At 62.2% G+C, this 115343-nt stretch carries 100 protein-coding genes and 4 pseudogenes (2 of these 104 only partly in view); 56 read left to right on the top strand and 48 right to left on the bottom strand.

Annotation, left to right across the window (positions count from 1 at the left end; genetic code table 11):
* On the top strand, window position 1 holds a 1-nt sliver of the coding sequence (locus tag NQV17_RS26600; RefSeq protein ID WP_257774544.1) for a hypothetical protein. 518 nt of this gene lie to the left of the window's left edge; only 1 of the gene's 519 nt is visible here; its start codon lies beyond the left edge, outside the window; the stop codon is cut by the window's left edge — 1 of its three bases falls inside, at window position 1.
* Window positions 1–242, top strand: partial view of a hypothetical protein gene (locus NQV17_RS26595; RefSeq protein ID WP_057929876.1) — the 3' portion only. 43 nt of this gene lie to the left of the window's left edge; the window shows 242 of its 285 coding nt (coding positions 44–285); the start codon falls outside the window, past its left edge; it ends in the stop codon at window positions 240–242. Before NQV17_RS26600 ends, NQV17_RS26595 begins: the two co-directional genes overlap by 44 nt.
* Window positions 232–837: a DUF4400 domain-containing protein gene (locus NQV17_RS26590; protein WP_257774543.1), complete on the top strand. Its 606-nt coding sequence runs from the start codon at window positions 232–234 to the stop codon at window positions 835–837. The genes NQV17_RS26595 and NQV17_RS26590 overlap by 11 nt, the downstream gene beginning before the upstream one ends.
* A 24-nt stretch (window positions 838–861) precedes the next feature.
* Window positions 862–1299, top strand: a complete 438-nt coding sequence (locus NQV17_RS26585; RefSeq protein WP_257774542.1) for a hypothetical protein — start codon at window positions 862–864, stop codon at window positions 1297–1299.
* A 222-nt stretch (window positions 1300–1521) separates the two neighbouring features.
* Complete coding sequence (locus NQV17_RS26580) at window positions 1522–2418, top strand: ATPase (RefSeq protein WP_257774584.1); 897 nt, start codon at window positions 1522–1524, stop codon at window positions 2416–2418.
* Window positions 2419–2436: 18 nt separating this feature from the next.
* On the top strand, window positions 2437–4143 hold the full coding sequence (locus NQV17_RS26575; RefSeq protein WP_257774541.1) for an ATP-dependent helicase: 1707 nt from the start codon (window positions 2437–2439) through the stop codon (window positions 4141–4143).
* 45 nt (window positions 4144–4188) lie between these two features.
* Here NQV17_RS26575 and NQV17_RS26570 read toward each other — a convergent pair whose 3' ends face one another.
* The 4 genes from NQV17_RS26570 to NQV17_RS26555 form a co-directional block, all read right to left on the bottom strand.
* Window positions 4189–4545, bottom strand: coding sequence for a hypothetical protein (locus NQV17_RS26570; RefSeq protein ID WP_257774540.1), 357 nt, complete (start codon window positions 4543–4545; stop codon window positions 4189–4191).
* The gene (locus tag NQV17_RS26565; RefSeq protein WP_257774539.1) at window positions 4542–4949 is read right to left on the bottom strand and encodes a polymer-forming cytoskeletal protein; all 408 of its coding nucleotides are present in this window, start codon (window positions 4947–4949) and stop codon (window positions 4542–4544) included. The genes NQV17_RS26570 and NQV17_RS26565 overlap by 4 nt, the downstream gene beginning before the upstream one ends.
* 10 nt (window positions 4950–4959) lie before the next feature.
* Window positions 4960–5718 (bottom strand): hypothetical protein, encoded by a 759-nt coding sequence (locus tag NQV17_RS26560; protein WP_257774538.1) that lies wholly within the window; start codon window positions 5716–5718, stop codon window positions 4960–4962.
* Between the two features lie 175 nt (window positions 5719–5893).
* Window positions 5894–6511 (bottom strand): DUF1845 domain-containing protein, encoded by a 618-nt coding sequence (locus NQV17_RS26555; RefSeq protein WP_257774537.1) that lies wholly within the window; start codon window positions 6509–6511, stop codon window positions 5894–5896.
* Between the two features lie 620 nt (window positions 6512–7131).
* On the opposite strand from NQV17_RS26555, the gene NQV17_RS26550 reads away from it, so the two are divergent.
* The 6 genes from NQV17_RS26550 to NQV17_RS26525 all read left to right on the top strand — a co-directional run bounded on the left by NQV17_RS26550 (window position 7132) and on the right by NQV17_RS26525 (window position 13567).
* Window positions 7132–7398 carry a hypothetical protein gene (locus NQV17_RS26550; RefSeq protein ID WP_057929848.1) on the top strand — a complete coding sequence of 89 codons (267 nt, stop codon included), beginning with the start codon at window positions 7132–7134 and terminating at the stop codon, window positions 7396–7398.
* On the top strand, window positions 7395–8705 hold the full coding sequence (locus tag NQV17_RS26545; RefSeq protein WP_257774536.1) for a hypothetical protein: 1311 nt from the start codon (window positions 7395–7397) through the stop codon (window positions 8703–8705). The genes NQV17_RS26550 and NQV17_RS26545 overlap by 4 nt, the downstream gene beginning before the upstream one ends.
* A gap of 198 nt (window positions 8706–8903) precedes the next feature.
* Window positions 8904–10271 (top strand): metallophosphatase family protein, encoded by a 1368-nt coding sequence (locus tag NQV17_RS26540; RefSeq protein WP_257774535.1) that lies wholly within the window; start codon window positions 8904–8906, stop codon window positions 10269–10271.
* A 201-nt stretch (window positions 10272–10472) separates the two neighbouring features.
* The gene (locus NQV17_RS26535) at window positions 10473–10994 is read left to right on the top strand and encodes a hypothetical protein (RefSeq protein ID WP_257774534.1); all 522 of its coding nucleotides are present in this window, start codon (window positions 10473–10475) and stop codon (window positions 10992–10994) included.
* On the top strand, window positions 10982–13303 hold the full coding sequence (locus NQV17_RS26530) for an SMC family ATPase (RefSeq protein WP_257774533.1): 2322 nt from the start codon (window positions 10982–10984) through the stop codon (window positions 13301–13303). Before NQV17_RS26535 ends, NQV17_RS26530 begins: the two co-directional genes overlap by 13 nt.
* Before the next feature lie 81 nt (window positions 13304–13384).
* Window positions 13385–13567 carry a hypothetical protein gene (locus NQV17_RS26525; protein WP_257774532.1) on the top strand — a complete coding sequence of 61 codons (183 nt, stop codon included), beginning with the start codon at window positions 13385–13387 and terminating at the stop codon, window positions 13565–13567.
* 265 nt (window positions 13568–13832) lie between these two features.
* Here the strand turns inward: NQV17_RS26525 and NQV17_RS26520 are convergent, their stop codons facing one another.
* The gene (locus NQV17_RS26520) at window positions 13833–15437 is read right to left on the bottom strand and encodes a Fic family protein (protein ID WP_257774531.1); all 1605 of its coding nucleotides are present in this window, start codon (window positions 15435–15437) and stop codon (window positions 13833–13835) included.
* 476 nt (window positions 15438–15913) lie between these two features.
* Between NQV17_RS26520 and NQV17_RS26515 the strand changes: the two are divergent.
* Window positions 15914–16237, top strand: a pseudogene (locus NQV17_RS26515) (Arm DNA-binding domain-containing protein); the annotation flags it as partial.
* A gap of 150 nt (window positions 16238–16387) precedes the next feature.
* On the opposite strand, the gene NQV17_RS26510 reads toward NQV17_RS26515, so the two are convergent.
* Window positions 16388–17275, bottom strand: coding sequence for an AraC family transcriptional regulator (locus NQV17_RS26510; protein ID WP_257774530.1), 888 nt, complete (start codon window positions 17273–17275; stop codon window positions 16388–16390).
* A gap of 126 nt (window positions 17276–17401) precedes the next feature.
* On the opposite strand from NQV17_RS26510, the gene NQV17_RS26505 reads away from it, so the two are divergent.
* The 4 genes from NQV17_RS26505 (at window position 17402) to NQV17_RS26490 (ending at window position 20533) form a co-directional block, all read left to right on the top strand.
* Window positions 17402–18364, top strand: a complete 963-nt coding sequence (locus NQV17_RS26505) for an aldo/keto reductase (protein WP_257774529.1) — start codon at window positions 17402–17404, stop codon at window positions 18362–18364.
* A gap of 316 nt (window positions 18365–18680) precedes the next feature.
* Window positions 18681–19816, top strand: a protein-coding gene (locus NQV17_RS26500; protein WP_374692752.1) for an IS3 family transposase whose coding sequence is annotated in 2 segments (ribosomal slippage) — window positions 18681–18945 and window positions 18945–19816 — 1137 coding nt in all. Because the reading frame shifts where the segments join, the coding sequence is not laid out codon by codon here.
* A 78-nt stretch (window positions 19817–19894) separates the two neighbouring features.
* Entirely contained in the window at window positions 19895–20152 is a 258-nt protein-coding gene (locus NQV17_RS26495) for a hypothetical protein (protein ID WP_257774527.1), read from the top strand.
* 12 nt (window positions 20153–20164) lie between these two features.
* Window positions 20165–20533, top strand: a complete 369-nt coding sequence (locus NQV17_RS26490; protein ID WP_257774526.1) for a hypothetical protein — start codon at window positions 20165–20167, stop codon at window positions 20531–20533.
* A 224-nt stretch (window positions 20534–20757) separates the two neighbouring features.
* Here the strand turns inward: NQV17_RS26490 and NQV17_RS37960 are convergent, their stop codons facing one another.
* From NQV17_RS37960 to NQV17_RS38095, 4 genes are all read right to left on the bottom strand, one after another.
* Window positions 20758–21072 (bottom strand): hypothetical protein, encoded by a 315-nt coding sequence (locus NQV17_RS37960; protein ID WP_308237122.1) that lies wholly within the window; start codon window positions 21070–21072, stop codon window positions 20758–20760.
* 1365 nt (window positions 21073–22437) lie between these two features.
* The gene (locus NQV17_RS26475) at window positions 22438–23358 is read right to left on the bottom strand and encodes a site-specific integrase (RefSeq protein WP_257774525.1); all 921 of its coding nucleotides are present in this window, start codon (window positions 23356–23358) and stop codon (window positions 22438–22440) included.
* Window positions 23359–23676: 318 nt separating this feature from the next.
* Window positions 23677–24090 (bottom strand): DUF2471 domain-containing protein, encoded by a 414-nt coding sequence (locus NQV17_RS26470; protein WP_257774524.1) that lies wholly within the window; start codon window positions 24088–24090, stop codon window positions 23677–23679.
* Window positions 24091–24146: 56 nt separating this feature from the next.
* A complete protein-coding gene (locus NQV17_RS38095; RefSeq protein WP_374692751.1) occupies window positions 24147–24326 on the bottom strand; it encodes an H-NS family nucleoid-associated regulatory protein in 180 nt (59 codons plus the stop codon).
* A gap of 26 nt (window positions 24327–24352) precedes the next feature.
* Between NQV17_RS38095 and NQV17_RS26465 the strand changes: the two are divergent.
* From NQV17_RS26465 to NQV17_RS26435, 7 genes and pseudogenes are all read left to right on the top strand, one after another.
* Window positions 24353–24583 (top strand): annotated as a pseudogene (locus NQV17_RS26465) (HU family DNA-binding protein); the annotation flags it as partial.
* Window positions 24584–25318: 735 nt separating this feature from the next.
* A complete protein-coding gene (locus tag NQV17_RS26460; RefSeq protein ID WP_257774523.1) occupies window positions 25319–26353 on the top strand; it encodes a YhcG family protein in 1035 nt (344 codons plus the stop codon).
* A complete protein-coding gene (locus NQV17_RS26455; protein ID WP_257774583.1) occupies window positions 26353–27390 on the top strand; it encodes a hypothetical protein in 1038 nt (345 codons plus the stop codon). Before NQV17_RS26460 ends, NQV17_RS26455 begins: the two co-directional genes overlap by 1 nt.
* Window positions 27391–27459: 69 nt before the next feature.
* Complete coding sequence (locus tag NQV17_RS26450) at window positions 27460–29304, top strand: hypothetical protein (protein WP_257774522.1); 1845 nt, start codon at window positions 27460–27462, stop codon at window positions 29302–29304.
* The gene (locus NQV17_RS26445; protein ID WP_257774521.1) at window positions 29301–30878 is read left to right on the top strand and encodes a hypothetical protein; all 1578 of its coding nucleotides are present in this window, start codon (window positions 29301–29303) and stop codon (window positions 30876–30878) included. Before NQV17_RS26450 ends, NQV17_RS26445 begins: the two co-directional genes overlap by 4 nt.
* Window positions 30879–31237: 359 nt before the next feature.
* Window positions 31238–32422 (top strand): DUF4297 domain-containing protein, encoded by a 1185-nt coding sequence (locus NQV17_RS26440; protein ID WP_257774520.1) that lies wholly within the window; start codon window positions 31238–31240, stop codon window positions 32420–32422.
* Window positions 32423–32455: 33 nt separating this feature from the next.
* Window positions 32456–34162 (top strand): hypothetical protein, encoded by a 1707-nt coding sequence (locus tag NQV17_RS26435; RefSeq protein ID WP_257774519.1) that lies wholly within the window; start codon window positions 32456–32458, stop codon window positions 34160–34162.
* A 467-nt stretch (window positions 34163–34629) separates the two neighbouring features.
* Here NQV17_RS26435 and NQV17_RS26430 read toward each other — a convergent pair whose 3' ends face one another.
* From NQV17_RS26430 to NQV17_RS26415, 4 genes are all read right to left on the bottom strand, one after another.
* Entirely contained in the window at window positions 34630–35877 is a 1248-nt protein-coding gene (locus NQV17_RS26430) for a citrate synthase family protein (protein ID WP_257774518.1), read from the bottom strand.
* A 59-nt stretch (window positions 35878–35936) separates the two neighbouring features.
* Complete coding sequence (locus NQV17_RS26425; RefSeq protein ID WP_257774517.1) at window positions 35937–36329, bottom strand: VOC family protein; 393 nt, start codon at window positions 36327–36329, stop codon at window positions 35937–35939.
* A 59-nt stretch (window positions 36330–36388) separates the two neighbouring features.
* On the bottom strand, window positions 36389–37675 hold the full coding sequence (locus NQV17_RS26420) for an MFS transporter (protein WP_257774582.1): 1287 nt from the start codon (window positions 37673–37675) through the stop codon (window positions 36389–36391).
* Between the two features lie 93 nt (window positions 37676–37768).
* Window positions 37769–38527 (bottom strand): SDR family oxidoreductase, encoded by a 759-nt coding sequence (locus NQV17_RS26415; protein WP_257774516.1) that lies wholly within the window; start codon window positions 38525–38527, stop codon window positions 37769–37771.
* 313 nt (window positions 38528–38840) lie between these two features.
* Here NQV17_RS26415 and NQV17_RS26410 point away from each other — a divergent pair, with 313 nt between their 5' ends.
* The 3 genes from NQV17_RS26410 to NQV17_RS26400 all read left to right on the top strand — a co-directional run bounded on the left by NQV17_RS26410 (window position 38841) and on the right by NQV17_RS26400 (window position 42915).
* A complete protein-coding gene (locus tag NQV17_RS26410; protein ID WP_257774515.1) occupies window positions 38841–39812 on the top strand; it encodes a D-glycerate dehydrogenase in 972 nt (323 codons plus the stop codon).
* A 549-nt stretch (window positions 39813–40361) separates the two neighbouring features.
* On the top strand, window positions 40362–41507 hold the full coding sequence (locus tag NQV17_RS26405; RefSeq protein ID WP_257774514.1) for a mandelate racemase/muconate lactonizing enzyme family protein: 1146 nt from the start codon (window positions 40362–40364) through the stop codon (window positions 41505–41507).
* A gap of 118 nt (window positions 41508–41625) precedes the next feature.
* Window positions 41626–42915: an MFS transporter gene (locus tag NQV17_RS26400; RefSeq protein WP_257774513.1), complete on the top strand. Its 1290-nt coding sequence runs from the start codon at window positions 41626–41628 to the stop codon at window positions 42913–42915.
* A 396-nt stretch (window positions 42916–43311) separates the two neighbouring features.
* Here NQV17_RS26400 and NQV17_RS26390 read toward each other — a convergent pair whose 3' ends face one another.
* Window positions 43312–43836 (bottom strand): TetR/AcrR family transcriptional regulator, encoded by a 525-nt coding sequence (locus NQV17_RS26390; protein ID WP_257774512.1) that lies wholly within the window; start codon window positions 43834–43836, stop codon window positions 43312–43314.
* 243 nt (window positions 43837–44079) lie between these two features.
* Between NQV17_RS26390 and NQV17_RS26385 the strand changes: the two genes are divergently transcribed.
* Both NQV17_RS26385 and NQV17_RS26380 read left to right on the top strand, forming a co-directional pair.
* Complete coding sequence (locus NQV17_RS26385) at window positions 44080–44793, top strand: hypothetical protein (protein WP_257774511.1); 714 nt, start codon at window positions 44080–44082, stop codon at window positions 44791–44793.
* A 379-nt stretch (window positions 44794–45172) separates the two neighbouring features.
* A complete protein-coding gene (locus tag NQV17_RS26380; protein ID WP_257774581.1) occupies window positions 45173–46255 on the top strand; it encodes a porin in 1083 nt (360 codons plus the stop codon).
* 200 nt (window positions 46256–46455) lie between these two features.
* Here NQV17_RS26380 and fahA read toward each other — a convergent pair whose 3' ends face one another.
* Window positions 46456–47778, bottom strand: a complete 1323-nt coding sequence (gene fahA / locus NQV17_RS26375; RefSeq protein WP_257774510.1) for a fumarylacetoacetase — start codon at window positions 47776–47778, stop codon at window positions 46456–46458.
* Between the two features lie 13 nt (window positions 47779–47791).
* Complete coding sequence (locus NQV17_RS26370) at window positions 47792–48619, bottom strand: cyclase family protein (protein ID WP_257774509.1); 828 nt, start codon at window positions 48617–48619, stop codon at window positions 47792–47794.
* A gap of 166 nt (window positions 48620–48785) precedes the next feature.
* On the opposite strand from NQV17_RS26370, the gene NQV17_RS26365 reads away from it, so the two are divergent.
* Window positions 48786–49487 carry a TetR/AcrR family transcriptional regulator gene (locus NQV17_RS26365; RefSeq protein WP_257774508.1) on the top strand — a complete coding sequence of 234 codons (702 nt, stop codon included), beginning with the start codon at window positions 48786–48788 and terminating at the stop codon, window positions 49485–49487.
* Window positions 49488–49772: 285 nt separating this feature from the next.
* Here the strand turns inward: NQV17_RS26365 and NQV17_RS26360 are convergent, their stop codons facing one another.
* The 5 genes from NQV17_RS26360 to NQV17_RS26340 all read right to left on the bottom strand — a co-directional run bounded on the left by NQV17_RS26360 (window position 49773) and on the right by NQV17_RS26340 (window position 54906).
* Window positions 49773–50801, bottom strand: coding sequence for an alpha/beta fold hydrolase (locus NQV17_RS26360; RefSeq protein WP_257774507.1), 1029 nt, complete (start codon window positions 50799–50801; stop codon window positions 49773–49775).
* 24 nt (window positions 50802–50825) lie between these two features.
* A complete protein-coding gene (locus NQV17_RS26355) occupies window positions 50826–51845 on the bottom strand; it encodes a Gfo/Idh/MocA family protein (RefSeq protein WP_257774506.1) in 1020 nt (339 codons plus the stop codon).
* 25 nt (window positions 51846–51870) lie between these two features.
* A complete protein-coding gene (locus NQV17_RS26350) occupies window positions 51871–52701 on the bottom strand; it encodes a shikimate dehydrogenase (protein WP_257774505.1) in 831 nt (276 codons plus the stop codon).
* 225 nt (window positions 52702–52926) lie between these two features.
* A complete protein-coding gene (locus NQV17_RS26345; RefSeq protein ID WP_257774504.1) occupies window positions 52927–53379 on the bottom strand; it encodes a cupin domain-containing protein in 453 nt (150 codons plus the stop codon).
* A 93-nt stretch (window positions 53380–53472) separates the two neighbouring features.
* Window positions 53473–54906: an MFS transporter gene (locus NQV17_RS26340; protein WP_257774503.1), complete on the bottom strand. Its 1434-nt coding sequence runs from the start codon at window positions 54904–54906 to the stop codon at window positions 53473–53475.
* 85 nt (window positions 54907–54991) lie between these two features.
* On the opposite strand from NQV17_RS26340, the gene NQV17_RS26335 reads away from it, so the two are divergent.
* The 3 genes and pseudogenes from NQV17_RS26335 to NQV17_RS26325 all read left to right on the top strand — a co-directional run bounded on the left by NQV17_RS26335 (window position 54992) and on the right by NQV17_RS26325 (window position 57084).
* Complete coding sequence (locus NQV17_RS26335; protein WP_257774502.1) at window positions 54992–55798, top strand: IclR family transcriptional regulator; 807 nt, start codon at window positions 54992–54994, stop codon at window positions 55796–55798.
* A gap of 415 nt (window positions 55799–56213) precedes the next feature.
* Window positions 56214–56826: pseudogene (locus NQV17_RS26330) on the top strand (UxaA family hydrolase); the annotation flags it as partial.
* Window positions 56827–56850: 24 nt separating this feature from the next.
* A complete protein-coding gene (locus NQV17_RS26325; RefSeq protein WP_374692753.1) occupies window positions 56851–57084 on the top strand; it encodes an ATP-binding domain-containing protein in 234 nt (77 codons plus the stop codon).
* A 94-nt stretch (window positions 57085–57178) separates the two neighbouring features.
* Here the strand turns inward: NQV17_RS26325 and NQV17_RS26320 are convergent, their stop codons facing one another.
* Genes NQV17_RS26320 through NQV17_RS26310 form a run of 3 tightly spaced genes read right to left on the bottom strand, consistent with a single transcriptional unit; the run spans window position 57179 to window position 59253 of the window.
* Window positions 57179–57880 carry an RES family NAD+ phosphorylase gene (locus NQV17_RS26320; protein WP_257774501.1) on the bottom strand — a complete coding sequence of 234 codons (702 nt, stop codon included), beginning with the start codon at window positions 57878–57880 and terminating at the stop codon, window positions 57179–57181.
* Window positions 57881–57892: 12 nt separating this feature from the next.
* Window positions 57893–58576, bottom strand: coding sequence for a hypothetical protein (locus NQV17_RS26315; protein WP_257774500.1), 684 nt, complete (start codon window positions 58574–58576; stop codon window positions 57893–57895).
* Window positions 58577–58587: 11 nt separating this feature from the next.
* Window positions 58588–59253: a hypothetical protein gene (locus tag NQV17_RS26310; protein WP_257774499.1), complete on the bottom strand. Its 666-nt coding sequence runs from the start codon at window positions 59251–59253 to the stop codon at window positions 58588–58590.
* Between the two features lie 1309 nt (window positions 59254–60562).
* Between NQV17_RS26310 and NQV17_RS26305 the strand changes: the two genes are divergently transcribed.
* The 6 genes from NQV17_RS26305 (at window position 60563) to NQV17_RS26280 (ending at window position 66125) form a co-directional block, all read left to right on the top strand.
* Window positions 60563–61159, top strand: coding sequence for a hypothetical protein (locus NQV17_RS26305; protein ID WP_257774498.1), 597 nt, complete (start codon window positions 60563–60565; stop codon window positions 61157–61159).
* Between the two features lie 105 nt (window positions 61160–61264).
* The gene (locus NQV17_RS26300) at window positions 61265–61858 is read left to right on the top strand and encodes an RNA polymerase sigma factor (protein WP_257774497.1); all 594 of its coding nucleotides are present in this window, start codon (window positions 61265–61267) and stop codon (window positions 61856–61858) included.
* Complete coding sequence (locus NQV17_RS26295) at window positions 61855–62523, top strand: zf-HC2 domain-containing protein (RefSeq protein ID WP_257774496.1); 669 nt, start codon at window positions 61855–61857, stop codon at window positions 62521–62523. The genes NQV17_RS26300 and NQV17_RS26295 overlap by 4 nt, the downstream gene beginning before the upstream one ends.
* Window positions 62524–62668: 145 nt before the next feature.
* Window positions 62669–63439, top strand: a complete 771-nt coding sequence (locus NQV17_RS26290) for a TorF family putative porin (RefSeq protein WP_257774495.1) — start codon at window positions 62669–62671, stop codon at window positions 63437–63439.
* 66 nt (window positions 63440–63505) lie between these two features.
* A complete protein-coding gene (locus NQV17_RS26285; RefSeq protein WP_257774494.1) occupies window positions 63506–64915 on the top strand; it encodes a S8 family serine peptidase in 1410 nt (469 codons plus the stop codon).
* Between the two features lie 46 nt (window positions 64916–64961).
* Complete coding sequence (locus NQV17_RS26280; RefSeq protein WP_257774493.1) at window positions 64962–66125, top strand: hypothetical protein; 1164 nt, start codon at window positions 64962–64964, stop codon at window positions 66123–66125.
* 142 nt (window positions 66126–66267) lie between these two features.
* Here NQV17_RS26280 and NQV17_RS26275 read toward each other — a convergent pair whose 3' ends face one another.
* From NQV17_RS26275 to NQV17_RS26265, 3 genes are all read right to left on the bottom strand, one after another.
* A complete protein-coding gene (locus NQV17_RS26275) occupies window positions 66268–67629 on the bottom strand; it encodes an RNA polymerase sigma factor (protein WP_257774492.1) in 1362 nt (453 codons plus the stop codon).
* Between the two features lie 865 nt (window positions 67630–68494).
* Window positions 68495–70132, bottom strand: a complete 1638-nt coding sequence (locus NQV17_RS26270; RefSeq protein WP_257774491.1) for a hypothetical protein — start codon at window positions 70130–70132, stop codon at window positions 68495–68497.
* A 151-nt stretch (window positions 70133–70283) separates the two neighbouring features.
* Window positions 70284–70793, bottom strand: a complete 510-nt coding sequence (locus tag NQV17_RS26265; RefSeq protein ID WP_257774580.1) for a lytic transglycosylase domain-containing protein — start codon at window positions 70791–70793, stop codon at window positions 70284–70286.
* Between the two features lie 287 nt (window positions 70794–71080).
* On the opposite strand from NQV17_RS26265, the gene NQV17_RS26260 reads away from it, so the two are divergent.
* Both NQV17_RS26260 and NQV17_RS26255 read left to right on the top strand, forming a co-directional pair.
* Window positions 71081–73042, top strand: a complete 1962-nt coding sequence (locus NQV17_RS26260) for a type III effector protein (RefSeq protein WP_257774490.1) — start codon at window positions 71081–71083, stop codon at window positions 73040–73042.
* Between the two features lie 490 nt (window positions 73043–73532).
* Window positions 73533–74360, top strand: coding sequence for a response regulator transcription factor (locus tag NQV17_RS26255; protein WP_257774489.1), 828 nt, complete (start codon window positions 73533–73535; stop codon window positions 74358–74360).
* Window positions 74361–74517: 157 nt separating this feature from the next.
* Here NQV17_RS26255 and NQV17_RS26250 read toward each other — a convergent pair whose 3' ends face one another.
* The 12 genes from NQV17_RS26250 to sctU form a co-directional block, all read right to left on the bottom strand.
* Window positions 74518–74748, bottom strand: a complete 231-nt coding sequence (locus NQV17_RS26250) for a hypothetical protein (protein WP_257774488.1) — start codon at window positions 74746–74748, stop codon at window positions 74518–74520.
* A gap of 21 nt (window positions 74749–74769) precedes the next feature.
* Window positions 74770–75225 carry a CesT family type III secretion system chaperone gene (locus NQV17_RS26245; RefSeq protein WP_257774487.1) on the bottom strand — a complete coding sequence of 152 codons (456 nt, stop codon included), beginning with the start codon at window positions 75223–75225 and terminating at the stop codon, window positions 74770–74772.
* A gap of 140 nt (window positions 75226–75365) precedes the next feature.
* Window positions 75366–75527, bottom strand: a complete 162-nt coding sequence (locus NQV17_RS26240) for a hypothetical protein (protein WP_257774486.1) — start codon at window positions 75525–75527, stop codon at window positions 75366–75368.
* A gap of 148 nt (window positions 75528–75675) precedes the next feature.
* The gene (locus tag NQV17_RS26235; protein WP_257774485.1) at window positions 75676–75909 is read right to left on the bottom strand and encodes a hypothetical protein; all 234 of its coding nucleotides are present in this window, start codon (window positions 75907–75909) and stop codon (window positions 75676–75678) included.
* A gap of 11 nt (window positions 75910–75920) precedes the next feature.
* Window positions 75921–76925 carry an HrpD5 family protein gene (gene hrpD5 / locus NQV17_RS26230; RefSeq protein ID WP_257774484.1) on the bottom strand — a complete coding sequence of 335 codons (1005 nt, stop codon included), beginning with the start codon at window positions 76923–76925 and terminating at the stop codon, window positions 75921–75923.
* A gap of 45 nt (window positions 76926–76970) precedes the next feature.
* A complete protein-coding gene (locus NQV17_RS26225) occupies window positions 76971–77948 on the bottom strand; it encodes a hypothetical protein (RefSeq protein WP_257774483.1) in 978 nt (325 codons plus the stop codon).
* The gene (gene sctS, locus NQV17_RS26220) at window positions 77945–78205 is read right to left on the bottom strand and encodes a type III secretion system export apparatus subunit SctS (protein ID WP_257774482.1); all 261 of its coding nucleotides are present in this window, start codon (window positions 78203–78205) and stop codon (window positions 77945–77947) included. Before sctS ends, NQV17_RS26225 begins: the two co-directional genes overlap by 4 nt.
* 4 nt (window positions 78206–78209) lie before the next feature.
* Window positions 78210–78857: a type III secretion system export apparatus subunit SctR gene (gene sctR, locus NQV17_RS26215; RefSeq protein WP_257774579.1), complete on the bottom strand. Its 648-nt coding sequence runs from the start codon at window positions 78855–78857 to the stop codon at window positions 78210–78212.
* Window positions 78841–79971: a type III secretion system cytoplasmic ring protein SctQ gene (gene sctQ / locus NQV17_RS26210; protein WP_257774481.1), complete on the bottom strand. Its 1131-nt coding sequence runs from the start codon at window positions 79969–79971 to the stop codon at window positions 78841–78843. The genes sctR and sctQ overlap by 17 nt, the downstream gene beginning before the upstream one ends.
* 13 nt (window positions 79972–79984) lie before the next feature.
* Window positions 79985–80791 carry a type III secretion system protein SctP gene (gene sctP / locus NQV17_RS26205; RefSeq protein ID WP_257774480.1) on the bottom strand — a complete coding sequence of 269 codons (807 nt, stop codon included), beginning with the start codon at window positions 80789–80791 and terminating at the stop codon, window positions 79985–79987.
* Between the two features lie 36 nt (window positions 80792–80827).
* On the bottom strand, window positions 80828–82753 hold the full coding sequence (locus NQV17_RS26200) for an FHIPEP family type III secretion protein (protein WP_257774479.1): 1926 nt from the start codon (window positions 82751–82753) through the stop codon (window positions 80828–80830).
* 17 nt (window positions 82754–82770) lie between these two features.
* Window positions 82771–84123, bottom strand: a complete 1353-nt coding sequence (gene sctU / locus NQV17_RS26195) for a type III secretion system export apparatus subunit SctU (RefSeq protein WP_257774478.1) — start codon at window positions 84121–84123, stop codon at window positions 82771–82773.
* 36 nt (window positions 84124–84159) lie between these two features.
* Between sctU and NQV17_RS26190 the strand changes: the two genes are divergently transcribed.
* From NQV17_RS26190 to sctC, 10 genes are all read left to right on the top strand, one after another.
* The gene (locus tag NQV17_RS26190; protein WP_257774476.1) at window positions 84160–84621 is read left to right on the top strand and encodes an HrpB1 family type III secretion system apparatus protein; all 462 of its coding nucleotides are present in this window, start codon (window positions 84160–84162) and stop codon (window positions 84619–84621) included.
* 15 nt (window positions 84622–84636) lie between these two features.
* Window positions 84637–85068: a hypothetical protein gene (locus NQV17_RS26185; protein ID WP_257774475.1), complete on the top strand. Its 432-nt coding sequence runs from the start codon at window positions 84637–84639 to the stop codon at window positions 85066–85068.
* Between the two features lie 28 nt (window positions 85069–85096).
* Complete coding sequence (sctJ, locus tag NQV17_RS26180) at window positions 85097–85867, top strand: type III secretion system inner membrane ring lipoprotein SctJ (RefSeq protein WP_257774474.1); 771 nt, start codon at window positions 85097–85099, stop codon at window positions 85865–85867.
* Complete coding sequence (locus NQV17_RS26175; protein ID WP_257774473.1) at window positions 85864–86580, top strand: type III secretion protein HrpB4; 717 nt, start codon at window positions 85864–85866, stop codon at window positions 86578–86580. Before sctJ ends, NQV17_RS26175 begins: the two co-directional genes overlap by 4 nt.
* Entirely contained in the window at window positions 86565–87428 is an 864-nt protein-coding gene (gene sctL / locus NQV17_RS26170) for a type III secretion system stator protein SctL (protein WP_257774471.1), read from the top strand. Before NQV17_RS26175 ends, sctL begins: the two co-directional genes overlap by 16 nt.
* The gene (sctN, locus tag NQV17_RS26165; RefSeq protein ID WP_257774470.1) at window positions 87425–88756 is read left to right on the top strand and encodes a type III secretion system ATPase SctN; all 1332 of its coding nucleotides are present in this window, start codon (window positions 87425–87427) and stop codon (window positions 88754–88756) included. The genes sctL and sctN overlap by 4 nt, the downstream gene beginning before the upstream one ends.
* Window positions 88753–89244: a hypothetical protein gene (locus NQV17_RS26160; protein WP_257774469.1), complete on the top strand. Its 492-nt coding sequence runs from the start codon at window positions 88753–88755 to the stop codon at window positions 89242–89244. Before sctN ends, NQV17_RS26160 begins: the two co-directional genes overlap by 4 nt.
* A gap of 15 nt (window positions 89245–89259) precedes the next feature.
* Entirely contained in the window at window positions 89260–90090 is an 831-nt protein-coding gene (sctT, locus tag NQV17_RS26155) for a type III secretion system export apparatus subunit SctT (protein WP_257774468.1), read from the top strand.
* Window positions 90091–90252: 162 nt separating this feature from the next.
* Window positions 90253–91701, top strand: coding sequence for a helix-turn-helix transcriptional regulator (locus NQV17_RS26150; protein WP_257774467.1), 1449 nt, complete (start codon window positions 90253–90255; stop codon window positions 91699–91701).
* Window positions 91702–91710: 9 nt separating this feature from the next.
* A complete protein-coding gene (gene sctC / locus NQV17_RS26145) occupies window positions 91711–93789 on the top strand; it encodes a type III secretion system outer membrane ring subunit SctC (protein ID WP_257774466.1) in 2079 nt (692 codons plus the stop codon).
* Between the two features lie 168 nt (window positions 93790–93957).
* On the opposite strand, the gene NQV17_RS26140 is transcribed toward sctC, so the two are convergent.
* Both NQV17_RS26140 and NQV17_RS26135 read right to left on the bottom strand, forming a co-directional pair.
* Entirely contained in the window at window positions 93958–95034 is a 1077-nt protein-coding gene (locus tag NQV17_RS26140; protein WP_257774465.1) for a hypothetical protein, read from the bottom strand.
* A gap of 89 nt (window positions 95035–95123) precedes the next feature.
* Window positions 95124–95945, bottom strand: a complete 822-nt coding sequence (locus tag NQV17_RS26135) for a hypothetical protein (protein ID WP_257774464.1) — start codon at window positions 95943–95945, stop codon at window positions 95124–95126.
* A 951-nt stretch (window positions 95946–96896) separates the two neighbouring features.
* On the opposite strand from NQV17_RS26135, the gene NQV17_RS26130 reads away from it, so the two are divergent.
* Together NQV17_RS26130 and NQV17_RS26125 are read left to right on the top strand one after the other, a co-directional pair.
* The gene (locus NQV17_RS26130) at window positions 96897–99929 is read left to right on the top strand and encodes a hypothetical protein (protein WP_257774463.1); all 3033 of its coding nucleotides are present in this window, start codon (window positions 96897–96899) and stop codon (window positions 99927–99929) included.
* 231 nt (window positions 99930–100160) lie between these two features.
* A complete protein-coding gene (locus NQV17_RS26125) occupies window positions 100161–103700 on the top strand; it encodes a hypothetical protein (protein WP_257774462.1) in 3540 nt (1179 codons plus the stop codon).
* 416 nt (window positions 103701–104116) lie between these two features.
* Here the strand turns inward: NQV17_RS26125 and NQV17_RS26120 are convergent, their stop codons facing one another.
* Window positions 104117–105262, bottom strand: coding sequence for a hypothetical protein (locus NQV17_RS26120; protein WP_257774461.1), 1146 nt, complete (start codon window positions 105260–105262; stop codon window positions 104117–104119).
* Between the two features lie 268 nt (window positions 105263–105530).
* Here NQV17_RS26120 and NQV17_RS26115 point away from each other — a divergent pair, with 268 nt between their 5' ends.
* Together NQV17_RS26115 and NQV17_RS26110 are read left to right on the top strand one after the other, a co-directional pair.
* A complete protein-coding gene (locus NQV17_RS26115; protein ID WP_257774460.1) occupies window positions 105531–106448 on the top strand; it encodes a type III effector protein in 918 nt (305 codons plus the stop codon).
* 316 nt (window positions 106449–106764) lie between these two features.
* Window positions 106765–108474 (top strand): hypothetical protein, encoded by a 1710-nt coding sequence (locus tag NQV17_RS26110; RefSeq protein WP_257774459.1) that lies wholly within the window; start codon window positions 106765–106767, stop codon window positions 108472–108474.
* A 494-nt stretch (window positions 108475–108968) separates the two neighbouring features.
* On the opposite strand, the gene NQV17_RS26105 is transcribed toward NQV17_RS26110, so the two are convergent.
* The 5 genes and pseudogenes from NQV17_RS26105 to NQV17_RS26080 all read right to left on the bottom strand — a co-directional run bounded on the left by NQV17_RS26105 (window position 108969) and on the right by NQV17_RS26080 (window position 114179).
* A complete protein-coding gene (locus NQV17_RS26105) occupies window positions 108969–109256 on the bottom strand; it encodes a DNA-binding transcriptional regulator (protein WP_257774578.1) in 288 nt (95 codons plus the stop codon).
* 494 nt (window positions 109257–109750) lie between these two features.
* Window positions 109751–110158 (bottom strand): hypothetical protein, encoded by a 408-nt coding sequence (locus NQV17_RS26095; protein WP_257774458.1) that lies wholly within the window; start codon window positions 110156–110158, stop codon window positions 109751–109753.
* Window positions 110159–110938: 780 nt separating this feature from the next.
* Window positions 110939–111094, bottom strand: a pseudogene (locus NQV17_RS26090) (helix-turn-helix domain-containing protein); the annotation flags it as partial.
* An 89-nt stretch (window positions 111095–111183) separates the two neighbouring features.
* Entirely contained in the window at window positions 111184–112917 is a 1734-nt protein-coding gene (locus tag NQV17_RS26085) for an ATP-binding protein (RefSeq protein ID WP_257774457.1), read from the bottom strand.
* Entirely contained in the window at window positions 112914–114179 is a 1266-nt protein-coding gene (locus NQV17_RS26080) for an SIR2 family protein (RefSeq protein WP_257774456.1), read from the bottom strand. The genes NQV17_RS26085 and NQV17_RS26080 overlap by 4 nt, the downstream gene beginning before the upstream one ends.
* A 734-nt stretch (window positions 114180–114913) precedes the next feature.
* On the opposite strand from NQV17_RS26080, the gene NQV17_RS26075 reads away from it, so the two are divergent.
* Window positions 114914–115343: RNA polymerase sigma factor region1.1 domain-containing protein (locus tag NQV17_RS26075; RefSeq protein WP_308237112.1), on the top strand; the 430-nt coding region annotated here is incomplete at its 3' end.

Genomic DNA, 115343 nt, shown 5'->3' with positions numbered 1-115343 from the left:
ACGACGATGTTGCGCGCCGAGTGATATCGACCGCGTCCGCCCAAGATGATGCGAACGCGCCGGTACCGGCCGAGTTCGCGCGTGGGCGGAACGCTATGGCCTACGCGCTCGCGATGTTCATCGGTCGCCGCCCACTTCACTTCTACGTGGGGCTGTTTGGTCTCGTCGCGTTTCCGAGCTACCTGGCCTGTCGGGCGATTGCATCCCTGCTGACGCTGATGGGAGGCAGCCATGGCGGATAGTCGGTTTGTCCGGCATGTGAAGGTCTGGTTCTTCTTCGTGCCACTGGTGGCCGTCGCGATCATGCCGGTCGTGCCGAATCGATCGTTATTCGAAATCCCGGAAGCGGAAACTCGCTCGGTGGTGGCGACGATCGGCGAGGATCGGGCGGATCGGGCTGTGGCGACCACGAACCGGTTGTTCAGGCGGTACTTCGTGGACACTGGGGTGGTGGCGGCATCGCTCGAAACGACGCGAGGCTCGGACGCAGATGATGGCGGGATGACCAATCTGGCCAGCACGTGGGTTCACAACTTCTGGCGGCTGGTTTATCGCGTGGTGTACCGGCTCACGATCATGAAGCTTTGGCTATTCGGTACGTTGGCCTTCTGCGTTGCCATGTTCGTCGACGGGACAGTGCGTCGGAAGATTCGGGCTGCTGCTGCGGGCTATGTGAGCCCGGTTGCGTTCCACCTGGCGGGTCACGGCATTCTGCTGGTGTTCGGAGTCGCGTTCACGGTGTTGATCGCGCCAATCCCGTTGCTGGCACCTTACTGGATCGCGATCGCCGGTTGCCTTGGTGTGCTGCTCTGGAAGGCGGCATCGTCTTACCAGTAACGTCGTTCCTCGAAAAGGAGAACCATGCGAGTCATCATTCATTCGACGTCGAGAGGCACGTTACTCGACTACAACGGCTTCTTCGGCTGGGCATTCTTTTCTCATGATTCGGGCGATGTCTTGGCCCATGTGAAGGCCAAGCAAACTGCTCGGACGTTCGTCGACGAGCCTGATGCGCGCGCGTTCATCGACCGAATTGACCGCGTCTCGAACGCCGATTCCGAAGAATTGTTTCCGACCGATCTCTCATTTGTTCAGGTCGATACCGACGTTGAGTACGCACCGGTCGACGTGTGTGTTGCCGCCGACGTCCCGTCGTGGACGGCTCCGGAGGTGAAGCCAGTTGCACCGTTTCGAATCGTTGCTCACACGGCCGACGCGGGCCACACGTTGGTGATTGGCTCCGTTCGTGCGGGTAAGACAGTTTTCCGCCCACACGCGCGGGCGGCCACGACGAAATAGGACAGAAAGCGATACGAATTTGTGGAGCTTTCCGCCAAATGCCCCTCAACCGGTTGAGGGGCATTTTCATTTGGTCCTTTGTATGGCTCGAGTTGCCTTCGCGTCGACCTCGGGCAAAAGCGTGCAGAAATCGTCCATGTTTCGGGGCGATTCCGGGCCGCCACCTCGCAAGAATAGACGCATGCCGCGCGTGCGGTTACTCACCCCATCCAAAGGACCATGATGACCACCATTGACAACGAGACGCACGTCCTCGATGACGAGGCACGAGAGAAGACGGCAGAGCATCCGACGACCGGGCCGGTCCTGACTGCGGCCGCCGGCGGAGCCGAGGACGCCGCCATCGACCCGGCGACGCGGCCGACGACGGACGGCTCCGACGATGCCGAACTCGAGAACGAGCTGGCGCGAATGGAGGAGGATGCGTCCACGCTGCAGAAGGAAGGCATGATCAGTGCCGCCGAGGCCGACGAGAAGCGCGAGCAGGTCGCGCGCACGCGCAAGCTGTTCCGCGAGCTGCCGCCGGCCGAGCGGGTCCGCATCATTCAGCGCCGCCGCGAAATCGGCCGCGAGCTGATGAACAAGCAACTGTCCGGCGCGGCGGTCGTGTCGACTGATGTTCGACTGAAGCACACTCGGCTCAAGCCGCTGTTTGAGCAATGGTGGCCGTATCTGAACCGGATGAGCATCAACATGCAGCGGTTTGGCCGGGCGACGTTCGGCGCCGACGATCAGGAGACGGTGACGACCTTTTTTGATAAGCAGCTGAACGACCTCGAAGCGTACGTCAATGAGCAGCTTGAAGTGGCGCACGGCTTTCGGGAGCGAACCGAGACCGAGATGCGCGAGCGCGGCGACATCGTGTTCTCGCCGACGGTGACGAAGCCGTCCCTGGACATCACGGTCGAGGCGTATTCGCGTTTCTCGATGCGGTTGCTGTCGGTGATGCTGAGGTACGATCAGGTGATGGACCACTTCGACTTTCTGGTCTGGAACGGCGTGCGTGATCAGTCGGACGCCGACGAGGAAACGTCGCGCTTCCTGCGCAAGTTCCATCCGATCGGCGTGCGGGGCTACATGACGCACCTGCGTCTGATGACGACCGTCCGCGGTCGATAAGGGGGCGCGGTGAGTGCCATGCTCGACGAGCTGAACCCCCAACAGCGCGAGGTGGCACTCCTGCGCCGCCACTGCGTCGCGATCGCGTGTCCTGGCGCAGGGAAAACCAAGACGATCGCGACCAAGGCCGCGCGCTTACTAGAGGATCCGGCCGCGGTGGTAGGTGCGGTGACGTTCAGTAAGGACGCGGCCCTCGAGCTGCGCGAGCGGATCCTGGCGATCGCCGTGCCGGACGCGAAGCGGCGGCTAATAGCCGGGACGTTCCACTCGTTGGCGTTCAAGCAGATCGGTCGGCCCGGCCGTGCACGCCACGATATTGCGTCCGACGGCGACCGGTTCGGGATGCTGGGTCGCGTGATCGCGGAGCTCGGCTTCGAGTGGAAAGTCGAGGAAGCGGTGCCGATCATCGAACGCATCAAGACGAACTTCGGTCGGGCTGAATCCGGATCGGCTGAAGCAAGGCTCTATGCCGCCTATCAGGAAGCGCTCGAGCGCAACGGCAAGATCGATTTCCAGGACATGCTGCGGCTGGCCGTGGCCGGCATGGAAAGTGGCGATATCCGTCCATATCGCTTCACGGATCTGCTCGTCGACGAGTTTCAGGACACGGATCCGCTTCAATATCGGTGGGTCGAGCTGCACGCGCGCGCCGGCGCGCAGGTCACCGTTGTCGGTGATGACGACCAGAGCATCTACGGTTTCCGCTCGGCCTTGGGCGTCCGAGGCATGGAGAGCTTCTCCGGGACGTTTGACGCGCAGAAGATCGTGCTCGGCAGCAATTACCGTTGCCGATCGGAGATTCTGTCGGCGGCCGACCGCGTCATTCGCAACAACGTCGACCGTATTCCGAAGGTGTTGCACGCCGACCGCGGCGGCGGCGGCGCAGTGTCGTCGCAGCGCTTCGAGGACGAATACGGAGACGCCATTGCTGCAGTCGATGCGCTGCAGGCGCAACTGGCAGCAGGCCGGACGTGTGCGATCCTCGCGCGCACCAACCGCAACCTCGATCCGATCGAATCGGTCTGCCGGTCGCACGGCGTGCCGTACTACCGCGCGTCCGGCGGTTCTGTGCTCAACCGGCCGCAGGCGGCACTGATGTGCAATCTCCTCCAGATCGTCGAAGGTCGGAAGCAGAACGGTGTCGACGCGGTGCTCGGATACATGGGGATCAGTTCGCATGATCTGCGCGCACTCCATCGGGACATGGGCGCCGAGTTCGTTCAGCGTCAGAAACAGGATCTGGTTGCGCTCGGCCTGACCGAGGACACGGCGACCGCGTATCGAGCGTTCATGAAGCGTCTGGCCGAATGGCAGTCGCTCTGCGAGCGGGAATTCCACTCGCTTGCGCTCGAAGGGGTGTTCGAATGGATGATGGGGTACGCGAAAGGGGATGCGGCCATCCGGGCGCTCCAGTGCACCTACGACGTGATCAGCCGCCTGAACGGCCCCTTTACCAATCGCATCGAGTTCTTGCAGCGGGATAACAACAAGCCCGGGGACGGTGTGTTGGTGCTCACGACGATGCACGGCTCCAAGGGGCTGGAGTGGGATTACGTATGGATCAGTCGCGCGGAGGAGGGCGTCGTGCCGGACGACAAGAGCCCGGAATCCGAGGAGCGCCGGCTTTTCTATGTGGCGATGACGCGCGCGCGGGAGACTCTTGTCATCACGTCGATCCAGAAGAACGCCGTTTCGCGGTTCGTGATCGAGTCCGGAATCGAGTAAAAATCGGCCACGTGAGGTGGCCGACCTGCGGAGAAATTCGAAGCCTTATGGCGCCGTGTTTACGTCGTCTGCTTCGGCTTTTTCGTGGCACAGCTCCCACAGTTCAACAGCTAAACATCCGATGAACAGCGGGACCGTGGTCATCAGGAGGTAGGTGATGAGCGCGATAGGAGCCTGGAGAAGCCAGATGTCGGCTACGCCTTCGTTGCGCCAGGCGAGCACGTAAGCAACGAAATGGACAGTGTTCCCAATCGCCTCGGTAGTGATATTGCCGGGGGATCCCCATAACCGCGCTAGACCGCTGACAGCAATGGCCGCCGAAGCAGCCAGCGACGAGATGATGATTGCCATAGGTACCGCCCGCTGGACAATCGAGCCGAGGAGTTTACGCACGTTCTTCATGACGTGGTCAGTGCCGTGGTATTGGCGTTGTCGCTGAGTGGTGCGCCGGCCGTCGGCGCTTCAATGATCAATTCGCGCGGGACGCGTTTGAGCTGACCGTTGAGCGCGGCTTGTGGCCCAAGCCGGATCGTGCCGCAGTAATAGACGTTGCCCTTCACTACGCCGTTGATCTCGAGCATGTCACGGGCATGCACATCGCCTTCCACGACGCCGTCGATGCGTACGATCTCGCCTTGCACCTTGCCCTTGATCATTCCACCTTGGCCGATATGCAGCAGGCCGGCCGTCGAGATGATGCTGCCGCTCACGAGTGCGAACGCGCTCATCCCGTGGTCGAGGATCAGATCGCCCTGGACGACCAGGCCCGTGGCCAGCAGCGTCACGTTGATGGTTTTTGCTTTCATGGTCGCCTCGTTAGAACAGTTGGACGTCGCCGGACTTGCCCGCTGCGGGCGCTTTGGCGGCAGGCGCCGGCGTGGGCGCAGGTGCGGCGAGTTCGGTATTTTCTGCCGGTGCGGCATGCGGGCGCGCGGTGGCGCGGTGGATATGCCGGGGAGCGGCCTTCGGTGGTGCAGCAGGTGGGGCAGCCGGTGGCGGTGCCGGTTCGGTCGTTGCGGGAGCCACGGTCTGCGCGGCGGCCTGCGCGATGGGTGCGGTCCGCGGCGCACGGATCGGTGCTGCTGCGGCCTTGTCGAAGTCGCTCGGCGCGGCCTGCTCTCGCGGCGATGAATCGGTGGGTGGCGGATCGTGACGGGCGGTCAACGAGCGCGGATCGACGCTTGCCAGCACTCCCGTTGGGGCGCTGTTCGAACCGGCGAAGTCGGCCGCTATCAGGGAGCGGGGGCCGGCGAGAGCGGAAGCGGCGGCCGACGCAGGGCGGGGAGCTGGCGTGGTGGCTTCGTGCGTCGCCTCGGCGCGCGATGGTACGCGCAGTACCCGCCACAGCTTGGCGGCACTCACACCGCCGCCCGCAGCGAGCGCGGCAACTGCCACGGCAATGGCCACGGGCCTGACCAGACGCTTGAACCGGCCGAGGCGGGGTAGCGCGATCCGACTGCGATTTCCTTCGGGAGCCGGGAGTGCCGGCATGGCTTGGACGTGGCCGTTGATGTCGATCACGACCGGGTGGGCGGCGTACTGGGCGTGCAGCGCCTGAATTTCTCGGATGTCCATAGTTCTCCGCGTGTGAAGGCGTCTCGGTTGCGGACGCATATACGAGATTGCGAGATTGCTCACGCGTGCGCGGTCGTTCGACGAGCGAGCGCTTGCCCGTGCGTCGCACCCGGCACGTAGTCTTTGCCAGCGTAGCTATTCCGGCAGCTAGTCAAGTTCATCGGGCGATGAACCTTCAATCGCGCAGCGTCCCGTCTACCTGGTAGCGATCGTTGTCGGGCACGCAGACGAGCGAGATGTGCTTGATCCGCCCCTCGGCGTTCGCGAGGATGGTGGCCCGGTCCTGCGCGGTGATTTTTTCGGCGAGCACGGCTTCCATCGTCGCCACAAAGAGCTTGTCGTATTGGGTGAGGCAACGGACCAGCAGACCCGCGAGCGGTCGCGTGACCTTCAGTTCGATATGCTCGGCGGGGAAAGCGATCGTCCGGGCTTCGTGCTTTTCGACCCACACCAGCGCCTTGCGCAGCCAGTCCGACGTATCACGCAGCGCGGACTCGAGCGCATGCGTTTTTCCCCCGCGCGCGACGGTGATTTTCGACGCGCAGAAGTTGTAGTCGCCGCGAATGAAATTGCGGGCGAACTGCGAGCTATAGCGCAGCACGGTGACCGCGTCGGAATCGGGGATGATTCGATCGATGCGGCTGTCGCTCGTCAGACGTTGGATCGGCTTGAGTCCCGTTGACGACGGGGACAGCGAATCGTTCGACGGGCGCGTGTTGGCATCGACGGCGATCGGGTCGAGCAGGGGCGCGTCCCGCTGCGGGTCGTGCGGTGGTTCGAGAACGGCGGACATGATGTTTACGGGTGGTCTCTCTCACCAATGATTTTGGGTTAACCCGATTTAACAATTCAGGCAAAAGCGGGCCTGTTTTCGTGAGCTTTCCACCCTTTCCGGTCGCAAATTTCCGCAATACTGACTCTACTTCTCGCGTCCACGACGCATCGACCTAGACTTCGTAACCCGAAGTCCATCTTCTGTACAAGCCGTGCCAATGGGCATGCTCCGACCAGCCGGCAACTGGTGTGGAATCTTCTGCTGATGAGTGCCTAGCCAGCACTTCCCATCTTTCAGTCATAAAACTCGTCGCCGGCCGCATGTATTTGCGCCGCGACATCGTTCGAGCCCGGACATCGGGTGTCTCTCTCCAGACCAGAGTCTGGGTAAAACGATCGTAGTCGACTGAGCCGTGATCCTGCGGCGGAGTGGTATTTCCGAAAATGGGCTGTTGCGCGGCGTGACCATGCTGCGCGAGGACGACCTAACGTCCTCGATATGAGCCGACCGGCTCCCTGAGCGCCACGTCCCCGGAAGGGACGTGGCGCTTGGGTCATTTCCACGAATCCGAAAAGCGCGTTCCTCTTGCCGAGGGACGCGCTTTTTTTTCGTCGTTTGTTCCTGTCCCGGAGGTTCACATGCTTCCCAACCGTCTCGACGCGCGCATCGCCAACGTTATCAGCAACACGATTGCCGACGAGCGCGCAACTGCCGATACCGCGTCGCCAGCCTGGCGCGCGCGGTGCGAGGTGGCTCAGGTCGCGATGTACAGCGATCCCGACCGCCGCATCTTTCTGTCCCACATCGCCGAACGCCGAGGAGAGGCGGCCGCCAGCACGCTCGAGCAGTCAGCGAGCGCGATGCGCACTCAGGCGATTTTCTATCTTGCGAGGAAACCTTCATGAATGCTGTAGTCCCTATGCTGGGCGGCCCTGTGCGCAGCCTGGTCGAAGAGCGTGCAATGCGCCCTCCGGTGATAGGACGTATCCGGCCCGGTATCAAGGTGCTGACGTCCAAGGCGCGCGCCAATCAGGAGGCGGTGAGGCTGTACGAAACGATGGTCGCCGCCGGCGACTCATCCGAGACGATTGGCAAAGCGATCGAATCACGCTGCCAGCTCCGGAACGCACTGGCGCCGAAGAACGTCGCCTACTTCACGTGCCGCCGATCGGACTTTAACAACCCGGACGTGGCCGACGAGATTCTCAAGCTGTACGGCGAGGATCGCGGGCACGGAGTGCGGCTGTACCGTTTCCCGGTGCTGTTCGCCTTCGACGACTGGATGCAGAACCTCCCGAACGAAATGGCCGCATGGGGCACCACCGGTCGGAAGTTCTTCTCGCAGTATGGTCCCGACGGCATCCGGTACTGCAAGACCTACGCAAAGGTCGAGCGCGATCCGCGCGCCCAACGAGCCACGCGCCATTTCGGTGGTCGCGACGTGATCTTCCGCCAGGACGACGCAATCCCGGACGGCGTCTGCGATCCCGAGCAATGCCCGCAGTATCAGAGCCGGCAGTGCAATCTCTCCGCGCATTTCGTGTTCGCGGTCCCCGACATCAAGGGGCTCGGCTTGGTCGAGCTGCCGACGAACTCGATCTACGTGCTCCAGAAAGCCTACGCCGCGATGCAGACGGTGCAGTTGGCGCGTGGCAGGCTCACCGGCACGCGCTTCTGGCTCTCGAAGCGGGAATTCGACATCACGCGGATCAACGAGAATGGTGAGGCCGTGCGTCAGCCCCAGATGTTGACGGTTCTCGACGCGGATATCGACATCGGAGCGCTGCTGGATGGCGCGGACGAAGCGGCGCCGGCGATCGAGGTCGCGCAAGGTGCGGCCGCACTTCTCGGTGCGGGCGGCACGGTGATTCCGCTCCATTCGACTGAAGGAGGCGGCGGGGTCGGGTCGGGTGACACCCAACCGGCGACGCACGCTGGCAATGCTCAACGCGATGAACACGACGACCCGCCCCCGGAGTCGATCGAAGAGAAGCGGCATCGCCTGCAGGATCTGCTCCTGCGTCTTCGCCTCAACGCAGACGCGCGCCGCGAGCAGTTTCGCGTCTACGGCCATGTCAAGTTCGGGCGCGGCTGGACGGAACGGCCCGCAGACGTCGACAAGATGATCGGACGGCTGACCGGTGCCCTCGATGCGCCGGATGTTCTCGCCCGCGAGATCAGCGAGGCAGTCGAATCGCTCAACGGCCGATAACGGTGTTCCCCATTAGCCAGCCCCGCGGGGCTGGCGTCCTTTCTTTCAAGTGACTGCGAGAGCATTTCAGCAAAGCCCCTTTGCTCAAGTGCTTTCGACCGCGTCATTCACGCATCGAAACCGTCCGCGCAAGCGGCCATTCCTTGACTATCCATTGTCGGCTGCCGAGAGGCGGCCTTTTTAATTTTGGAGGCGGCGATGAAAATCGCGCATTTTTCTGACTTGCATTACTCGCCGGAGAACGCAGACGAGGCCGATCGCTGTTTCGCGTTCGCAGTCGACGACGCGATCTCGCGCGGGGCGCGGGTGGCGGTGATCTCGGGCGACTCGACCGATCATCGCCTCGACGCACACGCGCCGTCGCTGCATGCGCTCGCGACACAGGTGCACCGATTGGCCGAAGCGATGCCCGTCATCATGTTGCAGGGCACGTTCTCGCATGAGCCGCCAGGCACGCTCGACAACTTTGCGTTGATGGGCGCGCGGCATCCCGTGTTCGTTGCAGATCGGATTGGTCAGGTTGCGCTGATCGGCACGCAGTTCCGAGCGTCCGACGGTCCGGTGTTTGACGACGCAGAGATGCTTGCGTTCGACGGACTCTATCCGGACGCGGTGTTCACCTGTCTGCCGACGATGAACAAGGCCGATCTCGCACTGAAGGTCGGTGCGTTGTCAGCGTCGACCGAGCTCGGCGACGTGCTCGGAACATACCTCGCTGCGGCTGGCAGGAATAACGCCCGCTTGCGCGCGATCGGCGTGCCGACAATTGGCCTCTCGCACGGCACGGTGGCTGGATGCACAACCGAGCATGGTGTGACGATGGCGGGATTCGATCACGAGTTCAGCCTCGGCACGCTGTTCGCCGCGGAGTGTGCCGCGTTCATGCTGGGTCACATCCATAAGCACCAGATCTGGTTGCGCGAAGGGCGCGCGGTGGGATATCCCGGCTCGATTGGGCGATTCCACTACGGCGAAGAAGGCGACAAAGGTTACCTGTTATGGGACGTGCTGGCGGCTGAAGCACGTGCCGAGCTGGTGACGACGCCGTCGCGCGAGATGGTATGCATTTCGTTCGACGGTCCGCCCGACGAAGCGCAGCTTGCGGCGCTTGCCGCGGACTCGGCCGGGAAATTCGTCCGGATTCGCTGGCAGATCGACGAGGAGCACAAGCAGCTCGTCGACCGGAAGGCAATCGAATCGATGTTTGCGTCGACCGCTGGCCTGAAGCTCGAGCCGCGCATCCTGCCGGTGATGAGAAGCCGCGCGGAGGGGATCAGCAAGGCGGTGACGGTCGATGCGAAGGTCGCGCGCTGGTGCGAGCTCACTTCGGTCGACCCCGACCCGCTTCTTGAGCGGCTGCAGCTGCTCGAGACGGGCGACGCGGAAGCGATCGCGGCGTCGGTGCTTGATCGAATTGCGCAGGTTGGCGATTCGATCGAGGTGCTGGAGATTCCTGGCGGCACCGCGAACGTCGTCCCGCTGGTCGCCGCCAGTCTCGAAGCTGCGCCGGAGCCTGAATCAAAGCCGTCGCTGTCATGGCTCAACGATGATCTGTTCGCAGCCTGAGCGCTGCCTGTCTCGACGGTCAGCACGACACCGAGAGTTGGACACAGCCGTGTTCCGATAGCCCACGTGGCTATCGAAACGAGGTTCACCCCGCGCCGTCAGGCGCATCGATCGCAGCACCGCTGCATCCATTTTCTTATCTACCCTGGCGGGGAGCGATCCCTACCGGGCGCACTCCGTCCATTTCACAGGAGCGTGTCTATGTTTGGCCTTTATCCCGCAGGTGCCCGTTGGGTCCAGCAGCTTTCCGCGTCGAACGACGCAAAGGCGTTGCAGAAGCGTCTCGTTGACCACGGCGGATGCACAGCTGCGCTATTTCATCAGCCCTTCGGCTCAGGTCGCGGCTTCACGATTGCGCAGCGCGACTGTTTCCTCGTGCTCGTGCATGCGACCGACGTAGAATCCCCGGAAGTCGCCGTGGTGCCCGACGTCCAGATGCAGAACCTGCTTTGGTCGTTCAATTCGGGATACGCCAGTCAGTGGTCGGGGCGCGAGCTTCAGGTCCTGACCGGCTGTACCGATTGGGACGCGCTGATCAAGCAGGCTTCCGCGTCGTTCGCGCAGCTTTGCGACACGGTTCGGCAAGCCGTGGCTGGCACGCTTGGCACCAAGGTCATCCGGCCGGAGCCGGTGCTGCCGATCGACGACGAGGACATCCCGTTCCTGCCGTCGGAATACCTGCAGGAGATCTCTTTTTTGGAGGCGGAATCATGCGTCCGTTGAGATTGTTCCTCGAGGGGTTCTATGGGGTACGAGACGGAATGAAGCGCGACAGCGTCGAACTCGATCTCGAATCCTTGCCTCGCGGGCTGATTGCGTTAACCGGCCCGAATGGCGCCGGGAAAACAACGATCATGGACAACTTGCATCCGTATCGGATCATGCCGTCGCGCGCATCGAAGCTGTCCATCGATGCGTTTTCCTATTGGGATCACATCTGCGGTGTACAGGCGCGCAAGGAGTTCGAGTGGGAGCACGACGGTATCCGTTATCGCTCAACCTTCGCGTTTCGCAAACCGGGTAAAGCCGGCAAGGCGGACTACTTCCTGTTCTACCGCTCGATGGACGGGGAGTGGCGCCCGGTGACGTTGCCGGAGGGCACGGTTTCGGACGGCAAGGGCGAGACCTACGACCGTTGTGTCGAAGCGATCTGTGGCTCGCTGGAATCGTTCTTTACCAGCGTGTTTTCCGCGCAGAACCGGCGGCCACTCGCGTCCTACGGCGCGAACGAGATCAAGACGCTGCTCGCCGAGTTGCTCAAGATCGACCATCTGCGTGCGCTGGCTGCGAAGGCGGCCGACGTCATTAAAGTGTTGACCAGGCGTCTGGATGCCGTGCAGCAGGACATTGTGGCGTTTGCCGGGAAGCGTGAACGTGCCGACGCGACGCGTAAGGCGATCGAAGCGGATGCCGCGGCAATTGTCTCGGCGCGCGCTGAACGGGAGTCGGTGCAAACCGTGCTCGCCGGCCTGATGCAGCAGCGGGCGACGCTCGTGGCGAAGCAGGGCGAGAATGCGGGTGTCGAAGCACGACTGCGCGAACTCAACGTGCGGCGTAACGAGGTGGCCACGTCCCTACAGGGCGTCGAACGGGATACGGCCGCGGATCGGCAACGTTTCACGCAACGCCGCGCCGCGATTCGCACGACGATGACGGGCCACGAAGCGGTGGTGAAGCAACGTGACGCCATTCTTGGTGCCGCTGCCGCGAGGGACGAAGCGCAGCTTCGCGTCTCACAACTGGAAGCGCAGATCGGGCCATTGCAGCAGGCCATCGCCGACATGGATGCGAAGCAGCTTCGGCTGGCGACGGTTCAGTCTGCGATGACCGGTCTCGAATCGGAAGGCGCGACCAAAGCCGAGTTACTGAAGAACCTGCAGGGGCAAGCGGCTGTCGTTGAGTCGGTGCCGTGCGCCGGGATGGAGATTCACGCCACGTGTCCGTTGCTCGTGCAAGCGCGCAACGCAGCACAACAGGCGCAAGTTCAGACCGTTTCCCTGAAGGATCTCCGCACCCGCTACAAGGCGCAGAGAGACGAACGGGATGTGCTCGCGCCGGCAATCGCATCGCTGTCCGCGAAGCGCGCTGAACTTCAGCAGGTGAACGCCAGTATCGCGGCGGCACGACAGGCATTACAGCGTGCGACGGACCTGGCGGCTCGCAAGCCGTTGCTGGATGCGGCAGATGCGGGGCTGGCGACGTCGTGCGCTGAGCTTGCCACCCTCGATGTCGAAGACAGTGAAGCCCAGAAACGTCGTGAGACGGAAATGGGCCGGCTGGCTGCACTGTCGCGTGAGATCGAGACGGAAATTGCTCGTCTCGTCGCAGTCGACGTCACGCAGGCAATCGCGGATGTGGACCGGCAGATTGCATCGCACCGCGACGCAGGCACGGCGCTCGACGCGCGGATCGAAGCGTTGATCCGCAGTCAGGCGACACGCGAAACCGAGCTCGGTTCGCTGGAGCGTGAACTAGGCGGCCTGGCGGCAACGCAGTCGCTGGCGGCGCGCATCTCGGACGAGATCGCGCACTGGAAGCTGGTGGCGAAAGCCCTCGGCAACGACGGCGTAATTGCGCTGACGATCGACGATGCCGGTCCCGCCCTGACGAAGACGGTGAACGACCTGCTGCTTGCGTGCTACGGCATGCGATTCACGGTCGAGATCCAGACACAGCGGGCGCTCGCGAACGGCGAACTGCGTGAGGGCTTCGAAATCCTCGTGCACGACGCCGACAGCGACAGCAGCAAGTCGGTCGGGGTCATGTCCGGTGGGCAGAAGGTCTGGATCAACGAGTGCCTGACGCGCGGTATTGCGTTGTATATCGCGGGGAATGCGAGCCAGCCATACCAGTCGCTGTTCAGCGACGAGTCGGATGGGCCGCTGGATCCGCAGCGCAAGGTGCAGTTCATGCGTATGAAGCGGGAGGTGTTGAAACAGGGCGGTTACGAGCGGGAGTTCTTCATCTCGCAGACGCCCGAGTTGATCGCCGAAGCCGATGCAGTGATTAATGTAGCAGCGCTTGCCCAGTAGGGCGGCGGCCATTTCTTTGAACCCTGGCGGGGAATGTCCCCGCAGGGGCGTTCCTCGCCTTTCTTTTTTGTGAGGAACGCAATGCAACTGAAATCCGTTCAATCGAACACGGCGATGGCGATCACGTTGGCGATTCGCCGGGCGCGTCCGCGCGTGGGTGTCGAGCACGTCTACACCCTGAATGGCTCGGAACTACGCGACATGTTGATCGACGGTCAGTGGGTCACCGTCTCCGCGACGGCGGTACCATCCCAAGTTGTCTGAGCGCCGGAGGTCAGTGAGGTCAAATTTGATCATGCTCCTGATCGCGGGTTAAGGACCGCTTCCGGCCGCCCAGCCGGAGCTTCAGCGGCTGGTCCGGCGCCCGACGATCAGTGTGTAGCGTTGGATCGAAGAGGAGTCGGATTTCATCACCTTCAAGGATGGTCGAGTCCTCGTCTTTCCTGTCGGGCAGCCGAAGCGCTACGATACCCCCAAGTTCTCGAACGACGCTATTGCGCTTGAAGCCAGTCGGTGGAAGGTGAGGCCGTCAGACCGGAGGCACTGTCCAATCCCCTGCTTCTGGGCGCTGAGTAATACGCTCGACGGGTGTCACTGCTTGTTCTGATATCAGACTGCAAAGCAGGTCGGCGAACGGTTCGATGTTGCCATAGGTACTGGCTTGTTCGAGCGCGTCCAGGTAAGCCTTGCGCGACTGGACGGTCACGATTGTCCATGGGTAGCCGCCCGTGGTCAGCATGAAGTTCATGACGAATCGTGACAGGCGTCCGTTACCGTCCATGTACGGGTGAATGAAAACGAAAATGAAGTGGCCCAGCACTGCTCTGACGCCGGCGTGCTCTTCGCTTTCCAGCAGGTCCATCAAAGCTGGCATGCATTCGCGTACGGCCTCTGGAGAGGGGGGCACGTGGAGGGCGTTACGGATGAAAACCTGATTGTTGCGAAAACCAGCCAAGTCTCCTGCCTTGAGAATACCGGCCTGCACACTCGGCGAAAAAAGCGTCACGTACCATTGGAAAAAATCTGCGCTGAAGACTTCAGCCGGTTTCAGCCCTTCATTCACCACGCGGCCGATGAGCGCCTTGACGTGACTGTGCGTTTCTGCGTACCCCTTTGCTGCCATGGCGTCTCGGGTCTGCCGGTCTTCAGGGGGCGTGAGCGGGCTCCACTGGCCATTGCGGACCTTTTCTATGAGCTCAGCGCCGACCCGGTACCCTTCGATGGACAGCGAATGGTATGCGTCCGCGACGTACCGGGCGGCGATGTCCGAGAGTAGGCTGTTTGCATCAGTTAATCCCCGCCTCGGAACGTTCTCAAACCGCTTGAGGACAGTCTCGCGCATGGTTGACCACATCGCCTTGATGCGTAGGACGTAGGGGGATTCGTTGCGTCGTCCGTTGATTTGCGCAAGAGGCCGCTCGAACGGATTGTTCTCCGTTGTCGTGTACATTGCGGCCTTCATGGTGGTTAGCAACTGGTTTGCATCGGCCGTACGTCCTACGGCCCTGAGGGCGCCGGCCAGTCGGCCAGCAACCAGGCTGTGCCCTCCCTCGAGCAGGCGTGCGATGAGCAGCGAGATGTCGACTTGTCGCATCGCAATCTGGGCGGCCATCTCATGCTGAGTGAAGAACGTCGGGCTGACGCGAATCAGCGCGTCGGGCAACGGCATAAGTATTAGCCCACTGGCGTCCGGGGCTCGCGAGGCGACGAGTTGGGATTCCGGAATGCGGTAGAGAAACAGGGAGCAGTCGTGCGGCAGCGCCTGCATCTGGTTGTTGGCTTTCGGCGACTGCAACTGTAGCTGTTTCGCAATGCTGGTGTGACCGTTGTGTTTCAGAAGCGACAGTTCGGCGCTGAGTTGCCAGTCGTCATCGAAGCGCGAGTTGGCGTACGCCGCGACAAAGACCTCCATGTTGGCGTACCAGTGTGTCGAATCGCCGTCAGCATCTTCTGGATTGTTCGCGAGATACCATCCCTGGATGACCTGCTTCAGGAACCCGGCCCTAACCAGTCGTTCTCGATGAGTGCGAGTGAGCGACGGTATGACCGAAGGCTGGAATACCCGGAAGCCTTGGTCCTGCAACGCCTTAAGTACGTTCAGAGAGTCCGCCAGTTTTTCGTTGGGTGCCGCCATTTTGTTGACCTAGGTGAGTTCACTACTTTTCTGTCTCAGAATATCACTAAAATCGCGTTATTGGATGACACTACTTTTGTGCTATTCGATATCACTACTATCTTGCCTGGCAATGCCACTAGGATTTTGCCAGGATAGCCAGAGCCCAGTTGGTACTAAGGTTCGGCACATCGGGGCGCTATGGATGGCGTGATTGAACTGTCGTTTCTAGGACCGGCAGACAGATGAGGGTGGACGAGTACCACTGTGTAAAACAACCGAAGTGCGGTGGCAAATAGTAGGGTGCGATGATATTTTTCATTTCACCATGACTCCAGCACCGAACTTCGCTGGACTACGCCCAAGCCCGATACAGCAGGTTTATCAATAACTTAGGCGAGTTCAACATATGCCGGTGCTTTCCGAAACCTGACCCAACTTCCCTGCTGGTGGCCCCTATGAGGCTTTTGGGAATTGGGTCTTTCCGAGGAGTCATCATGGCAAAGATCAAGCTCACCAAGTCCGCAGTCGATGCGGCACAACCCCAAGCGCAGTCCGTCGAACTCAGGGATACCCTGGTGCCCGGCTTCTTGTGCAAGATTACCCCATCGAACCGCAAGGTGTTCACGCTCCAGTACCGGACGAACGCCGGCGAGCGCCGCAAGCCCGCCTTGGGTCAATACGGAGAACTGACCGTCGAACAGGCCCGCTCGCTGGCTCAGGAATGGCTGGCCCAGGTGCGCCGGGGCGGCGACCCGGCCGCAGACAAGGCGCAGACGCGCAAGGCGCCCACGGTCAAGGAGCTTTGCACGAACTGGGTTCCTCGTGCCAACCGCACAGAACAGCCGAAAGGCTGGGCTCCGAATCTAGGAATCCGGTGTGCGGTTTGAACAGCAAACCCTTTTCGTCAGGAGAAATGCCATGCAACTCGCATCCCGATTCGCTTCCCGTTCCCCGTCGCTGCGCAGCGATTAGCCGATGCTTTCCTTGCAAGCAAGCCCGGTAAAAGTCGCCACATCTCTGTGCGGTGGTTCTCCGAATAGTCGCTTGTACTCTCTACTAAATTGCGACGTACTTTTGTAGCCCACTGCGAACGCTATGGTCGCAGCGTCGGCCTCTTTGGCAAACATGCGGCGACGGGCTTCATGCAATCGAATCTGCTTCTGGTATTGCAAGGGACTCAATGCGGTGACTGCTCTAAACCGCCGATGAAAGACGGACTCGCTCATGCCCGCGACTGCTGCCATATCCTCAACGGTGAGCTGATCCATATAGTGCTCTCGAATCCAGGCCATAGCCCGGCGAATGTGAGACAGGCGTGAGTCCGCTCCGGCGATCTGCCGCAGCATTTCAGCGTGCGGACTCAACATCAGCCGGGAAATCAGTTCGTGCTCAAGTTGCAACGCCATCACCGGAATTTCGCGCATCCGCTCATACATGGCAAGCAACCTCTGCCAAGCGCCAATCAATTCAGCGTTCGGCAAGCTAAACGCGAAGCCAGGCTGCATTTGGAACTCTCGCGTCTCCGAGAGATAACGGACCACATTCATTATCACAGCAGGATCAAGGTCAAGGCTAACCGCAAGAAAAGGCTTTTCTGGAGAGGCCTGGACGATCTGACCCATCACAGTGATTTCCGCTGAAACCACCATTGTCTCGCCTGGCCCGTAATCAAAGACTTGACCACCAATGATCGACTTCTTAGTGCCCTGCAACACGATCAACGCCATCGGCTTGTACACCCGGAGGGTGAGCGGGGTTGGCTCGGAAAAGCGATGGATGTTCAACCTAGGCAGGCTAGGTTGCGGTTGACCGGCATGTCGCTGAGCAAGCCCGCAGATTTCGTCGAGATTTTCCATTTCCGAATGATACCAACTGCCTAAAAAAACAGTAGATCGATAGGAATGGGCAACTTTTCAGGACCTTCAGACAACTGGCAAGGTCTGCTCGTGCTCTAGACTGATTACACACAAATGAGGTACAGCATGCAAAAGCGCAAACTGGGTACGAACGGCCCCGAAGTCTCCGCCATCGGCTACGGCGCCATGGGCTTTCATCTTGCATATGGAGCCGCTGACGAAAACGCCGGGCTTGCCACGATCCGCAAAGCCTACGATTTAGGCGTGACATTTTTCGACACCGCAGAAGTTTACGGCTGGGGCGAAAACGAGAAATTCATCGGACGTGCGGTCAAGGGCTTCAGAGACGATGTCGTGTTGGCGACTAAGTTTGGGTTCACCCGCTCTTGGGGTGTCGATAGCCGACCGGAGCATATCCGCGAAGTCGCCGAGAACAGTTTGCGGTATCTCGGCGTCGATCACATCGATGTCTTTTATCAGCATCGGCTAGATCCGAATGTGCCCATCGAAGATGTCGCCGGTACTGTCAAGGATCTGATTGCCGAGGGCAAGGTCAAGCACTTTGGTCTAAGCGAAGTTGGCGTACAGACCATGAAGAGGGCCCATGCGGTGCAGGAGGTGGCGATGCTTCAGACGGAGTATTCGGTGTTCGAACGAGGCGTCGAAGTTTTGTTCCCGACCTTACGCGAACTTGGCATCGGGCTCGTCCCTTATTCACCGCTCGGTCGCGGCTTCCTGACTGGCGCAGCGAAACCGGCCGCCGAATACGAGGAGGATGACTACCGTCGCACCGCTGCTCACTGGCAACCAGGCAACTTTGAGAAGAATGTCGATGCTGTCCGCCAGTTGACCGAGTTGGCAGCCACAAAGGGTGCAACGGTCTCGCAGCTCGCGCTTGCCTGGCTGCTGGCTCAGGGCGAGGACATTGTCCCGATCCCGGGGTCTCGCAAGCCGGAACGTGTTGCGGAAAATGTGGGTGCTGCAAACCTCTTGCTCACGCAGGAGGACCTCTCCAGAGTCAGGGAAATTCTCCCCGAAGGCGCGTTTGGCGAACGCTACTCCAAAGAATCCACCCCGAACTGGATCTAAATTTACGCCGAAACCCGGTTGGTTTTAGCGCCGGGCAGCATCTGCTCACCCATCTAGAGTCGGTTGCTGTTCGTGCGCGAAATTAACTTTAAATCCATTTAAGTTAAAGCTTAACTCGCAGTTTGAGAGGCACACGCAGTGGCCGGAGTCAGTCTTGGAATTCGCTTCCAAGACAATTCCGGAACGCTGTCCTTTAAAACCTGTGAGCTAGATTCAGCCCTTACGAAAGAGAGGTGGCCGCGCAAATTCGGACAGTCGGATAAGTGGTTTGGCCGGGGCCTGAGCCAGCGATAATGCCGGCAAAGGAACCGAGGAAATGACGAAGAGAACTCGACGGACGCACTCAGCGGCGTTCAAAGCGAAGGTGGCGCTGGCAGCGGTCAAGGGCGAGCGGACGCTGGGTGAACTGGCGCAGCAGTTCGATGTGCATCCGAACCAGATCACGGAAAGGAAGCGGCAGTTGCAGGAGCGCGCGGCCGATGTGTTCGGCTCGCCGGGCACGCCGTCGAGCGAGCCACCGGTGGATGTGAAAACGCTGCATGCGAAGATTGGCCAATTGACGCTGGAGAATGATTTTTTAAGCGGCGCGCTCACCAAGTCGGGATTGCTGAGCGCAAAGCGATGATCGATCGTAGGCATGCGCTGCCGGTTTCGCATCAGACGCGGCTGGTTGGCATCGCGAGATCGAGCGCATATTACCGACCACAGCCGGTCAGCGAGGCCGATCTGTTGCTGATGCGACGAATCGACGAACTGCATATGGAGTTTCCGTTTGCCGGAGCACGGATGCTGGCGCGCCTGTTGCGCCGGGAAGGCCATGAAGTTGGTCGCCGTCGCGTGCGCACACTGATGAAGCGCATGGGCGTGGAGGCGCTGTACTGCAAGCCGAACACAAGCCGCCGCAACGCGCAGCACAAGATCTGGCCATATCTGCTGCGCGGCCTGAAGATCGAGCGGGCCAATCAGGCGTGGGCACTCGACACGACGTACATTCCGATGGCGCGCGGCTTCGTGTATCTGACGGCGGCGGTGGACTGGGCGAGCCACAAGGTACTCTCGCATCGGGTCGCCATCACGCTGGAAGCCGTGCACGCCGTCGAAGCACTGGAAGAAGCGTTCGCCCGTTACGGGCTGCCGGACATCGTGAACACCGATCAGGGTAGCCAGTTCACGGCGGGTGCGTTCACCGAGGCCGTGCTGGGTCGGGGCATCCGGCTGTCGATGGACGGCAAGGGAAGTTGGCGCGATAACGTGTTCGTCGAGCGAGTATGGCGCAGCGTCAAGTACGAGGAGGTCTACTTGAAAGCGTACGAGTCGGTCAGCCATGCCCGGCGTTCCATCGGCGAATACATCGAGTTGTACAACCGGAAACGGCCCCATTCGAGCCTGGCGGATCAGACGCCGGATGAGGCATACTTCGCGACGCTGCCTGCGATCAAATCGGCAGCATGACTGCCTCGGACATTCCACTTAAAAATATCGAAAACCTGTCCGAACGAGCGCGGCCACCTCTCTCATCTCAATGAGCTCTTGTCCGCTTTTCAGGCGAGCGAAGGTGTGGTGGTGCGAGGATCGGACGGGGAGGAGCCCGGACATCCAGTCATCGTGCCATCTGCTTTGTTCTCTCAAATGCGGAATCTGGATGGTGATCAGGGGGCCAAGGGAATGCTGCAGCAAACATCGATACCGGTCCGAATGGTGGATATTGGCAAGGCTGCCTTGATAGACGTGGATGACGTTAAAGATTTGGTATCAGCCGGCGGGCTGTTGGTTTCCACCCGTATATGAGCCGCCTATGAAGTGAGACTTCGGGCTGGACCATCGAAACGCTTCAAATCAAGCCAACCTGCCGGGCGGGTTGAGTTTCAAATTGATCGCCCGCAGCAATGGAGCGGCAGCAACGTCTTTCTGCAACTGCTAAACCCCGAATTCTTCGCCGGCCGCGTTGCGTTTGAGCACCAGACTGAGTTCTTGGGAAATAACTACCTGGCCAACCCGCCGGTTGATCCAGCACTGCCCGTGCGCCTGCCTGGCGATGTGGCGGCGGCAGGAATGCGTGAGGCTGACCAACGCGGCCTGCACTTCGAGCCAACGGTGTGGCGCAACTTGTCGAAGCAGCGGAACAACAACAGGTCGGTCTCCGCAAAGCCTAAACAAAGCAGCGAGTAGGTTCGTAGGGTTTGGTCAGAGTTAGGCTCGCAGCAAGGCCGGTTGTATCCGCATCGGTGCCGCTACTGAGACCTCAAACCGTGCTCACTTGCGGTCGTGCGCTCAGTTGGAAGGTATGGGATAGCAACGCACACTCGCAAATGCCGACCGCATTCAGGGGACGCTGGACGCTGCTGGCCTCCGCCGTAACCAGTGGCTCAGTGCCAACGCTGCGATGGCTGCAATCACAGCAATCGCCGCGCCGACCAGGGCCATGCTGTGGCTTCCCACGCTGCGATGCTGGCACCGCCGATCACCGCGCCCAGCGCGATCCCGCCATTGGCGGCAGACACGTTGATCGTGCCCGCCAGGGCCTGCGCCTGCGGCGCAGCCTTCATCACCCGAATCTGGCAGATGGGGTACAGCGCCGTGTTCGCGATGCCCCACACGCCTAGGGCGATCGCCAAGCCGACGTGTTGCGCTGCGAGTGCCAAGGTGGCCAGCATGCCGACCGCCAGCACCACGCTGAATGCGGCAGTCGTCGCCAGCGGTCCGCCCAAAGGCCACCAAGCCAGTTCCCAACCAAGCCAACGGCGCCGAAGCCCATCAACCACCAGCCCACGTGTGCCGGCGGCACGTTGGCCACCCGCTCCAGCAGATCGGCCAGGTAGGTGTAGCCGGTGAACATCGCGGTGAAGACGGCCACCGACAGCAGCACGTTGGCGACGAATGCCGGGACTCCATCCTGGCCACCTTAGCCCGAGGGTTCCGAGTGTGTTGGCCGGACGCATACATTGCTCCTTCAATGTACGGATCACACGCTCGACCACTCCGTTTTACTGGGGGCAGTTGAGCGTGATGAATTCCTGCGTAAGCGCTCGGTGAATTCATCTTGATTGCCAGAGAGTCGGCGGGGCATCATGTCCGCGATGTCTAGCTTTCGCGCAGCCGCGGCGCGCTTCTACTTCAACTGTTATTTGACTACGCCCATCACGGCATCCGATCGACTTCCATCCGTCAGTCCAGTATCGCTTAGCGGGCATGACCGTGCGTATCTGCAAGCCGGCATGATCGGTGGTCGCCGCAGGTGCTCCAGCGCGATTTCGAGACGCTGAAGCCCTTTATAGCTCACGCAGGAGTGGGCTCCATTACTTCCAATCTTCCCGTCGCGATGCACCTATGCGGCACCCAGGGCATTTGCGACAAATGGCTCAAAACGTTGGGAACGTGGCCTAAGCCATTGTCGAGCTTGGACTATTCATTCACCACGTAGCTTTAAAAGCAGCTTGACAGCGGACATTTTTCATGGCCTCTCACCGGCGCCGACGTTGAGCAAGGCGAGACGGCGCTCAATGACTCGACCTCGTTTTTCCGTTCATCTTGGAAACGGTCCGCCGCATGCAGGTCAGGCGTGTGGTCCGCATTCTTTCACGAGCGGACGATGTTGGCAGGTTTGAAGCGCCGGCGATCAACGAGCGGAGTCAACAGAATCCGGACTCGCCCGCGAGCGTTAGTCGTGAGGATCACCAGTGCATTCCATAGCTCGGGCAGGGTCGGACATTGCTTGCGAGCCTGCGGGCGACGCGCATGTGCACTGTGGCATCCTCGTCAGTGCCGGCCACGACTTCCCAACGTGTATTGGATTGGGCTGGAATTCGGAAGTGACGGTTGCGTCGACCCATCATCAGACCGCATAGAATCTCGCCGACCAGAAACCCATTGTCGCGCATATACCGATGTGCACGACGACGATCGGCTGGTCGCCGTCGGAGACGATCAATCGAAATCGGCAAGCGCCTTGCCCGCGGGCAGGTCGTCGAGTTCGCTGTATGGCGTCTTGTGGTGCATCCGGCATCTCCGATCGAAAGAAAAGCCAGCGCGATGGGTGGTCCCTTCAACGTACCGAGTGGCCGACGAAGTCAAGGTCAGGTGCCGTCGCCGGACGAGGGAATCGTCGATCGCAGTCGCACAACAGTACGCTGGCTAGTGAGACCCAACAACCGGCTCGTATCCTCGTTGCTGCGGCCCGCGATGAGCAGGCGGCGAGCGTAAGTGTTGCGCAAGGTCCGCGGACTCATGTCGGGCAGGCGGATATCGATTGCGAGCAGCTCGTCGCGCACGGCGAGTCCGAGCAGCGCGTCGTTCATCGGACCGCCGGCGCGAGGTGATGGAAAGAGAAGGCCATCATCCGTTGCCGCCAGCTGCGTGTACCAACGGGACAGGGCTGGCAGGGCGAACTCGGCAATACCGATGCGACGCGCATCGCGCGCGCCGCGCTTCGGGATTTCGATGTTTGGACGGACAGGTGACAGGTCGACCTCGGCGGCCTTCGCCAAACGGATCTCTTGCGCCGTGATGCCGGTGGCAAGCAGTAAGGCGACGATCGCACGGTTGCGCAGTACGCGGGCGTCCATGCCGTCGATGTCGAGCACGTGCGCCTGCAGCCGAATGTCGTCGGCCTCGGGGACATACACAGGATTCGGTTCGTCTTCGGGCCAGGCCTGAGCCAGCGCGAATGCGGACGCGGGATTCGTTTGCCGCACGCCAACGTCAGTCAGGTGGCGACACAGGCGGTCGATCAGCTTCTGGTACCGAAGGCGCGTCGTCGTGCCGGGCTGGCACCGGTTGTCGAGGTCGACAAAGAACGATTCGAGATCCTCGGGGCCGAAGGTGGCTAGCGTTTTGCGTGCGGCCGCGAGGTGTCGCATGAAGCGCTCGAACATCGCTTCGTGCTGAGTGATCGAGCGGGGCGAGAACGCGCGTCGATCCGCGCCGGCGGCTTCGGTGTGCTGCCATTGCCGATAGGCATCGGTCGGGGCGGAAAGCCAGTCGGAGATTGGGTTCATGACGTACTTTATATACTGAATGTCTGCCCGTCACCACCGGACGCGAATCTGCGATTCGCGCCTGAGCGTCCAACCGGAAGGGGAGGATGCCTCGTCACATGCAAAGCCGGCGGAACGCCATTTTTGCTGCGCCAGTGTTCCCGTTCGGGCCGTGCATCTTACCGTCCGTGTTCCGCACCAGAAAAATGTCAACGCCCGACACTATGGTTCGGTCGATCGTTCATCCACCGGGGTGGGTCCAGCCATGGTCCCCTGCTACACGCCACTCGTCTTCTTTCTGAGCGGTGTGCAGCGCTGAGCGCTCGAGCATCGTGTCGCTCATACTCGCTTGCCCGAGTTCGCCTGGACCATCGTCCGAACGATTGCGTACACGGTGGGAAGGTGCGAATCATCGCGGCCCCAGTCGACCGCGGCGTCGGAATTGCCGCCCGGTAGGTGGCTCTCGCTCAACCGAGCGAACGCGCGGATGACGGCCGGGTCGTGCCGTCCCTGAAAGCCCAGATCGGAAAACGCCTGCTCCTCGATTTCGAGCAACGCGTGCCAGCTGAGCAGGCGAGGGTCGGCGGCGCGGCTGAACGCATCGAGATAGCGTTGCGCGAGCGTGGCGACGATGCGCTGTAGATCGTGTGCCGCGCGCTGCACGGCGTGCTCGTATTGCACGAGATCAACGTCCGGTTGGTCCTGTTCTGAGTACATGGCGGAGGCGAGCCAGTATCGGGAGATCGCTGGCATAAAGAGAAAACGGCACTGTAAATATATACAGTGCCGAATCGACTCGCAAGTCCGGCCTATCGGTCGATGGCAAACGAGTCTTGATCCGTGCAGTTGATCCATGACGGTGGGCTGCCGCGGCCGTTCCACGTCGCGTCTGTTTCGGGATCGCGGTAGCGGGCCGGTGGCGCCTGCCATTTGTGTCCAGGGCTCGGCCCGTAGATCTCCCTCGCTGCAATGTCGAATTCGGCGACCAATCGCCTAACGGCTAGACGCCTTTCTAACAAAATCTGCCGCCGGCGAGGCGATCCAGGCCATACTGGATCTGATCACGCGCGCCGTTAGCGAAGGCGACAGCGTGCAGCTCGTCGGCTTTGGCTCGTTCTCGCAAGGGCAACGTGCCGCTTGGACCGGTAGAAATCCGACGACGGGCGCAGAGATAGCGATCGCGGCTGCGAAGACGGAAAAGTTCAGTGTCGGCAAGGCGTTCAAAGATGCAGTGAACGCACCTTGATTAGTAGCCGCGTCGGCCAGCCAGACGGGTAGAGAGAATTGCACGGAAGAAAGTGCAGACGTCTGCACAATCGGCCGTTCGGTCGGCTATTAGTTGGATGCTTATCGCAGGTTATCTCGGTGAGCGCCAACACGTTCCTGTGCGGGGCGGACCTCTCACGCTGAAGATCACTGATACGTATCAACGATCTGCATGGGCCAATCAACTCGGAGCGGTGACAGATCTGCTGGAGCGTGTAACACCTCGTTGGCATCGAGGCACTCAATCGCGAGAACTGAAGGGGAACATATTCAGGGCTATGTTACCCTTCATTTCGGGACATGGACGAAGCCGCGGCGTGCGCGGTACTCCCTGTAGGGAATTGCGCGGCCACACCGCGGCGATCGAAAAGCGGTGCCGTCACCGTTTCGGCGCCCCGGTATTTCTGGCGCCGGCGACGACGCGCCGGTGGGCGGGTTCATTGGCCATTGCGTCACACGCGGGCCGGGAGGTTCTTCGATCCGGGCGGGGCTGTTGGCGAGGCGACTTCGTCTCAGACGGTGCTGAAGCTCAATTGCGAGCGCCCACATTTAGCGTGGCGAAAGGGAAGGGCCTCGGCGCGCCGGCGGCTGAATTCTCTCCGCAGTGCGGAGAGAATTGGGGGAGCGCCCAGCAGGGTTCCGCCGTGGCTGAGATTCCGGTAACGTGGCCCCTATTGGCGCGCGCCGGCCCGCCGAGTCCTCCATTCAAGACCAGATGACCGAACTCGTCCCCGCATCCCTATTGACCGACATCCGCCACATGATTGATTCGGCGCGCGCCCGAGCGGCGGCGGCCGTCAATGCCGAACTGACCCTACTTTATTGGCAGGTTGGTTGTCGCATTCGAGATGATGTGCTGGGCGGTGAGCGCGCGGGTTATGGACAACAGATCCTCCCTGCGCTCGCCCGGCAACTGAGAGCCGAATACGGCCGGGGCTGGAGCGAGCAGCAATTGCGCCACTGCATCCGCGCGGCGGAGGTGTTCTCGGACGAGTCAATTCTCTCCGCACTGCGGAGAGAATTGAGCTGGACCCATCTGAAGATGTTGATGTACGTCGAAGACTCGCTCAAGCGCGACTTCTACATAGAACTCTTTCGCCTGGAGCGCTGGTCGTCGCGGCAGTTGCAGGAGCGGATGCAGTCGATGTTGTTCGAGCGCAGCGCACTATCGCGCCAACCCAACGAAGTGATCCGGCGCGAAGTGGCGCACCTGCGTGACGCACAGCAGATGACGCCCGATCTCGTGCTGAAAGATCCGTACATCCTCGACTTTCTCGGACTCAACGACCACTATCTTGAGCGCGACCTCGAGGATGCGATTCTGCGCGAGATCGAACAGTTCCTATTGGAGCTCGGTGCCGGCTTTACATTCGTCGCGCGCCAGAAGCGGCTGCCAATCGACGACGACGACTTCTATCTCGATCTGTTGTTCTACAACCGCAAGCTCAAGCGCCTTGTCGCCATCGAGTTGAAGCTCGGCGCCTTCAAGGCCGAGTATAAAAGTCAGATGGAGCTGTACTTGCGCTGGCTCGCGAAGCACGAGCAGGAGCCGGATGAAGCGCCGCCGATCGGCATTATTCTGTGCGCTGGGAAAAAACAGGAACAGATCGAATTGCTTGAACTCGGCAAAAGCGGCATTCACGTCGCCGAGTATCTCACCGTGTTGCCGCCACGCGAGACGCTGCAGGCGAAGCTGCACCAATCGATTGCCGCGGCCCGTGCCCGGCTCGACGATAAGGGGGCGTCTTGATGAAGGACGCCCCAGCATTGAATATCGACAGCACTTCCAGCCCGACTTCGCCCGATGCGGCTGATTCAATACGATCGATCGGGCAGCGAGTCGGCAACTATGTCGCGGCGCACTTGTTCGAAGCGAGCGCGCTAGCATTGACCTTAGTCACAGGCCTCGCCTACGTGGTTGGCCGCTCCTACTTGAACGGCTGGGAAGAGGCGGCCGGAGTACCCGGCCTGATGTTTCGACGCGATCTATCCGATGTCATGCTTGCAGGCGCGACCGTGGCACGTGTCTGGATGATGCCGGTGCTGTCGGCAGTGGCGCCGTTTTTGATTATGTGGGTCATGGCGACGGTGCCTGAATGGATGATGGCGCGATGGCCATTCCTGCCGCTCAAGCGGTGGTGCCGGCGGGCTCGACGCGTGTACCGCAGCGGTATCGATCAGATTGGTTTGAGGCAGCGCTACGCGGTCGCGGCTTATATCGCGACGCGAGGTCTCGAGCCGCAAGCGCGACGAGCATCCGAAGTGTGGTGGCGGTGGAAGGTGCTCGGCGCGCGGCACGGCCGTACTGCCGAACGAGAACATGTCGTTCGCCCACGACGCGCGATGCGGCGTGTGACATTCGTGATGCTGCTTGCTGTCGTGACCGCTGAGTCGGCTCTTTTTGGCTACACATTCTTCGTCAGCGCATTTCTGGACGAACCGCGTCGCTTGGGGCGCGAAAATTTCGCGAAAATCTATCTAGCAGTCACTGGTCGCGTGCCATACCAGTACGGCGATCAGCCTCGTGCTGCGCAGGAGCTGCAAGCTTGGGCGTGTGAAGGTCGCGCGATGCTTTCATATTATCGAGCAGTGATCCTAAGCAACTCAGCGGAGTCGTCGAAATCCGACGCGACGTACTATTTATTACAGGGTGCAGACCACACCTTTATGTTGCTTGGGGAGGCCGGCTCTGTAATTCGATCGCTTGGTGACGCGCCGTTCTCTATTTCCGAGTCGAGCGCCCGGCCTCTCTCGCACCGGGCACGCAGATGCGAGAGTGTTCGCTAGTCTGGGAAGGAAAGATTATCCGCGTACACATAAAACCTGACGAGGCTGTCCTTCTAACTTCACTTCACCATGTCCGCTGACCCGATAACCTACTGTCTTGAGTGCATCTCGGATTACAGAGATTTCGAACGACTGAGCTCGGCTATTTTGGCGGGGTTGGGATACTTGGAGATAGATCCGCTTGGCGGGACGGGTGACGAAGGCCGGGACGCGCTCATCCGAAGTGACAGTCAGGGCCGTAAAATCAGCTTTGCTTACACGGTCCGGTCTGACTGGCGTGCAAAGCTCCGCAGCGATTGCAAGCGGGTTCATGATACGGGTCATGCGCCAGATGTCTTCGTGTTTGTTTGTACGGAGGCGCTGTCTGCATCGGACAAAGATTTCGCACATCAGTTTGTCAACGACACGTACGGTTGGTCGCTTGACCTCTTCGACCTTGAGCGACTGCGCGTACAACTTGTTGGACCGCAGCGTCATCTGATAGCGCAGCACCCGAGCATCTTCGCGCCTCCGTTCTTTCCACAACGCGGTGGAGAGTCAATCGCTGAGAGCCGCGATACGTTGCTGATTGATCATGTGAGGGAAGATCACGCCGTTGCCACATGGCTAGCCCGTCGACTGACGCTTGCGGGATATCGGACATGGTGTCATGGCAGTGCACCGCTTGCCGGGGAGCACCCCGACGATGCTGTGCGAACGTTACTTGAGGCTCGCGCACTTCAATACTTGCCGCTGGTGTCGACTGCCAGCCTGTCAGACAGTATCTTCGTCGAACGATGCACGCTCGCTACGAGCAAGACGGATTTCGTTCTACCTTGCACGGTCGCCGTGGCATCTGATTTACACATGCCTTCGCGATTGACGAAATTGGTTCCGGCCGTCTTCACGGATTCATGGAACGTTGGCCTGGACCAGGTTCTTGCTCGACTAAGTACGTTGGGTAGCAAGCCAAGCCTGGATCGCGAAAGAGGGCGTCAGATTGCCCTTCGTGATTACCTGCCGACGCGGGTGATCGTCGCGAAACCTGAGCCAGTTTATGCGAATGTGTTCGCCCTTCAGCTTCCGGAATCGATGCTACTTTTCGATCTTCGTAGGTCGCTTACGGAAGCACAAGTGCTTGATCTCCGCAGTCGATGGGCATTTGTCGAACTTGGCGCGACCCGACTTGTTGCTTTCACTCCGCCCCCGGAAAACGCCATCCCGGCGATAAAGGTGAACCGTACACCTGAATTCCTGTGGCATCACGTGAAGGAGCGGGATGGCAAGCGGACTCAGGATCTCGCAAAGGAACTGGCTTGGCGCAGTCTGCAGGTGGTCTGCGCACAGAAAGGCCTCAGATTTTGCCACGACCGCAAAGTTTTCTATTTTCCCGAGCGCGAGTCGGGTGAGTGGAATCAGGCCATACGGCATGTCGATGGGCGCGCAACAAGTGTGCAGCTTACGGGCGAGCGCACGAAAGGTTGGGGGGAGCGCGCGTCACGGTTCCTTTACCAGCTAGCTCCCATTTTTCGCCCGCAGCTTGACGTTGATGGGTCATGGAACGTGGTTGTCAAAGTCTACGTGCGTGTCACAACACTCGATGGTGAATTGTTCGAGGGAAAAGAAATCGGGCGGCGTCGAAAGATCGTCACAAGAGCGTGGTGGAACCAGCAATGGCTTGCGCGCCTGCTGGGCGTAGTTCAGGGCCTTGAGACCTCACCCGGTCACGTGATGGTAGGTGAAGGGAGGCGCACGGTAATCATGCAGACCCGGCCGCTCAGTTGGGAGTGTCCGGTCGGTCTCGATGTATTAGCGCTGTCCGGCTTGTCGGATATTGGCCAAGAGATCGCTCAGTATCGCGAGCGACTAGACGATGACGATGATGGGGAAGGCGGTGATGCGTCATCCTCGAGCGACGGAGCTTCCGCACTATGACGGACGTATTTCACTTCCTTGGCGAGCCCCTGCTTCAGTTCGGCTATGGCCAGACCGCCGAAGACCCGCATGATGGTCTCGCACTCTTTGGGCCGGCAGAGCCGCGTACACAGTTGCCCGACCACATTGTCATCGGCACGGCTCAAGGGGTCGAACTCTGGAACGATTGGTGCGCTGCGCTGAATACCTCTGTAGCGTGTGTTGATCCGGCGCGCCACCGGGCGTGGCCTCCATTTCCAGGCTTCGACGTTGCGTTTGGCGCACGATGGCCGAATCCGGTCCGCCGATACCTTGTAGATGCTGCCGGTCTGTCGGACGCCTCGCGCAAGACGGACAAATATGAACGCGCTTATGCGGTTGCGGGACTGTATATGGCGCCAACTGGCCGGCTTTCGAAGCTCGACGCGAGGCCGGCGCTTGCCGTATGCGTCGTCCCCGATGAGGTTTACGAAAACTGTCGACCGAAATCATCGGTTGCACTAGCAAAGCGCAGTGATACCGCCCGAAGCAGGCGCGAGGAAAAATTTCTCAAGGATGCGATCGACGATCGCAACAGCGGTCAGACCCGTATGTTCGACGACGAGGATCCGGCCGTTCTGGATGTACTGCAGGAAATGGACGAGTTTGAGGAAGCTCGCGGCTTGTCGCCCGACTTTCGACGTCAGCTTAAGGCGAGAATGATGGCACACGAGCTGCCGGTTCAGATTATTAAGGAATCGACGCTACGAATCGTGCCACCGGTCCGAAACGGTGAGCCTGGGACCAATCCGCTGTCGGACCGGCTCTGGAACTTCGGTACAGCAGTTTTCTATAAATGCGGCGCCAAGCCGTGGAAAACGCCGTGGGCGCGGGAGGGAGTGTGCTATGTCGGCCTTGCATACAAGCTGACGGAGGATGGGCGCAACGCGTGTTGTGCCGCACAGATGTTTCTTGACAGCGGCGACGGCGTGGTTTTTGTTGGAGAGTTCGGTCCGTGGTATTCAAAAGAGCGCGGCGAATTTCATCTGCCGCCCGACAAGGCCGAAGCGCTGCTTCGCGGCACAATCGAGACGTACAAGCAGGAGGATGGACGTCCTTTGAAGGAGATATTCCTGCATGCCCGTTCTGGAATCGACACGGAAGAATACACTGGCTTTCTTCGCGCGTGTCCGCCAGGCGTCAAGCTGACCGCAATACGGGTTCGTCAGGACCGTGGTGGCTTACGACTCTATCGATACGATGAACACCCAAACGTGTCGAAGCGGGGTCAACATCCGGTTCAGCGTGGGGTGTTCTGGCAGCGCTCTGAGCGATACGGACTCTTGTTCACGAACGGCTTCAAGCCGCGGATCGCGACTTACGATGGCTTTGAGGTGCCAGTTCCTTTGGCAATCAGCATCCAGCACGGCGGCGCCGATATTGTGCAAGTTGCCAAAGACATTCTCGGACTTACGAAGTTGAACTACAACGCGTGCCAGTTGGGCGAAGGGCAGCCTATCACGGTAAAGTACTCCGACAGGGTTGGCGAAATCCTGCTCGCCAATCCGGGACTGCCACCAGAAAAGTGGCGGCACAATTTCAAGTATTACGCATAGAGGAATATGAGGAGAAGGGCGTGTCGCGTCCACCGCTATTAGCGCTCGAACAGACATTGCTCAGGGACGAAAAATCGCCTTGGCGTTTCGCGTGGCACACATGCCTCAATTGCTTACTAATACGCTCGGGAAAGCCCGTGCCTTCTGCCCCAAGGGTTCTTTGGAAGAGCTCTCGGAGTGAGCTGAGCTTGAATCCATGTTCATGCCACTGCCTCCCGATCAAGGCGTGGAAAATCTGCATTTTGCAAATACAATGTACGTTTCAATGCGTTACGATGTCCCTATCGGTCATCGATACCATGGCACGCACTAAACACAAGAATTCCTCCGCGTAAATGGAGGTGAATGGGGAGGACGGCTTGAGCAGTATCAACGGCGCGGCGGAGCTTTTGTCCGTTGCAAACAATCCCAAATACTCAGAGGCCGGTGGCGGGCACGGGGCCAAGGGCGTCGACTTTTCGCGCATCTGGGCCGTCTTCCGAATGATGGAGTTGGAGAAGGCGAGTGAGCCGGACTTCTTACTCCTCTTCGAATCCGTTCAGGATGTTGCCGAGCTTGACTCCGTGACAGCCCCGACTCGGGTGAAGGTCTACCAGGTCAAGAAGAAGGATTCCGGCACTTGGACATGGTCTGTGCTAACCGGCACCGTCGAACCCAAGGCTCCGCCGGCCCCCTCGACGAAGGCGGCTAAGGCAAACGCTGCGCCACCCAAGTTGGCGAAGGCCCCCGACTTCAAAAAGGTCCCCGAATCGGTTCTCGGTAAACTGCACCTAAGCTTGAACGCTTTCACGGCTCTGCCGGTAGAGGGCGTATTCCTCTCGAATCAGGGTTGCGACTTCCCGCTTAAAACCGGGGGGGCGACGGCCACGGCGATGGCTTGCTCGCTCGCTGACCTAGCAACTGACCATGTGCAGCTTTTGACCGACGCCTTAGCTTCGCTGTCACCCGGCGGCTTACCGCCGGACCTAGCCCGCATGAAGCTCCAGAAGGTCGCCATACACCCGGATAACCTCAATGCGCCTGCAATTGAAGCTGCGCTGGATCTGCTAAACGAGCGTAGTCCCGGGCACGCTGGCCAAGCCAAGGCCTTCGTCGAATCGCTCCTAATGAAAATATCGCCCCTTACTCGGCGAACCGACACCTGCTTGTCGTTCAACGAACTCGTCAAGGAGCGTGGGTTTTCCAAAAGCGCATTTGTCGCAGCTCTGGCGGCGCTGGAGACCGTGCCTGACCGCAATGCGTTATTCAATGATTGGATGAACCAGCTTCAAACAGAAGGGCTGGACTTCATGACCATCTCGTCTGTGCGCGTCGCAGCCACGCGCGCCCAGCAGGAGCGACTCACCGGAGGAACTGACGTCTCCAGAGAAATCGACGATTTCAGCGATGTCTGGATTGCGGCCAACCCGCCCACATCGAAGTTGCGGCCGTTCGTCGAGGCCGCGCTAGCCGAGCTCAAGGTCCAGTTCAGCGCCCATCGCGACCACGACCTGATAGCCCGGTTCGTCATGAGAGCCATAACAAAATGCGTGGACCCGAACTGAGACTCCTCGTCCGAAGCCTGAGAACTAAAGACTATGCATCGCTTCCGATTCAAAAACATCTGGCTGCTCTCACATCAGGAGCACAAGGCTCGACACGTGGAGTTTCATCCGAGCAAGAACCTGCTGGTGGGCAGAAATCATACCGGCAAGACGACGCTGATTCGGAGCCTGTTTGAGACGCTCGGCGCCACGCCGCAAGGGAAGCTCGAACAATGGGACCAGAACGCTGTCTCGCTGCTTGAGTTCTCTGTTGATGACAAGCGCTACTTCGCGCTTCATCAGGACGGCCGGCGCGCGCTTTTTGACGCTACGTTCAACTTGCTCATTTCGACGGCTAAGTTCGGCGAATGGTCTAAGCGTTTCTGCGAGACAACTGACTTCAACCTAGTCTTCTCTGACAAGAGACAGGCAGAGGTTGTCCCCGCTGACCCAGCATGCTTCTTCGCTCCGTTCTACGTGAACCAAGACGGAAGTTGGCAGGCTGAATGGAACACTTTCGGTGGTATGAAGCGCTTTAGCGCACCGTTCAAGCCAATTCTCGAATACTTCACTGGCGTCTGCCCGCCTGAATACTACGCAGCCAGCGCAGAGAAGTCCCAACATGCCAAGGCGCTCGAGGAGCACCGTCGGGAATACAAACTGCTAGAGCGCACCATCGAGCGCTTCAGCAAGTCTGTCCCGCTGACAGGCCCCAAAGTCAACGCCGACAACTTTGCTGCAGAGATCGAGCAACTCACCAAAGAGGTCAATGAGCTCAACACTCGACAGGAGCGCCTTAGGAGCATTATCGTCCGTGAGCAAGAGCTCGTGAAGAGTCTGGATCATCAGATACATCTTGCCGAAAGAGCTTTGGCTGCATACGACAGCGATGCGAAGTATCTTCTTAAGGAAGGCGCAGATCCACTCATTTGCCCCACGTGCCACGCCGAGCATGAGAAGCCCTTCCTTGACCTGCTGGAGTTCGCCGAGGATGCTCGGGTGCTTCGGGAGCTTGCCGCACGGCTCCGAGAGGATGCTGCGGAGGTTCGTACTCGGACGCACAAGGCATTCTCTGAGCTGAATTCACTGAACGAGAACTACTTGCGCATTTCCCGTCTGTTGGACTCGCGCAAGGGAGAGCTGAAATTCAAGGATGTCGTCGGCAGCCTTGGCGCCGAGTCCGCATTCGCGGCCTTCGAAGAGGAGCGCAAGCAGATACAAGCTGGCATCGATGCCGTGGTTCTCACCATCGATGCGCTTGAGACTAAGATGAACGAGCTTCGCTCGCTCAAACGAACGAAGGCAATCCTTACGGATTTCCGCGAGCACTATGCAGCCAGTCGTATTGCATTGCAATTGCATCCCGTGCCGACCAAGAACATGCAACTGGCGTCGCGTCCTTCGCTTTCGGGCAGCGGCGGCCCGCGGTCCATACTGGCTTATTACGCCGCCATCTGGCGTACCGTGCAGGGAAAGTCGGGTACGTACGACGTCCCGGTGGTTATTGATTCTCCCAACCAGCAGGCTCAAGACGATCTCAACCTTCCGGCCGTTCTAAGCTTCATCGCGAAGGATCTGCCTACCGGCATGCAGCTCATCGTCGGCCTAGAGACGCCAACCAACTTCTCTTTCGACCGCGAAGTGATCCTCACGCAGAAGTATGGGATGCTCATCGAGACAGACTGGGAGGCCACTCTGGCACTAGTGACGCCGCTCCTTAGAAAGATGTACGACGCAACCTTGGCACAGAGCCAAAGCTAGTGCGTGAATGGCAAATGCCTTAGCGTGCTGGCTGCAGGACGGTGCCAATTCGCCCTTCAGACCGGCCGCGCGTCAGCTCCTGAGCCGGACTGTGCCAGCGACAGGTCAGCGGCCAACAGCGAGAGTCCCGCTACGTCGGCCGAGGTGCAGCAATCGATGAAAAAGCGACATTGACGACAAGTGCTTGACCGGCAGCGACGGGTCGTTCAGCGTCGTTCGCGTCGCCCCAGAAACGCCTTTCGCTGTCGCGTGCCGATCTTGTCGTCGGGAACTGCACGCGACAGCAGGATAGGGAACCTTATCACTATGCTGTCATTGCCCGTTCAAACTCAGATTTCGCACAACGCGTGATTGCCGCTGCCGGCGTCGCAGGGGAGTTGACACCGGTCTTCGCAGGCCGCGGCAGATGACAACTTTGCCTCGCAAACGGTGACACGTTCAATTTGGTCTGCGGCGCGTCACGCGGGTTACTCCACCACCTTGAACACGCGATTCTTATCGATCACGCCGGCTTTCGGTAATTTGCCATCGTCGTCTGCGGCGGGCCGCAGATGCCGATCGTCGAGCGCCGGCCCGGTGTAACGGCTGCGCGGCCGGATCACCTTGCCGACGCGCAACTGCTCGATGCAGTGGGCGAGCAGCCCGACGCTGCGCGCGATCGAGAACAGCCCGAACGCCGCATCGCGGGGCAACCGAAGCTGCACCGACAGCATCGCAAGCGCTACGTCGATGGTCGGCCGCAGGCCGGTGAGCGCCGTAACCTTGTCCACGAAGTGCGCGATCTCGGCCGGCGGGTCGAGTCGCGCGAGCAGCGCGGCCGCGCGCGGATCGCCGTCGGGGTACAGATGATGACCGAAACCGGGAAGCGGGATCGCGGACCTCAGGTGATGATCGACGACGCGCTCGGCCCCCAATCGTTGCACGTCGTCGAACATCGCTCGCACGCGTCCCGACGCGTCGCCGTGCAGCGGGCCCGACAGCGTGGCGAGCCCTGTCAGCAGGCAGCCGGCCAGGGAAGCACCGGTCGATGCCGTGATGCGCGCGGCGAATGCCGAGCTCGTGATCTCGTGGTCGGCGACCAGCACCATCGCGCGGCGCAGCAGGTCTGCGCCACGGCTGTCGAGGGTCCAGCCGGCTGCGAGCCGCTGATGGGTGCAGAGTGTGCCTGCGCCGGCATCGTCATGTGCGCCGAACGCGCGCGACACGATCGCGACGAGCTGCCCGGCCTCGATGTGGAGCGCGCTGTCGAGCCGGCCGAGCGTCGAATGGCCGTGTGCGGCGAGCGTCGCGAGCGTCGTGAACGCGCATTGCCGATCGCGCTCGCCGGCCGGCAGTACGATCGCCGGCGCATCGAACGACACGGGCGTGGTGGCCTGCCAAAGCAGCGCAGCCGTTTCCTCGAGCGTGGCGCTATCCGCGAGCTGAATGCTGTCGCGGCCGCGATACCACGCGCGACCCTTCGAGAACGTGGTGATGCCGCTATAGATGCACGGCTCGGCGCCGAAGATCGTGCCGGCCGCCAGCGCCGCACGTTTGCGGCCGACTTGCTTCTTGCGGCACAGTGCGACCACGTCCTCGGCGCGATACAGGCTCCTGCGCGGATCGTCCGGATCCTGCATCACGGCGATGCTACCGCGGCTCGCGTACGCATAGACGGTCTGTGCCCGCACGCCGAGCCGCCGTGCCGCTTCCGTCAGGGTGATCCAGTTCTGCATGGGGGTCGTGATGAGGATGCGGCTGGTGCGTGACCGCGTGCGCCGACTATAGACCGGGTTCAGTTGAATGTCATCTCGGCCGGACGCCGCTCGAGCACTTCGACGAGGATGTCGCCAGGCGCGCGCACGAAACAGCAGCGCACGCCGGCGCGGACCCGCGTGATGGGCTGGGCGATCTCGGCACCGTTGTCGACGAGGTGGGCGTAGGCCGCATCGAGGTTCTCAACCAGCACACCGAAGTGATCGATCCCCTGCACGCGGGCACCGTCCGGCTTGATCGCCGAATGCGCGTGCGGCAGCGCCGTGATGAACAGGTTGATGTCACCAATCCGCAGGTCAACGCGACCGGGGCGTCGCACGATTTCGGCGTTCAGACAGCGCGCGAACCAGGCGGCCGTCGCTTCGACATCGGCCGAGCAGAGTTGCAGGTGATCCCATTTGAATTCGATCATGATGGTGGGGCGTCAGGTTGGGGAGTCCGCGCAAGGGCAGGTGGCAGCAGGAGTGCAGTTCAGAGTTCGATACGCGACAGCTTGCCGAGCAGCACCGAATACGACAGGGTGCCGACGAGGCAGATCGCACCCATCAGGTTCAGCGCCCAGAAAAAATTACCGGTGTGCTGTGTCACGTAGCCGATCATCAGCGGCGTGGTCACGGCGGCGATATTCGCGGCGAGGCTCGTGATGCTGCTCGTGAGCCCGACATAGCGTTTCGGCGCGATCTCGGACACGGCCGCCCACGACATCGAGCCGATTCCCTGCGCGAAGAACGCGACGGTCAGGATCGCGATTACCAGCGCGTTCGAATGCACGAAGTTGACGAGCACGATCGATGCGCCGAGGAAGGTGCCGATCACGAGCGGCGCCTTGCGCGATGACGACATCGACACACCGCGCCGGATGCAAAGATCGGACAAATAGCCGGCGATCAGGATGCCCAGCGTCGCGCCGATGAACGGCATCGCCTGGAAGAAGCCGACCTTGATCATCGACATGTGCCGATCCTCGACCAGATAGGTCATGAACCAGGTCGTGAAGAACACCAGCAGCGTGTTGTTGCAGAACTTGCCGAGACAGATCGCGAGGATCTGCCGGTAGCCGAGCAGACGCAGCGCCATGCGCCAGTCGAATGGATCGCGCGCGGTCACCACCGGGCGACCTTCGGTGATGTAATGCAGCTCGGCCGCATTGACTCCGCGATGGCGCGACGGATCGCGATAGAGCCGGTACCAGACGACGCTGAACAGAACGCCGAACGCGCCCGTCGCGAAAAACACGGTGCGCCAGCCGAACGCCGACGAGATCCACAGCAGCAGGCCGGTGAAGAGCGGTGTGCCGATGTACTGGCCCATCACGTACACACTCGTCGCAAACCCGCGCTCCTGGACCGGAAACCACATCGTCACCGCGCGCGCGTTCGACGGAAACGCGGGCGCCTCGAGCGCGCCCATCGCGAGCCGCGAGCCGAGCAGCATGTGATAGCCGTGCGCGAGCCCTTGCGTGAGCGTCGCAAGCGACCAGCCGACGAGCGACAGAGCATACGCTACGCGCGAGCCGAGCAGGTCGGCGAGCACGCCTGCCGGCAGCAGCGCGATTGAGTACGCGAGGCCGAACACCGCGAACAGCTCGCCCATCTGCACGCGGGTGAGCGCGAGATCCTTCGACAGCGCGGGCGCGACGATGCCGAGCGCCGAGCGGTCGACGTAGTTGAGGATCGTTGCCACGAGCAACATCGACAGCACGCCGTAGCGCACCCGGGATCGTGTTGCGATGCCCGCGTGCGCGTCGAACTCGCGCATGGCCGAAACCTGCTCTTCTGCGGTTTTCAATGTCGTCTCCTATTTTTATGGGGGTTGCGCCGGCGCACTTGCCGTGCTCGGGCGCGCGTGCGGTCAGCCGCGTCCGACGAAGGGCATCGCGCTCGCCATGATCGTCATGTTCAGAATGTTGGCTTCAAGCGGCAGGTTGGCCATCTGCACGATCGCACTCGCGACATGCGCGACGTCGACGCGCGGCTCGGGCGCGATGCGGCCGTCGGCCTGCAGCACGCCGCTGTCCATGCGTTCGGTGAGCGAGGTCGCGGCGTTGCCGATATCGATCTGGCCGCACGCGATGTTGAACGGCCGGCCATCGAGGGCAAGCGAGCGCGTGATGCCGAGGACGGCGTGCTTCGTGGCCGTGTACGCGATCGTGTTCGGGCGCGGGGTGTGGGCGGAGATCGAGCCGTTGTTGATGATGCGCCCGCCTTGCGGCGTCTGGCGCTTCATCTGGCGCCACGCGGCGCGTGCGCACAGGAACACGCCAGTCAGGTTGGTCGCGACCACGTCGTTCCAGAATTGCACCGTATAATCGTCGATCGGCACGGCGCCGGCGTTGCGGCCCGCGTTGTTGAACAGCACGTCGAGGCGCCCGAACGTATGCGCGATCTGTGCGAAGCTCGCGTCGACCGATGCTTCGTCGGACACGTCGGTCGGAATCGCCGCTGCCACGCCCCCGGCCCGCTCGATGATCTCTTGCGTCGCGAGTAGCGGATCGATGCGCCGGCCGAGCAGCGCGACGCTGAAACCGGCTTGCGCGAGCGCTACCGCAGCGGTCTGTCCGATGCCGGTGCCTGCGCCCGTCACCGCCGCGATTTTCTTCCCTGTCTGCATTTTCCCGACCTCGTGTTCGGTTCGTTGAGCGTGAGAAAAGCATTGCGCGGCGGCGACGCCGCAGCAATCTTGATTCGTTCAATCAACATCAACTGCCCCGTCCTGACGGGCGCAAGTCAGGGTTTTCCTGAGTTCGTAGCGGTGCCGCGCGCGTGTTGCCGCGGCCTCGCACGACGGGGATATGCCCGGAGACGTTCGGGTCATCCGGCGGCGCGCACGGCCGCGCGGATATGTTGATCGAATCAATCAATATTGACCGGCGCCGACTGCCGTTCGTAGGCTGTGTTCCGTTTTCCGACTCAAGGACGAGACCATGCCTGACAACAATCGCACCCGCCTGCTGGTTGCGCGACGCGTTCCCGCCGCGGTGGCCGCACGCGCCGAATCCGAATTCAACGCGTATGTCACGGACGCCGACATGGACGCGCCGTCCGTCGTCGAGTTCTGCAACCGCTACGAGACGCCGGCGGTGCTGATCGGCAAGAAATCGGGGCTGCAAGCCGAGCACATCGCGGCATTGCCGCCGAGCGTGAAGATCATCGCGAATGCGAGCGCCGGGTACGACCACATGGATGTCGCCGCCGCACGCGCACGCGGCATCACGGTCAGCAACGCATCCGACGCGCTGACCGATTGCACGGCCGATTTCACGATGCTGCTCGTTCTGGCCGCGTGCCGGCGTGCGTCGGAATACGAGCGCATCGTGCGCGCGGGGTGGGGCAAGTCGTTCGGCATGACCGACATGCTCGGCACGCGCGTGAACGGCAAGACGCTCGGGATCGTCGGTTTCGGCCGGATCGGCCGCGCGGTCGCCCAGCGCGCACGCGGGTTCGGGATGAAGATCATCTATACCGATCGGCGGCCGGCACCGCCGGAGATCGAGGCCGGCGCGCGCTATTGCGGGGATCTCGACACGCTGCTGCCGCAGTGCGACATCCTCACGCTGCACGTGCCGGGCGGCGGCACGCCGTTGATGACGCGCCGCGAGTTCGGTTTGTTCGGTTTGATGCGCGACGGTGCGGTGTTCGTCAACGCGGCGCGTGGAAGTCTCGTCGACGAGGATGCGCTTTACGACGCGTTGACCTCGCATCGGCTGTTCGCCGCGGGGCTTGATGTTTATTGGAACGAGCCCAACATCGATCCGCGCTTTGCCACACTCGACAATGTGTTTCTGTCGCCGCACATGGCGAGTGCGACCATCGAGACGCGCGACCAGATGGGGCTTACCGCGCTCGACAATGTCGCGGCCGTGCTTGACGGGAGGAGAGCGCCGAACGCGCTGTGATGATGGCGGCCGCGTGCGCCGGTCCATGCCGGGGTATCCGATCGCGGGAGCCCCGGCAGTCGGCGCGTCGTTACTTCAACAATCGCTGCGCCATCAGCACTTCGTGCGCGGCCTTGAACGGGCGGAGGCCCTGCGGAATGCCCGAATAAGCAGCCGCATGCACGAGCGTCGCTTTTGTCTCGTCAAGGGAGGAGGGACGACGGACGCCCTAATGTCGATGGTTGCAGTGCTTTCTCCTAGAACTCGCCTGATGCGACTACTCCACGCCTCCGCTTCTGGATTCCATGAAACATTGAATTCCGTCTTCCCCGTTGGAATTAAGTCATAAGATGTCACATAATATGTGGATGTGAGCCATCCTAGTAAACATGCGGAAAGTAGTTGGAGATAGGTTGCACAACGACGACCACAGTTATACGATGACTGACTATGTTGGCGGCCGACGGCACGCAGTCGAACGGTCTCGCACTGCTGCCGTCGTCCGTCACATCGCATTTTCCGCCGTCGGCCGCATCCATGCCCCCGACCCTCCGCACCGGGAATACGTTCGTGAAAATCGTCGCCATCGAAGTCATTCGCCTTTCGCTCGCATTCGATGCGGGCCGCCGTCCCGCCGCCGCAGTTGAACCGGCCGCCGCGGACTCGTATAACGCCGCAGACCGCTCGCTGCGCCGCATGGAGTCGCTGCTGGTCAGGCTCACCGATGTCGCAGGGCGCGTCGGCTGGGGCGAAGCATTCGGTCATATGGTCAATCCCGTCACGTTCGCCGCGCTCGAAGGCCCGGTCGGCCGCTGGTTCAAGGGCGCCGAATTCGAGCCTACGCGGCACGGGATCGCCGCATTGCGTGACGCGGCCGATCGCGCGTTGCATGCGTTCGGGCGCACCGGACCGGTGTTGTACGCGTTGTCCGCGATCGACACGGCGCTGCACGACCTCGCCGCGCAGGCGGTCGGCGTGCCGCTGTATCGCTGGCTCGGCGGCCATCGCAACGAGATCGACGTGTATGCGAGCCTGGTCAGCTACGACAACGACCCCGACGAAGTCGCGCGCCACGTGCGGCTGGCGTCGGACGAGGGGTTCCGGCGCATCAAGCTGCACGAGACGCAACGTGCGGCCATCGCGGCCGCGCGCGCGGCACTGCCGGCCGGCAGCGAACTGATGGTCGACGTGAACTGCCCGTGGTCGGCGAGCGACGCGCTGCGGCATGTGAGCGAGCTGGCCGACCTGCGTCTCGGCTGGATCGAGGAACCGGTGTGGCCTTGCGACGACGCGGGCGGCATCGCGCGCGTGCGCGGCGCCGGCGTGCCAGTCGCGGCGGGCGAGAACGCGTCGGGTGTCGCGGGCTTTCGCGACCTGTTCGAACACGGGGCGCTCGACGTCGCGCAGCCAAGCATCGCGAAGATCGGCGGACCGACCGGCATCACGGAAGTGATCGCGCTTGCGGCGGAGCACGGCGTGCGCGTTGTGCCGCACTGTTTCTACTACGGAGCGGGGCTGCTGGCGACCGCGCACGTGGTCGCGGCGCTGCCCGACGATGTCGCGCTCGAAATTCCCTATCTCGACTGGCCCGAGCGGTTGCATGACGCGCAGCGGCCCGGGGCGCGGCTGCGCTTGCCCGATGTGCCCGGGCTTGGCTTCTTGCCAGACGAAGCGGTGCTGGCACGCAACACGATCGCGCACGCGACCATCGGTTGAACGCAGGAAGCGTGCGCATGGCGCACGCATCTGAAGCCGTCGCCGATGTGGCGGCGCAATCGGAAACCATGAAGCCGGGCGGATGCGCAGGCACTTGCCCGGCTCGACAGGAGACAACATGAAAACGCGTTACCGCTGGTGGATCGGCGCGCTGCTGTTCGGCGCCGGTATGCTGAATTATCTCGATCGCGCGGCGCTGTCCGTCGTCGCGCCGATCATCAAGCGTGAACTCGGCATCGACGACGCGCAGATGGGCATCCTGTTCAGCAGCTTCTTCATCGGCTACTGTGTGTTCTGCTTTGTCGGCGGCTGGGCCGCGGACCGGTTCGGGCCCCGGCGCGTGTTCGCGTGTGCGGCCGGCGTGTGGTCGCTGTTCTGCGGCGCTACCGCGCTGGCCGGATCGTTCGCGCACCTGCTCGTGGTACGTGTCGCGTTCGGGATCGGCGAAGGGCCGATGGGGACGACCACCAACAAGGCAATCTCGAACTGGTTCCCGCGCCGTGAGGCGGGACGCGCGGTCGGCTGGACCAATGCCGGGCAGCCGCTCGGCGCGGCGATCGCGGCGCCGATCGTCGGTCTGGTCGCGCTGCAGTTCGGCTGGCGCGTGTCGTTCGTCGTGATCGCCGCGCTCGGCTTCGTGTGGCTCGCCGCGTGGTGGGCGTTGTTCCGCGACGATCCGGCCAGCCATCCACGCGTGTCGCCGGAAGAGGCGCGCGAGATCGCATCCGACCGGATGATCGACGTCGCACCCGATGCGCATGCGGACGACCACGCCGTGCGTCCGCTACTGCGCGATCTGTTGTCGCGGCCGGTGCTCGGCGTCGCGCTCGCGTTCTTCAGCTTCAACTACGTGCTGTACTTCTTCCTGTCGTGGCTGCCGAGCTACCTGACCGACTACCAGCATCTGAATATCAAGCAGATGAGCGTCGTCGGGATCCTTCCGTGGCTTGGCGCGACCGTCGGCTTCGTGGCTGGCGGCACCGTGTCGGACCGCATCTACCGCCGCACTGGCGACGTGCTGTTCGCGCGCAAGATCGTGATCGTCGTCGGGCTGGCGGTGGCAGCGGCCTGCGTGCTGCTGGCGTCGCGCGTGAGCTCGCTCGGTGCGGCCGTCACGCTGATCGCGATCGCGAGCCTGTTCGCGTTCATGGCGCCGCAGGCGTGCTGGTCGCTGCTGCAGGAAATCGTGCCGCGCGATCGTGTCGGCTCGGCGGGCGGGTTCGTTCACCTGCTTGCAAATCTCGCGGGCATCCTGTCGCCGAGCGTGACTGGCTGGCTTGTTCAGTATGGCGGCGGGTACGCGAGCGCGTTCGCCCTCGCCGGCGCATCGGCGCTCGCCGGTGCGGTGATCCTGACGTTCACGGCGCGCGCGCGGGCCGTTTCGCAGATGCGCGGTGGGGCTGCCTGACGAAGTTATCCGTTGAATTGGCAACGCCTATCCGAGTAGTACTTGGGTAAATCATCATCGGTTGACGGAACCCCTCGGCTGTACCCCGTCCGCCGAAGCTGAGGCAGGCTACTATCGGCGACTTGAAACAGCTGCCGCTGAACCCGCATCAACTTAAATCAACCAGCCTCCACGATTCCCGGGGCGGTTCACCTTCCATCCCGAGTACCACTCAAACTCAATGAACCAGCATCGGTGCTCGCGTCCGTTTCTCAGGGTCACCAAGCGCTCGGTTGAGGGCTGTTGGCGTAGGAACCCTATCACCATGTCACGATCGGCTGTTCCAATCGCAATTGACGGAGTCTCTTCGAGCGCTTGGCCGGCCCCGATGGTCTGATCTCTTAGATTGCCCGATGCTCAGGCGTCTCGCCCGCGAAGCATCCAACGCGTCAGTTCTCGAATCTGATCGGTCGTGACGCGCTCGTGCAGGATCAGTGTGCGTAGATAAACGGCACCGATCAGGCAATGAAGCAGGGGCATTGGATCCGCCCCCTGCGGCCACTCGCCCATTTTTGCGGCGCGATCGAAAATCTGCTGAACCGCCGAAAAGCGGTTCGCCCACAACCTGCGCAGTTCGCCCGCCAAGGTCGCATCGTTGTACGTCGCCAGCACGAACTGAATGGCAGACCTGCCCACGCCCGTTCGCAAGTAGCGCGCGGTTGCCGACAGCAGTGCGACGAGATCCGCGTGCAGCGAACCACGATCCGGTATCGCGATGTGCTCGGCAAAAAGCTCGAAGACGGCCTCCATCATCAGCCCTTCCTTGCTCTTCCAGCGGCGATAGATCGAACTCTCATGCACGCCCGCGAGCGCGGCGATGGCACCGATGTTGAGCCCCTCGAAACCCGCTGCCTGCAATTGGGCAATCGTTGCGGAGATCACGGCTTCACGGACGCGTGCGCTGCGACCGCCCAGGCGGCGACGAGGCGACGGGGATTCTTGTTCGGCTGACTTTGGCATGAGCGGATTTTACACATCGTTGCATCGACTGCCCGCGTCGTCACGGCTGTCCGACCATGAGCGACGGTCGACAGGCATGCGGTAAACACTAACGCAAGTTTACTTGCGTTAGTGGCGCGAGTCGGGAAACATGGCAACTCGTTCACCAGCGCGACGGAGGTTCAAGTGAAAGCAGTCACGTTTTTCAAGTCAGGTACGGAGGTGGCCTGCGAGGACATCCTCAGAATGGAGGTCAAAAGGGCGCGCTACATGATGGCCTTGCTCATGGAAAAACTGGGGGCAGACGGCATGGTCAGCCTATTCGCGCAGGAGATCGCGGAGCACGAATCGAACGAGAAGGATTGGTCGCTGCGTGCGAATGGCCGCTTCAGTTCGTCAGTTGCCGAAGCGCACGTGGCGGTGGGCACCAGCGCGGAGTTCGTGGCCTGGTTCTGGGAGGGATATGGCGGGCCGAACAGCCCGGCAATGCTTCGTGCTCACCCTGAGCATCTCGGTGCCCTACCGCTCCCGGACGGGCGTGTCGGCATTCTGGAAGTACCCGGCCATGCAAAGTCGCCGGCCCTCCTGAAGCTCCGCCATCTGGATGACTGGAGCGGTATCCCGATCGAACCGGCACCCGATATGCCGAACCGGATGATGGGGCGCGTCGAGACGCCTGACGGTGTGATCGTCGGTTACTTGCTGCACCAATTCAGGGACACGTTTCCGGGGTTCGATGCGCGGCTGGAGATCTTCTGGCCATCGACCGCGCCGGAAGAACTCATTCACGGCCACTCGGACCACCTGATGGTCGAGTGGTGCAACTGGTTCGAGCTGTACGTCCTCTCGCGGACGCAAGCACGCGACTTGATGCCGTTGGCGCTTTCCGTGAATACATGACCGCGCGATCGGTTCGCGTACTTCGAGCGGGCCAGTGCGGCGCGGGCCGCTTGGGTGGAGCGGCAAAGCAGCAGCGGAAACACGCTACCGCTTTGCCGCGTCATCGATACCGTGAACCGATTGCGGCGGATGTGCGATCAAATTTGCGATCCGATCCCTCGGCAACGTCGCAAGGGACATCACTCCCTGGCCGGCGGCGGTTCAAGAAAAACCAACGCTTCGGCGTGCGTGCCCGGCAGCACACCGAGGACCGAAGCCGGAGCGGCCATCTTTCCGGCTTCATTTGATCGCCATACGTCGGACGCCGCACGGAGGCAGATTCTTATTCAATTATTTTGCAGTACTGCATGACTGGAGGAGACATTAAAACGTGAGCAAGATGCAAAAAATCCCTCCGATGCTGCTGATCCCTTTCTCGATCGCAGTATCGGGCTTATCGTCAATCGCGCATGCGCAAAGTAACGTCACGCTGTATGGTGTCTTGGACTCCGGCGTGATGTACGCGAGCCGTACCTTCGACGCCGCAACGGGTACGAGCGGCCCGCATCAGGTGTCGGCAACGGATGGTGGGATCTCGGGTTCTCACTTCGGTATCACCGGTGCCGAGGATTTGGGCGCAGGTACGAAGGCGATCTTTACGCTCGAAAGCGGCTTTACGACGAACAATGGGGCGCTGGGCAACTCGAACGGGAATCTCTTCGGGCGGCAAGCCTTCGTCGGGCTCTCCGGACACTTCGGTACCGTCAAGGCCGGCCTGCAGTACTCGCCGTTCGGACTTGCGATCGTCGACACGGACGCGCGGCATGCGTCGTTCTTCGGGAGTCAGGCCGGAATCTACATGGGCAATTTTTTTGCGACCGGCATTTTCGTCGCGAATGCCGTGTCCTACACGAGCCCGACGATCGCCGGCTTGCAGGCGAGTGCATTGCTTGCGCTGGGCGGCGATCCAAAGGGATTTCAGGCGGGGCGCCAGTATGCGGCTCGCGTGAGATACGAATGGAAAGACCTGGTCGTGAACGCTGCCCTCTTCAGTGGAAATCCCGGCGGTTCAGCCAGCGTTTCCACACCATTCCCGTCAACGATCGAATTCAGCGGTCGAACGGTCGGCGCGAGCTATAGCTGGGGAGGCGCAACACTCAAGGGATCGTACACAAGCTACAAGATCGCAGGCTCCTTCAACGAGAAAGTGTACGCCGCGGGCGGCGAATATCTGATCACGCCGGTACTGTCCACCGACGTAGGCGTTTGGTACATGCGGGACAGCAACGACTCCGGGAATCATTCTTTGCTGGCGTCTGTCGGGCTGGACTACTTTCTGTCGAAACGAACGACCTTGTATGGCTCCGCGGCATGCGTGAACAACCACGGGTTGATGCACACCGGGTTCACCGTGAATGGTGCGCTGTATGAGCCAACCGGTAGCAGTGTGGGCATCGTCGTGGGTGTTCGTCACCTCTTCTAGCGCACCCGAAACACATGCCGTGAAATCGCCGCCAGCGCTATTTGCTGGCGGCGATTTCACGAATGCGTCCTGGCCTTGGGGTGCGATGTTCAAGCACGGCGCGCGGACACCGCGAGTCCACCCGCGGGGCGCTTCAAAGCGGAGGACCACGAACGCGGCCCTCGCATTGAATCAGTGGCCGGTTGCGAAATGACTTGCGGTCAATGAGCGCTTTCCGCGGTCGGCACCTGCAAAACGGTTCCGTGGTTGGTGCCGAAACCGATTCGAGCAAAACCATCGCGTTCGCACCAGCCCCGGAAAATGACGGTATCGCCGTCGTCGAGGAACGTGCGGCTTTCACCATTGCCGATATCCACGGGTTGCGCGCCGCCTGCCGTGAGTTCGATCAACGCGCCGGCTTCTCCCGATGACGGCCCGGAGATGGTGCCGCTTCCCAGCAGGTCACCCGGTTGAAGGTTGCAGCCCCCCATTGTGTGGTGCGCGATCATCTGCCCCAGCGTCCAGTACTGGTGCCGGAAACTGGTGCGCGTCAACGTACACGGTTGCCGTCCTTGCGCGAGTTGACGCGCGCTGAGGATCGACGCCTCGAGCTGGATGTCGAACGCACCGACCGTGCTGTTGTCGTGTGAAGACAGGTAGTCGAGTGGCTGCGGGCGTTCGGCGACGCGTGACCACGTGGTGCGGTACGGCAGCAATGCTTCGAGGCTGACCAGCCAGGGCGATATCGTCGTCGCGAAATTCTTCGCGAGGAATGGCCCGAGCGGCTGCATTTCCCACGACTGGACGTCGCGCGCGGACCAATCGTTCAGCAGGCAGAGCCCGAAAATATGCTGTTGAGCGTCACGCAACGGGATCGAATGACCGCGCGGATTGCCGACCCCGATCACGGCGCCCAGTTCCAGCTCGTAATCGAGCCGGCGACAGGCGTCGTGAACGGGCGGGGCGGACGGATCCGGGCGGTATTGCCCCATTGGCCGGTAAACCTGCTGACCGCTGACGTCAATCGACGACACGCGGCCATGATAAGCGATGGGTAGCCAGTCGAAATTCGGGCTGATCGCCATGCCGAGCGGGCGGCTGCAGTTCACCGCATGATCGAGAGAGGTGTAGAAGTCGGTGTAGTCGCCGATGCGCACGGGTACGGCGTACTCGGCTTCCGCCTGTGATACCAGCGTCTTCCGTACGCCCGGCTCATGCGGACTGCCGGCTTGAAGCAGGTCGAAAAGTGCGTGACGCAGTGCCCGCCAGGCAGTCGGCCCCATATCGAGCAGTGCATTCAGTGTGGTTGCCGTGGCCGCTCGCACGGCCTCGAGTGCCAGACCGGCCATGCAGCCCGCCTGCTGTAACGCAGCGAGGTCGACGATCTGGTCGCCGATCGCGATCCCGCCGCGCCAGGTTTCGCCGACGCCCCTGCGGCGAAACACGCTGAGTGGCAGATTCTGCAACGGAAAATCGGTCCCTGCCACGTTGGCCGCTTCCAGCCAACTGCGTTGAGTGACGTCGTGTGTGTGATTCAGTTCCATCGAGGCTCCTTGCCTATGCGGTGCGATGCGGGTCGCAAGCTGTTGCATTGAGGGCGTCGTCGAAAATCGCGACTGCGCGAGTCCAGCCGGCGGAGGCGCCCCGGATTTTGTGCGGGAAGCACGAGATGAAGAAGCCGTGAGGTGGCAGCACCTCGAGATTGTGGAGTTTTTCCAGGTGGCAATAACCGATCTTGCGGCCGGCCTTGTGTCCTTCCCAGATCAGCGATGCATCACGCGTTTCGGCATATTTTTTCGCTGTATGTACGAATGGCGCATCCCAGCTCCACGCGTCGGTGCCAGTCAGGCGAACACCTCGCTCGAGCAGGTACATGGTCGCGTCGAAGCCCATGCCGCAACCCGAGGAAACATAGTCGGGTTGTCCGTAGCGCTTGCCTGCACGCGTGTTGATGACGACGATTTCAAGCGGCTTGAGTTCGTGGCCGATGCGCGCAAGCTCGACTTCGACGTCGGCAGCAGTCACGACGTAGCCATCGTCGAAACCGGCGAAATCAAGCTTCACGCCGGGCTGGAAGCACCAATCGAGCGGCACTTCGTCGATGGTGATCGAGCGCTCCCGCTCGCCATTCGAATCGTTCATCGTGCTGTGGAAGTGATAGGGCGCATCCAGGTGCGTCCCGTTGTGTGTGCTCAACTGGATGTGTTCGATGGCCCAGCCTTCGTTGTCCGGCAGGTCGGTTTCCTGCAGTCCGGGAAAGAAGGCCGTAACGGCTTTGGCCGTATTCCGGTGCGTCAGATACTGAATCTTGGGGCCGTAACCCGGTGGATCGGAAATGACGTCGTTTTCCAGATAGATTGATAGATCGATGAAGCGTCGTGTCATGTGCGGCTGCTCCTGATTTGGGGACTTACCTTCAACGCCGCATAGCAGCGGTCACGTTATTAAGACTGTACGATCGTACAGTCAGTATTGTGTTGGTGTAAACTGGCGCCGCGTAATGAGCGGAATGGCATTCGGGGCAATCGAGCCACAGGACAGCGGAGAAACCATGCAGGCGAAGGAAGTCACGGTAAGGGCGGCCGGCGTACGGAGCGGGAAGGGAGCGCAACGGACGGTCGAGACGAGCAAGCGTGAGCGGGTGCTCGACGTGGCCGAGCGATTGTTTGCCGAAGGCGGTTTCGATGGCGTTTCGATGCGGGATATTGCATCGGCGGCGGAGGTCGGCTTACCGTTGATCGTGTATCACTTCGAGACCAAGATGGGTCTGTACCGCGCCCTGTTCGAGCGCCGCAAGACCGTGCTCGACACGCGGTTGGCTTTGCTTCGTGAGCCCGTGGCTGCAGGGGAAGACCCGCTCGAGCATATCGTGCGCGCCTTCGTGCTCCCGGTGATGCAGATCCAGAATACAGAGTCCGGACTTGCGTATGCCAAACTTGTTGCGCGCGAAGCTTCCGATCCGCGCGAGGCCGAGCGCGGCATCGTTGCTGAATATTTCGATCCGTTCGCGGCGGAATTCATCAGCGCAATCAGGAAGACGCTGCCGGGCCATAGCGCCAACTATGCGCACTGGGCCTACTTGTTCGCAGTGGGCGCGTTGGTGATGAGTGCGTTTGACAGCCGCATCGAGCGTATCTCGGGCGGCAAGGTCAAGGCCGGCGCCCTGAAGCGCAAGGCCGAGCATCTGGTGACTTTCATTTCCGCCGGGATACGCGCTGGCGCAACCCCTGACGCGCGTGCGTCAGCCGCTTAGGCGGCACCGTGTTGTTGAACACCATTACATTCGAGATTGCGTCTCGGTTCTCAACGCGTCGTTTGGGACCTGACATTCGGCGGAAGCCGTTAGAAAGGCTGGGTTGTCTTCAGAACCACGTACCGCCTCGCTGCCCAATCCACTGCGGTCCGTTGCGACGCAGAGTTCAGTCGGGACGCTTTTTGACTCAAACCAAGTACGCCAGTGGTGGAATGGAAAGCCGGGGCGCGAAAGCATCCGACGGCTTTCGGTTGCGACGCCGCCGGTGTTGCTGTCGGAGAGGCGTTATGCTTCGACTGTGCGTGGGGCCGTCCGTAGCAATTCATGCAGCTCGCGCTTATAGAACCGAGCGAGCCCATTGGTGCCGTGGCCGCACGTATCCTCGCTCGCAGCGATAAGAAACAGCCGGCCGTTGCGCACAAGCTGCATTGCCCGCTCCATCAAGCCAGTCTCCGGCGGATAGCGTTCGTCGTCGGCGGCGTTAATGGCGAGGACGGCAGCTTCAATGTCTTCCAGGCCTGGTGCCGGGTTATAGCCGCGCGCGGCATTCCACTGATATACATAATCGTTGGCATCCAACGTGAACGGCTGGACCAACTTGGCATCGACGTACTTGTCGGCTAGCTCCATCGTAGACGCCGCCTTTTGGCATGCCAGCGTCCCGCCGTTAGTGGCCAGCGAAAAAAACGCGTTGAGAAGGCGCAAAGAACTGGGCTGGCTCGTGTAATTGCCGGTCTGGTACTCCGGGTCGTTTCGGATCATCTCAATGAGCATGCGGCGCAGCATCCAATTGCGGCCCGACATTTCCGTCGGTTGTGACGCCATTGGCACCAGTGCATCCATGAAATCCGGATACCGCACACCCCAAATCCATGCGTGCATGCCGCCCATCGAATTACCGATCAACAGGCGCAAGTGCCGGATATTCAGGTGCTCGGTCAGTAGTCGGTGCTGCGCGAGCACCATGTCGTCGTAGTTGTAAGCCGGGAATCGTGTGCGTAGCCCGTCAGACGGCTTGGATGATCCACCGGCTCCTAGGGCGTCCGGGAGGATGATGAAATACTTCGTGGCATCGAGCGGCTGCCCGGGGCCGAACAACTCTCCCGCGAAACCAGGGGTCAACATGCTCGCGCCCGTACCCGTCGTGCCGTGTAGGACTAGGACCGGCTCACCGGATGGGTCGCCGATGGTTCGGTAATGTAGCCGTACCGTCGGCATCACCTCACCGGTGTTGAAACGGAAATCTCGCGCGATCCAGTCGCCTTCCTTCGGCGCAGGATAGTCGGCCGCATTGCAATGGCTTGTTTGCAGCATAAGTGCGTGATCCAGACGGTTCCGTCACTTGGAAATCGGCTCGAGAGACTGAAGCGCTCCCCCCTGCCGAGCTGAGGCGTAAGCGGCATCCATGACTTGCATCATCAACTCTGCGTCGCGCAATGACGCGATCGGCCTTGCGCCAGTCTGGCATTCAGCGAGCACCCGCTTCACGAACAAGGGATAGTAAATGTCCGTCTCGAGCTGGAGGCGGCGGCTTCGCGTGCCGGCGGAAAGGTTGCTTCTTTCGCGAATCTCGATTCGGTCCGGACCGGATTTTGCGTAAATGCGGTCGGATGCAAGGGTGAACGAGAATTCGCGCTGCTCGTCGGGGGTACTGGGAAAGCTATATCCCGTTTCCACCAGGCCGATCACGCCATCTTCGGTTTGCATGGTCAGCAGCGAATAGTCCTCAACGGCCCCTCGATGCGTCCTTGCGTTCATCGTGGCAGAGACTCGCGCGACCTCCTTCCCGGTCAACAACCTAAACAAGTCGATGAAGTGAGTCGCCACATTGATCGTCGATCCGCCTCCCGAATACAGGGGATCGAGCGCCCAGCCAGCGCCAGCCGCCTCGTATCGGTTGGGCGGCCCCACAATGAAACGAAACGACATGTAGTTGAAGTCAGACGGTATGCGGCCCTCCGCACCTTCGAGCGACCTGAGCAACTCGCTCATTCGAAAGATCAATGGCACGGCGCAATAGAGATTGGCCTGCTCGGTTAGTTCGCGAAGTCGGGTGACCTGCGACATGTTGACGCCGCAAGGTTTCTCGAGCGCGAACGGAATGTTACGCGCGATCACGGCCTCCGCGAGCGCCGGCATCTCAGAATGCCGTCCGAACACAAATGCGAAATCGACTTCTTCACGCTCAAGCAATTCATAGGCCGACGAGTACAGCTTGCTTCCGAATCGTGCGGCAATCGCCTCGCCCTTGACATGCTCCGCATCCGACACGGCGACCACTTGAATTCCGGGCGCTTCCAGCGCATCAAGATAGAGCGGGACATGCCAATGGCTGACCTCCAGCAAAGCAACTCTCATGCGTATTCTCCTTTGAAATACCTATTCATCGTGGATCCGGTGTTGATCGTCCCTCGGGGCGGTAATCGAATCCTAGAAACTTAAGTGCATAGACAGCCTGCCCTCGATGCATCGGGCCTCCGTCCTGTGTGCGGCAGCCGCGTGCTTGCGCGGCGCGTCGGAGCGGAGTTGGCTCGCACGCGTTGATGATGTCGACGACGATTGCGCCAGGCGCGAGCCGCTCCGGATCGACCGGCATGGCATCACCCACTTTCATGCCAAGCGGCGTGGCATTGATGACGACCTCGAATCCTTGCGGGTCGGGTGGCCCTGAACGTACGTCGCAGCCGGTCTCGGCAGCAACAGCTGCCGCGAGGTCGGCCGCCCGATGTTCATCGATATCGGAAATGGTTAGCCTCCTCGCACCTGCGGACGCGACTGCAAATGCAATGGCGCTTCCCGCGCCTCCCGAGCCGATGAGAAGCACAGACTTGTTCGCAGGATGGTTGCCTTCCCAGTGCATTCCAAGAACGCATCCAACGCCATCGAATATCGCGCCAACCCAACGTCCATCCGCCTCGCACCGGATGACGTTGAGTGCGCCGACCTGACGAGCAGTTGAATCTAGCTCGTCGACAAATTCCAGCATCCGTTGCTTATGAGGCATGGTGACCAGCATGCCCGAGAGATTACCCGTCGCTCGCGCACCACTAACGAAGGCGGGAAGGTTTTGGGCCTTCACCCAGAACGGAACGCAAACTGCATCCACGCGCTGTTCAGTGAAGAGTTGGTTCAACAATTGGGGCGACTTAGCTACCGTCAGTGGGTCGCCCACTAACCCATAGAGTCGCGTTGTTCCTGTGATATGTGGATCCATTGCTGCGTGGTCGTCTATGTTGGCTGATGGCGCAGTCTTGCCTGACTGCTCGGAAATGTGGCGCACTACGGGTGTGTCGGATACGTCCGTTCAAGTAGTAAGCCACTTGACGACGGGTACCGCATCTCTTTTATGCAATCCGTTGCATGCGGTTTTGGACCATTCACGACGGTCGGATGCGCCGGGAGCACGTTATGTCATAAAAGCGGCAAATGGTTGTGACAGTCACTTCCAGGGTGCTGGGGGTACCTCAAGATCCCAAGTCCCGTAGACAGCAGGCTCGTTGATCTCGATAACCTCGAGGTCGTCGGAGCGCCACATCACGTTATGCGGTACACCAGCAGGCTGCGACAAGCCGTCGCCTGCGCTGAGCGTCACGTCGCCCTCAACCCCCGCGAAGCGGAACGTCACAGATCCGCGCAGCACATAAAGGTAGTGCCCAGTCATGTCGTGCCAGTGCCAGCCAGTAGGATCGGTGAACGGCTTCAACGCGCGGATGTGCTTCGCCCCAATGCGACCGTTGGTCACCGCGGCGAGTCCGAGGTCGCGATATTCGGAATCGGCGCGCAGACCCTCCTGGTTCCAGGGCGCCTCGGCCGCGCTGATGCGCGCAAACGCGCTGAGAGATTGCGCGAGCTCGCGCGGGCCGTCGTAACGGGGTGTGTCTTCGTTATGCATATGCATTTCCTGTCTGCGTGTCAGTGAAGTCGCAAGCGCCGCGGGCGCATTGTTTCTATTCGGTGGTGCCACGTTGCACCAAGCCGGGAACGGCTAGGAACGAACCTGATTTCCGAGATGTTGCGTATCGGCAGTTTTGGTTGATTCAGCTATCGCTTCGGCCCGCAAGCGCTCGTATTCGGCTTTGGGTACCGGGATCGCATTGCGGTCGCCAAGGTCGTTGAGGCGCATGCGATACGTTTCCCGCGTTGTGAAAGCGGCGAATGCAGCCACAAGACAGATGCTGAACGTGAGCGCGCCGATTTTCAGCGGAATGTTGGCGGTGCCGGGAGGCGCGACGGCTACAAAAAGTGTGGGCGTCAATGCTGCAAGCGTCGTCCCAACGTTTTGTCCGATGGCCATCCCCGTCACGCGGACTCGCGTGCGGAATAGTTCTGGGAAAAGGCTCGGGAACACACCGTTGAACCCTTGGTAGGCGATGCCCCACATCAGCACCGAAAAAATAACCGTTAGCCAGAGGTTATGGATGCTGATGGCGTACAGGTATGCGAAAGAGAGCATCCCGGCGCTGAGCACGCCGGCAAGAACTGGTGGCCGGCGACCGATTTTGTCAGAGAGATTGCCGACGAAGGGAATCAGTATGACCGAGCAGATGTTGCCAAGAACCGGAATCCAAAGAAAGACGCCAACAGGAAAGCCGATACCGTAGGCCGGCTGCACTGCATACGCCGCGCCGAACACTGTAGCAAGAAGCGCGATGACCGCGACGAGCGCCATGCAAATGACGCGCAAGACATCATCCCAACTCTGTCGGAGGACCTCCACAACCGGTGAAGAAGGTACTTCGCCGTGAGCCTGCTCGTTGGAGAAGGCGGGAGTTTCGGTGACCTGACGGCGAATGATGAAACCCATGACGATAACGACAAAGCTGAGGAGAAACGGGATACGCCATCCCCAGGAGGCGAAGTGTTCTTTCGACATGAAATGCGCGAGCGGCAAGAAGACCGCCGCCGCAAGCAGCTGTCCGGCTTGCACCCCTTGGAGGGTGAAGCTTGCAAAGAAGCCACGCCGACCGAACGGTGCGTGCTCAAGAATCATGGAGCTGGCGCCGGAAACCTCTCCTGCGACGGCGAACCCTTGAATGAGCCGAAGGGCGACGAGCATCACGGGGGCCCAGAGGCCGACCTGCTGATAGGTAGGCAAGAGTCCCACGCCCATCGTCGAAATACCCATTAAGAACATGCAGAAAATCAGCACCGTCTTCCGGCCGTGCCGGTCTCCGACGTGGCCGAGTACCATGGCGCCTATTGGTCGGGCGACGTATCCAACGCCGAAAGTCGCCAGTGATGCGATGATGGCAACGGTCGGGTTCCCCGAGGGGAAGAAGAGTTGCGGGAAGAGCAACGACGCTGCGGTCGCATAAATGAAGAAGTCGTAGTACTCAAGCGCTGAGCCAATCCAGCCGCTAGCTGCGGCTATCCTGGACTGGCGCTGACGATCAGCCTCAGCCGGGGTGCTTCCGTTCATGACTTGTCTCCGTAGTAGATTGACTTTTCGATGTCATCGTTTATAGTTGTAACAACGTTCCAGTAAGAACCATATTACGCAAATTATGAGAGTTGTCAAGGGAGCAGTTGACCGATCGCTTCAAGCGATCGAGTTGCTCGCACGTGAGGCGCGCTGGATGCGAATGTCCGATATCGCCGCTGAACTCGAGCTCGAGAAAGGACCCGCCCATCGAGTGCTTGCGCAGCTTTGCGAGCAAGGTTGGGCTGAGCAAGATGAGCAGACTTCGCAGTACCGCTTGACATTGAAACTGTCTTTACTCGGTCAGCGATACCTGCACGGACTTGGATTGCCGGGCCTAGTGCAGCCAATCCTCGATGAAGTCGCAGCGCAGTGCCATGAACTCGTGCGGCTAACAGTGGTGAACGAAGGGACACTCGCCTGGTTCGCTGCGTCTCAAGGCGCGGCGCCTGGGCTGATGTATTCGCCGTCCATGCACAGCCCCATCGCCTTGCACGCCACATCGGTCGGGAAGGTGTGGTTGGCGGCCATGTCAAACGACGAAGCCATCGGTCTCGCACTGCGTGGCGGACTCGGCCAGCCCAATCGCGCAGGGACATCGAAGGCGATTAACAGCGTCGACCGATTGATACCGGAGCTCGAGCTGACGAGGCAACGTGGCTATGGTCTGGTCGTGGAGGAGGCCGAGCCAGGTGTGGTCGCGATGGCCGTGACCGTGCGTTCGTTGGTTGACAAAACGGTAGTCGGAACATTGAGTATCGCCGGGCCGGTCCTCCGCATAACGCCGGAGCGTTACGGCTCCTTTCATGCGTTACTGCGCGAAGCCTCCGCGAAACTGGGGGCGGTCTGGCCGCGACTGAGCGTCGATAGGGACGTCAACCAGGCGGCTTGAGATGGTGAGTTCATCCGGCAAGTCTCAGCAGATAGCCCTCGCAGCGCGTCCTGCCGCCCCTCATGGATCTACTGGGTATCACGGGCGTGCCCCGAGTCTTGCCGACGAAGCGATCAGCAAGGTGGAAACGGCGGAAAAGAAGGCGCGTTCAGAAGGCACCAAGGTACCGACATGGATCGCGCTAGTCGAAGGGTGCCGGGCGGACAATGTCCGTTCAGCGGCTGACCGTTTTGTTTCGGGACTTGCAGCATTGCCCGAAGCGGGCGCGACAACACCAGATATGAGTCTCTATCAACTTGAGTACACGCGCTGCAAGACGCCCTGGAGCGCTGGATAAGGCGACTAAGTACCGCTTGACGGCCCCGTCGCGCGAGTCCCACATGGCTCTTACCCCAAGAAACGTAGGAGTAATGCCATGTCGTTGAATATCGCCGACACGTCTGCACGAACTACCGCGTCGATGTCGGCTCGTGTCATACGGCTCAATCCTGCCGACGATGTCGTCAACGCACTTGAACAGCTTGTGTCCGGTACAGTGATCGACAAGGAAGCGGTGACAGTCTCGGGACTGATTCCGCCCGGGCACAAACTGGCGACACGTGACATCGCTCAGGGTGAGGCGGTGCACCGCTACGGCCAGGTGATCGGCTCTGCGAGTCAGCCCATTCGCGCGGGGCAGCACGTGCACACTCACAACCTCGCGATGGGTGATTTCGCGCGGGACTACGCATTTGGTCAGGCTGCCCGTCCCACTGTACGCTCGAACGAGCCCGCAACATTCCAGGGAATTGTCCGCGCAGACGGCCGTGTCGCCACACGCAACTACATTGGCATCCTCACCTCCGTGAATTGTTCGGCTACGGTTGCGCGAGCCATTGCGGATCATTTCCGCCGCGACATTCATCCAGATGAATTGGCCGAGTTCCCGAATGTCCGATGGCGTCGTCGCACTCACACATGGTTCAGGTTGCGCCATCGACTCTGAAGGCGATGGTCTCGCGATCCTGCAGCGCACGATTTGCGGTTATCTGCGCGCACTGGCGCGACGTGTCATGCCCGAGACAGGTGCTGACTACGTGATCTCGACCATCCACCGCTCGAAAGGACTCGAGTGGAAACGCGTGAAGGTCGCGAACGACTTCCGCTTCAAGCGGATCGACGGGTGCCTGACCTTGGATGATGATGAAATGCGGTTGCTGTATGTGGCGGTGACACGCGCAAGGCATCTGCTCGACGTCTCGGACCTACGTGACGAGCTTCTGCGGCTGCTTACGCAACGCCGTTGAGATGGCCATCCTGAGCTTCGTGGTCGCACGTTAAGCGCGTGCGACCACGGAAACTTCGCCTAGGGTTAGCGGGGCCATCCGTCTGCTCCGGCGCCTAGCCAGTCGCCAGAGGGGGTGGCACGCGCAACGGATCGTCCAAGAGCCGTCGATACGCCGCGTGCTCGACAAAGCGCACATGTTCACGCTGCACGTCCGTTCGCATCGACTCGAGCGCCGACGACGAAAGGATGATCGCCGCCTGGCCGCGATACCGCCTCGACGGATACACAACACCGTCCGGACGTGAGGCTGGTGAACACATTTTGAGGGCATCGTGCACTCGCGCCCCGAACCATTGGCACCATTGGTAATCAGGACTCGACAGCATGTCGAAGATGCCAAGCCGGCTCGACGCCTCTCCGTTCAAATTCCAGAGGCGCAGCGGTCGCGGGAAGCGAAGCGTCGCGATTACGCCATGGCACTCCGCGTCTCGGTCTATATAAAACGTCCCGGGACGGGTCAGATCGTTTTGGCAAAAACGTGCCTCCCAGACCGTGGTGTCCGGTTCAAAGGCCATATAGAGCCACCAAAAGGGCATGACTCCATCCGGCCCTACCAGAGCGCTCGGCGGCCCGAAACGATACGCCCGTGCCACGCGATCCGGGACGATACCGAGCGGGGAATAGGCCGCGCGATAAAGTGGTGCGCCGCTTTCGATGACGACAAGTTCGTTGGACAGGCCAGCAATCAGTTGCGCAGTCGACGGCAGCAATTCGCCGATGCCGGCCGGTGGTTCGATACTAAGTTGTTGATGCATTGCGGTGGCCACTCAATGAGCCACGCTTTCTCCACGGCGCGGAATCGTCTCAAGTATGAGACGCTGACGCTCCATCGCAGCCAGTTGCAAAAGTCGCTTCTGACTTGCATGAAGTTCGCCACGGCCAGCGAACGGCTTGCCGGCCAGTAGCTCTGCTGGGGCAAGCTCGTTCAACTCGTCGCGAGCCGTCACGAAGAAAGCGTGAACCTCCGTTGTCAGGGCACCTCGGAGCAATTCAAGGATGCGTGGCAGCAATTCCGGAACGGGCTGGACAAATTGCCATGCGGGGAACGCGCGGCCGTTGGTCTGACCAGGCGGCTTCACACAATAAAACCTGTTGGCGTCCACGTACCGGTACAAACTCGCAATTGAAAGCTGTACCAATCCTTGCTCGATCACCTCCGAAGGCTTCAGATTGGCAACAGGCAACGATTCGGAAGTTGCTCCCGGGCCGCCCGCCTCGATGACGAGCATCGTGGTCAGGCGCTGCTCCAGAACGGTGAGGACGAGTGTATGAAACGATTCGTCCACCAGTTCCGGAGGAACTCGCCCGCGGAGCGATCCTTCGATGTCGGATGCAAACAACTCAGCCACATCCCGCACAGCGCGTGTCGAGCTGAGAGGCTTTCCTTCGGCTAGTACCGCACGAATCTTGATGCCAGCCACGTTGTTCCGTTCGTCAATAACCTGTGCCATGTGAATCTCCTTCAGGCGAATTGCGGGGGCGCCCCAAGCGGATTCAACCGCTTCGCGATCGCGGCCGCGCTGCCAGTTTCCGGCGCGGGATTGATGATGCGTCGACGCAGCGATGCACGCGCAGCCGCGCATTGCTTGGCGATGTCACGACACCGGTCAAGCATTTCGCGCAAGGTGTCGCGGGCGAATTCCTTGACAAGCACGAGCGACGACGTGATTACCACGTCGTTGGGATAAAAGGTCACCTGCTGCCTGAACAGCCGACCCGCGAACTGCTCGACCGCGAGCATCAGGTCAGTCCGGTTGGCGCGGCGGGTGAGTGCCGCGGGCGTTCCTAGGATCCGGTGCCACAGCTCCAAGGCCGAAATCGAATCGAGCGACAGCTCCTCAAGGAGTACTCGCTCGCCCAATGAGAGTTCCGGCAGACCATCGTCGGTCGTCGCCGTCGGATCAGGGTCGCAAAATTCGAAGTTCGCGCCGAGTTCGTCAACCGTGAACCTCTCCGCGACTGGCTTCCACTCGCGGACGAATTTTTCGACCGCCGACATTTCTCCGGCCAGTTGAGAAGGCGTCGATCGCACGCCATATGGTGCGGCCGACAGATCAGTAGTCGAACGTGACCGTGACGGTGCCAGATCATCGATGGACAGCGAGACGTAATGCAATGGGCCGGACATTGGTGTCCTCCTCAATCAGGTATATGCAACGATAGCACAATTCTCATTTTTCTCAAGTATCGTATTATTCGCATTTTTCGCAATATTCTCATCGCGCACATCCGGGACCCTCTCGGCGGAACGAACACGAGGTGGCGCCGCACAACCGCGACGGACCGTGACCGCCTGCGTCCTCGAGCGTGCCACGCGGCGCGCGTCGTCGGCTCGAACGCGCTCCCACGCAGCTTCCACGTGACCAATCATGGGTATCTCGCCAATTCGCGCACCGGCGCAAGCATCGCTCGACCTGGCCGATGCCCTTCATGTTGGCACCGTGGACGATGGGCGGCATGCGATCGCTGCGCCTCGACCGTCGAAGCACTCCCATTTCCCTCCGGTGCTCGAACGAAGGGGCGGATAGCCCCAACAATCCACTCCTTCAGTTTTCCAGCCAAACCGCGATCGATCCAGCTCAGCCAGTTCGAGGCGATACAGCGCCAGGCGCGCCGGCTGATCGTGCCGCACGGGGCGAGCGACGGCAGGCGATAGCCGATGGCTTGACGGATTGCGTCACCCAATGGGTTACCTAATGCTGCGGTTGCGGAACACGATGCCCGCCACGATCGGCGAAGCGCTTCCGAGAGGCCGCGGAGAAGTAAGCGGCCGGCCGCGGCGCAATGTCCACGTGGCGGACGATTAATTCCGCTGGCAACGGTGCCAGGGGCGGCCCGCGCCAGCGCGCACGAATCTGCGGCGACCGTATTGCAGGAGGCTGCGCACGGGCTCCGGCTATCGGTACGGACACGTGGCAAGGTTGCGCGCGGCGCATATAGGTTGTGCCGCCTTTTGAAACAACCCTGATAATTCTTATTATCAGGGCTGATGATAGCGGACGATCGCCACTTTTCGGGATGGTTGCGCAGTATGCGGTGGCTGTGAAAGCGACACACTGCATTAAAGATGCTCTAGTGTTAATTATGCGAAGCAGGATTACAGGTTGTATGGGTTGGTACGGTGCCTGTGTTCGCGCTCTCGAGAATTTTATTCCCGAGCCACCGTCGGAATTCGTGGATCACGCGTGCTTCGCAACCTCAGCCCACGATTCGCGAGTGATGCTCTACAGAACCGTGTCCGCCATGGAAATCGAGCCTTGCGGCGTAATTCAAGTCCCTCGGGTTTTGCTGGCCGTCCCGGACGAACGACGTCCGACGGTTGTCGGCGATTTGGCGCCGACCCTTCGGTTTCGGACTCGAGACTTCATTATCCGGCGACGTGCGGCTCGAATCTTCGCGTACGGTATGTGCCTCCTGTTGAAACCGAATCAGCCACCATGTCGAAGGTATCGGCGGAAAGCGGTGTCCAAGCGCTTCCTGATCTCACATTGTCCACAACCGGTGCCGCAAAGATCATACGAATGCCGGCGCATCCCAGCGCGAGGTCAGGTCGCGGCTTCGAGGAATTGAAGTCAACGGGTGCGCAGGGTAAGCAACTTGCGACGGATCGCCCGACGATGATGCGCACTCCGCTCACGCGCGAGCGGCTGCATCGCCTGCGCCAAGAACTGGGCAAGATCAGTCCGTCGCCGTCCACTATCGACGAGGCGCGGGCCGAAATCATCAAGGCGATGGCGCGCGCGAATCTCGACGCGTGGCGCGTGCCTGGACTTACCAGCGAATCCGCTGTCCATTACACGGACGGCTCGGTGCAGGTTTGCCTTATCGCGCACGAGATCGTTTTCAACAGTACCGGCGCGTTCCAGATCATCGACGCCCATCCGCACGGCATGCTGTACTTCGAAATGTGCGGGCGTGACGGCGCGGCTTTTGCGCCGCCTTGCGGGATGCATGCGGAAGCTGACCGTAATGTAGAACCGCCACGAGACGAAGACACCGGACGCGGGAGTCCCGTGCGTCCGCGGCGCGCCTGACCGCTCGCGGCGCGCCCAGAATTTTTTGCGTCGCTCGCAACTATTCGTGCCGGCGGCGACACTTACGGTCATCCACACAATCTGGCGGATTGCGATTCCAGCGACATGTCACCAGAACCGATCGTTTCAGGCAACGTCTGTCATGCCGCGCGCAGCGTCGACGCGGAGGATGCCGCGTTGTTGCAGCGCATCTCAGCGGCGGACAAGTCTGCGCTGGCCGCGCTCTATCGCGCGTATCACCGGCGGCTGGTCCGTTTTCTCGGTCGCTTCACCCGGCGCGACGACGTGATCGAAGAGGTCATCAACGACACTTTCATGATCGTCTGGCAAAAAGCTGGCGAGTTTCGCGGCCAATCACGCGTGTCGACGTGGCTCATGGGCATTGCGTATCGCGTCACGTTGAAAGCGCTACGCCAGGGTGGCTTGCCGGCGGAGCAGCAGCACGGGTACGACGGGCCATGCGTCGAGCCGTTCGCCGAACACGAAACGATCGACTGGGTGACCAAGGGGCTGACCAGGCTCTCCCCGGAGCAGCGTATCGTGATGGAGCTGGCCTATGTGATGGGCCACTCGCTCGAAGAAATTGCGGAGATAACCGAAAGCCCTGTCAGTACCGTGAAGGCCAGAATGTTTCATGCGCGGGTCAAGCTGCGCAATCTGCTGCCGGCGCTTGCCGGCGTTGATGGGAGCGCTCGATGAGCAATCCACCTGAGAGCGAACTCGTTCATCTGCATGTATGGGAGCTGTTGCCGTGGATCGTCAACGGCCGGGCGTCCGACGCTGAACGCAAGCTGGTCGACGCGCATGTGCGCGATTGCGAACAATGTCAGGCGGAACTCGCGTCGCAGCGCAAGCTGTGCGCGGCGATGACGTCGCGCGAGGAGGCCGGCCCCGACGTCGAACGCGGTCTCGATCATCTGTGGGAGCGTTTTGACGAAGCGGCGCAGCCGGCCCTTGGCACCGGCACCTCGTCGAAGGCACCCTGGCGCGGCCGCATGACGGCGATCGCGTGCGGTCTCGCGGCCACCGCGCTGCTGGAGACGGGCGCGCGGGCGACGCTCGGCTTCAGCCGTGGCGCCAGCACGCTGGCAAACTATCGCACACTGTCTGAGGTCAATGCGGGCGCCGCTCGCGTGACGATCCGGCTCGTCGCCGATCCCGCCATGCCCGTCGGCCGACTGCAGGCGCTGCTGGTGCAGCTACATTTGCAGATCGTCGGCGGGCCGAGCGAAAACGGCGTCTACTCGCTTGCGCCGCTCACGCCGGTTGTTGCGGGCGACGTCGCCAGACAGCTAGGCGTGTTGCGTGCCGCATCCGGGGTGCGCTTCGCGGAGCCGGTCGGGGAGGGCGCCAGCGGTCCCTGACAATTCCTTGTCGATTTTTTTGCATTCGGGTTTATCGGTTAAGATCGGCGCAGCCCTGTCGTCGCGCTCGCGCGCCCCGGGCTCGCCGGATGGCTTGAATTAATGCCATTGCTTTTCCATCCCACCCGGATTCCTGCACGACAAGATGGCGTCGAGGTTTCGTTCAATCGCGCTTTGCGCCGGCGCGGCGCGCCCGTCAGCGCGTCGAGTCCGATGGTATGCGTCGTTCGCGCTACTTGCCTCGTGGTTCATTGCTGCGCCGCGGCTCGCACTGGCGGCGAGCGAAGACTGGCAGTTCGAGGCGGGTATCGCTTCCGACAAGGTCACGCGTGGCATGGACATCAGCTATCACCAGCCGTCGGCGAGCTTCGCGGGGAACTGGTATCCCGGCAACGGTTTCTTTGCGGGCGCGTCGGCCTCCACGATCAGATGGGGCGCCCCGCTGACCACGGGGGTGGAATTCGTCGCCAACGCGGGGTATGGCTGGCGCGTGTCGGGCGACTGGACTGCGCAGGCCATGCTGTCGCACTATCAGTTCACCCGCGTGCCGTCGGCGGTCCGTTTCAATTACGACGAACTGGTGCTGACGGCGGGCTGGCGCGATTCGGTGTTCGCATCAGTTGCGCTGTCGCCGAATACCGGGTTTGGCCCGTCGCCGAGCGCGCGCGCAATTTCCTACGATCTGGTGGGCCGCCTACCGCTCGTCCACGGCTGGACCGCGACGGCGGGGATCGGCTACTACGATCTGCATTCGGTGATCGGCATCGGTTATGTATACGGCAACGTCGGGTTGACCTGGCAGTTCAATGCGTGGCAGTTCGATCTGTCCTATATCGCGACGAACAGCGAGGCGAAGACGACGCTTGGCCCGGGCGCGTCAAACCGGTGGATTGCCGATGCGATCTGGCATTTCTGAGTTGCGCGGCAACTTTTCTTGCGCAGACGCGCACCTACGGCTGTCCCAATGTTGAGTCAGATTGTCATGAAGCCCATGCAGCGCCGGCATTTCAATGAGCTCGCCAGCTCCGCTCCGGTGCGGCATTGCAGCGACCGCAGCAAGGCACGCGTGGTCGGAGCGGGCCGACTTGTGCGCTGGCTCGCGCATCGGCTGCTGTTGGGCGCGGCCCTGGTCATGTCCGGATGCGCGCTCGTTCCCGCCACGCCGGACCCGGTTGCCGCCACCCAGCAAATGAAAGCGAACCCCGAGCGGATGATCGTGTTGGCGGTCAGGAATCCGCCGGAAACGCTTATGCTGCGCGCGGGCACGACGGCGGGCGGCTACGGCGCGCCGGGCGGTTATTCGGCGGGCGGCAGTGCCCGGGCTCAGGTTGCCGCGCTCGCGAAGCAATATGGACTGAGAGAGGTGTCGGCATGGCCGATCCCGTCGCTGAAAGTGCATTGCGCGATGCTCGAAATCGCCGACGGCGCGCGCCGCAGCGAGGTGCTCGCGCGGCTCGCCGTCGATCCGCGCGTGCGGCTCGCGCAGCCGTTGCAGACTTTCGATTTGCTTGGCGACGCGCCGCACGGCAACGGTTACGCCGACCTGCAGCAAGGTTTTCGCGAAATCAGCGCGGACGCCGCGCAAAAAGTCTCGCGAGGCGATTCGGTGCGCGTGGCGGTGATCGACACGGGCGTTGATACGACCCATCCCGATCTGCACGGCCGCATTGTCGCGACGCGCAATTTCGTCGACCAGGACTGGACGCAATTCAATCGCGATCTGCACGGCACGGCGGTGGCCGGCGTCATTGCAGCCGATCGCGCGGCCACGGCGGACGACAAGCCAGGCGGCATCGAAGGCGTCGCGCCGCATGCGAAACTGATTGCGGTCAAGGCATGCTGGCAGCGGGACAATCACACCGGACATTCGGTGTGCAACTCGTTCACGTTGGCCGAGGCGGTGCAGGCGGCGCTCGAAGCGCATGCGCAGATCATCAACATGAGTCTGGGCGGCCCCGCCGATCCGTTGTTGAAAGAACTGATCGAGCTGTCAGTGAAAAAAGGTGTGATCGTGGTCGGAGCAGTACTGCCGGATGGCGATCTGAAGGCATTTCCGGTCGGCGTGCCGGGCGTGATTGCGGTCGATTCGGCGCGCGCGACGGGCAGCGCGCCATCCGTGGCGGGTTCTAACGTGCTTTATGCGCCGGGCCGCGACATTCTCACTCTCACACCGGGTGGCCACTACGATTTCGTTTCGGGCTCGTCGTACGCGACGGCGAATGTGACGGGCACGATCGCGTTGCTTCTCGGCTTGCAGCCGAACCTCGACGCGCATTCCATTCAGACGCTGCTCGACCAGACGAGCGGCCCGAGCCGGCAGCATGCGCGCGTTATCAATGCATGCCGTGCGATCACCGCGCTTCATCATCCGTGCGCCGACCGGGCGTTCTGACAGGCGAGTGCTGTTGCCGCTTTCGCTGCGGGACGATCGGGTTCGCATGTTCGGCCAGACCGCGCGCCGATGTCGGCGCATGCTGTCTCCAGTAAAGCCGAAAGCCTCGTGTTCGATTCCAGCGAACGACACTCGATGGCTCGTCGACGTTCCAATGGAGCCCTACGTCATGCGCACACAACGCACAGCCAGCACGCTCGCGACCGAACTTGCTGATCGTCACGCGCCCGGGCCGGCGAGCGGCAATGTCGGTCGGTCACGGACAAAATCGCGCTTTTCCGGGTCGGCAAACGGCATTCTGTCGCAGTTGAAGTCGATCGGCGGCTCGCGTCCCGCGACGCGCCGCAGCGCATTGGCGCCAGTTGCGAACCGTTTGCCCGCGCCAGCGAAAGTCGCGGCGACGGAAAATCCTGTCGCGGACGCGGTCCAGTGGATCAATCATCGGCGTCCGCCGCCGTCGGACACGAGTGACGGCGCTGCGAAACTGCAAACGAGCTCGACCGGGCACACTGCGGCTAATCCGGTGATCGACGCCGACGAGGATCTGTTCGAACTGCCGCTACCGGCCGCACGGCGCGCGGCGCAAAAGACGCTGCTTCAGTTGTTTGATGAAGAGCGCGCCTTTCAGCACGCTTCAGACTTACCCGCCGGGATGCAAGCTCAAGACATCGCGGCGGCTCGCGTGGATGACGACGATCTGTTCGAAGTGGATCTGCGTAGCGGGCGCATCGATGTCGGCGCCCGCGCAGCGGGGGCGCCGGGCCCAGCGGCTCGAGCCTTGTTGAAAAGTACCTTGCGCAAGCCGGACGCGGCCCGCCGCGACAATGGGCGCAGCGTGAGCTGGCACCCGGATGTCCGTGACACGAAATTCGCATCGGCACAGGAAAAGGGCGGCCCACGGCACCGCACGACAGACCCGGAGCTGCTCGAGATCCAGGCGAAGACTAGAGAAAACGAGGTGCTTCAGGAATTCGGCAGGTTGCCTGTCGACCGGGACGACGATGACGGCAAGCAGGTCAATCAACGCGCGACCGGTGCGCCGACGCCCGATCGGCCGACGGCACACCGCGAGCAGCCGGGCGAAAGCGCATCGTCCCCGTCTTCTGCCACGACGGCAGCAACAGCGGCGCCGGCTCACCGAGCCCGCCGCGGCGGTATCACGAGGATGCTCGGCCGTATAGTCCAGCTGCCGCGAAAACTGTGGCGTTGAGCGACGGGATCTGGCGGCAACATCGCGGGCAGGGGCGGCGCACTTCATGGGCTCCATGTCGGCCCCACGAGCGGCCGCGAACGCCACAGCTCAACTCAAGCCGGTGCGCCTGACGCGTACCTCAGAACGCTTGGAAGCACTTTCAAACACACTTCGCCTGTTCGAGCACGGCCAGCGTCTCACGCAGCTTGCCGCGCGCCCGGTGCATGCGCGCCTTGACCGTGGTCACCGGACACCCGGTGATCTCCCCGATTTCTCCGGCGGAGTGTCCGAGCACATATGCCAGCGTCATCACCAGACGCTGCTCGACGGGCAGCAGATCGAGCGCCTTCGACAACAGGTCGGACAGCTCATGATCATGCCAGTACTGGGCCATCATATCGATATGGTCGACATCGAGCGGCTCGAATTCCGCGCGGCGCAGATCGCGCAACGCGCGCAGCGCCGTGCGATACGCAATGCCGAGGATCCACGTCGAGACGCGGGCCTCGCCGCGGAAATCGCCGGCCCGCCTCCAGATCACCATGAAGGTGTCGTTGATGATTTCTTCGATCACCTCATTTTTCCACGTGAGCCGGGTCAGGAAGCGCGCGAGACGCCGATGGTAGAGCCGGTACAGGGCGGCGAGGGCGGAGGCGTCGCCCACCGCCACGCGATCGAGCAATGGCCGGTCGTGATCGACAGACGACGCGAAGTCCTCGCGCGTGCCAGGGTTGCCGGAGATGTGGCGCGTGACCTCGTCGATTTCATGACGTGCGGTCTCGTGGCCGCGCAGATCGCCGATGTCGTGCATCGCGCCGACAATGCCGGTGATGCGGCCGTATTGGTCGTAGACGACGCCTTTGTAAAAGCGGACCATGCGCACGACGTCGGCCCCGTTGCGCACGCCGGCCGTATAGGTCTGGACGCCGCCGTCGAACACCAGATCCAGGTCCGCCTTGTGATAGGTGAGTGCGAGGTCAGAAGGCGCCACGTCGTAGACGGTTTTGCCGAGAATGCTGGCCCGCTCGATGCCCAGAAAGTGCTCGAAGACCCGGTTGCAGCCGGTGTAGAGGCCGTTCGCGTCCTTGAAGAAAACGGGCGACACCATGCCGTCCGAGTGACTCTGCAATGCGGAGAACTCGGCCACGCCGCCGCGCGCGACCGACAGCAGCCTCGTCTGCGCGCGTGCACGCGCAATGACCGGCTCGGCGTCCAGCAGGTCTTCGTCGTGCACGGCGTCATTGGCGCCGCGTGCGATGAGCGAGACGACACGCTCGGCAGAGAACTCGCGCAACATGGGAATCAGATAATGTTCATCGCCGTTCTCGATCCTTAGTTTCTCGATCTCGGCGCACGCGTCGGTGCCCGCGCTATCGATGAACACGACTGCCGGCGACGTGTCCTCGATCCGATGCGGCTGTTGCAGCGCTTGCGCTCCATGGCGCTTGATGACTGCGGGCGCGGGACGGCCGGCTGAACTCGACCAGAAAATGCGCGTCTCGTCGACAGGATGTGCCACCATTCGCTTCCCTTACGGTCTCCACATTACTCGCACACCGAACTCAAGGCCGGCGGCACGTCAGGTCATACGGACAAGCGAGGCGCGGATCGGCTAAGCCATGCGGCTGGCGAAGGTTGCGTGAGCCGTGCCTCAAACCGTTGCCCGGCTACAAGCATACCTGCCTGGCAGCACGAAAATTATTGAATCGCGCGACCGTTGGGAGCGGCGGCAGCGTCTTGTCCCATTTATCGGAACTATGTGACTCAGCGATGAATGATTCGCCTAATTGGCGTCCGAATCGCGGGGAAGTATTCTGGGTAGACGGTTTTGAAGCTGGTGCGTTTGATTCAGGAGTCCAACTCAAATAATATCTGATGAAATGCATCATCAAGCTTAGCGAAGCAGAGAGAGGCATGCCTGGAAGCAAGTGTCCTTGAAGCAACGACATCTTCGCACGAGCTGCGGGACTCCTGCTGCTGGGCAGCGGATCGAGTGCACCCAAGGCCCGTTGCCGGGCGCGAATGTCAGCGCACAGTCGATCCACAACTGGTCTCGGCCGTTGGGGCTGGCTTGTGTGGTCTGCTGTCAGGCCAGGGCGGTGGTCGTCCTCGTGCGTTGTCCGAAACCATGCTCGCCACGGCGATGGAAGTCGCGGAGCAATGAGTCCATGATGCTTGGCCAGATCGCGAAGGGCCCTGAATCTCTACACGGCGAGCACCATGCCGGTGCAATTGGGCGTCGTACCAGCCGTTCCCCCGGGCGGGCGATATCGCCGCCTGCAGGCGCTTGAGCAATCCGTGCTCGCCGATCAATTCCGGGTGGCATGTCGAGCAACTGGACAGCGCAGGTGAGATCGCGCTGTCTGCACTACCACAGCAGGGGCTGCTCAAGCCGGCGCTCCAGATGAGCTGGGCTCTGCCGTGTCTGGCGCGCACGGCGGCAGCCCAAGCACTGTCACATAGGCGCGAATGCCCGCCTCACCGAGCACGAATCGCAGGGCGTGCCGGATTCGCAGCATTTCTAACGAGGTGGAGACCTGCGCGACCAGTTTCAGGCCCGTGGTCAAGGTGCCTTTCTCATGCGCGGGGCGGATCATCTGCTCTGATATCCCGTGCCGGCCGAGCAGTTGCAGGCCCGACATATGCAAACGGCCTCCGCACGCGGCATCCAGCGTGCGCTCGAAATCCTTGAGCGCGTTCGCGTCTCGGTGGTCTTCTCCCAGCATTTTCGCGGCGTCGGGCCACGCGCCCCACAGGGCTTTTGCGATGAGGCGGCCGTGGTTACCGTGCTGGCCTTGCGAACAGATTTCGTGAATGGCCTGTAGCACGTCTGCGGTATCGCCGCGCGTCGTGATGCGGCCGTCGTGCATCGCAATCAGTCCGTGCAGGGTTTGCCCCGTCCTGGCTGCGAGTTCAGTGCGCAGAAGTACCCAAGGATCCTGCGGCACCGCCTCGAGTTGCGACGCGACATGAGCCAAGAAGGAGCCGTCGTCCGAGCGCCGGATCAGGCTCAGCGCGGCGATCAGTCCCGAGCGATAAGCCATGCTTTCGATCAGTCCAACCGTGGCTTCGTAGCGCGTCGCGGGATTCGGCGACAGCTTGAGCAGTTGCAGCGTATCGGCGTCGAAGTTTTGCGTGTGCTGTCGAACGTGGACAGCCTCGTGAAACACGCCTTCTGCCAGCGTCAGGAAGCCGTGGCGGAAGGCGGGATCGAACACGTCAACGCGCGCGCTTCGGTCGTAGGTTTTCATCAGCGAGCCTTCGTCCGCGACCGATTGCTCGCCCGCGTACCGCACCTTGCTCCGGACGCCGAACGCATCGTTGACGTGCCGGCCCAATGCGTTGATCGCCTGCTCACGCTGCCGTGCGTTCCACTGCGATGGCGGCGTCGCTCGCAACTGGCTCAATTCGGGATCCGCTTCGATAGCCGACGCATAGCGCTCCGCGCTGCCGAAGATCGTGCTGGCGAACGCTGCGTCGAACACGCCTTTGGTCGTCGCTTCGCACACCCATGATCTGGAAGTGCCGAACGACTTGGCGATCTCGATCATCCGGGAGACGCCGCGCAGGCTGAGATGCTCGAAGCCTTCGTGGGACCGAATCCGTGCGCTCACGTCTTGCCAGGCGGGGGAGTGGCGCAGTGCCTTGAGCTCGCGCAGAACGGTCCGATGTGGAGCGGGCAGCGGACCAGGCGATTCGGCGCCTGCCAGCGCGCCGGCATAGGCCGCTGCGGCGTCGCCAGCCTTCAGTCCGTGCAGCAGCATGTTCCACGGATTGACGGGGGGCGGCGAGGGCGCGGCGGTCCCGATCAGCCTGAGCCGCGCGAGCGCGTGGCCACGCTGCGCGTGTCCGGCGACGGCAGACCTGACGGGCGCATGCGCAAGCGGTTCCAACGCCGCGTCGGATGACGAGGCACGCCGCGATGGCGACGCGGTCGAAGCGGTCGCTCGGCTCGGCGATTCGGGCGGGACGCTCGATACGGGCAGCGGACTGGACGACTGGTTCTGGATTCGGGAATTGAACATGAGCACACCGGTAATGTTGCGTAGTGTCGATATTGTGGGCAACGGGTGTACGGGATAGGGCGGTCGCGGCGAAACATTATGCGGGAGAGCGAACCCGTCAGCCGCCGGCCGTCTCAGTCAACGGGCGCCGCGTGGCCCCAGATCGAGCATTTCACGACGCATTCTTTTTTTTGACGATCCGTGTCGGATCCTGTGATGAAGTCGGCGCTGCATTCGGCAACGGGTTCGGCATATCGCGCCATTGCCTCACGATGGCCGCAATATGCCGCGCGTAAAAATCGCGCTCGGCCGGCGTCTCCGAATGATAAGCGCCGACCGCAGCCCATGTATTGCCGTACTTTTCCATCTTCCCGCGCAGATGCCATGCAGCGATATACACGTTCTTGCACGGGTGCATCAGCGCATCGCGATCGATGTGATAGCGCGCAAGCTCCCGCAGATGAATCGAGTTGATCTGCATGAGGCCGTAGTCGAGCGAGCCGTTTGCATTGAGGTGCGTCGCGTTGGGTCGGTTGTGCGACTCCTGCCACGCGATGGCCCGCAGAATCAGCGGATTGACGTGCTGGTAGGCTGCGGCGTCGTCGAAGCAATCTGCGTGCGCGGATTGCATCATGAGCGCGATGGTCACGCTGACGGCGATGGCGAGCCGTGAACAATGCATGTTGTGCTGCATGACGAACTCCTGCGAATCCTGCTGGACGGCGCGATTGTGATCGTCGCGCGTATGACCGTGCGCGTGACAGCCCGAAAAAATGAAGGCGCGAACGAAGCCTGTCGCACGACGGTACGCGGCGTCATGCATGGTTCGCGCCGGCGCTCAAGTTTTCGCTGGGCTTCGGTGGACGTGCTTGAGCGCAAATGTTCAATACGTGCTCGAGCGATGCGGGGCGCATCGTGCCGCGCGACTGCGACCGTTCGCTTAACCGTCTGTCGCGCAGAGGAGGCGCCATGAAAACCCGTTCAACGATCGACGCACGCTCGATTTCCGGTCCTGGCTCGACGCCAGAGACCGCGACACATCGCGACGACGCAGGCCGTCGCGCGCGCGTTCGTTCAACCAACTCCGCGTTGCTCACGTTCGGCGCGCGTTCTTCATCACCCTCGCCATCGCATGAACCGGCCGCGGCCGGCGACCGACGTGCGTCACGCGCATCGGTCGAGCGATTGCATCGCTGGAGCGCTGGCGACGAAATCGAGGAAGTGGCGCCGGGCACAACGCTCGGCGAGCTGATGCACCGCGAACGCCCCACGACCGAAACGACCGCGCACATGGCGCGCCTGCAACTGGATCGCGCGCCGCACGAACGTTCGTTGAGCAGCGGCGGCAGTATGATCGACATGCGCTCGCCATCGCGTGGATCGCCGTCGATGCGAACGCAAGGTGGCGTCGATGCGGATCTGTCCTCGCAGCCGCAAACGCGGGCGCCAGCATCGACGCGCGCGGCATCGCCCGGCGCCTCCGCCGACGAGACGCCGCGATCCGCGAGCGAATCCACTACCGCCCAGATGCGCGCAGCGAGGCCGAGATCCGTTCGCGCGTTGCCGTCGGGGCCGAAGATCGACGGCATGGACAACGTGCTGATGTCGACCTACAACCTCGGCGACGAGCAGCTCTCTTCCATCACCGAAGCACTCGGCCTCGGGCCCGCGCATCCGGATGAACACATGCGCAATCTGCAACGGGCCGCGCTTGCGCGCATCCTGCGCGGCGCGGTCTATCAGGGGCCACCCATGCCCGACGCCGCTTCAATCGGACAGCTGCAGTTCGGCCGCGGCTTGCCGCCCGGACGTCGGGAGCAACTCGTCGCCGCCGCCAATCGGGCCGGCTGCTTCATGACCGAGCGCCGGCAGCGAGGCAGGAACGGCGAGACGCAGAACCTGTTGCAGTTGCACTTCAAGCCGTCCGTGGACTATGGCGTCGAGCCCCTCGCGTCGCAGCCGGATTCGGCTAATTTCAAGGCCGTGGAAGCGCTGGCCGAACTGATGGTCGAACTCACGGCGCCCGGGCATCGTGAGGACGGACAGCGCTTTTCAATTGAATCCGTCGCGGCAAGGGTGACGGAGGGCGGCAGTTCGCAGGTATTCGCCGAGCACTTCGCAAAGCACACGCAGGTGAGTCCGCCGCGCATCGAACTGGTCCCCGCGCACCTCAATGAGACCAACATCCGCAACGCGTGGCTGTTCACGGCACTCACGGCCGAGCAGAAGGAGAAACTCGTGGATGCGGCGAACGTCACGCATCTCCAGTTTGAGGAACGACGATCCACTGCGGCGGACGGCACGCGCTGCGTGAAGCTGCGCGTGTTCTTCGGAGGCATGGAGAACTGGCGCGACGTGAGGCAGGCGCTTGTCACCGGGACAGGCGGCGTCGGCAAGGTGTTCGGCGCAGCGCGCGACGCGGCGGAAATCATCGCGCAAAAGATCGATCACGCCCAACGCGAAGGTTATCGGGTCGAGTTCGAACACATTGCGGGCGCGTCAATGGGGGGTGCGACTGCACAACTCTTCGCCGCGGCGCTACAAAGCCGCGTGAGGTTGCAGACGCAGCCGCCGCTCGTGTTGCTCGATCCGAAATTGCCCAACACCGTGCAGTTGCGGCATGCAGTCAAGGGCGGCACGCTCGAATACGATTACGAGAAGTTGCGAGGCGTCGCCGTCACGCTTGACTATCCGGCGAATCCGCGCAAGGGGCTGATGGGGCGCATGAAGGGGCTCGGTTTCAAGTCGCCGGGCCTCGTGCGACTCAAGCTCGCGTTGAGCGACTATGACGGGAAGAGGCGCTCGGCAGACGGCGACATCGAGACGTTGCCTCCGCAGCCGAGCGGCCCGCCCGGCATGGGCTATCATGCCGACCCGGATCTGTATCTCGCGGCGATCAACCGCTTCACCCGTCGCGTCGACATGCGTTAATGCGGTCGCGCCCACAACGCGTCATGCGCATACGTGGGCTCACGCGCCGGCATTCGTAAGCTGGCCGTCAGAAGTGCGACACGAATCGTTCACATGCGCGCGCAGGGCAGTTTGTCAGGGGCACGCTGCTACATCGCGAGGTTCATCGACGTTTGCCAGGCGATGGCATTCAATAGCTGAAAATTGAAAGAAGAAGCGCTGCTTCGCGCAACAGCGGTTGTGCACTGCGCAACAAAATAAATACGCGACGCGCATCCGTCGTGCCCTCCCGATGCACTAACGGACAGAGAGATCTCACTCGATAACGTCAACGACGATCGCGCAACGAAGCGCGCCTTTCGGTGCTCTGTTGCCGCGATCCACGACAGCACGACGGACAACATATCGCGAGTGAGAGGACAACAAGCTGTATCGGGGATAGCCGCCGGCATCGCAGGAGGGGGCCGGCCAGTAATGGGAAAGATTGTCACTTATCTGGATGCGAACCGCCGTGAATAATGACCTGCTCTTTGCAATCGCGACCGACGATCGGGTGCTTCGACGCAATCTTGAAGAATCATTCGCAGGAGATGGCATCGTTGTCGAGTCGTTCTCGTGTGAGCTCGACCTGTTGCGCGCGATGCGTGCGAATCGCTACGACCTGGTGCTGATCGATTCGAAGACCGAACCGACAGCAACGAGCGCCTTGCTGTCATGGCGCAGTTGCAATGCCGACATCTGCACGCCGCTCATCGTGCTGACGAACCAGTCGAGCTGGACGAGCCTGTTGCGCTGGATCGACACTGGCGCGACCGACGTCGCCAATCGCTACGACATGGAGCAGATCCGTTTTCGCGCGCACCTTGCGTTGCAACGGAGCATCTGCAACACCGTGACACGTGAGATCCAGATTGGCCGCTATCTGCTGCAAAAGGACACCGGCCGCGCGGCGATCGACGGTGTCGAAATTGCGCTGACCGCGCGCGAGTTTGCGATCGCCTGGCTATTCTTCTCGAACCCCGGAAAGTTCTACAGCCGCGCGCAGATCGCGGCGAGCATCTGGGGCGCCACCGAGCAGATTGCCGCGCGCACGCTCGAGCAGCACATCTACAAGCTGCGCAAGAAGCTGGACCTGTCGCGCACTTCGGAGCTGAGTCTGAAGACCGTGTATGCGCTCGGCTACAAGCTCGAGGTCGCTCAGGCGGCGCAAGCGGAATTCGATGCCAGCGCCGGGCCGAGCTTCGCCACGCTGCCGAACTCCCCCGACCGGAGCGGCAGGCGTGAAGAGGACTATTCGCGCGGCGCCACGCGGATGACGCTCGCACCCACGATGGCGTAACGGAGCGGCCTGATAGAGCGGGGTAAGTCAGCGGCATGAAACAGCGCGTCAGACGGAGCATGACAACTGCGGCTCGCCGGGACAACGTTCGCCCGGCGAGCCACATGCATCGGCTGCGTGGCCGACTCATGCGGCCAGCCGATCGCGTTCGCGTCGCTTACGCGCTGTCCGGATCTTCCTCCCGTTCTTCGGCGCGACGTTCCTGCTGGTCCTGAAAGATTTGCATCATGACCTGGCTGCCGAACGCCTGGATCGCCGCATCCAGATCGGCCTGACTACCGCCCGGGTCCCCGTTCTTGTCCTTGCTCTTGTCCTTGCTGGTGGTTCCTGTCTCGTGAGTCGACGGATGATCCGTCGTATTGCCGTGACTGCCGACGCGTGATGTCATCTGATTCTCCAAATAAGGGGTTCAGGCGCGAATCCACACATAGTCGCCGCGCGCGAGGTTCTCGAAAAGATCGTCGCGTGCCACGAAGATGTTGTCGCGCCAGTAGCGGCCGTGCTCGACATAGTGCTCGATCAGCTCCAGCATCCATTGGCCCGTGATCTCGTCGCTCAATGCCACGCGCGCGATCAGCACGATGCCGCCGGTGTCGGTCTCCAGGCCGAGTTGCGCCTGGTCTTGTGCATAGACAGCGAGGTTCGCCTCGAGCAGCAGGCGAAACACGCGCAACGTGCGCCCCGCCGTGACGATGCCAAACTGGAACGTGACATACAGCGCGTCCTGGTCTTCCTCGAAGTGATCGATCGCAGCGTCGAAGCCGTCGATCTCCAGTACGCCGCGTTCGAGCGCGGTGTCCGGTGCCGGCATATCGCGGAGCGCGCAGATTTCACGAATCAGCTCATCACGTCGTTCGATGCTCATTGCTATGGCCGGATCGGTTCACGAGCGTCTGTCCGCCACACGGGGGGGCCCACGCAGGCGTTAAAAAAAGAAACCGGTTGGAAACCGCGAACGGCTTCCAACCGGCGCACCATGCGCGGCCGGATGGCGCGCCGGAGCGCTTAGCCGACGATATCCTTCGCGGCCTTCAGGCCCATCGTCGCCAGCTTCGCGGTCGTGTTGGCCTTGTTGATTTCGTTTTCTTCAGCCATCGCCTTATAGATCTCAGCGATCGAGCTGCCAGTTGCGCCTGCGTCGGTAGGCGGGGTGATTTTACCGGGCATGTTGAATCTCCTAAAAGATAGAACGTGGTGCTGCGTGGAAGTGTTCCGCGTCATGCGGGCCACTGGAAAGCGTGCGGCCCTTTTCGGGTTGCGCACGGTTCGCCTGCATCGCTGCACACCGGCTGCATGAGCAGCGATGCAGGTGGTACTACTCCGTTGCGATGCGGCAGAGTTCAGCCGCAGCGCGAAATCCGTCGGCAGCGACACGTCCTGCCTGTGCTTCGGCGCTTGCCGTGTCCGTCGATTGCGAGGCCACGGTGCCGGCCACTGTGTCCAGCGCCTCCGCTACCTCGCGCACTTCGCCGTGGCGATGGCGCTGCGTCGCTGCTTGCGGCAAGTCAGCCAGCACGTCGATCAGTTTGTCGGTCATCGCTTCGTACATGTTCGTCATCCTCAATGAATGGTAGTGTTGCCAGGAATGTCGGCGACGAAGTTTTTCGTGCCGTCGCTCGATTCCACGTATTTCACGCCATCTGCCGATAACGCCGAGTCCATGTCGCCTGCCACGCCCAGATCGTCGGTGCGCGTCACGTTCACGTCGATGCCCGCGACAAGCGGACCGATGTCGGCGCGAAAGCGCTCGACCACTTCGTGCACCGTGGCGGGCCGGCGCGCCGTGCCGCTGACCTCGAAGCGCCGCGCGCCGACGTAACGTACCTGCACGTTCGGCTCGTGCAGCGATTCCGCGAGTGCACCCGCAATCTCGTCACCGGGCTTCACGTTCCAGCTGAGGCGCTTGCCGGCCAGTGCCTGAAGGGCGGTGCGAGCGTCCGCCGTATTCGATGCGATGCCCGTCACGACGAAGCCGTCGGCCTGCGGCGCCACCGTAAGGTCCGGCTGATGCAATTGCGCGAGTGCCTGCTGAACATCGGCGAGCGTGGCTCTGGCTTGCGACCGGTCTGCTGCCTGTGAGGTCTTGCCGGCGGGTAGGACCAAGGCCGCCGCGCCCATCGAGCCGACCAGCAGGGCGGCGACGCTCGCATGGACCCACGGCGCGCGGTGCCGACGCTTCATCACGACCGGCGACGGCGGGGCGGCGGGAAACACGCCATCGCTCTGCTCGCCGTCGTACTTGCGGCCTTCGTGATGCGGGGCCAGCAGCCGTTCCATCAGTTGCAGGTCGGACGGCCAGGGCGCGTCGAGCGGACCCGCGCACAGCACCACCTCGCCGAAACGCTGCGCCACGAAGTTCTCCATCACGGTTGCGGACGAAAGATCTCCGGGTATGCCTATCATTATGTTATCCTTAGCATCTATTGACAGCTGCATGGTGCCTTCGCTCCAGTCATTGATCACGATATCAGCATCGGCCTGTGCTCCGATCGACATCGTTGTTGTACTCAACTCTATCTGAGCACCGGCATGGAAGCCGGTGAGTACGCGAATTTCTTTGGACATGAACGAAACCTCTTGTCTGTGAGAATGACGGGATAGCGCCCGCCGTCACCATCCGCGGCCGCGGCGGATCAGGGCTGAAAGCGCGGACATGCCCATCGCGCGGCCGGCACGCGTGCGGCTGCGACCGAGGTTGAGCAGCGCGATAGGCAACAGCAGATTCATCGACTCCTCCGCCGGCGAGAGCGGTCGCCGCGCCGCGCTGCGGGCATCCGTCGTCTGCGTATCGCGCCCGCTTTGCGTGGCCGCGGCGACGAGGCGTTCGCGCACCTGGGCGAGCGTCGCCCGCGACGTTCGTGAGTCGTCGGGCATCCGCATAAACTCGCGGACGATCGCGAGCACCTGATAGGTCGAACTGCCACGCATGGCTTCCTGACGTGCAGGATCCATCGCATTTGCATGCGCCGGAGCCCTATGCGTCGATGCGGTTCGCGGTGGGGGCACGTTCGTGGTCGCTGCCGGCCTGGCTGTCATCGCTCCGGCTGGCCCTGCCCGCGACGCACGTATGCCGAGCAGCGCCGCTTCGGCGCGTGCGCCAGACGCGAACGTCGAGTCGTCGCCGCTATCATTCGCGGTCGTGCGCCAGTGCTTCGACAGCACCGATTCATCGCGTGAATCGCGCATCACGAGATGCATCGGCAACTCGCGCGCGGGCAGGTTCAGATCGTCGTCGTGAGTCGAGCGCTTGCCTGCCGTCTCCGGGCTGGCGCAATGATCGTCGTGATCGAAGCCGTGCTGGCTGCCGCGCGAATCGCGCGCGTCGACTTTGAGCACACCTGTTTGATCCCTTCGAAGATGCTGATCGAGCATCATCAGCAGCTCTTCGCTTTCGGAGGCAGGATCGTTCGCGTCAGGGCTCTCGGCGCTGCGCCGCTTCTTCAGCGATTGCCGTTTTGCGCGTGAGAGCGCATGGCGGTGATGCGGTTGCGGCGTGGCCAGCACGGCCTGCTGTTGCGCCGCGTCCGCCTCGGCTTCGGTGAAGAGGTCGGGCGGCGTGTAGCCGATGCCGATACGTGGGATGCTCATGGAAACATCACCTGCATAACCGTTCGAGCGAAGTTCTGGATCGCGGCAGCGCCCCAGGGCGCGGCAATCACGATGACGACCGTGACGACGACGAGCTTCACGCTCTGCGAAATGCTGGAGTCCTGCAGCGACGTAACAGCCTGAAAAAAGGCAATCAACAGGCCGGTCACCGCGGCCACCACGACCGGCGGCAACGACACCATCAGGCACAGCGTGAGCGCCTGCGTGGTGAGATGGGTTATCGCGTCGTATTCCAAGGCGTCACCTGTAAGTAGAGATGAGTCCGTGGATCAGCGTCGACCAACCGTCCAATGAAACGAACAGCAGCAGCTTGAACGGAATCGCGACGTTGGTCGGATTGACCTGCGATAGTCCGAGCGCCATCAGCACGTTGGCGATCACGAGGTCCATCACGATGAAGGCGAGGTACAGCAGGAAGCCCATCTTGAACGCGGCAGTCAGCTCGCTCAGCGTGAAGGCGGGCGCAAGCACGATAAGGTCGTCGGGTTTGAGTTCGGCGGCACGCTCGGGCGGCCAAATCTCGCGGGCCGAGCGCAGAAAGAAGGCTTTTTCCCGCTCAGACGCATGACGCTTCAGGAACACACGAAACGGCTCGCGCGCGGCGTCGAGGAGCGGCATCACCTGCATGCCGGATCCGCCCTCGCCGGAAAGCTGGGCGCGGTGCATCGCTTCCATGCCAACGGGCGCCATGATGAAGCACGAAACCATGATCGCGACGCCGTTCAGGACGGAGGTGGGCGGCACCTGTTGCAGACCGAGCGCGTTGCGCAGCAGCCCGAGCACGACCACGATCTTCGTGTAGGACGTGACGACCATCGCGGCGAACGGCAGGACAGCGAGCGCGAGCGCGGCGACGAGCAGGGACGCGATTTCAGGTGTGCCGTTCATCGGAGTTCGCAATGTGCTGGATCTGGATGCCGAGGTTGTCCCCGACCGCGACGAGTTCGCCGAGCGCGAGCGTTTGCCCATGCGCGACGAGGCGGATTTCCGCGTCGGCAAGCGCAAGCGGCAAGGTCAGGATGTAACCCGGTTGCAATGCGGCGATCTGTGCGAACGTGAGATTGACGGTCACCACCTCGATATGAACCGGCAGCTCGACATCGCTCAGATCGACGGGATGGCCGGTGGCCGAGGCGTCGCCGGAAGACTCGGAAGAGGGTTCGGACAAACTGTCGAGGGAAAGGTCGTGGTCGTGGCTCATCATCTCTGGAATCGTGTCAAGAATGAGGTTGCGTCCGTCGATGCGCGCGTGCGCACACGCGGCGCGGCCAGTTGCCGCGCCCCATAGCAGGATCGCGTGCTCGAGTGGCGCACCATGCGCATAATCGCGCGCACGCGGCCAGCCGAGCAGCACGTCGCCGGTGCGCAGCGACGCCAGCAGCGCCGCGCCGCAGCGGCGGCTGCGCAGCCGGACGCGGGTCGGCACGGCGAGGCCGGCGAGCGCATCGGGCAGCGCGATGTCGGGTGTTCGCGTGGACGTGTTGGACGTCAGTCGGCGCTCCAGTGCAGCAGCGAGCGCGGCGGGTGCTTCGAGCAGTGTGACCGTGTGGGCGACGCCCGCATGCTCGTATCCGATAGGTAGTGCGCCGGCGCTGTGCGCGCTGCCGCGCGGTTCGGCGTCAAATGAAACGTCCTGCACGGACGGCAGTGCGACGCCGTGTCCGGCCAGCATGCCGAGCGGCCCAGCGAGCCACAGGTTGGCAAGCGCGGTGCGGCGCTCGGCATCCGGTTCGAGCCCGATCGCTTGCAGCGCCGCATGACGGCTCACGTCGACGCTCACGCATAGCTCGCCTTGTGCGCTGCCGATTCGCAGTCGCACGGCATGAGCGGCACCCGCAGCGCTGCGCGTCTGGGCGCCCACGGCAGGTGCGGCCGCTAATCGGAAGGCAAGGCCGGCAAGCCGGCTGCGCGCATCAAACAGCGTGCGCGACACGCCGGCGAGCGCCGGCGTGTAGTGGCGCAGCCTGTCCGCGACGCGGGTGCAGCCTTGGGGCAATGACATGATTCGGATTCCTTTAGAGTACAGTGACTTCCACCGCGATCCGGCTGTCGAGACGGGCCTGGAGCCGGGTTTTCAACTCGTTGCCGTTGTCACAGATTAGCTGCCGGGCGCGGGGGTCGCGGCTATCGAAACGAAGCGTTAGGGCCGAGCCCGAAAGGCTCAGATGCAGCTGCGTGCGCGGAAGAATGGAGGGATCCAGTTCGACAGCGATCTCCCACTGTCCCGTGCGCCTGACTGCGGGGCTCGTGCAAAATCCGGCTACCTGTTCCGCGAGATGCTGGGCGAGCAGATCGCCTTCGGCCGCCCGAGCGCAGCGGCGAACCATCTGGATGCCAAATAGTTCGTCGGGGATTGCGTCGTGCGAATCGGGTGGGTGTTCCCTCGTCATCCGGCGGCCGGATGCGTTTGCAGTGCCGCCTGAATCCGCCACCGACGCGCGGCGACCTTTGCGCAGCGCCATGAGTGCACCCGAAAGCGGATGCAACGGCGGCAGCGGGGGCATCACGGGGAGAGGCGAGGGTGGCGTATCCAGCGCCGCAGCACCATCCAGCGACGATGTGTCGGCGTGAGCGTCTTGATGGAAACCGTCGTCACGCGCGTTGTCATCCGGCGAACCATGACCCGACGTCTGGTCTTCTTCGCCGTTGCTGCTTCGTTGACGTGCGGCGTCGTAAAGTAAGCCGAAACGTTGAACGTCGGGATCGGTTTCGCTGGAGACAGACGACCTGACGCACCTGTCCGCCGTATGCGGTGCGGTGTCGGTGCGTGGTGGCACAGGCGGCGTGATGCGTATCTCGCGGGTGGATCGAATGCGTGTCATCGCGTGCTATTCCGTCAAATCTCCGGCAGGGCGCCGTCAGAACGCGACGCGGCCGACTGGCTGCAGATCGACGTCTTCGCCCAGTTCCTGGAACGAATACACCTCCAACCCCTTTAACCGTTGCTCGATCATGCGCCGGAAGTAGCGGCGGATGTCCATCGAGGTGACGACCGCGAGACCATCTGGTGGCTGCGGGCCCACCAGCTCTTCGACGGCTTCGAGCAACTGCTCGACCTGCTGCGGTTCCAGCGTCAGGAAGTTGCCTGCCGGCGTCTGCTTGATCGACTGGCGGATGGTCTGTTCAACCTCGACGTCGAGTACGATCGCGGCCAACCGCCTGGTGCCGCCCGTCGCCCGGTGCGCGATGTAGCGGCCGAGATCGCCTCGCACGTATTCGGTAAGCAGCAGCAGATCTTTCTCTTTCGCGCCCCAGTTCACGAGGCTCTCGAAGATTGCGCGCAGGTTGCGGATCGGCACGTGTTCCTCGAGCAGCCGCTTGAGCACTTCGGCGATACGCAGCACGGGCACGACCTTCTGTACTTCGGCGACGAGCCCGGGATACTCGACGCCGACGCGTTCCAGTATCCATTGCGTTTCCTGCAGGCCGAGAAAGAGATGTGCGTGCTGGCGGACGATGTCGCCGACCGCATCGGCAAGCGCCTGTTCACGGCCGGCTTTCGCGGCCGGTAGTTCGACCGGTGGTTGCGGCACGTCGTGCAACAGGATCTGATACGAAGGGTTCGGCACGGCGGCGCTGGTCCACACGGCGGTGCGCGGAAACGGCAACCCGAGATCGTTGACGAGCGCCCTGCGCGTCGTGTCGAATGCGCGATTCAAGGTGGCCGTGTCGAATTGCGCCGCGAGCTGCGGCGCGAGACATACCGAGAGCGGGGCGGCGAAGGCGGGCGGATGCGCGGCGATGGTCGGTGGGTGCCCTTTGTAGCCGTCGGTGCGCAGCGACGACAGTTCCGGGCCGGCATTCGGCTCCTTGCTTTTCGTCTGCTTACGCAGCACATGGCCGCCGCCGAACAGCGCAGCGGCCAGCAGCACGAAAAGCGCCGACGGAAAGCCCGGCACGAGTGCGAAGCCACCCAGCAGCACGGCGGCGCCATAGAGCGCGCGCGAACTGGTCGAGAGCTGACGCACGATCTCGGTGCCGAGCGAACTGGGTTTGCTGTGTTCGTCGGCGACGCGCGTGATGAGGATGCCCGCTGCGACCGAGATCAGCAGTGACGGAATCTGCGAGACCATCGCGTCGCCGATCGACAGTACAGAAAAGCGGTTCGCTGCTTCGCCTGCGGTCATCCCGTGATAGCTCACGCCGATCACGATGCCTGCGAGAATGTTCACGAGCGTGATCACCAGACCTGCGATGGCGTCGCCCTTGACGAACTTCATCGCGCCGTCCATGCCGCCATGCAGCTGGCTTTCGATTGCCAGCATGCCGCGGCGGCGCTGCGCGTCTTCGGCCGTGATGTTGCCGGCGCGTACGTCGGCGTCGATACTCATCTGCTTGCCGGGCATCGCGTCGAGTGTGAAGCGCGCGCCGACTTCGGCGACCCGTTCCGATCCTTTCGCGATCACGATGAACTGCACGGTCGCGATGATCAGGAACACCACGAGCCCGACCACGAGGTTGCCGCCTACCACCAGTTCGCCGAAGCTCTCGATGATGTGGCCCGCCTCCGCATGCAGCAGGATCGACTTGGTGGACGCAATGTTCAACGACAGACGGAACAGGGTCGTGAAAAGCAGCAGCGACGGAAATGAATACAGAGAGCTCGCGTTCGGTATGTACATCGTGACCATCAGCAGCAGTACGCTGATCGTGATGTTCAGGCCGAGCAGCGCATCGATCAGAAACGGCGGCAGCGGCAGGATCATCAGCGAGATTACCGCGACGATCAGCGATGCGATCGCGACTTCGCCGCCGAACTCGTTGAGGCGGACTGTCTTGAACATGAGCTTCTCCGTGAATGTCAGGTAGTGGCCTCGGCGTCGCTGCGCCGTCCGCCGATGTTTTCGACCCACGCGAGCACTGCGGCGACCGCATCGAACAGCGGTTCGGGAATGGAGTCGTCCAGCGTGACGCGATAGAGCGCCCGCGCGAGCGGGGGATTGCCGATGACCGGAATGCCGCGCCGTGCCGCCTCTTCGCGGATCACGCGCGCCTCCGCATCGACGCCCTTCGCGATCACACGCGGCAGTCCGCATTCGGCGGGGACGTAGCGCAGCGCGACCGCGTAGTGGGTCGGATTCACGATGACCACATTGGCGTGCTTCACGGGCTGTTGCGGTGCCGACGACGCGAATTCGCGCGAGAGCTTGCGGCGCTCGCTTTTGATATGTGGATCGCCTTCCGAATTCTTGTTCTCGCGCTTCACTTCGTCCTTGCTCATCCGGTGATCGCGAATGAAGAGCCACCGCTGCACACCGTAGTCGGCGGCGCCGATCACCAGATAGAGCGTGCCCGCAATGCCGAACAGCTTGCACAGCGTGCCCCACGCGATGCCGTCGATGCTGTCGAGCGGCTCGTATACGACGCCGATCATCAACGGTGTAAGGAGGACGATCGCCTTCCACAGAACCGCGGAAATCACGACCGCCTTGATCACGGTCTTCGCGAGGTCGATCAGCGAGCGCAGCGAGAAGATGCGCTTGAGACCCGACGCGGGGTTGATCGCATCGAACTTCGGCTCGAGCGGCTTGGTCGAGATCTGCAGGCCTACCTGCGCCGCAAGCGCGGCGATGCCCGTGATCGACGCGGCGAGCGCGACAGGGAGTACCAGCATCAATGCGCACGTGCCGGCCTCGACGAGCAGGTCGCGCAACTGCACCCCGGGCGACTCCATTCGGGCGACGTCGAGGCTGCGGTGCATCAGTACGTGCAACTGTTCGGCCATGTGAGGCCCGGCAACGGTAAAGCCGACTGATGCCACAAGCAGGATTGCGGCGAACGGCAGGTCCGTGCTCTTCACGGTCTCGCCGTCGCGGCGCGCATCGCGCAGCTTCTTGTCGGTTGGCTCTTCAGTTTTTTCGTCGGCCATCGCGAAGTCGTCGGGGAGGGGAATTGCGGTCGATTGTCGGCGGCATGCGTCGCTGCGACTCACGTGCGCGGCGAATCGTTGGGTCCGGCACCGAAGCCGGCCACGAATTCGAGCGAGCCCGGGCGGGCCCGCACGCAGCCCGTACCGAAGCCAGGCGCTGCCGAACCCCGCCTTTCGTTCAGTGCGCTCACGTTTCGCCGCAACGGGCGGCCGACGCGGAACGTGGGCGTTACGGTTCACCCCAGCGTCGGCCACCGCGCAGCCGTTTGCCACGTCGGCAGACACGCAGGCACAGGCGTTTGATCTCAAGAGGAGTGCTCCATGTCCCTGACGAAATGCAGTAACCGGCTAGTGTCGGCATTGATCGAGGCGCTGATGTTTGGTGCGAAGCACGGCCATATCGCACAGTCCGAGCGGCTGCTGGCCGCGCTGCACGTCTTGCGTCCCGAGTTCGTCGAACTGCACGCGTACGACGCATGGCTGATGATTCGCAGGCGCGACTTCGCGGAAGCCGTGCGCCTTTTGCGCACGCTCGAGCAGCGCCCTCTGCGCGGCTCCTTCGGCCCTTACGTGGCGGCACTGCTGGCGGTATCGCTGTGCGGACTCGACGACCCGGCGTGGCGCATCTATGCCAACGAAGTGGCGGACAAAAATGAAGACCCGGATTCCGTCGAACTTGTGATGACGCTAATGGGCAAGCACAAAGCCGCGCCGGCGGCCGAGGTGCAAATCGATCGCGGCGCGTTGCAGCAGTTGATGCAGCGCCGCCATCTGCGCGCATAGGCTCGGAGAATCGCGATGAACCCCATGATTCCACCGTTGCCGCCGCTTGAGGCCACGTCCGCCGTCACGCGCGAGGAAGCCGTGAGCCGGCCCGCGGCAGGCGGCGCAGCGGGCGCAAACACGTTGTCCGAGCCCGGCTCGGCACTCGTCGATCTGTTTCGCAGCAAGCTCGATGCTGCACGCCTCGCGCCGCCGAGCGCTTCGCGCTCGCATGGTCCTTCGGCACTGACGGAAGTCGTTACCGAGGAGGACCACGCAGTCGCGAGCCTGCGTGGCGACGTCGACCGTTTTGCCGGCGAGGCCCCGTTGATGACGCCGCAGGAGGCCGTGGCGCAGTCCATCAAGGTGCAGATGCAGGTGTCAGAGATGGTCGGCAAGCTCTATGTCGGCGAGGCGGTCGCGCAGGGCACCAAGGGCTCCGTGCAGACATTGATGAAGAACCAGTAGCCGAATCAGAACGACAGGACGGACCAAGATGGCTTCCTACCTCAAGCTGGCACGCAGGGCCGTGCTGCTGTGTTTCGTCGCGGTGTTGATGACCGGTTGCAGCAAGCAGCTCTTTGCGCAACTGTCCGAGAGCGACGCGAACGACATGCTGGCGGTGCTGCTCGACGCGCGCGTGGATGCGAGCAAGCAAACGGACGACGGTGGCAAGACCTGGAGCGTGGCGGTGCAGAGCGAGCAGTTCGCCCGCGCGATGGACGTGCTGCGCGCGCATGGGTTGCCGCATCAGCGCTTCCAGAATCTGGGCGACATGTTCAAGAAGGACGGGCTGATCTCCACGCCGACCGAGGAACGTGTGCGCTTCATCTACGGCGTTTCGCAGCAACTGTCCGAAGTGCTGTCGCGAATCGATGGAGTGGCATATGCGAACGTACAGATCGTGCTGCCGAACAACGATCCGCTCGCTGCGACGGTCAAGCCGTCATCGGCCGCGGTGTTCATCAAGTATCTGCCGGGCACGGACGTCTCGACGCTCACGCCGAATCTGAAGAACCTCGTCGTGCATGCGGTCGAGGGCCTCACTTACGACAACGTCAGCGTGACGATGGTGCCGGGCACGGCCGCGCCCGAGGCGCCAGCTGCCGTTGCGCCGCGCGTGCCGCCGGAGTGGTTGTGGGCGGGCGCAATCGTTGCAGTGGGCCTGCTCGCCGCGATGCTTGCGTGGCTCGCGCGCCGGTTCGGTTCGGGATTGATGAGCGTGGGCATGCGCTTTCGCCGGCGGGCAGACGGAGCCCCGACGTGAGCGTGGCGCGAGCGGGAGCCGATGCGTTCAGGGCCAATGAGCACACGCCGGCCCGGGCGGAAGCGGAAGAACTTGCGTTTTTGGATGCCGAGATACCGGACGCATCGCGCCTGCTTCAATGGCTCACTGCTTACGAAGCGCGCATCGCGGAAGCGGCGTCGCGTTCCGGCCAAGAGCAGTGTAGTCGCCTGAACGTACCGTTCACGGACGGTGCGAGCCGCGCGTGGTATGTCGCGCGGGATATATGGCTTGGACCGGCCGTGCCCGTCAGTGCGTTCGCCGCGCGTGCGAACCGGCTTGCGTTGCTCGACGGCGCGTGGTCGCGCCGGGTGCTCGCCGGGCGGGCGATCTGGCCGTCGCGTGGGCTATTGCGCCGGATCGTTTCGGGCGCGAGACGCCGCGTGTTGCGCGATGCATTGGGTGAACACGCGTTGACCGTGCTCATGCAACTGGGCCTGAATATCCCTTCGGCTTGTACCGTGCTTCCCGCCGATCTCGCCGTCGATGCACTCGCGCGCGCCGGTCATGCGCTCTTTGAGCGCGACGGCGCGTTTACGCTTGCGCCCGCGCGGACATTGATCAGCGTCGCGTTGGATCACGCCGCCGGTGACGAAGGTGCGTTCGCAAACGCATCGATCGATCCTCACGGGTCCGCGGACTTTCTTCTCGCGTGTGGCGCGCTGTTCCCGGAGTTGACATGGTTATTTGGCTGAGAGGGCCGCAAGGCGGCATTGGCATCGATCGCGATGTGCTGCGCGCGCCGGAACTCGCGCAGCTGATCGAACTCGATCGGGCATCCGCTCATTTCGAGCGCCGCGCGGATGAACTGCTCGCGAGCGCGCAACGCGATGCCGACGCGATCCGGCAGGAGGCGGTCGAAGAGGGCGAGCGCATGCTGCAAGCGGCGCAGACGAAATACGATAACGCTGCGCGGCTCGGCTACGAAGCGGGCCGGCGCCGCGCGTTGTGCGAAGCACATGAGGCGATGCTGCGCGGCGCGGCCACCGAGCGCGATCTCCTGATGGCATTGCGCGAGCGCATCGCCGATGTCGTGATGGGCACGATCACGCGAGTGCTCGGCGAAGCGGACCGCGACGCGCTGTTCGCTCAGATTGCCGCGAGTATCTCGCGCAGCCTTGAAGATACGTCGTTTCTGACGGTGCGCGTCGCCGCATGCGATGTCGAGGACGCGACACGCGCATTTCGACGCGCGTCCGAGGAACACCGCTGGCCGGTCAATCCGGACGTGGTGAGTGATGGCGCGGTGGAACCCGGCAGCTGTGTGTGCGAGTGGGACCATGGTCTGATCGAGGCCGGCTTGCCTTCGCAACTGCGCGCGCTTGCCGCCGCGATCCGGCGCGTCGCGCGCACGGAAGTAGAGAGCAGTCGAGTCGTTGCGGATGCGCCGCTGTTTGCCGAACGCACGATGCCCGACGCGAGCGGCGATGCGCTTGCCGACTTCCCGTGCGACGCCCGGGACGGCATGCGGCCGGACGCCGAACCCGACTGGCAAACCGAACTGCACGTCGGCCCGTCCCGCCCCGCCGGAGCCCCGCGATGACCGAGGTCACCGCTTTCATCGATGCGCTGAGCGAGGAGCTTCTGGTCGCCGACGGTGCCACGCGGCAGGGCAAAGTCGTAGAGGCTGTCGGCACCCTGCTGAAGGTTGGCGGACTTGACGCGACGCTGGGCGAGCAGTGCGAACTGCGCGACGCGCGAGGTATGCTGCTGCAACGCGCGGAAGTGGTGGGTTTCACACGCCAGTTCGCGCTGCTCGCGCCGTTCGGCAGCGTGGCGGGCCTGTCGCGCACCACCCGCGTGACGGGGCTTGGACGTCCGCTGTCGGTGCCGGTCGGCGACGCGCTGCTCGGACGCGTGCTCGACGGACTCGGTGAGCCGATCGACGGTGCGGGTCCCATCCATTGCGATGCGCCGCGTCCGGTGATGTCCGCGGCGCCGGATCCGCTGACGCGGCGCATGGTCGATACGCCGCTGCACACTGGCGTTCGCGTGATCGACGGCCTCATGACGGTGGGTGAAGGTCAGCGCGTTGGCATCTTCGCGCCCGCGGGCGTCGGCAAGAGCACGTTACTCGGCATGCTTGCGCGTGGTGCGCAGTGCGACGTCAACGTGATCGTGCTCATCGGCGAGCGCGGCCGCGAGGTGCGCGAGTTCATCGAGTTGATACTCGGCGAAGACGGCATGGCGCGCAGCGTGGTGGTGTGCGCGACTTCCGACCGATCGTCGATTGAACGCGCGAAGGCGGCTTACGTCGGCACCGCGATTGCCGAGTACTTCCGCGATTGCGGGCTGCGCGTGCTGCTGATGATGGACTCGTTGACGCGTTTCGCGCGCGCGCAGCGCGAGATCGGTCTGTCCGCCGGCGAGCCGCCCACGCGGCGCGGCTTTCCGCCCTCGATTTTCGCTGAGCTGCCGCGCCTGCTCGAACGTGCCGGGATGGGCAAGCAAGGTTCCATCACCGCGTTCTACACCGTGCTCGCCGAAGACGAAGAGGGCAACGATCCGATCAGCGAGGAAGTACGCGGGATTCTCGACGGACACCTCGTGCTGTCGCGTGCGATCGCGGCGCGTAACCGTTATCCCGCGATCGACGTGTTGCACAGCCTGAGTCGCGTGATGACGCTGGTCGCGAGCCCCGGGCATTGCGACGGCGCAGCGCGCATGCGCAAGCTGATCGCGAAGTACGTCGATGTCGAGCTGCTGCTGCAGATGGGCGAATATCAGCCGGGCGCGGACCCGCTTGCCGACGACGCCGTGGCGCAGCACGAGACGATCGATGCGTTCCTCGGACAACGTACTGACGAATGGGCCGACGGCGACGCGACGCATGCGTTCGTTGCCGAATTCGCCCAGTTCGGCGACTCATGACGGCGTCCGCGATCCGCAAGTGGCGCACCATCGTCGCGGCGAAGGCACGGCGATGCGAGCGCATCGAGGCCGATCTCGCGCGTGAGCGGCAAGCGCTCGCGGAGCGTCAGACGTTGCTCGACGAAGCCGTGCAGGCGCGCACTGCAGCACAGAACAATCAGGTGGAGCACGAGGCCCGCATCGTATCCCTGCTCGATGGCGCAATGCGTCTGCCCACGTCCCACTATCTGCTTCACGACGCGTGGCGCGGGCCGCTGAAGGAAGCGCTCGACGAGGCGCGCGCGGCCGAGCGCAAGAAGCGTACCGCGCTCGAGCGTCAGCAGGCGCAGGTGGTCGAACAGGCGGCTGCACTGTCCAAAGCCCAAGGTTCGTTCGATGAATGCCGTCGCAAGCTCGACACGCTGCTGCGCGCCGCGGCCGTGGCCGCCGAACTCGCTGCCGACGAGGAAGCCGCCGAAAACCTGCTGGCCCGCCGCCATGCGCGGTAGCCATGAGAGATCGCCATGACGCATGACTTTCACACGTGGGCCGAGGCATTGCTCGGCTGGTTCGAGGCGTATCACGACTTCATCGTCATGATGGTGCTCACGGGCATTCGCATCATGGTGACGTTCCTCCTGCTGCCCGCGACGAGCGACACCGTGTTGCCTGGCACCGCACGCAACGGCGTCGTCTACGTGCTGACCCTGTTCGTCGCCGCGGGGCAGGCCCCACAGGCGTTCGAGTCGATCAGCAGCGCGATGCTGCTGGTGCTCGCCTGCAAGGAGGCGTTTCTCGGTCTGGCATTCGGTTATAGCGCGGCGACGGTGTTCTGGATTGCGCAGTCGCTCGGCACGCTGATCGACGACCTCGCGGGGTTCAACAACGTGCAGATGACCAACCCGCTACGAGGCGACCAGAGCACGCCGGTGTCGACGCTGCTGCTGCAACTCGTCGTGACGCTGTTCTATGTCGGCGGGGGCATGCTGTTCGTTCTCGGCGCGCTGTTCCAGTCGTTCAAATGGTGGCCGACATATGTGCTTTATCCGTCGCTTGCCGACACCGCGCTGACATTTCTGATCCAGCGCAGCGACTCGATCTGGACCGCGCTCGCGAAACTCGGCACGCCCGTGATGCTGGTGCTGGTGCTGGTCGATCTCGGTCTCGGCATCGTCGCGCGCGCCGCGGACCGGCTCGAACCGACTTCGCTCAGCCAGCCGCTGCGCGGCGTGATCGGCGTGCTGATGCTGATCGCACTCGTCGCGGTATTCGCTTCACAGGTCGTCACCGACGTGCGGCTCGGCGATCTGTCTGCTGTATTGGCGAAAGGAATGCTGTCCAATCCAGTACACTGAAGACGCTGAATATTGTTGTGAAGTGTCGTGCCGATTGTTGAGTTTTCGTGAGCGTGATGTCTCTACCATGGTTTCCGTGCCCGGCAATCCGCCGGGACCACAGGTCTCGCAGGGCGAATCGTAGGGTTCGCCGCATCGGACACATCCTGAGGTGGAACCATCATGTTCTCGACGATCTATTTTGCTTTGCTTTCAGGTCTTGCACAGAAGCGCCGTCTGCCCGCGTATGCGACGTCGATGCTCGACGGCGCATCCGAACGCGCTTACTGCCTGGTCGACGATGTGCTCGAGCGGCCGGCGCACAAACTGGTGGAAGCGGACGACGCGCGGCTGGTTGCGGTCGCCGACGCATCGCTTCTGCTCGGCTACGAGCAGGATGCGGAAGAAATGTACCGCCGTGCTCAGAAGATGAACGTAGGTGACGACAATCGCCTGCGCGTGCTGTCGTGCCGCAATGCGGGCTGGCAACTGATGATGCGCGACCGCTACGGCGCGACCGCAAAATGTTTTGCGCGCATCGTCGATGACGACGCCGCGTCGCCGGCCGATGTCCTCGAAGCACTGATCGCCGCGGCGCTCGTGCATCATCAGGTGGGACGTCAGCGCGATGCCGACGACGCGCTACTTCGCGCTGCGGAACTCGCCGACACGCAGGAAGAACCAGGCTGGCGTCTCGTAATCGCGCTGCTCGCCCGCGAGTTTGACGTGCAGTTGGGCATCCGTACGGCGACCACGCTGAGTGACCACGCGTTCTGGAGTTCTGCGCATCTGGCGCGCGCGCAGAGTGCGGGCGATCGCGCCGATCTGACGCGCAAGCTCACCGAAACGAAGGTGTTGATGTCGCCGATGCCTGCGCTTCTTGCGCAGCGGCACGAGTATCTGGAGCGCCTTGCGATGCTCGCGCGCGGCGAACGCATTGCCGTGGCACCGCTCGTCGAGCTGATAAGCCATCCAAAACACTTTCGCGGTGCGGGCCAGGCGTTTCTCGCTAAAATCGATATCGTGCTGGCGAGCCTGGCAGGCGGACTCGACGACGTTGCCGACACGGTGCTCGAAAAAGTCAGCCGCGCGGAAGCCGATACGGGCACGCGCCGCTGCAATTTCGACTACCTGTACTGCGTATCGAAGCTCGCGGTGCGGCGGGGCAATCCGGCCGAGGCACTCAGGCTCTATGCGAACTACGCGTCCGAGGCGCTGCGTTGCCTGCGCTGCGAGACGCATGGCCTCGGGGCGACGCAATCCGCCGCGAGTCGCGCGCTGCCGGCCGACGATATTTCGTCACGTCTCACGGTGAAATATCGCCGCGCGTATCGGTACATTGTCGAGAATCTCGAACGCGCCGATCTGAATACGCGCGAAATCGCCTCGCAGATCGACGTGACGGAGCGCGCGCTGCAACTCGCGTTCAAGCGTTCGATCGGCATGTCGCCGCATGCGCTGATTCGCAAGCTGCGGCTCGAAAGCATCCGTAACGACCTGCTGAACGACGATCGCGTGCAGGGCTCGATTTTCGATACCGCGAGCCGCTGGGGCCTGAAGAGCCGCTCCGCGCTGGCCAAGGGCTATCGCCGCGAGTTCAATGAGTCGCCGTCCGAGACGATCCAACGCTAAGGGCTTGCCATGAATGCAATCGTTTTCGGCCGCCGTGGCGCGGCTTTCCGGGTGCGCATGCTGTGCGCAGCCCTCATGGCAGCCGCCGCATTGCCGGCCCATGCCGAAACTGTCACATGGCAGGGCACTCGCTTCGAATACGTCGCGGATCATAAGGATCTCAAGGACGTGCTGCGCGATTTCGGTGCGAGCCAGCATGTAATGACGTGGATCTCGCCGCATGTCGAGGGCACGGTGACGGGGCGCTTCGACGCTGCGCCGCAGCGCTTTCTCGACCAGATGGCGGGATCGTTCGGCGTGCTGTGGTATTTCGACGGCTCGGTGCTGCGCATTTATGGGGCGAACGAAGCCCGCAGCGCGACGCTCGGCCTGACCCATGCGAGCACCGAGGATCTGCGGCGCGCACTCGGCCGCCTGCAGATCGAGGACCCGCGTTTCCCGGTGCGCTACGACAGCGTATCGCGCACGGCGGTCGTCTCCGGTCCACCGCGCTTCGTCGACCTCGTGACGGATGTCGCGCATCTGATCGATCACGAATCGATTCCTGGTGCGAAGGTCGTTGTGCAACGTTTTCCGCTGCGCTACGCATGGGCGACCGACCGTAGCATTGCGATCAATGGCCGCAGCGTCAACGTGCGCGGTGTCGCGTCGCTGTTGCGCACCCTGTATGGTCAGGGCGTACCGGCCGCCGGCGGCGATGCATCGGGCGATGCGCCGCCGGCACGGCGCGACGCCTACCGCGTGCCGAGCGTGCGCGAGATGCAGGACGACGGCATGACGACGGGCGCGACCCGATCGGCGGGCGGACATCCGCCGCCGTTGCCGACGCTGCCGGGCCTCGGCGCCGGCTCGTCATACGGCGCTCGCGACGACGGCATGGCGCCGCCGCCGTCAGGCGGCATGGTGGACGCAAGCATGGACTCGAATCAGGCCCGTGACGGCGGTGCTGCGCCCGCAGCGGGACGCGCGAGACAGCATGCGGCGCAGGCGGCGCCGACGATCGAAGCAGATTCGCGCAGCAATTCGATTCTCGTGCGGGACCGCGCGGAGAACATGGCCGCGTTCGGCTCTCTGATCGAATCGCTGGACACGCGTCCAGGCATCCTCGAGATCGACGCCAGCATCATCGAGATCACCGATAACGCATTGCAGGAACTCGGCGTCGACTGGCGGCTGCACTCAGGTCACGTCGATATCCAGACAGGCAACGGCCAGCAGTCTCAGACAAGCAACCCGGGCTCGCTCAATCCGCAGGGTTTCAGTAATCCATTCGACGTCGCCAGCGCGGGCGTGCTCGCTACACCGGCGGGCGGCGTGCTGACGGCGGTGGTCGGCGGAGCGGGGCGCTATCTGCTGACCCGTATCAGCGCGATGCAGCAGACCGATCAGGCACGTATCACGGCGAGCCCGAAGGTCGAGACGCTGGATAACGTTGAAGCACTGATGGACAACAAGCAGACGTTCTACGTGCAGGTGGCGGGTTACCAGTCGGCGGATCTTTACAGCGTGTCGGCGGGCGTGTCGCTGCGGGTGCTGCCGTCCATCGTGAACTCGGGCAACGGTGAGCAGATTCGCATGGACGTGCATATCGAGGACGGCAAGTTGACCGACCAGCAGGTCGGGCAGTTGCCCGTGGTCAGCAACAGCACGATTGACACGCAGGCGCTGATCAATGAGGGCGACAGTCTGCTGATTGCGGGTTATTCGGTGGATCAGGACGACCATACGCAGATCGCCGTGCCTGTGTTGTCGAAGATTCCGCTCATCGGCGAGCTGTTCAAGTATCGCAAGCATCAGGGGCAGCGGTTTCAGCGCCTGTTCCTGCTCACGCCGCGTGTGCTGTCGGCGGCCGCGGGTGGCAGGGCGAGTGGTGGCGAGAATGGTGGCACCAGCGGCGGCATGAATGGGACAAGGACTGTCCCAAACATAGGCGTGGGCGATGGCATGGGCCCCGCGGCGCTGCCGCCCGATGCAATGAACTTTCCGCGCGTGCCCGCGATGACTCGTGTCGCGCAGATCTCCACCTTGCCGATGCCGCAGCTCCAGCCACGGCAACCGACGACCTCGGCCATCGACGACAAACCCTGAAACCATGCGGGGCCCAGTGCCTGCGGCCATCTTCCACTGCCTGCGCGACGAAATGCGGCCCGCACGATGTGCGGGCCGTATGTTCATGAATCAAACGAAAGCAGAAGGCGCAAGCAAAGCCAAAGGCAAAAAGCGACGAGACGGCGATGGGCTGTTTGCGCCACAGCCTCAGGCAACGCGCCGGCGATTGTCGGCGAGATAGCTGAGAAGCAGCGTATCGAGCACGCCGGGAGGCGGCCCCGCCTGCTGGGTCTTCCCGTCCTTGTCGTTCTCGTCTTTCTTGTCTTTCGACTTGGCCTCCTTCTCTTTCGAGCCGTTCGCCTTGCTGCTATCCCCATCGGTCTTTCCGTCGCCGTGCCCGTGTCCTTCGGGGCCCGCGTTCTTCGTCGTTGCGGTTTCCATCGAACGCGTTTCATGCGGCCCTTCGGCGCCACGGTGGCCGCCACGGCGTCCCGTGCCGGCGGGGGCAAGCGATGCCAGCATCAGCCCGTCGCCGCCCGCTGCCATCACGGTGTCGGCACCGCCCCCTGCCCCTGCGCCGCCAAGCACCTTGCCGGCCAACTTCTGCGCGCCCTGGCCGGCCTCCATCTCCGTGACCGACTTGACGACCTTGCCGATGCCACCATGCATTGCGGCGGCGATCGTGTTGTCCAGCGCCTCGCTGCCGATATGCGCGGCCGCGAGCGTCGATGCCGCCACGGTCGCGGTGAGCCCTTCCGGCGTGAGATCGGCGGCGACTTCGAGCGCGTCCTCCCCGACCGTCGCCAGGTCGTTCACCATTCCCTTGAAGTTGCCATGCGCGAGATCCTTGATTGCGTTGACCGAGCCCGAGACCACGCCTTCGGCCGACGACACGAGGTCCTGGGCGGCCGCATCGACGCCCTTGTTGACGTCGTTCTCGACGGTCTGGACGCCCTTGTCGACCTTGTTCAGCACCTTATCGAAACCCTTGCCGAGATGCATGTTCTGCAAGCCTGCGAGCGTGGCGTCCGCGCTCGCGGTGGCCGCGTCCGTCGCAGTCTTGCCGACATCATCGGCCGTCTTCAGCAGGTCCTGCATGGCCAGCTTCATATTGCCCTGCATCAGCGCCTCTGTCATGGCCAGTGCGTCCTGCAGCACCTTCTTCAGGTCCTTTTCCAGCGTATGGGCCACGTGCTCGACGCCGTGCACGACGGCTTTAGCGGCTTTCTCGAGGTCGTGACCGACACTCTGGAACGCATGCTTTATCTTCGAAAATATACTCATTACTTGCTCCTCAGTGCGCACGATCCGCCCCGAGCCGCGCGATTCCGACGGCCGCGAGGCTGAGCGTGCGGCGATGTTGATGGCGTGCTTCAGGCCTTCGTCTTGTGCTCGCTCGACGGCTTGTTGAGCATGGACAGCAATTGCGAAAGCAGTTTCAGCAAGTCGCTCGTGAGCGTATTCGGGTCGGTCGAACCGTTCGCGTTATTGGATCCGTTGGTGCTGTTCGCGCCGTCCGTGCTGCCGGGGTTGTTGCTCGGATCGTTGCCCGTATCGTTCGAACCGTCGGTCTGCGAGCCATGAAGCTGCTGCAAAAGCTGGATGATGTCGGACAGCAGCGCCTGGATCTGCGACGCCTGAGCGCCGCCGTTTGCGCCGCCCTTGCTGTCGCCGCCGGCCTGGTTGCCGCCTTGCGCACCCTCCATCTGCTGGAGCAGCTTGAGCAGATCGTCGATGAGTTGGCCCGTCTGCTTGTCGAGACCCTGGCCGCTTTGCGACGATTGTTGCAGCGTATGCAGAATCTGTTGGAGCAGGGACGCGATCTGACTTTGCAGATCGTTCGAGCTGCCGGATGGGGCGGTGGTGTTGTCGGTCGACGGCGCCTGGGTGGAGTCCGGGCCTTGCGTGGAACCCGGCGCTTGCGTCGAGGCGCCGCCGTTGTTGCCGGATGCGCCGCCGCCCTGCGAACCGCCGCCTAGCTTCTGTTCGATGATCGCGAGAATCATTTCGAGCAGCTTTTCGACGTCGTTGTTGCCGAGTTTGCCGCCGCGCTTCAGGTCCGATTCCAGTTGCTGGAGGTCGGCCTGGATGTTGGTGTTGCCGATGTCGTTGCTGATCTTGCTCATGAATAGCCTCTTAACGTACGCGATGAGATATGCGCAGCGGCGTCGGGCTCGCTGCGTGTCGATGTCCATCCTGTTGGCCGCGCGACGGCCGCCTGGCGACGACCGTCCCGGAATCAAGCGTAAGAGAGCCGACAGACCGTCCTGTGTCCGGAAACGAAACAGCTGGTGTAACGGCGAATGAGCTTGTCGAGCGGCCCCGTCGGTCGGGCGGCCAGAGGCCATATCGGTCGCCAGAGAATGGCGATCGGAGCGCGCTCGACTACGCGCCGGTGATCCATCGTCGAGGCTTGCTGCCTTGTCGTACTCGAGAAATTCGCCGGCTCATGGAGGGAAGCGAAAGCCGATCCCGATCGACACGGAAAGTCGTTGGGCCGCTGCGGCCCAGCCCCGGGTTCGTCCATCGATAGCGCCCGTCTCGTGTTTTCTTTCAACGCCGCGCCTTTCGCTCTCGTCGCCGCTCTTTCGCCGGATCCATCAGTTGCGAGCTGAAGCATTCACGAGAATGACATGCACATTCACCCGGAACGCAGGCAACGTTTTGTTGTGAAAGCCGTTCGGTAATGCAAATCGCAATCCAAACAAAAGAAAACGGTTGAGAAGGGAGGAGCGCATTGTTTCGTCGAAGCAATGCCTTGTCGCGACGCGTTGTTGCACATTTCCACAGCGGTCCGGATTGCCCGCGAGCCCAGTCAAGTCGATTGAGCTGCCTTTTCTTCGTTGAAAGCACGGAGCGAAAAAATGCCACGCAAAATCACGTCGTCCCCCGTAGCATCGAGCAGCGCGGCTTCGCCCGGAAGCGAGTCCGAGCACGCCACCCCGCCATCGACGGGCGCGCCCGGCTCGAGCGCGACACGCAGTCGCAGTCGCGGTAGTGGTGGCGTGTTGAGCGGTTTGAACCGAGCGCTGAGGGCCACGTCGAAGACGGTCGCCTTTCCGTTCTACACGAAAACTTCTACGACACCGACGCGAGCCAAACCTGAGCCCAAGGTCGTTCGGGTCGAGGCACCGCGCCCGCGCCGTATGGGCCAGCTGCCGTCACTCGGCCACAAGCACGAGCGCAATATTGACGCGATCGTGCCGCAGGCAAAGTCGATCTCGGCACGCGCGGAGGTCCGGTTTGGTCTGCCCGAAGACATGCGAACGCCGGAAGGTGCAAAGCGTTACATCGGCACCCAATGGCGGCAGGTCGAAACCGATGGGCAATTCACGGCGGCCGATATCGACCGGTTAGCCAGCATGATCAGCGAGCGTCTGCTTTCCATCGACAACGTGGTTGCCACGCAAAGCGCCCATCAGCTCGAGACGCCGGCCGGAGCCGCGGCCGATGGCGGCCAGCAGGCTGCCTCGCATGCGATCCTGGTTTCGGACGCGCTTGCGCAAGCTACCGGCGGGGATCCGGTCCGCGCACGTGCTGCTTTGGAGGCACTGCTCGACAACACGCAGCACGAGAGCCCCCGCGTACGCGCCGACGTGTTTGCGCTGCAGATCGCGCTCGGGGCAACGGGCATCGGCATGGAGACTTTGCTCGCTATTGCGCCGCACGTCCTGCACGACCACGGAGCAGCGGGTGACGCGAACGCATCGGAAATTCTCCGCGAGGCATTCCGGCACGGGTTGCGCGCCGCCGATCAATTGCTGCGCAACAAGCCTGCGGATGAGGCGGGTCCGGCAAGCCTTGAAGAACTCGCGGCGCTGGCCGACAAGGCGCTGCCGGTCGCCGAGCGCGTGCGAACGGACAGCGTGAGCGATATTGCGGCGGAGCCGGCGGCGTCCGAAGTCACCCCCGCGTGGCTCGCCAACCCGGCCAATACGCTGGCGATCAAGGCGCTGCAGGCGGCGAACGTGCTGAGAGCCAACCCGGCCGCGAACTGCCCGCCGCATCAGGCAGCCGCATACATGGCGTGGCGCAATGGATTCGACCGGGAAGGGCCGGGCACGGATCTGGCCAACACGCAGCAACGTTTCTTCAAGCTTTTCACATACGCGGAACGGGCCGCCAGGACCGGGATAGCTCGGCGCGCCGTGTCGGGCTTTCTGGGCAAACAGAAGTCCCCGCTGTCAGCGCTGCAGAACTTCGGCACGGCCGGTATGCTGCTCGGCCATCCGGAGCAGGAGTTCGCCCACTTCACCGGTGCGCTCGCTCCCGTCAAAGAACGACTGGTCGAGGGACTGAAAAGTCCGGCCACGTCGCATGAGTCGAAAATCCGCTTCGCCGTCCGGCTCGCCGCGCTGGAGCAGTGGGAACAGCGCATGGCGACGAAAGGGCTGCGCAGCAAGTTCAAGTTTTCGTCGTCCGATCGCAAGGCCATCGAGGTGCGGGCCCGCGCTGCACTACCCAGTCAGCCCGCGCGAGATCGCGAAAATGACGTGCCCGCGCCGAACCTGGAAGGACACATGCTCGACTTCAATCACAATCGCGATCGCAACATCGCGGCGATCAGTGCCGAAGTGAAAGCACTAGACAAGATGTCTCCGGCGCAACTGGAGACCTGGGCGGCGGAATCATGGGGTGCCTCCGAGCAGGTGCCGGCGTCCGTCACGGAGAAAATCGACGTATTCCGGACGCGTCTTGCAGGTGGCGACATTCGCCCGCAGCGGGGGGAAGCCAATACCCAGCTCGACGCCATCAACGATCTCGTCCGGCAAATGCCGGACGCTTATGACATCCGCTTCAGTAGCGGCGGAATGTTTGGGCTGGCGAGCATACCCTCGGAATCCTTGACTGCGTTTTCGCACCATCTCGGCGTGCCGCACGTGTCGGTGCTGCCGGACGTGGGCTACATCCGCGGACGTCACGCGGTCATCGATGTCGGCTCGAATTCGCACTTCGGCCACGTTTTCATCGGCTCGGACTCGCGCAATTCACTGTATGGCGGCCTGGGAGGCTTCGCCGGGTGGTCGTTCGGCAAAAAGCACAAGCCCGTCTTCAGCGTCGGTGGTTCGCTCGGCCTTCGGCGTAGCTACGACACGGGTGACGCTCGCGGCGTGACGATTCGGACGCGCCGTTCGGACAACGAACAAGCGGGTAGCCCCGATGCATGGCGCAGCACGATGCACGATGTGTTGAATACGGCGCGACGCGCCGGGCCCAACGACGAAGCGCCGCGCAATGCCGAGGAAATGTGGGGTGGGTTGACCCAGCGTTTCTGGAAGGATCCCGCTGTCTCGATCAACTGGACCGACAGCCGAAACAAGACGCACGCAACCACGGCAACCGCCGGTATCACTGCGCGTATCGGCACCTCGCGCACACCTTCGACGAGTTGGGGGCCGTCGCTCGGCGCGAGCCTGAGAAAAGTCTCGAAGGCGCTCAGCAGGACGAAGGACATCGCGGGCACGCATGCGATCAATGTCGCCACGAACAACAGCGGCCGGGGTGTGTCCGTCTCGGCCACGCTCGTCGAAGGGCTTCCCAGTGCTTCGATGCCGCATCACAGTGGACATCTGGCCACGCTATCGTTTCCGTCGCAGCCCTACTTCGGGGTTGGAACGACGCTCCTCTCCACCAATACGAATGCGGCCCTTCGAATCGGCCGCGAGGGTGACCGTACCGTTGGCAAGCACACGTACAAGGATACGGAGTTCGGGACCTTCGACGAGTTGAAGCAATACGTCGACACCCACCGCGCCGAATGGATGACCTCGCTCGGCGGCGACGCCGCGGCTCGCGACAAGCTCGACAAGTGGATGGCGCAAGTCAAGGAAGGGGCAACGGCCGGCAACCTCGTCATGGGCGAGCGCTTGGATATGCACGAGGGAGCCGCACGGAATCTCGATTTCCTCATGCATCGCAAGCAACGTCTGGAACGCCTGACGAAGCCGACGCCAGCTCAGGCGCGTGAGCTCGCGAGGATCGACACCGACATCCGAAAAGTGCTGGGCAACGAGAATAGCTGGCGCAGGCAGTCGCTGTACGTCCTCGAAGCGCTCGGTACCCAACGCACAGTCGGGCTGTCATTCATGCTCAACGCGCAAAGCGCGCAGAGCGTAGCCGGCGTGCGCGAAATGGCCGTGCTTTCCGCTGCCAAAGAGCCGGAAGCCAACCGCACTTGACGGTGATCGGGATGCGTCCCCCCGCGGCGCATCCGCAGGTGTCGAACGGCACAACGTCGTCCGTCCGCCGCGTTTTCGTTGCAGAAAAACACGCCGCGCATCGACGAACGTATCGCGCGTGCCCATGACTCCACGCAGGAGCGGAGGTTTCGCCGCGGTCGACAAGGCTTCGTCGCCTGGCTGTTCATGTCATACGCAGTCCAGATAATCGGTGGAATCGGAGGAGGATACATGCGGCTCACCAACATGATCAGGAATACGGCGTCGATGTTGCGCGGCACGCCGCGCGCGTCGACGACAGTTGCGCCGGCGGCCAGTCCCGCTGCATCGACGGGAGCGGGCGTGCAGCCATCGCAACGATCGTCTCCAGGCGCGCGTGCGGGTGCAAAGGCCGGCTTCGCGGCGACGCGCGAGCGTTTCAAAAGCATGCTCGGGTTCGGCCGTCCGCCGTATGCGACGCGCGATGCTCCGGCCGATCGCCGGGCGCTGGTGGAAACCGAATGGCGTCTGCCGTTTGCGCGCGCGAACAAGTTCGGCCGACCGTTTCCGGCGCACGACGTGCGCATTGCCGCGCAGACACCAGCTCGTCCCGTCGATCCGCCCGGTGACTGGAGCGAGGCAGGCAGGACCAGGCCAGCGCCGGGTTCGAGCGCGTCGGCCCAGAATCGCGCGGCGAAGGCGCACCGGATGCTGGCGAAGGCGGTCGGCAAGTTCACGGAGAAGCGCAAGGGCGAATCGTCGGATGCGGCCTCGACGCGCACAACGAGACGGCCGCGCGATGCGGCCGAACTCGAGCATTGGCTGGACCATCGCGAAGGGCTGGATAGCTGGGTGCGGGAGTATTTCAGTGCGGACGGCAGAAGCGGGGCGGGCGGTGCGAGCGAGGCCAACGACGCCAGTGACGCAGGGCACGTGAATGAAGCCAACGGCGGAAGCCCTGTCGGCGAGATGGAAAGCACCGACAACGACGCAAATCCAGCGCTCACCTCCAACCGACACACGTCGTCCGCGGATCAAGTCACCGCGCTATCCGCGTTGCTCGCGCAAGTGGTGCAGGCGACGGATGCCGCGCGCGGAGTCACGGGCGAATCCTCCTCTGCGCAGGTTGATCCATCCGCTATGGACAGCACGCACCGCTTTGCGCCATCGCTCATGCTCGGCTATGCCGTGCTCTCCGCGCTCGGCGCGAACGAACCGGCGCGCGCGGTAGCGGCATTGCAGGCATTGCCGGAGATCGTGAACATCGAAGGGATCGTGCAGCGGGCCGCGACGTTCGACCTGAATGCCGTGCGTCCGTCCGTCACGACGACGGCGGAGCAGCCGCAACAGAATGGCGATCCCGTTCAGGGAGGCAACGGGAGTGAATCGCCGGTCGACGAAATCACGGCGGAGCCCGACGGCAACGTTCGCGCGACAGACCAGCTCAACCGCACGTCGTCTACCGTTCCCGTCAACCAGGCGCACGCGGATGCATGGCGCATCGCTCGTGCGCTCGCGAACACGCACCTGGGCTTCGACATGCTGAAGAAACTCACGGGCAGCGCTGCATCGACGGCCGACAGTGCGACCGCACTCGCGGTGCTGCAAGCGTGGACCGCGTTGCCCGAGGGGCACGCCGATCTCGATGCGGCGCTCGCCGCCGCGCACGCCACGACCGACGACAAAGGCAATCTCGCTGCGCGCGTGCTGCGTGCCGTGTCGGGCTCTGCGCAGCCGCGCGACGCAGCTGCGCTTTTCGCGTGGCGCCAGGGCTTTCGAAGCGACGCGCCGGGTAGTCCGTTAAAGCAGGCGCAGACGCGGCTGCATCGTTTCGTGACGCGCGGGATGTTGCGGCTCGACAAGGGCAACTGGTTCTTTCAGCGCATGTTCGGCAAGAAGAAGTCGGCGTTGCGCGGCTTGATGCTCGGTTCGTCGGGCGCTGCGCTCGCGTCCTACACGAAGGAGGCGGCCCGTTATGCGGATGCGCTCAAGACGGCCAGCGCGACTTTGGCCGCATCGCTGCGCAGCCCGCGTCTCGCGACAGGCGCACCGGATGGGGAAGAGACGCGCGCGCGCGAAGCTGCGGCCGCTGCACTGGAGGCGATTGCCGCCAGGCCGGCGACGCATATTGGCGACCTTGAACTGGACGAAGCAATGATGGCAGCGATGGAAAATCGCGAGCCGGAGATGAGCGTCGCGCAACACGACGACGCGCCAGCACTGCTCGATGCCGGTGCATTGCGCGAATGTGCGAAGCGCTTTCATGTGCATCGATGGGAAGCGGTAAAGGCCGCGCTAGAGCACGTCGACAAGGTCGGCGAGGCGAAGGCGATCAAGCCCGAGCGCCTGGGCCGTGAGGAAATCAGAAGCGTGATGCGCCAGGTGATCACCGACCTGCAGCAGTCGACGCAGGTGGCTTTCGCGGATGGCGGGCGTTTCGGCTTCAGCACGCGCGGTCTTTCGCTGTCGGTCAACCGTGGGCCGCATCAGCACCTGCCGGTCGGGGGCGAACTCACGCTAGCCCATTACCACACCCGCAGGGCCGTCGTGACCCTGCAGCGCAATAACGTGGGCTTCGATATCTTTATCGGCACCGAACATGGCAAGCGCTCGGTGGGGAGGCTTGGCGCGCGCATCGGCTACAGCAAGCACATGAGCTGGCTTGGCGGCTTGCGGCTGGGCGGTTCGCTGCGCCTCACGCCCTTCGATCGCGAGCAGCGCGAGCCGCGCGGCGTGCTGATCCGCGTCGCGCGCGAGCGTCTCACTGACGAGAATCTCGACTGGGTCGCGATGAAGTACGACGATGCGCGCACCACCGAAACCGTACTCGACATGGTCGATTTTCTGTTCGAGGAAGCGCGCGAACCGGTGCGTGACAAGGGGGCCGAAGCGCCCCTGTTCGAGCGCCTTGCCGCACGCATCGGCGAGCGCACGGATATCTCGATCGGCTGGCAGGACGGCCGGACGAAGGCAACGCGCCAGGGCATTCATGCATCGGCGGGCGCGTCGGTGACCGCGCCGAGTTCGTCGGTCCGTGGCTCCTACGGCCTTGACGGCAATGTGACGGTGGATCTGAACAGCCGCAACGAAACGGCCGTCAACGAAGACACCGGTTCGATCCGCTACGACCGTCGCGCCGTGACGCAGAGCATGCGCGTCTCCGTGCAGGGCACGGCAGGCGCGAGTCCGGGCTGGCACAAGGGCGAACTGACGGGCGGCCTGCCGGGTGCGTCGCCACTGGGTGTCGGCGGCGCACGGCCCGAGCGGCTCGTGGCCGCGCGCGTGATGCTGCCGGAGCGCGAAGGGCGGCTTCTGAATCGCGGCTGCTACGCGGACCAGCAGTTTGCGTCGTTCAATGCGTTTGCGGCGGCCGTCGAGAGTTCGCGCGAGGAATGGATCGAGATGTATTGTCACACGCACGGCTGCGACTATCCCGAGGCGGCTGCGAAGCTCAAACATGACCTCACGATGATGAAGGCCCATCAACGCGTCAATCACACCTTCCTCGTGCGCCGCCGGCTGAAGCCGGCGCAGGCGCGGCGCGGCGACGTCTATCGCGCGCTCGAACGCATGCATGACGCCGCCGCCCACGCCGCGCCCGGCAAGGGCGAAGACTGGTCGCGTCCGCTCGACGCGATGTTGCGCGAGCGCGCGTCGTGGCTGCCGGAACGCATTGCCGTGAGCGAAGTGACGGGGCGTGTGCGCAGCACACCGGGCTTGCGCCTGCCGATCGGCGGCGTCGCATCGGAGAGCGTGCTCGCGCAACGCGAGCTGATGCGCTCGAAAGCGTGAGCGCTGGGGCATCTGGTGTGGATCAGATGATGGACGAGGTCGACAATCATCGTCGCAGCGGAAATCGCAAAGCGCGCGGATCTGATGTGGACACGCACGTCGACGGATACCGCGCTCGTGCTGAACTTCGCCACTCTATCGGGTGCGGCACGTGATCGTCTCGACCAGATGGTGAGGCGACCGCACCTGGGCGATTCGTCGAGCCCCGCAGACATTGCTGCTGAAAGTCGCAAATGGAATGCGTCACCCCTTCCCGCTTGAATGTCTCGTCGTACGTCGCCATGAAAGGCACGCCAAAGATTGGATTTGCAACCAGCGTTCGGTGTGCAGTTCATTGCGGCGGTTTTCTAGTACGGAAGCGAAGCCGGACCCTTCGAGATGACGACGTTCGGGCGCGGCTCGCAGCCGCAGCCGGTTTATCCGCGGGCACGCGCAGACAGCGCCTGCAGCGCGCTTTCATAGGCGGCCTGCAGTTCTAGAATCGCCGGCCGGCTACCAGCCCCGTTCGCTTCGAGGCGCCGCTTCTTGAGCCTGTAGCGCAGCGTCACCAGTTCCAGCGTCGCGCGGTCCTCCGGGATTTCAAGTACGGCATGCCACGGACGGTGGGCCGCTGTTGCACCTGCGTGTCCGCTGACGGCTGCCGGTTCGTACGCATGCACGCTTCCGTGCCACGGCGCGGCGGGTAGCCATGTCGGCGCCGCCTGCATGTAGCCACGGTGCGACTGGACGAAGAATGGCCGCGTCGCGCTTGGATAGAGACCGAAGTGCAGCGTGTGAAAACGTCCGTTGAAATGGAAGCCGACGTGCATCTGCTTGCCGTTAGGGCCGTCGCCGAAACCGTACGTAAAGCCGATCCGGCTGTTCGCGCCGACAACCCGGCTTTGACAGGAAGGCGCCAGCCAATCCGGCAAAAGCGGTTGCCAGGGCCTCGGCCGCGTATAGGCCGTATAGCCCTGAGGCGAGAAGACAGGGCTGCCTGCCGGATACGTATGCTGCGCGCTCCAGTGATATGGCGTGTAGTAAGGCGCTGCCAGGTGCGGGCTCCAATGCGATTGCGGCATACAGGAATAGGGCGCGTAGGCCGGCGCGAGATACGGGCCGAAGTGGGGTGCCGGATAGGGATATCGATACGGTTGCGCGGTGCCGGCGCTATTTTGGGGTTGTCGGGCGACGCCGTGCCCGCCATTGGGTGCAGTCTGCTCCACGTGCGCGGCCGGCGACGTTTGAGCCGGACGCTCCGCCGCATCGCGGCCGAGCAAGGACGTAACCCGCGGCACGGGCGGCGCGTCCTGGTCTTCCTGGAAGCGCCGCGAAAACGCCGCGACGCGATCGGTCAGATCGCTGCGCGAGGACGTGCGTCGCAGCAGCGCGCTGACGGGCGTGCCATGGGTGCGCCTGTGTAAAGCGGATGTGCTGCCCGGACCGTGCTGCGTGCCGGCTTCGAGCGTGCGCGAAGGGCGCGCGGGCTGACGATCGGGCGCGGCCACGTGATTGTGCGCCGGCTGGTTGTCGGGCCGCTCGATGGGCGAAATGAACGGATGGGACGAGATTCTATCGGGCATCGGATGCTCCTGTACCGGAGGATCGCGCATGTGCGAGGCCGTGACGGCCCTGCGCCGGCTCGCGCGGATAGGCGCAGCATAGAGTCATACGAGCAGGATCTGTCGCGGGCGCGGCGATACGCTGACGCCTGTAGCGAAACTTCGCGATGACTTCGCTGCGGTCGCCGCGGCTTCGCGGCGTTCGCGCGCGGACACGAACGCGAGTGGGTAACGTCGCTTCATCGACACAGCGATCCGATTGCAGCCGGACACGGTAAAGCGAGCTCCGATGACATTAGCGAACGAACCGAGCGCACAGGCGCTTCTCGACACAATCAGGCAGCGCGTGGCCGATGCCGCCCGCGTTCCGGGACTCGCCGCACGGCACGAGGCGATCTTCGATGTGGTCCCCGCGCTGAAGGCACGGATCGACGGGGCATTCACGGACGGGGCCCCCGACGCCCAGGAAGCCACCGCGTGCCTGCGCGAAGTTTTCGAGGCGTTCAAGCGGGTCCACGCGATTGCGCGTCTGCCTTATTCGCCGCGGCTCGATGCGCGTTATCCGTATCGCGACGAGACGTTGAATCCGGTCTTCATCGTCGAGTTGCGCGATCCGACACAGGCGTCAAGTGAGCGGGCAACATCACGCATCGAGGCCGTGATGCCTTACGTCGACGCTGCATTGAGCGAGCAGAACCGTGGGGACGCTTATCGAAACACCTTACATTGTCGACCGATCGAGCCCGACGACCTGCGCGATCCACGCGAACACGTGCTGGTGGGCGAGCGCGGTGCATTTGCCGCGCGGCACATCCATCGTGGCGAGTGCATCGGCGTGTATGGCGGACGGCTCATGAGCGCCGCGATGTTCTTCACCTGCGTGGAGGACTCGTTCGTGATCTGCGCGAACTCGGGCAACTCGGTTGCCTTTGTCGACGGAGAGAACGTGCTGGCGATGGCGAACACGTCGCTCGCCTACGATGCAGACGGCATCCCCATCGCACAGGCGGAGCACGGCTACAACCTCGAAGCCGCATCGTTCGATGCGAGATCTCGCTGCGGCCGATGCTTCTCCATCCGCGCGTTCTTTGCGACCGAAGATATCGAATTGGGTGCCGAGTTGCGGTGGAACTACCGCTATTCGCCGGAACTCGTTCGACATGTTTTCGGAGAGGCTTATCGCCGGAAGGACCTGCACGCGGGCTGATTGCCCGAGGTGACACGCCCTGGAAGCGCTTGATCGCGCGCCTGGCGTGGTGCGCAGTCAATGAGATCAATGGCCTGCAAGCCAGGCGCTCGGCCAAAGGCGGTCCAAGGCAACAGTCTGGCCGAAGCAAGACAGACGAGTGCTTCCCGGTTGCTGGCGTCGAATGTTTTCCGCATTCCGCAGGCACCCGAGGACGCTCTATTTGTTCGTCTCGGGGGATTCCCTTTCGCCGGATACGGCCGCAGCAGATGCATCCGGGGCCCACACTCGAGCGGCACCACGAGAACGGCGCGCTCCGGCGCGAACTACCACTGCGATGAAACTCACCATTCCCAGCTATGCCGAACCGGCCGGCGAAAATTCACCCTCGCCAGACAGGGAGCGTAGCGCGTCGCCGCCATCGCCGAAGCGGCGACGCCTCGCGTCGGGAAGCCTGCAGTTGCTCGAGCTTGCCGGTGTTCCCAGGCTGGAGACCGTGCAAGGGGAGGCGAATCGCCCGCGCGTGCAGTTACCCGGATCAAGCGCGCGACGGAGCGAACTGCCCGCCCGACTCAGTCCGTCGCTGGAGGCGAAATTCGGCCTCGAAATCGAGATTCCGAGCGTCGACGTGTCGGCGGGCGTCAGTGACGCGCTTCGCCGCGGCGTCATTCTTCTGGACCGTCCTCATTGGAAACTGGAGTGCGATGACAACGGCGGCGGCAAGTACGACCTGGAGTTCGTAACGAATCCGCTTGCGAGCGAAGACGATGTGCGCGCAGCTGTACGAGAGATTACCGCGCTAACGGCAGCGATTCGCTCGCGGGCGCTCGCCGGCGATATGACCGTTCGACTGCAAGACGTCGTGAGCGACGCCAAGGTCGACGCCGTCTTGCAGTTGAATGATCCGCACATGCCCGGACGCTTACAAGCTACGTATGGCGTCGGCCTGGATCATGTGGGGATGCTCATCGATGAACTGTTGCCGAAGAAACAGGCAGAGGGGATCCATGAGCACACGAAGGCGGTTGCCGACTTTTACGCGGCGCGCACCGGTGAGCCCTTGCCATCCAAAGCGTGCGCCTTCGTCCGGCTCATCAGTATGTACCTCGCGCGCGCACAAGCGAAGCTCCCCGCGGACGGTACGGTACACATCTTCTTTCGCATAATGGCGCGCAGCGACTTTTGTGCCGCGTTCTCCAAACTGCTATCGCCTCACGAGCAGGCGGCCTTGCGCACCCTCCTTGTGCCGTCGAAGGACTCGTCTACGAGAGTTCCGATGATGATGGAAGCGCTGCACATGAGCGACCCGGATCAGTTGGTGTTCGCAAAGCCCTATAACCTGGCGGACCGAAACCCTAAGCCCCGGCAAGCTGGCCCGACCATTAAGGCGTGGTTGACGTCGATCATAGAGGGGCGGCAGGAGGGACCCTGGCAGAAGGATTTGCTGTCGCCGCCGGTCGGGTATCCGTTGCATAGTGGAGACCTGTCTACCGACTACGGGATGGGCGCGATGGGGGTCGACGAGCGTAACGGGCTCATCCTGTTCGAAATTCGCGGCGCGCCGTATCGGCCCCGGCACGTGACGATGAACGGGCAACTGGCGCGCGCCGCTGACAACGAACTCAGACGTGCGGGAAGGCACAACCCCGCATTGAAGACCTCGATGCGAGGGCCCGTCGCGAGTGCCAAGTACGACGCACTGCGTGGAGCCGAAGAGGCCTATGCTGGCCTCCGCAATTCCGCACGAACGATTGAAGAGCGGGCTGCGACGCTGGATACGGCTGGCTGGAAGTACTTGGGGCGGTACTTTGAGACCCAGTTGACCATGCTCACAAAGGCGCGCACGGCGATTTCCGCGCGTAGCCAGTCATCCTGGGCGCCGCGCCTGAGCCAAACGATGGACGAACTCCAAAAAGCAGCTCATGAAGTTCTACAAACGGGCAACGACGGGAAGCTGCAGGATCTCGTTGCAAAGCTCGAGCCGTTCAAGCTCGCGCTCGCGCAGTATGAGGACGTGCTTTGGAAGGCTGGTGCCAGACACAATTGAATTCTCGATTCCCGCAGAAGAAAATCGGCCGAACGTGTTGGTAGCGCTGTTCGCGGTGTAATCGCAATGGTGATGAAGGGGGGTGCCATAGGCTCGCAGCTGCTCAACTTCTTCATCCATCGCTTGGTGAACGATAGGACCTCTTCCTCGTCGACAACACCATCTCTACGTTGGACTCTTTATCATGCAGTCTCATCCCTGGGCTGTCCCAGGGGCGCTGCGTGGTCACGGGAACCCCCTTTGAGCTTCCGATGGTCATCCAGGTGGACGCTTCCCAAGCGACCAGCAACCAGCCAGCGAGGGCGTTGATCTTGTAAAGTTATGGTGCGAAGCGCCGGCGGACATGGCCTGATACATGGACCGGGGAAGGGCGGCGATGCAATTCGCTGCGGTTAATGGGAGACGGTCCCGCCGTTTCCGGGCGGGCGCGGGATGGGACCGATGTGCTGGAGTCCGGTATCCGATCGGATTGCCTGCGCGGCACGATGCAGAGGTCAGCCGGCCGGCCGGAGATCCTTCAGTGCTTCAGGATGTTGCACGGCGACACGCAGCAGCGTCTGCGCTGCACCGGTCGGATTGTGGCGGCCCTGTTCCCACTGTTGGCAGGTACGCACCGATACACCAAGCAGGCCGGCAAACTCTGACTGCGCCATGCCAACTTTGGCGCGCGCACTGGAGGCTTCCGTCGGCTGTACGCGCGTCACGCGGCCAGCGACGCCAGCCTTCATTTGGCGGACTGATTCCAGCAGTTCCGCTTGAAACTGTTCAATGTCTTTATCCACGATCGATTTCCTCCGAAGTTGATTAAGAAAGCTCGTCGACAGGTTGTCGAACTTCGCTTTCGTGGACGCGATCAGTAGCCAAATTTCGCCGTCATCGAGCAGGTTGTAGTAGATGACGCGCGAACCGCCGCGTTTCCCCATCCCGGCGCGCGACCAGCGCACTTTGCGCAGCCCCGACGTGCCGGGAATCACATCGCCGCGAGAGGATTGTCCGCGAGCCAGTTGATGAATGCTCTCGCTCGTCGTTGCGCCAGATTTCATCTGCATACCGCTAAAAGACCGGGGTTTCGATGACGGTGTAGATCATGCAACACGCGGATCGCACAGAAGCCGGCCTGAGCGAGCCCATGTGCTCCAATGTAGGCGCGTATCTGTAGCGCGAGCCGGATTGCCTCACCATCGCCACTGTATTCGTCGTCTCGAACGATCTCTTCGCCGGGTAGACCCAATTCGGTACCCGCTGCCCAAGCCCATGCAGTGGCTTCTGGGTCCGATCATTGGATGACTGCACGGTAAAGAGGATCGTCGGGATACACGCCTGCCTCGTCGACGATCTTCGGCATTTCGCCCTGACTTGCGTAGAGGTTTCCGTTCATAAGTGATCGGAAGCTACGTGGTGTAATTGCGAGATGTCCCGCCTCGTGCAAAATCGTCGAAATCCGGCATGCAGGATCGACATATAGCTCACCGTGCGCGATACGGCATCCTTTGGAGAACCCGGTCGCGCCGTCTTCGTATCGAGCTGGAACGCCGATTTCGTTGAGGAATTGCATCACTCTGTCACGCGTTTCAGGAGCGTCAATTTGATAGTCCGGTGGCAAGCTGGTCCGCATCAGGGCTTCTCTACCAAAGAGTGGGTTTGTTCGTGAGTTCCGCGGGGGGAAACCGTCGTGCGGCGTCATGGTTCCTCGTTGAATGTGCTCACCTGATCCGTATTCTAGCCGGGAGATTCCCCTGTCAAGCGAGCCAGGCCCCATTCCCGACAGTCCCCAACCCGTGTCGCGGGTCTATATCGGTCCGCCGCCAGGCATTGCGTTGCGATCGATTGCGGGCACCCGACGAGGCTTACGCGAACGCGCCGTGATGTGCGACAGATGAGGTCACTCTCGGTCATCGATTGCGTCCGCAAATTCGGGTTGCAGACGCAAACGTGGACCTTCTCGAACGCGGAAGCTAGGTTACGAAATCTAGCACTTACGTCGCAGCGACCCAGCTCATGACCAAACGGCGCGGGAAGCATTTCGCCTGCATCGAGTTTAGGTACATATCAGATCTATTGTGATAAGAAGGGTTATCAATATAGATATCAAACGACTCATCTTTTGTGGCATCGATCCTAGGATGACGGCGGTCGCACGCATAGGCAGAAGATGAACAACGCGAGGGCGAGCGCAGGGTCCTTAAGGCGGGCGAGGGCCGATGGGCGGCAACTGCGTATGTGGCCGCTAGCAGCTGGCTGCGGGGTCGGCTATCGACCATGGGCAACCGGAGTTGACCATCGCAACACGAACGTGCTGACGTGCGGGGAGCCTACTCGTTGAGGCCGCTGAACAACGGCCGAAGCAGACGTTCCTTCAAAGGTACGGCGATGAGGCGCCATGAACACATACACGCGGTCTCCCTAACCCGGCACACCACGAGATCCTAATCGCGTGATCACAGCCGCCATGCTGGCCGCTGGCTCACGACACAGGTCCGAACCGTTCCCGATAGTCGCTCGGGCTGACTTGCTGAACGCGTGCAAACGTCCGTCGCATGGTTTCTTCCGATCCAAACCCGCAACGCGCTGCGATGCGTTTGATCGGCAGTCGCGTCTCAATGAGCATCTGTCGTGCAGCCGATGGTAGCGAAAGCGTGGTCCCGCACGTATCGTCCGACATTGCGCCATGTTGAACGCCACGCCGAATCGCCATGTCATACCAAGTGTTCAAGCGCCCCGACTCCAAAGCCTCTGGAAACTCGGGCCATCGGACTTAGGTGGTTGAGACGGCGGGATGATCTGAACTGTGACAGGAATCGGGAAATCGACACCGACGAGCGCTACTTCCCCCTGTTTGAGATTCGGGATAAACGCGGCAGCGGACCTGTCGATTTCGCCACATGCCCGCTCAACGACTTCTCTGTCGCGATCGTTAGTCAGACGATGAACCAGTAACGTTCCCATCTGGCTGAGGACTCCTTCCGTTATGTCTCGGGGGCGTTGCGTCGCAAGGCAGACGTTGAGGCCGTATTTCCGGCCTTCTTTTGCAATAAGCTCGAACGCATCGAGGTTCATCGCGTAATCTTCAGTGCCAACTGACTTGCCAAGGAAATTATGAGCTTCGTCTAGGACAACAAGGATAGGACGCTCACGGAACTCTTCACGTCGCGCCTTTAGAAGCAGCATACGGCCAATCGCGTTTGTGATTACCTCTCGCGCACTGAACTCGTAACCGATCGAACTAAGGCACAACCGGAAGATCGTTTTGTTTTCGTCCGAGAAGAAGGAGTTGAGTGCATCCGAAAGCATCAATGTACCCGGTGACGGACGAAACACGCAGACCATCGACGACGAGTTAACTACCCCGATGATACGGGTCAGCAGCGACGAACAGTACGACAGTTCATTCGAAGGCGCGCCCCATGCCTCAGAGCCATTTGTTGCATCCGGGTAGCAACATTCCTGCACTATCTGGCGGTGCAGGACGGTAACGTCGAACGGCTGATTTGGATCGTCCACCAGAGCCGCGTTGTTCCCCTCGTTCAGCGCTTGGCGATACGCGGCCTTGGGTTGATTGATTTTTCTGACAATACCGTTTGTGGCGATGGTGGGGACCAGGCGGGCGAGCCGAAGGCTTTTCATTGCCTCCCGTAACTTCGGTCCCTGCGTCTTTCCCGAGGGCTGAAAAAGAGCAATTAGATCGCCCTCCGAAAAATCCGTGGGCGGGATGCTCACCTCCCTGGAGCCATTTGCGATATGGATAGGCGTTCCCACGTGACAGTGAAACATGTCGTTGCCTAAAAGCGATCGATATTCACTCGTTGCGTCCAGAAGGATTACCTTGGACTTGTATCGGCGGCATTCCTCCAGAATTCGGGCAGTGGTCCAGCTTTTTCCACCGCCAGTAGATCCAAGGATCGCGCAGTGTCGCCCGAACAATTTTTCCGGCGTTACAGCGATTGAAAATCCCGATTCTCCGGACACCAGCCCCAGATTCAAGGAAACAGCGGGCGGATCCGTATCGAGTCCCGCGTCGGTCAGATCCGGGATTCGGGCGACAAATGCACCCGGTGCGGAAAAGACTCGATCGCCAAGTCTCGGATATGTAGCTATACCCGCCTGAATTCTCAACGTAACAGCGTGCACGGAGCCCAAAAGCCGGATAAAACCGATCGCATCGACGTGACGTGATCCTTCGAAATCCTGCGTTATCTCGGTGCGATCACGGTCGGGAAGAGAGACTTCCGTGAGGCGGCCCAAGAGAAGCCCTTGCTGTGCCTCAATCAACACCAGTTCGCCAACTTCTCCGCGGCCGTAGCGCTGGGAACGAATGTACTGGCCGCCGACGTCCCCGGCATGGGCGAGATTGACTTTGACCGACTGAGCCTGCACGCTCGACACAACGCCCACTCGCAGTTCGGCGCGAAGCGCCCCGTATTTCCCCAAATCGTCGCCTGTCATGTACGCACTCCTACTCTGCGAACGGCCTCAGCAAGCTGTTCGGCAGGCGAGACGGCACGAAGCGACGGAATTATGTCGACGACGTCGGCGAACGAGCCGCCAATGAAATGAATATCAAATCCACGCGCGGCCAGATCCGCAAACCGGTGCCAGTAAGGGCTCGACCCGTGATACCCCTCGTTATGGACATGTTCGATACAGCGATGGTCTGTCAGAATCAGTTTGAGGCTTGGGTTTGCCTGCACCGCCGAGTAAATAGGCTCGGAAAGGTGATCATCATTGAAGCCGAACCCAGCGGTAATCAGGCAAGTGTTCGGCTGGCGCAAAAAGTCTAGGAAGCGCGATAAAAGCTCCAGATGCGGCTGCAAGAACGCCTGCTGGTATTTCCCCTTGGCCGGATAAATCAGGCAGGCCTTATCGGCCGTCGGGCTGGCGACTTCGAAGACCTCATTGCCATCGCGCTGCCAGCTAACAGACCCGTGTAGCTTGTGGAGATGAAAGACTCCTTCCACAAAGTCCTGCCGCTCCGCGTCGCGACGCACTACGTCATAACTGAAGTGCCGGCCGTCGAATCGGCGATTGCGCGTGTAGGAGAAGCCATCTATGACTGTGATTCCGAGATCCGAGGCAGCCGCCTCGAAGCACATGTCGTAGTTGGTCGTGAACACTTTCAGGCGCGGATCACGTACCCTCCGACGCGCGAGCTTCTGCAACAGATACCGGTAAGCCGAAATATCCGATCCCGCTTTGGTGAGAAACACGCTGCACAGTTCGAGTATCTGAGCCTTCACGCCGGTGACGAACGACTGAACCTCCGCATCGACCGAGAATGAAAGATAGGCATCACACTGGGACAGAAAATGCTCGATGTTGGGGTTCTCGCGTTCACCATAGCGGATCTTGCTGCAGACCTGCTCCCCTTGCGCAGATAGCTGTTTTCCACTGGCATCGGTGCACATTGCGCTCGTCCACAATTTCCACATGCTTGGGCCGTTTGCCGCACCAAGCGAAGTGCCGCTTCCCGCGAAAAAGCCTAGATTGGTGTACTGCAGTGCTCCTGACAACAAATCGGTCACCGACTGCCGGTTTTCTGCAATCTGGGTGCGCGCATCCGTTTCCAAATTTTCGATCTGATGGATCACTCGATATGCGGTTTCTGAGAGCGCCTTCCATCTCGCATCGCCGGGTCGGCGGTGAACCAGTATTCCGCTGTAATCCGCAGCGAGCGGTTCTGGAACAACCCGTTCCACCGTGTCATTCATTTTGCCCCCGTTGGTCCGTCATTCTTCTGTTAGTTGCCTGACCTATCGAAACAGGTAGCCCTCACATGTGCGTCATTGTCGATCGTTTCAGTAAAGCGATCCAACCAACGATCGACGGCAGATATGACATCACTTTTTCGGTGACTCGAACAGGCGATTTCTCATGCCGCTCAGCTATTGCGAAAATCTTCTCGTGCTTGGAGATCTTCCCGGGATACCTGCCGGATCAACTCCCGTGGAGCCCGTCGTCGTGCTTGCGAAAAACTTAGCGGCAACAATGCGCCGCGGCTGTAACTGTGCTGAACGAGCAAAATCCCGTCTGCCTGCTCGATGCAACTACGTCGGCAGTCTGCCATATTCCTGTCGTAGAAACCAACCCGTCCCACTGTTGATTGGGCGAGGACTGGCCGAGCGACATGACTGCTGCAACGGCCGTTGAATCTTGGAAGCCACCGTTCCGGGGGCGCGGCATCGAAAGGCAGTTTTGGGTTGACACACGCATTCACTGGCAGAGATAGGGCGACGACTGCTACGCCCTTGTCACGGCTGGAGCGGGTTACACCGGTAAAGAGAATGGAAATCCAAGCCCCCGTGTTGCACCGCACAATACATTCCGGTACCATTCACGCCCCCCACAAGCTGCGCATACGGATTTCGCACGAGGCATCCCGCCCTCGACTATCTGTGCGTACACGATTCCGTTCGCATCCCGGCAGGCAACCCATTCTGGCGTCATGCTCGCGACGATCGTCGGCTCATCTGTCGAGGAGCATGTATTGGCAATTTCTGATCGGAACGATTCCACATCCCCTGAAATCACAGCCACGGCAAAAGCCGGCCGCCGTGTGTCAAAGGGAAAGGCCCAGGCCCTGACACCGACGGACGTCGCGTCACTGGCACGTCAGAATGAGGAGCGCCAGCACCAGATGCGCGCGTTGATCGCGCTCGGTCGCGAGCGCGGCTATCTCGCCCACGCGGACATCAACGATCACCTGCCCGACAACTTTGCCCAAACGGCGGCGATGGACACTATCGTCAGCACGTTCAGCGACATGGGCGTGGCCGTGTACGAACAAGCGCCGGACGCCGAAGCGCTCCTGTTGACCGACGCCGCGCCGGCCGTGGCATCCGACGATCAGGCGGACGAGGAGGCGGAAGCTGCGT

Source organism: Burkholderia sp. SCN-KJ, assembly GCF_024656005.1.
Classification (GTDB): domain Bacteria; phylum Pseudomonadota; class Gammaproteobacteria; order Burkholderiales; family Burkholderiaceae; genus Burkholderia.
This window is presented reverse-complemented; position numbering and strand designations above follow the sequence as displayed.

Bases quoted from the DNA above. Each gene is read 5' to 3' on its own strand.
- NQV17_RS26590 (WP_257774543.1), top strand. From the start codon at position 232: ATGGCGGATAGTCGGTTTGTCCGGCATGTGAAGGTCTGGTTCTTCTTC.
- NQV17_RS26545 (WP_257774536.1), top strand. From the start codon at position 7,395: ATGAATGCTGTAGTCCCTATGCTGGGCGGCCCTGTGCGCAGCCTGGTC.
- NQV17_RS26275 (WP_257774492.1), bottom strand. From the start codon at position 67,629: ATGGTGGCACATCCTGTCGACGAGACGCGCATTTTCTGGTCGAGTTCA.
- NQV17_RS26430 (WP_257774518.1), bottom strand. From the start codon at position 35,877: ATGCAGAACTGGATCACCCTGACGGAAGCGGCACGGCGGCTCGGCGTG.
- NQV17_RS26305 (WP_257774498.1), top strand. From the start codon at position 60,563: ATGTCGAAGGTATCGGCGGAAAGCGGTGTCCAAGCGCTTCCTGATCTC.
- sctT (WP_257774468.1), top strand. From the start codon at position 89,260: ATGACGCATGACTTTCACACGTGGGCCGAGGCATTGCTCGGCTGGTTC.
- NQV17_RS26410 (WP_257774515.1), top strand. From the start codon at position 38,841: ATGCCTGACAACAATCGCACCCGCCTGCTGGTTGCGCGACGCGTTCCC.
- NQV17_RS26240 (WP_257774486.1), bottom strand. From the start codon at position 75,527: ATGCCCGGTAAAATCACCCCGCCTACCGACGCAGGCGCAACTGGCAGC.
- NQV17_RS26135 (WP_257774464.1), bottom strand. From the start codon at position 95,945: ATGGACATCGACACGCAGCGAGCCCGACGCCGCTGCGCATATCTCATC.
- NQV17_RS26575 (WP_257774541.1), top strand. From the start codon at position 2,437: ATGCTCGACGAGCTGAACCCCCAACAGCGCGAGGTGGCACTCCTGCGC.
- sctL (WP_257774471.1), top strand. From the start codon at position 86,565: ATGGTTATTTGGCTGAGAGGGCCGCAAGGCGGCATTGGCATCGATCGC.
- sctQ (WP_257774481.1), bottom strand. From the start codon at position 79,971: ATGTCATTGCCCCAAGGCTGCACCCGCGTCGCGGACAGGCTGCGCCAC.
- NQV17_RS26235 (WP_257774485.1), bottom strand. From the start codon at position 75,909: ATGTACGAAGCGATGACCGACAAACTGATCGACGTGCTGGCTGACTTG.
- NQV17_RS26140 (WP_257774465.1), bottom strand. From the start codon at position 95,034: ATGAGTATATTTTCGAAGATAAAGCATGCGTTCCAGAGTGTCGGTCAC.
- NQV17_RS26200 (WP_257774479.1), bottom strand. From the start codon at position 82,753: ATGTTCAAGACAGTCCGCCTCAACGAGTTCGGCGGCGAAGTCGCGATC.
- NQV17_RS26225 (WP_257774483.1), bottom strand. From the start codon at position 77,948: ATGAGCATCCCACGTATCGGCATCGGCTACACGCCGCCCGACCTCTTC.
- NQV17_RS26160 (WP_257774469.1), top strand. From the start codon at position 88,753: ATGACGGCGTCCGCGATCCGCAAGTGGCGCACCATCGTCGCGGCGAAG.
- NQV17_RS26565 (WP_257774539.1), bottom strand. From the start codon at position 4,949: ATGAAAGCAAAAACCATCAACGTGACGCTGCTGGCCACGGGCCTGGTC.
- NQV17_RS26415 (WP_257774516.1), bottom strand. From the start codon at position 38,527: ATGCAGACAGGGAAGAAAATCGCGGCGGTGACGGGCGCAGGCACCGGC.
- NQV17_RS26340 (WP_257774503.1), bottom strand. From the start codon at position 54,906: ATGAACGGAAGCACCCCGGCTGAGGCTGATCGTCAGCGCCAGTCCAGG.
- sctC (WP_257774466.1), top strand. From the start codon at position 91,711: ATGAATGCAATCGTTTTCGGCCGCCGTGGCGCGGCTTTCCGGGTGCGC.
- NQV17_RS26350 (WP_257774505.1), bottom strand. From the start codon at position 52,701: ATGGATCCACATATCACAGGAACAACGCGACTCTATGGGTTAGTGGGC.
- NQV17_RS26355 (WP_257774506.1), bottom strand. From the start codon at position 51,845: ATGAGAGTTGCTTTGCTGGAGGTCAGCCATTGGCATGTCCCGCTCTAT.
- NQV17_RS26370 (WP_257774509.1), bottom strand. From the start codon at position 48,619: ATGACACGACGCTTCATCGATCTATCAATCTATCTGGAAAACGACGTC.
- NQV17_RS26125 (WP_257774462.1), top strand. From the start codon at position 100,161: ATGCGGCTCACCAACATGATCAGGAATACGGCGTCGATGTTGCGCGGC.
- NQV17_RS26295 (WP_257774496.1), top strand. From the start codon at position 61,855: ATGAGCAATCCACCTGAGAGCGAACTCGTTCATCTGCATGTATGGGAG.
- NQV17_RS26360 (WP_257774507.1), bottom strand. From the start codon at position 50,801: ATGCTGCAAACAAGCCATTGCAATGCGGCCGACTATCCTGCGCCGAAG.
- NQV17_RS26265 (WP_257774580.1), bottom strand. From the start codon at position 70,793: ATGCATTGTTCACGGCTCGCCATCGCCGTCAGCGTGACCATCGCGCTC.
- NQV17_RS26555 (WP_257774537.1), bottom strand. From the start codon at position 6,511: ATGTCCGCCGTTCTCGAACCACCGCACGACCCGCAGCGGGACGCGCCC.
- NQV17_RS26475 (WP_257774525.1), bottom strand. From the start codon at position 23,358: ATGAACCCAATCTCCGACTGGCTTTCCGCCCCGACCGATGCCTATCGG.
- NQV17_RS26580 (WP_257774584.1), top strand. From the start codon at position 1,522: ATGACCACCATTGACAACGAGACGCACGTCCTCGATGACGAGGCACGA.
- NQV17_RS26560 (WP_257774538.1), bottom strand. From the start codon at position 5,718: ATGGACATCCGAGAAATTCAGGCGCTGCACGCCCAGTACGCCGCCCAC.
- NQV17_RS26270 (WP_257774491.1), bottom strand. From the start codon at position 70,132: ATGTTCAATTCCCGAATCCAGAACCAGTCGTCCAGTCCGCTGCCCGTA.
- NQV17_RS26290 (WP_257774495.1), top strand. From the start codon at position 62,669: ATGGCGTCGAGGTTTCGTTCAATCGCGCTTTGCGCCGGCGCGGCGCGC.
- NQV17_RS26115 (WP_257774460.1), top strand. From the start codon at position 105,531: ATGACATTAGCGAACGAACCGAGCGCACAGGCGCTTCTCGACACAATC.
- NQV17_RS26550 (WP_057929848.1), top strand. From the start codon at position 7,132: ATGCTTCCCAACCGTCTCGACGCGCGCATCGCCAACGTTATCAGCAAC.
- NQV17_RS26080 (WP_257774456.1), bottom strand. From the start codon at position 114,179: ATGAATGACACGGTGGAACGGGTTGTTCCAGAACCGCTCGCTGCGGAT.
- NQV17_RS26505 (WP_257774529.1), top strand. From the start codon at position 17,402: ATGCAAAAGCGCAAACTGGGTACGAACGGCCCCGAAGTCTCCGCCATC.
- NQV17_RS26570 (WP_257774540.1), bottom strand. From the start codon at position 4,545: ATGAAGAACGTGCGTAAACTCCTCGGCTCGATTGTCCAGCGGGCGGTA.
- sctP (WP_257774480.1), bottom strand. From the start codon at position 80,791: ATGACACGCATTCGATCCACCCGCGAGATACGCATCACGCCGCCTGTG.
- NQV17_RS26450 (WP_257774522.1), top strand. From the start codon at position 27,460: ATGTCCGCTGACCCGATAACCTACTGTCTTGAGTGCATCTCGGATTAC.
- NQV17_RS26400 (WP_257774513.1), top strand. From the start codon at position 41,626: ATGAAAACGCGTTACCGCTGGTGGATCGGCGCGCTGCTGTTCGGCGCC.
- NQV17_RS26460 (WP_257774523.1), top strand. From the start codon at position 25,319: ATGACCGAACTCGTCCCCGCATCCCTATTGACCGACATCCGCCACATG.
- NQV17_RS26470 (WP_257774524.1), bottom strand. From the start codon at position 24,090: ATGCCAGCGATCTCCCGATACTGGCTCGCCTCCGCCATGTACTCAGAA.
- NQV17_RS26300 (WP_257774497.1), top strand. From the start codon at position 61,265: ATGTCACCAGAACCGATCGTTTCAGGCAACGTCTGTCATGCCGCGCGC.
- NQV17_RS26455 (WP_257774583.1), top strand. From the start codon at position 26,353: ATGAAGGACGCCCCAGCATTGAATATCGACAGCACTTCCAGCCCGACT.
- NQV17_RS26130 (WP_257774463.1), top strand. From the start codon at position 96,897: ATGGGCCAGCTGCCGTCACTCGGCCACAAGCACGAGCGCAATATTGAC.
- NQV17_RS26150 (WP_257774467.1), top strand. From the start codon at position 90,253: ATGTTCTCGACGATCTATTTTGCTTTGCTTTCAGGTCTTGCACAGAAG.
- NQV17_RS26245 (WP_257774487.1), bottom strand. From the start codon at position 75,225: ATGAGCATCGAACGACGTGATGAGCTGATTCGTGAAATCTGCGCGCTC.
- NQV17_RS26365 (WP_257774508.1), top strand. From the start codon at position 48,786: ATGCAGGCGAAGGAAGTCACGGTAAGGGCGGCCGGCGTACGGAGCGGG.
- NQV17_RS26260 (WP_257774490.1), top strand. From the start codon at position 71,081: ATGAAAACCCGTTCAACGATCGACGCACGCTCGATTTCCGGTCCTGGC.
- NQV17_RS26435 (WP_257774519.1), top strand. From the start codon at position 32,456: ATGCATCGCTTCCGATTCAAAAACATCTGGCTGCTCTCACATCAGGAG.
- NQV17_RS26190 (WP_257774476.1), top strand. From the start codon at position 84,160: ATGTCCCTGACGAAATGCAGTAACCGGCTAGTGTCGGCATTGATCGAG.
- NQV17_RS26425 (WP_257774517.1), bottom strand. From the start codon at position 36,329: ATGATCGAATTCAAATGGGATCACCTGCAACTCTGCTCGGCCGATGTC.
- NQV17_RS26530 (WP_257774533.1), top strand. From the start codon at position 10,982: ATGCGTCCGTTGAGATTGTTCCTCGAGGGGTTCTATGGGGTACGAGAC.
- sctJ (WP_257774474.1), top strand. From the start codon at position 85,097: ATGGCTTCCTACCTCAAGCTGGCACGCAGGGCCGTGCTGCTGTGTTTC.
- sctR (WP_257774579.1), bottom strand. From the start codon at position 78,857: ATGAACGGCACACCTGAAATCGCGTCCCTGCTCGTCGCCGCGCTCGCG.
- NQV17_RS26420 (WP_257774582.1), bottom strand. From the start codon at position 37,675: ATGCGCGAGTTCGACGCGCACGCGGGCATCGCAACACGATCCCGGGTG.
- NQV17_RS26250 (WP_257774488.1), bottom strand. From the start codon at position 74,748: ATGACATCACGCGTCGGCAGTCACGGCAATACGACGGATCATCCGTCG.
- NQV17_RS26320 (WP_257774501.1), bottom strand. From the start codon at position 57,880: ATGCATCAACAACTTAGTATCGAACCACCGGCCGGCATCGGCGAATTG.
- NQV17_RS26540 (WP_257774535.1), top strand. From the start codon at position 8,904: ATGAAAATCGCGCATTTTTCTGACTTGCATTACTCGCCGGAGAACGCA.
- fahA (WP_257774510.1), bottom strand. From the start codon at position 47,778: ATGGAACTGAATCACACACACGACGTCACTCAACGCAGTTGGCTGGAA.
- NQV17_RS26585 (WP_257774542.1), top strand. From the start codon at position 862: ATGCGAGTCATCATTCATTCGACGTCGAGAGGCACGTTACTCGACTAC.
- NQV17_RS26315 (WP_257774500.1), bottom strand. From the start codon at position 58,576: ATGGCACAGGTTATTGACGAACGGAACAACGTGGCTGGCATCAAGATT.
- NQV17_RS26335 (WP_257774502.1), top strand. From the start codon at position 54,992: ATGAGAGTTGTCAAGGGAGCAGTTGACCGATCGCTTCAAGCGATCGAG.
- NQV17_RS26095 (WP_257774458.1), bottom strand. From the start codon at position 110,158: ATGACGCCGCACGACGGTTTCCCCCCGCGGAACTCACGAACAAACCCA.
- NQV17_RS26445 (WP_257774521.1), top strand. From the start codon at position 29,301: ATGACGGACGTATTTCACTTCCTTGGCGAGCCCCTGCTTCAGTTCGGC.
- NQV17_RS26535 (WP_257774534.1), top strand. From the start codon at position 10,473: ATGTTTGGCCTTTATCCCGCAGGTGCCCGTTGGGTCCAGCAGCTTTCC.
- NQV17_RS26120 (WP_257774461.1), bottom strand. From the start codon at position 105,262: ATGCCCGATAGAATCTCGTCCCATCCGTTCATTTCGCCCATCGAGCGG.
- NQV17_RS26510 (WP_257774530.1), bottom strand. From the start codon at position 17,275: ATGGAAAATCTCGACGAAATCTGCGGGCTTGCTCAGCGACATGCCGGT.
- NQV17_RS26185 (WP_257774475.1), top strand. From the start codon at position 84,637: ATGAACCCCATGATTCCACCGTTGCCGCCGCTTGAGGCCACGTCCGCC.
- NQV17_RS26520 (WP_257774531.1), bottom strand. From the start codon at position 15,437: ATGGCGGCACCCAACGAAAAACTGGCGGACTCTCTGAACGTACTTAAG.
- NQV17_RS26310 (WP_257774499.1), bottom strand. From the start codon at position 59,253: ATGTCCGGCCCATTGCATTACGTCTCGCTGTCCATCGATGATCTGGCA.
- NQV17_RS26285 (WP_257774494.1), top strand. From the start codon at position 63,506: ATGAAGCCCATGCAGCGCCGGCATTTCAATGAGCTCGCCAGCTCCGCT.
- NQV17_RS26085 (WP_257774457.1), bottom strand. From the start codon at position 112,917: ATGACAGGCGACGATTTGGGGAAATACGGGGCGCTTCGCGCCGAACTG.
- NQV17_RS26325 (WP_374692753.1), top strand. From the start codon at position 56,851: ATGCCCGAGACAGGTGCTGACTACGTGATCTCGACCATCCACCGCTCG.
- NQV17_RS26380 (WP_257774581.1), top strand. From the start codon at position 45,173: ATGCAAAAAATCCCTCCGATGCTGCTGATCCCTTTCTCGATCGCAGTA.
- sctN (WP_257774470.1), top strand. From the start codon at position 87,425: ATGACCGAGGTCACCGCTTTCATCGATGCGCTGAGCGAGGAGCTTCTG.
- hrpD5 (WP_257774484.1), bottom strand. From the start codon at position 76,925: ATGTCCAAAGAAATTCGCGTACTCACCGGCTTCCATGCCGGTGCTCAG.
- NQV17_RS26280 (WP_257774493.1), top strand. From the start codon at position 64,962: ATGTTCGGCCAGACCGCGCGCCGATGTCGGCGCATGCTGTCTCCAGTA.
- NQV17_RS26345 (WP_257774504.1), bottom strand. From the start codon at position 53,379: ATGCATAACGAAGACACACCCCGTTACGACGGCCCGCGCGAGCTCGCG.
- NQV17_RS26110 (WP_257774459.1), top strand. From the start codon at position 106,765: ATGAAACTCACCATTCCCAGCTATGCCGAACCGGCCGGCGAAAATTCA.
- NQV17_RS26525 (WP_257774532.1), top strand. From the start codon at position 13,385: ATGCAACTGAAATCCGTTCAATCGAACACGGCGATGGCGATCACGTTG.